The organism is Arcanobacterium wilhelmae, from assembly GCF_029632765.1.
In the GTDB taxonomy this organism is placed as follows: Bacteria; Actinomycetota; Actinomycetes; order Actinomycetales; family Actinomycetaceae; genus Arcanobacterium; species Arcanobacterium wilhelmae.
On record NZ_CP121247.1, the window covers coordinates 112,073 to 227,415 of the forward strand.

Genomic DNA, 115,343 nt, shown 5'->3' on the forward strand with positions numbered 1-115,343 from the left:
TCTCCCGGGCGCGGTGCGCGGGGTTTTCTTGGGGGGCGGGTAGGCGATTCCAACTGTCAGGTACGTAACCCCAGTAAAAGATTGCATCGAGAATCGCGTCAATGATTTTGCCCAATATGCTCCTGGTGAGTAGTGCTGTCACCAGCCTACCGACGAAGTGCTATGCGTGCGTAACTTGGGTCAGCTGTTACGAGTTTGACAGGGGATTGATGTCAAAGTTATGAAAAATGTGCAATTCGTGTGAGATTACCGGGGTCGTAATCTCACATTGTGAGTTGAAAAGCCGTTTATTTGTTAGAATAGAGATAGCCGAAATTAATAATCCGTGTTTTTGGAGGCCGAAATGCTCACTGGTTTCACAAAAGAAAAGTATGTCAAGCAGATCGAATTCATCCTCAGTTCCGCGGAGGGTGGGCGGATTACAGCCACCAAAGAAACGCAAAGGATTGATTTCAAAGAGGAAGCAGGGAGACGTCATCGCGGCGAGATCGAACCGGGGCAACCGCGAAACTCCGAGGCGGCAACGAAAATAGCGGACGAAGTTGCCTGTATGGCAAACACCCCCGGTGGTGGAGTCTTAATCCTCGGTGTAGAAGATGGGACCGGAGTTGTTATCGGTACGGAACTTGAAATTGATTGGCTCCGTCAGAAGATCTATGACGCTGTCGACGTTGCCCCTGATATTGAGGAAAGGGAAGTCTGTGGAATCCGTGTGTTAGTCATTTATGTTCCGCAGGCACCAGAGCCAGTTGAGGATACGAGTGCGCGGCTCCGATGGCGAGTTGGCGATAGGTGTGCGCCGGTCGACCGTGTTCAATGGTGGCAATATCGCCGTGATCAGATGGGCGAGGATGTGATGGCATCGGATTCGGGCATGCCGTTTCATGAGGCGCGCGAATCGGCACTTGCATACGTGCGTCGGATCAATCCAGAGTTCAACGAGGATACGAACGAAGAGCTTCTCCTCAAAATTGGGGCGACAAATTCGTCGGGTTCTCTCACGGAAGCGGGAAAGCTCCTATTTTCGGCATCAAGTTCACTGATCGAGTTAACGGTTTTTGACGCGCCGGGTGGGCATGTCCTTAGCCGAGTGGAGGGGCTGCCGGGTACGTCTTTATTGGAACAAATCAGCCAGATTGAAGACGCCCTCGCGGTTATTAACAGAAATACGACTCTCGAGGTGGGCCTAGCGCATCGCGAACTTCAAGAAATTCCGCAAGTTGCGGTGCGTGAGGCTCTTTTAAATGCCGTCATTCATCGTGACTGGAATCGAAGCGAACCGATTGTTGTTCGTTGGGTAACTGTCGATTCGGCGCTTTCAGTGCGTAGCCCTGGTGGTTTCCCCGGGGCGATTACTGCACATAACCTCTTGTCGAATAGAGCTGCTCGTTATCCGGCTCTCGCAGATCTCTTTCGGGCGATCGGATTGGTTGATAAGCAGGGTGTGGGAGTAGATCGCATGTATCAGTCGATGATTGCTCTTGGTCATCGTCCTCCAAATATTGACGAGGTTGCGGGTCCATTCGTTGAGACTGATCTGACGGGTGGGCGTCCGGTAGTTCCGATTATTGAGCTGATGAATAGCATCTATCCGGAGCCGCGCCAGCGAGATTTTCGGATTGCGATCATTTTGTATTCTCTGTTTGAAAAGCCATTTCTTACGGAGAGTGACGTTGCGTTAGCTCTCCAAAGCAATCTGGAATCGGCACGTGTTGCAATCGAAGCGAGCAGGCAAACACTGGCGGGAGGAAAGCCGATTATTTCCAGACATGGCGATGTGTGGGTGATGAGCGATATTGTGAGAAACTTTCTCAAACGAGTGTCCGATACTGTGTTTGATTACGGCTGGTACCTATCCACAGATACGAGGATGTTAAGGAAAGTTGCGCTTGCCTGGTTGTCACAGGTGGGGCCAATGGCAACTTCTGATCTGATGTTGCTTGCGGGAGTTTCTCGTGGAACTGCGAAGAAAGGGCTCGATGAGTTGGTTCAGGAAGGCGAAGCGGTTGCAGTAGGAAGCGGTCGTTCCAGTAGGTATGAATTGGCGCAAATGGCATGACGTTGACAGGCTGGAAAGCGGTGCCCGACGTCGGAAGCGGTGCCCGACGCCCGGGCAGCGGCTACCCGCGCAGAACCTTTTCGATACGCTGCACTGAGACTTTCCCTTGTGTTCCGAGCTGCTGCGCGAAGAGCGACACGCGTAGCTCTTCGATCATCCATTTGGCCTGTTTGAGCTGGCCGGCACGCTCGGCGTTCCAGGGTTCGCGGGCGAATTCTTCGCACTCGCGCTCGTACTTGTCGGTGACGGTTTGCACCTGCCAGGCCAGCGCATCGTCGGCGGCCGGATTGGCTGCCGCCTTCTCGATGCGGTGCACTGCAGCGGCCAAATACCGCGGGTATTGCGCGAGCTGCACGTCCGGAGTTGCCGAAATGAACCCGTTGTAGACGAGCCCTTCGACCTGCATTTTCACGTCGGAGACGGTGGCAAGGAGCGCCACCGAGGTGCTCACTCGCACGGCGCTTTCGACGTCGCCCCATGCGCTGAACACCCGCACGCAGATGCGGACGATCCGGTAGATTTCGTCCTCGACGCGCGCTCTCACCCATTCGCGCAGCTGCTCGTATACCTCGCGTTCGCGCAGGCGGCCGAGTTTGTTTTTGGTTTCTTTGGCCCATTTTTCGGCGAGGTTGCGGGTGGCGGCGAGTTGGAGGTCGGCAACGAGCGCCGACGTCGATGGGTAGGGGGTGGCCGACATGGCGAGCGCTTCGTCGCCGGTCCAGCGGGAGGTGACGCGCCCCTCGGGTAGCGCGACTTCGCTCGCGACGAGGCGGATCACGCCGAGGCGATGGTCGCGGACTTGCTCGGCGGGCTCGGCGAGCACACGCAGTTCAACGGTGACGCCGTCGAGGCCGGCGAGCGATTGCGCGCCCGATGTTGCGGTTTCCCCGGCCTGAGTGATGACGCCGGCTTTCCCGGGCACCTCAACGAGCGCGGGATACCCGCGCACAACCATCCCATGCGGCCCAGTCGTCTCAATTACCTCAGGAATCACGCCCTGCGCGACCGGAGGCCACCCACCGAGAGGCTGCTCGGCTCCGGTGATCGTTGGCGCGTTGGCGGAACCCGCAGCCTCCGGCCCAAGCAGCGCGGCCTTCGCTTCCTCCAAGGCCTGCGCCACCGCGCTTTTGACGACGTTTTCTACTGCCCCTTGGGTCTGCGGCGCCAGCACTTTTTGCAGGTGCGTGATCGAGGTGGATTGGTCGAGGACTGCGCCGCGTTCGGAGCGCACGCGGAACGTTACTTCCAAGTGCGCCGGTAACGTCACGGCGTCCCAGTCGGCGTCGGTGACGTCGACGCGGCGCAGCTGGTAGACGGCGTCGGTGAACGCTTTGCGGAAGCTGGGCGCGCCGGGCTGCCCGTGTGCGACGGCGTCCCAGTCGGGCAGGATGTCGAGGATGTGTTTGGCGACGTCGGGCGCGGGTACGAGCTGGCGGCGCACGGGTTTCGGCAAGGCACGGATCGTGGAGGTGACGAGTTCGTCGAGCATTCCGGGCACGAGCCAGTCGAAGCCGGCGTCGGTCAGTTGCGGCAGGAGCGTGACGGGCACGTCGATCGTCAACCCGTCGGAGTGGGAGCCGGGGTTGAACGTGTAGTCGATGGGGAGCGTGATGTCGCCCTGTACCCACTCGGTGGGGAAATTCTCTTCGGAGGCGCTCGATTCTCCGAGAAGAAATTCCTGCGTGAAGTTGAGCAACTCGGGGTGAGCGTGCCGTTCTTTCTTCCACCACGAGTCGAAGTGGCGTGCGGAGACGATTGATTCTGGGATCCTCTCGTCGAAGAACGTAAATTGCGCGGTTTCGTCGGCAACCACGCCCACCTGCCGTAGGCGTTCTTCCACTTCACGGGCCTGCGCGAGCTGCTCCTTGTTGTATTTGACGAACGCGTGGTGGGTGCGCCACTGGTTGTCAACGAGCGCGTGGCGGATGAACAGTTCGCGGGCGAGCTCGCGCGACGTCGGTGTGCCGACTTTGCTCAGCAGCACCTTGCGGTCCGCGATCAGCGTGAGCCCGTAGAGCATCACTTTTTCGTGGGCGAGCGCTGCGCCCTGGCGGGTGGACCAGTGCGGCTCCGTGTACTGCTTTTTGACGAGCGGACCGGCGATGCGTTCGATCCATTCGGGGTCGATTTTCGCCACGGTTCGCGCAAATAGGCGCGAGGTTTCCACGAGTTCTGCGGCCATCACCCAATCGGGCGTGCGCTTGTGGAGCCCGGAGCCGGGCCAGATCACGAAGTGGGTGCCGCGCGCGCCGAGATAGTCGCGGTGGCGTTCGGAGTAGGTGCCGATGGAGGAGAGCAGGCCGGTCAGGAGCGAGCGGTGGATCGCATCCGCCGCGGGCGCGTCTTTCGAGCGGCCCACGGTTTTCACGGCGCGCGCAACGTCCTGGTTGTGCGAGTTGTCGCCATTGTCCTGCTCAGCGCGGATTTGCGCGCGCGACGGCAGTGCGATGGGGTGCACCGTGAGGTGCAGCTCGCGTGCCAGCTGGGTGAGTTGCTCGACGACGTCGGCCCATTCGCGGAACCGCAGCCAGTGGAGGAACTCCTCGTGGCACATGCGCCGAAATGCCGAGCCGGAGAGTTCGCGTTGCTGTGTGCGCAGGTAGCGCCACAGGTTCAGGTACGCCAAGAAGTCCGACGTCGGTTCGGTGAAACGCGCGTGGAGCTGGTCGGCTTGCGCGCGCTGTTCGGCGGGGCGTTCGCGCACGTCCTGCACGCTCATCGCCGCGACGAGCACGAGCACTTCGGAGGTCGCGCCGTTGTCCACAGCCGCGAGTAGCATGCGCCCGAGGCGCGGGTCGATCGGGAGGCGGGCGAGCGCGCGGCCCGTGTCCGTGAGCGTCGGCACGTGCAGGCCCGGCTCGAGTGCGCCGATCTCCTCAAGTTGTGCGACGCCGTCGCGAATCGAACGCAGGTCCGGTGGGTCGATGAACGGGAACTTTTGCACTTCGCCGAGCCCCAGGCTCGCCATCTGCAAAATCACGGAGGCGAGCGCCGTGCGCTGGATTTCCGGTTCGGTGAACTCGGGGCGGGCGGCGAAGTTTTCTTCGGAGTAGAGGCGGATGGCAATGCCGTCGGCCACGCGGCCGCTTCGGCCCGAACGCTGGTTGGCGCTCGCCTGCGAAATCTCTTCGATCGGCAGGCGCTGCACCTTCGTTTTGTTGGAATAGCGCGAGATTCGCGCGTAGCCCGGGTCGATCACGTAGTGGATCCCGGGTACGGTGAGCGAGGTTTCGGCGATATTCGTGGCCAGCACGATGCGGCGGTGGCGGTGCGGGGCGAACACCCGGCGCTGCTCGGCGTTGCTCAGCCGCGCAAACAACGGCAATACCTCCACCGCACCCGGGTGCGTGGACGTTTCGCCGGGCGCGAGGTAACGCTGACCGAACTCGTCCCGGAACGCCTTCTCTGTTTCGTGGATCTCGCCCTCGCCCGAGAGGAACACGAGAATATCGCCTGTACCCTCGGCCATCAGCTCGCGCGCGGCCTCCACGATCCCGTCCGTCATGTCTTTCGACTGCGCGCGGCTGAGCCGTTCCGGCGCGTCACGGCGCGGCTCGTCCACCTCGGAGCGCCCATCCGGACCGGTCGAATACTCGCGCAACTCGCTGCCAGCCGCGTCGTCGGCGACGCCGGTGAGCGGACGATACCGGATCTCCACCGGGAACGTGCGCCCGGACACCTCGATAATCGGGGCTGTGTCGCCAGGGCGGCCTCCGGCCGCATGCTCGCCGAAGTGCGCCGCGAAACGCTCCGAATCGATCGTCGCGGACGTAATAATAACCTTCAAATCCGGGCGCTGCGGCAGCAGACGCGCGAGATAGCCGAGCAAGAAATCGATATTGAGGGAGCGCTCGTGGGCTTCGTCGATAATGATCGTGTCGTAGCGGCGCAGCTGCGGATCGGACTGGATTTCGGCCAGGAGGATGCCGTCCGTCATGAGCTTCACCAGCGTCTTTTCCGAGACTTCCTCGGTGAAACGCACCTGGTAGCCGATCGTTTCGCCCAGCTTTTGCCCAAGCTCCTCACTGATACGGTCCGCCACGGAACGCGCCGCGATACGCCGCGGCTGCGTATGCCCGATCATGCCCGTGATTCCGCGGCCGAGCTCCAAGCAAATCTTCGGCAGCTGCGTGGTTTTGCCCGAGCCGGTTTCGCCCGCAACAATCACCACCTGGTTGTTGAGGATCGCGTGCGCAATATCCTCCCGACGCGCCGAAACCGGCAGCTGTGGCGGGTACGTGATCGTGGGGACGGACGCGCGGCGGGCTTCGATCTGCTGCGGCGTAAACGGCTTCGGAGTGCGCCTGCGCGGCGCCTGCCCGAGGCTGCGCGAACCCCGACGCCGACCGCGAGAGTTACGGTGTGTCTGACCAGAATGTTGTGTGGGCTGGCCGCCGCCACGCTCGCTCGCGGCCGGGGAGCCGGCACCCGCGCGCGAGCCGCGTTTCGGCGCGCGCCGCGCCCCGGCGTCGCTCTCGCTCATCGGGTTGGTGACGTTCTTCGCGCCGCGCTCGCGGCCCACATTCTGCTCAGACATACCCGCCTATTCTCCCACGGAACCGGTTCGAGGGAAAAGAGAGGCTCACGACGCCGGCGTGCGAGGTGCGGACTCGCGGGGTCAGGAGTGAATGGTGAGTTCTCCATGGTGAGCTTTCTGTTGGTGGATTAAAACTCCGCGCCCTCCGCGCGGCGAAGATCCGTCGGTGTCGTGGCAATCGCTTCAACCGCGGCGGTCAGGCCCGCGACGATATCCGCCAGTGGCAGTGAGAACGTGCCCGGCCGGTCCGTCACCTGTTCCGGAAGGAACGGCACGTGGATGAAACCGGCACGGATGCCTGCGGTTTCAGGCGCGACGTCGGTGGGCGCGGGCTGCGCTGCCGCTCCCGCGGCGCCAGTGGACGCAAGCCGAGCACCGGCGTCGGGAGCGTTGGGTGCGAGTTGCGCCCCGACGTCGGCGGCGAGGGCGAGCGTGCCGTACATCAAGTGGTTGCACACAAAAGTGCCGGCCGTGTTCGAGAGCGCGGCGGGCAGGCCGGCGGCGCGGATCACTGCGACCATCGCCTTCACTGGCAGCGTGGAGAAGTAGGCGGCGGGGCCGCCGGGGATCACGGGCTGGTCGATGGGAGAGTGGCCGGCGTTATCGGGGATACGGGCGTCGTCGATATTGATGGCCACGCGCTCCACTGTGATGGCCGTGCGCCCGCCGGCCTGGCCAACGTTCACCACGGCGGACGGGCGGTGGAAGGCGATGAGTTCGCGCGTGCGCTCGATCGCCTCGCCGAAAACCGTGGGCACCTGAGCGGTGATGATCCGCGCGCCCGATATTTCCGCTGGTAGGCGGCGCACCGCCTCCCATGCGGGGTTGATGGGTTCGCCGTCGAACGGGTCGAAGCCGGTGATGAGGATTTTCATGAGGTAATTCTACGCGGACGGTGGGATGGTGCTGGCGGGCGGGGCAAAGGGGTGCCCGCGCCACAGGTTGCGTGTGCAGCGCGGGCTAGTGGTAGGCCGAAAAGCGGTGAGAGTTGCTTCGACCCACGTTTTCGTGGAGTGCTCCACAAGTGTTATGAATTTGTGCTGGGGTGCGAGTAAGTGGGCTCGCAACCAGTGATGTTACGGTAACGTTACCGTAAATTTGCGCGTTGTTCTACTGGTAGTATTTTCCCAAACGCCAGGGGCGCGAGTGCACGTTATTGATGTGACAGCCGCAACTATGTAAGAGTTGTTCCCAATGCGCGGCCACAACCTCAGGCGCGCATCGCGTTGACTTTGGCCTGAACCTCGGCCACCGTCTCCTTCAACTTCGCGAAATCCTCGCGCACCTCGCGGGCGCGAACCAGCTCCTCTTTGAAAGCCTCAAGGCGGTTCAGTGATTCGCCCGCGCGATCAATCGCATTCGACACCACGCCCGCGAGCTCCTGCCCCTCGGCGGGAATCTCAACGCCCGTCACCGACGTCTGCCACAACTGCAACAACTGGCGCGGAATCGAGACCCCGGAAAGAACCTGGTCGATGTAAACGCTCGAATCCGCCACAAGCTTCTCGTGCTGGCGCGAGAACGACTCCAGCGTATCCACGTCCTCGATCAGCACCTCGGAGAGCATCTCCAACGACTCGAGGTGATCGCTACTAGAGGCTCCGGAATCGCTTGCCGCCCCGGCGTCGTCGGTGGCTCCAGCGTGCGGATCGAAACCGGCGTCGATCAGCTCCGCCACAAAGAAACCGCACGTGTTCGTATGCAGGCGCGAAAGCGCAATACGGAAGCGGGTGCGCGCAATGTTCAACTCGAGCTCGCGGATGCGCGCAACGAGGCTGGAGAGGTAGTTCCCCACGATCGACTGCATCTGGTTCCACACCATCAGCGGTTCCATAATCTTCGAAAGCTCGGGATGCGTGGTGCCCAGAATCGTGAAACGGCCCGCAACCTGGCCGACCTCGGCCATGTCTTCGCGCACGGCGCGCGCCACCTCGGCAAGGCGGTGCGAGACTTCCGCGAGCTCGTCCTGGCGCCCCATCCACGCGTTGAGGGTATCGAATTCGCTCCACACACTCCCGAGCATGTAGTGGAGCGGAGTATCGCCCCAGCGGGTGGGGAAGACGTCGGTCATTGCTTCGCGGGCCGCCACCTCGGCAGGGAGCGCGATATTTTGGAAATCTTCGTAAGAGCTGATTCCCGCGCTGGCAAGATCGCCGGCAAGCATCTCGACGGCGGCGGCGGCCGCCTCACGGCGGTTCATGCCGTCGTCGAGCAGCTCGTATTCGTGGCCACGCACGTGCGAGTAGATACCGCGCGCAGTATTGAACAGATCGTCGCGGCAGGGGCGGGCGCGGACCGAGAGGTAATCGCCGTTCTTGAGCGGGGTGATGGTGGCAAAAACATCGTATTCCGAGCCGTCAGCCGCGAGGTTCATCACGTAAGCGGCGAACGGTTCGCCCGCCTCGAGCGTATCCCACATGACCTTGAAGGCGGCGCCGGGCATCGCTGGGTGGCGGATAATGTTGTGTGGCGCGCCGGTGAGTTGCTCGTGCCCGTAGCGCGACAGACGCGTGAACACCTCGTTCGACAGCTTGATCACGCCTTTGGCGTCCGTTGTTGAGAAGAAGAGCTCGTGTGGGGCAACTTCGTGCTGGGCGCCTGTCGGCTCGACCTTCATAACAGTCCTTTCGCGGGGGTGAGATTCGGCGTGGTTGATAAAAAATCTACAACAGTTACCGGCTCGAGGCTTTTCGGTTGGGCTGTTTTGTGGCGGATTTCCTGGTTTTTGGATGGGTAGTTTTCCCCATGCTGAGTATTTCGCCCGACGCCGGGGCTGGGCTGCGGCGGCGGGTCGGGGCTTGCGTCTGGGCATGGCTGATGTTGTGTGCGGAACTCAATCAGTTGCGTGAGGGGTTGCGTATAGAGCAACGCCTAGCCCGATTGACGGAGTTGTTCACGGGCTCGCGACGGCGGCGCGCGGCTCGCGATTCCGACACGCCCGGCCTGTGGGGAACTTTTGGTGTGTTTCGCGCGGACCGCCGCCATGCTCGTCTCAAAAACGAAGGTGCCTCGTCCGCTTTCCTCCAGGCTGGAATACTATATCTAGTGTTCGCTTATGGAGGGGAGCACAAGATGTCGGTGTTAGATGAGATCCGCAAGAACCTGGAAAACGCGCCAAAAGACGGTGAAATCCGCGGCTCGGATGACGGCGGTGCTCGCCCTGACACCACAACATCTCGTGTTCAGGCCGCACAGGAGATCGAGGGTATAGAGGGGACCGAACGCCACACTATCACTTCAGTTCATAAGCGCGACGGCCGCACTTTGCCGTTCGAGCCACGCAAGCTGGTCAGCTCGATCGAACGTGCGTCGTTCGCGGCGGCGCGCGTGGCAACGCACGCCGCCGCCCTCACCCCCGCGGCGCTCAATACTCTCGCGGCCGCAGTGATCGCAGAGCTGGAGGCTCACGGGAATACCGAGCCTCCGGCGTCGGCGATCGGGGAAACTGTGGCGCGCGTTCTTTCCGCGTCCGGCCAGAGCGCCGTCGCGCGCGCCTTCCGCGCCGAGCGCGCACGGGTTGAGGCTGACCGCGCCCGCTCCACCGATATCAAGACCCAGGTGGGCAAGCTTCTCTCACGCGCACCCGAAGTGGTCAACGAGAACGCGAACAAGGATTCGCTCGTGTTCAACACACAACGCGATCTCACCGCAGGCTCCGTGGCGAAGGCCTACGCGCTCGCGGACCTCCTGCCCGCGCACGTCGCCAACGCACACATGCGCGGCGACATCCACTTCCACGATCTCGACTACAGCCCGTTCCAGCCGATGACCAACTGCTGCATCATCGACATCCCGGGCATGCTCGCGCAGGGCTTCCAGATTGGCAACGCGCGCGTCGAATCGCCGCGCTCCATCAACACCGCCGCCGCTCAGATCACCCAGATCATCGCGAACGTGGCCTCGTCCCAGTACGGCGGCTGTTCGGTGGATCGCGCCGACGAAGTCCTCGCGCCCTACGCGCAGATGAACTATGCCAAGCACCTCGCCGACGCCGAAGAATGGGTTGCGCCCGACAAGCGCGAAGCATACGCGTGGGCGAAGACCCGCAAAGACATCTACGATGCCATGCAATCGCTCGAGTACGAGATCAACACCCTCTACTCCTCGAACGGCCAGACCCCGTTCGTCACCGTCGGCTTCGGCCTGGGAACCGGCCGTTTCGAGCGTGAGATCCAGCGCGCGATCCTGCAGGTGCGCATCACCGGCATTGGCGCACAGCACCACACCGCGATCTTCCCCAAGCTCATCTTCGGGATCCGTCGCGGCGTGAACCTCGAGCCAGCCGATCCGAATTACGACATCAAGAAGCTCGCGCTCGAATGCTCCGCCAAGCGCATGTATCCGGACATCCTCAACTACGACGCAATCGTGGATATTGAGGGCGACTACAAGGCTCCGATGGGATGCCGCTCTTTCCTCCCGCGCTGGGTGGATCCAGAAACCGGGCGCGCCGTGAATGCTGGCCGCATGAACCTCGGCGTCGTCACCCTCAACGTGCCGCGTATCGCGATCGAAGCTGCCGGCTCGAAGGAACGCTTCTGGGCGTTGCTTGACGAGCGCATGAACATCGTCCACGACGCCCTCGATTTCCGTGCGCGCCGTTGCGAAGACGCCACCCCGGCGTCGGCCCCGATCCTCTACCAGTTCGGCGCCTTCGGCAAGCGAGCCGCGAAGAACGAACCTGTCCACAAGTTCTTCGCTCACCACCGCGCAACCGTCTCTATCGGATACATTGGCCTGTACGAGGCTGCCTGCGCGTTCTACGGCCCTGCCTGGGAAAACGATCCGGAGGCGAAGGAGTTCACGCTGGAGATCGTGCGCCGCCTCGCTGCCTACGCCGAGGAATGGAAGGCAGATTCTCCCTACTGGTACTCGGTGTACTCCACACCCTCGGAATCGCTCACGGATCGGTTCGCGAAACTCGACCGCGCCAAGTTCGGCGAGATCCCGAACATCACCGACAAGGGCTACTACACGAACTCCTTCCATTACGACGTGCGCAAGAAGGTCACCCCGTTCGAAAAGATCGATTTCGAGGCGCCCTATCCGCATTACGCGAAGGGTGGGTTCATCCACTACTGCGAATACCCCAAGCTCGATCACAACCTCTCCGCGCTGGAGGCAGTGTGGGATTACAGCTACGACCGCGTGGCCTACCTTGGGACGAACACGCCGATCGACCACTGCTACGAGTGCGGTTTCGAGGGCGAGTTCTCGACGACAGCGGCCGGGTTTGCGTGCCCTGATTGCGGGAACACGAATCCCGAGACGTGCGATGTTGTGCGCCGCACTTGCGGCTATCTCGGTAATCCGATGAAGCGCCCAATGGCTGCCGGGCGCCAGGAGGAAATCGTGAGCCGTGTGAAGCATCTTGAGGGTGAAACCCGTGTTGCCAAGCGTGGTGAGTAAGAGCGTGCTGGCGGGCGCCGCTGGCACACACCAAGCGTTACGGTTCGTTCCCGCGCCCATTGGGGAATGAACCGGCCACCGGCGTCGGCCCCCGACGACGCCACCCCGGGCCGTGCCTGCGCCCGCAAATCCGCAGGCACGGCCCACTTTTCGACAACGTGCGCGAGAACGAGACGAGGAGGAACGGATGCGGATCGACGACGCCGGTGTGCGCCAGCCTGAGCGCGGCGAGTGGCGTTCTGATCGGCTTTCGCGCGGCCGGATCGCAGACTACAAGCCGTTCAACTTTGTCGACGGCGAAGGCGTGCGGTGCTCGATCTATGTGAGTGGTTGCCCATTCAAATGCCCGGGCTGTTACAACGTGGCCGCGCAATCCTTCATGTACGGAACCGAGTTCACGCGCGAACTTGAAGAGCGAATCTTCGTAGATCTTGCCCAGCCCTACGTTGCGGGCCTGAGCTTTCTTGGCGGTGAGCCGATGCTCGCAACAGGCGTGCTCCTGCCGATTGCCCGCCGGCTGCGCGCCGAGTTTGGCGCAGCAAAAACGATCTGGACGTGGAGCGGGTACACCTTCGAGCAGCTCCAGCAAGAAACCGCCGATAAGCGCGAGCTCCTGGCCCTGACCGACGTGCTCGTCGATGGTCCGTTCCTCCAGGCGCAATACATCTCAAACCTGGCATTCCGTGGCTCAACGAACCAGCGGATCCTGAACGTGCCTGCCTCCCTCAAAACCGGCAACCCGATCCCCTACGAGGCCTTCTAGTGATGCTTGTCAGCCCGCTTGGTATTGGCTGAGCGCGCGCTCAATGATTGTCAGATCGTCCACGTCTTCCTCGTTCGCGAGTTTTGCAATCTGATGAGCAAGTTCCTTGGGGAGTACTGTTCGGATCCGCGCTGGACCCCACGAACGCTGCGCATGTTCAATACGCTCGGCGCTCCAGCCCTTCTCAAAATCGTCCGCGATCGCCCACTCTTCGGGTGTCATATTCAGGTCAGTCATGAGCCGATCCTTTCGATATAAAGCTTCCGAGCCCTCATTGCGTGGAAAACGGTGACAGCTTGACCGCAAATCGTTGCCCCGATTTCGAGTAATCGTCCGTTCGTGTCCCATCCTAATCTCAGCACTTTGGTAGGTCTATAGCCTTCATAGAAGTCCGTGATGTAGTACTTCCACGCATGTGCGATATCAATATCGGTTGCGCCGTGTCGGTGGGCCGATGGAAGTATTTTCACTTCTCCTCCTCTCGCCTCTTCCAATTATTCGTTCGGTTCTGAGGCAAGAGATGAGCACATAGGGAAGTTGTGGAAAATACGTGCGCAAACGACGACTGTGGAGAAAAATTTCTCAGAAACGAAATTTGGCGTTACGCATGGCAGCGCAACGCCAAATTAAAGGTCAACGCGTTCTATCGGGGGAGGGCACCTTTTCGCGCCGACGTCGGTGTGGTGGCCGACGCCGAACGTGCACCTCGCGCCCGAAGCGCGCGGCGAGCTCCTGGCCGCAGGCGTGAGAGCGACGCGATTGCGCGGCGAAGTCGCGGCTCGCGCACCGGCACCAGTGAAATATGTGCGCCCGAGGCTGCCGGAATGATATGCGAATCGGTCAGCGCTTCGACTGGGTCGACGTCGGTAGAGGCTTCGGCGGAAACTTCCGCAACGACGTCGCCGGGGCGTGCGCCGAGCGCGGGCAACGCAACCGCAACCATCACGATCACTAAGCCCACAAACTCGCCGAGCGAGGGGCGCTGGCCGAGCATGAGCACGCCAACCGCGAGCGATGTTGCCGGCGAGAGTGCGCTGAGCAGGGAATACATTGGCGCCGAGACGTGCGGCATCACGACGATGTCCAGCGCGTAGGTGACGATGTTGGATAGCAGCGCCACGATGATGATCGAGCCGATCAGCGCGGGGGAGAAGACGATCGCGGCGGCTCCGGGCGCGAACGGCACGGTGACGACGGCGGCGACGGCGGTGGCGATCGCCAGATTGTCAAGCGGGTGGCCGCTCGGGCCCATGTGGCGGCCGGCCACGATGTACATCGCCCACATTGTGCCCGCGGCGAGAGTGACGAGGATTCCTAGTGCAATGCCCGGTTCGCGCACGTCCAGCCCCGCGAACGAGATCATGAAAACGCCAACCAGGGCCACGAGAACCGAAGCGCGGATCCGCCAGCTGCGGCCCGCAACCATCGCTAGCGTGACCGGCCCGAGGAACTGGATCGCAACTGACGCGCCCATCGGGATCATCGAGATCGATGCGTAGAAGAGGAGCGTGAGTACAGCGATTACGACGCCGAAAATCACAGGTGGCACGTAGGAGCGAAGGCTCCGGCCGCGCCACGGGCGCCTCCATGCGCACAAAATAATGGCGGCAACTGCGAATCGCGCCCACGCCACCGAAGGGGTGGTGATCTGCGCGAACAGGTCAACAGCGAAAGCCGCGCCCGTATAGGAGGCGAGCGCGGACAAAATGACCAGGAGCGGAGCGAACCACCGGTGTGCAAACATGGCACCAATTCAACTCGATTTTCGGGGTGCGGGGAAGCGGTGGGCCGAGGGTGGTTTTGTGAGGTTCGGCACGCGGTGCGACGTCGACTTTTTCTTTTACTTCCGCGGGAAAGTGACTTTACTGTTTCTTTACTGACGGAGTGATGTCGGAGGCGTTCGGGAGCCTGTTCGACGATGCTGATGCGAGGGTGTGGCGCAGGTCAAGGTTTGGTGCGTGGCAGAGTGTTCGCCGTTTTTTGTCGTACCCCCGTTTTAGGATTTAGGTAGCGAGAACTCACCAATGGAAATCGCTGATTTTGCGAGAGTTTTGGCCTCGTGCGAAGGAGTTGCAATGAAGTACGTGTGGGGATTGATCTCGCTACTGCTGGGTGCGGTGGCGGTGCTTTCTGTCCGTCCGGATCTGTTCGGGCTCTCTTCCTACGAGTTGCAGTTCCCGCTCGCTCAGCTGATCGCGATGCGTGGTGTTCTTGCGGTGATTTTTTTGGTCTGTGCGCTGATGTTGGGCGTTTTCGCGGGCGTGCGCTACAAGCTAGTGAACGCGGGGCGTATCGCAGGTGCGCTCGCGGCTGTGCTCCTCGTCGTCGCGGCGACACACGCCGGAACCGTGTGGTGGCGCGGGGTGTCCAACCCGGATCGGCTCACTGTGGATCAAGGAGTGAGCCCGCAGGGCGAAGGCAACGGCCAGATCGCGGTGCTTACTTACAACACGCTGGGAGGCGCCACGGATTCTCCCCAGTTAGCGGACGTGATCACGAAAGAAGGCGTGGATGTGGTGGTGCTTCCCGAAACGTCGACTGCCCGCGGTCAAGAGCTGGTCAAGCATCTCGCGGCTGAGGGTGTGCAGTTCCAGCAGTTCGATACGGCCACTAGTCAATACAACGCCGAGTTTGAATCGACGGTGGTATTGGTCAGCCGTGCGCTTGGTCCGTACGAGGCGACCGATGTAGCGAATTCACACCGCTCAGGGGTGTCGGTTGCGCCGGTGAACGGGCAGGGCCCCCATATTTTCGGTGTCCACCCGGTGGCGCCCGATTATTCGCTGATGTCCGCTTGGCGCAAGGAGATTACTCAAACGTATGCGCTGTGTTCAGCCACCGGCCCCTTCATTATGGCAGGCGATTTTAATTCGACGGTGGATCACCAGCGGGCTTTGGGTGTGGAGTGCGCCGACGCCGGGGCTCAGGCTGGCTCTGCGGGGCTCGGCTCGTGGCCGGCGAGTTTGCCGTCGTTTTTCGCCGCCCCGATTGATCGTGTGATTACGGACGGTAGCTATACGGGAACCGAGGCTCGCCTCGTGAAGGTGGGTGGCTCGGACCACCGCGGGCTACTCGTGCGCCTGGCTCCGAAAAAGTAGGGGAGCGCGCCTGGGAGCTTGCCTCGGAAAAGTAGCGCGCCCGCCCGTCGTTGCCGGGGAGGGGAGTGGCGGGCTAGTGTCGTGCAGAACTCAATCAGTTCGCGTTGGCGTTGCGTATACAGCAACGCCTGGCTGGATTGACGGAGTTCTGCACGGGCCCACCGACGCTGGAGTTCGGCTCCCGACGTCGGGGTTCGGCTTGTATTCGCGTGATTCTCGTTCTTGTGCAGAACTCAATCAGTTCGCGTTGGCGTTGCGTATACAGCAACGCCTGGCTGGATTGACGGAGGTACGCACGTGAATTGTGTCTGGGTAAGGGTATCCTTGCAGGTCAGGCCTGAAATCTCTCACGCAAAAGCCATTCGCTAGGCCTATAGTCCCATATTTCGCCGATAATGCGAGTGGTTACGGGTAGCGCTAATCTGTTTTTGCCTGCTGACCTGCGAAAACACTAGTTTTCGCACATAAATTGAATGAATCGACTTTAGTTTAGGGCCTAGTTAATTAATGTCACCTGCCCGTACAGTGTCCTTTATCTCGGTGAGTCGCTTGACTACCGACCCCTGCAGAACGCAGAAGATTGGTGGAGGATACATGACTCGTCGCGTCTCACGGCGCCTTCTTGCTGCGGCCGTTGCCGCGCTCACGGTCTTCGCTGTGGTGGTATTCGTGCCAACTGAGCGTCAGAGTGCGCAAGCCGTCTACGGAACCGGAGGCTACACAGCCGCCGATACCTCGCCCTACCTCGGCATGATCAACTGGGTTGATTGGTCCAAGTACGACGGCGAGGCGAACCGGCTCAAGCTCTACCGCACACGCGACGGCCTCGAGCCGTGGGTGCAAGGCGAACTGAACTGGTCGAAAGAAGACGCTGGCTCGCTCTACCAAAAAGACATCAACAACGGCGGCTACCAGGTGCGCAACGAAACCAAAATCGGCACCTCCACCGTCGTCACCACGTGTACACTCTCCAACTACTACGAGAACGCCACCGGTGCGAACAGCCTGACGAACCCGTGGATGAACATTCACATTCCGGGTAGTTACTCCAAAGACGGTTTCGACAACGTCTATCAGCGTTACGACCAGGCCACCCGCACCGGCATTCCCGCTGGTATTGGCCGAGCTGGCGGCGGCCGCGCACGTTTCGACGTCAAATGCCGTGCAGATCTGCTTCTCGCCGACGGAACCTCCACGAAAATCCCGATCAATGGGCTGGTCTTTGCTGACGGCGAGACCATGAACTCGGGCGAATACGCCTACGTGATCCCGCACAAGATTGACCCAGCGAAGCAGGTGGATTGGCGTCTGCTCGAATACCATCGCGTGCCAGGCGATACCACCGCCACCTACCTCACGATCGGCCCGGACGCTGCCAAAGACAAGATCGATCCCGGCTTAGCAAGCTACAATCCGCTGAACAAGACGTACCTGTGGGAGTATTCCTCACTCGCCGCCGGCCTCGATACGGCCAATGCCCTGACGTATACGGTTCCCGACAAGATCACGAGCGCAGCCTACCAACCGCTGTCCACGTTCTATGCTTCGAACGCCGACGGTGCCTACATCGACATGTCCGGTGGTTTCGGCAATTACATTGCGGTAGGTGTGGTGCTCGGCGTGGATCTGCGTGACGGCCCGGCGAGCTACGGCCGTGCTGGCGCGATCACGCAGCCGGCGATCGGCGGCCCCCGCATCAACGAGACGTACGTGAAGAGCGTGAGAGCCGACGCCCAGCCGCGCGCAACCGTTGGCCCGGGCAGTGCGCCATACACGGGCGCGAACGGCCCCGATGTGGACACGTCCGCGGCGGGTTCGTCCGACTGGACCACTCTCGTGAATGATGATCGCACGAACGGCACGTCTATCGCCGGTTTCGACGACGAAGACGCGTTCACGAAACCGCTGCTCACTACCGCGCAACCGGGCGATTTCACGCAGAAGGTGGCGTGTACAGCGGCGGCCACCGGTACGACGACGGTGTCGGGCTGGCTCGATTGGAACGCGAACGGCGTGTTCGACGCGGCCGAGCGGGCCGACGCAACGTGCACCGCCGGCGTCGCGAACCTGACCTGGCACGTGACGGCTGCGATGCTGCCACCGGCAGCGTCGGTACCGGTGTATCCGAGCCTCATCCGCCTGATCGCGACGACGGACGCTCCGCCGTCGTACGGGCCGACGTCCGTGGTGACGAACGGCGAGGTGGAAGACCACGCAGTCACGCTCGTTCGCCCCACACTCACGGTGAAAAAGCAGATTGTGGACGCCGCCGGCAAACCGATTCCGGGCGCGCCCACGGACGGCTTCACGTTCACGGCAACCGCACCGGACACAACTCTCCAGCAGGTTCCCGCGCCGAGCGCGCTCGCGACGGCGAACGCCACCCAGACGACGTCGGCGTCGGCAAGCGCCCTCGTTCCAGCCGGCAGCGCCCTATGGCCGTTCGCGTTCACGAAACTCGCGCCTGAACTGCTGACCCAGATGGTGCGCCCCGAAATCGCAACGACAGTGACCCTCACGGAAACTCCGAAGGCGGGTTACCTCAGCTATCCGACGCCGACCTGCACCACCCCGCAAGCGGCGGCATGGACGCATACGATCCCGCTCGGGACCACGGGTACCTCGATCGAACAGCCGGGCACCTACGCCTGGCCCGACCCTGCGAAAACGGCAGTGACCAGCGTGAATGCTCACCAGTACCAGGTTGGGCTCACGCCGACGTCGGTGCTGGACTGTACATACTCGAACCAGCCGTACGGGCAGATTTCCGTGACGGCGAAAGTCGACGCGAGCGCAGTCACCCCGCCACCCAGCATCGACCCCCAGTTGACGTTTAGCGGGACATATACGTGCACCGCCCCGACGTCGGGCCCGTACGCGGGCCAATCGGCAGTGACCGGCACGTGGGGGCCGCTGAAGGCTGGCGAAACATGGACCTCGGACCCGGCAAAGGATCCGATTTTCGCAGGGTCGAGCTGCGCGATCACGCAAACCGCGATCGGTTCGAGCGCGCAAGGCGTGACGAGCGGCGCGGCTCCGGACGCGACGACGGGCGCCTACCGCTGGGCTGGAGTCGCCTACCAGCCAACGACGGCGATCGCCTCGCTTTCGCTCGCAGGCCAGCAGATTCCGCTGGTCACGGCCGTGAACACAGTGGAACTGACGCCGTTCACGACGCTCTCGTGGCGCAAGGTGGACGAAGCCGGATCGCCGCTCAAAGGCGCCGAATTCGACGTGTGGACCGCGGGAGCCAGCGCCACCACAGGCGACGTGTGGCACGAGAAAGTCACTGACTGCGTGGCGGGATCGGCTAGCGAATGTACAGGCGAAGACCGCGACCCGCGCGCCGGATACTTCACTCTCGCAGGGGTCTACCTCGGCGAATACCTCATTCAGGAAAGCGCCGCCCCCGCAGGCTACATCCTGAACAAACAACAATTGTCCGGAAAGATCGAGCACACCGATCTCGCCAGCGGAAAAGACGCCGGCCAGATTGTCAACACCCGATACGCACCGGCCATGCTGCCGATGTTGCCCATGGCGGGCGGCACCAGCACACTCAGCTTCGTTCTCGCCGGCGCTGCGCTCGTCCTCGCGGCGCTGATGACGGGAGCGGGTTCGTTCGCTCGCAGAAAGGGAGGCCAGAGCGCGCAGTAATCGAGGCATTAACGGGCAGGATGCCTGCTCCTGAAACGAACGACACGAACAAAACTCACACTATTAAAGGAGGATGAAATGGCTCGTCTTTTGGCCATTCGCACCCGCGTTGCTCTGGCTTTCGTAGCAGTGATCTCGCTGCTCGCCTTGGGCTTCGCCGCCCCGATTGCGCACGCAGCTCCGGGCGACATCGACACCACGAAGACCGGTTCGATCACGATTCACAAGTACGCGAACCCTGATAACGGGCAGACCGGAAACGGCACACTGCTCGATCCGGCCCCGAACACTGCGCCGGTCCCCGGCGTCGTCTTCTCGTACGCCAAGGTAGACGTGGACCTGACCACGAACGCAGGCTGGACCACGGCGTCGGGCCTGAAAGTGGACGCCGCAGGGAAGGTGACCCTCGCGGACGGCTCCGCCGCAACTGTTGGCGCCGCAACGAACCTTGCGCCGACGGCGGCCGACGGCACGGCAAGTGTGTCGAACCTGTCGCTCGGTGTTTACCTCGTGCAGGAAGTCTCCGCCCCGGATACGGTCACCCAGAAGGCTGCGCCGTTCCTCGTGACCATTCCGTTCCCCAACGACGCCGCCTCGTGGCTCTACGACGTGCACGTCTACCCGAAGAACACTGTGGTGACGAAGGACAACCAGCCGGTGAAGGTCATCACCGACCCGAACGCCACCCACTTCCCGGGCGATCCGATCACGTGGACGATCACCCAGAAGGTTCCGGCCCTGGGCACCACCGAGACCCTGTCGAAGTTCGTGCTGACCGATCAGCTGCCCGCCGGCGTCGACCCGATCACCGCGGCGAACGTCAAGGTTTCCGTGGCACGCGCAGGCGTTGACCAGCCGACCCTCGCCGTCGCCCCGATGGTATCGGGCACCAACCTCGTCACCGTCGACTTCGCCTCGCAGCTCACGAATCTGAAGTCGGGCGACGTCGTGACCGTGACCATCTCCGCCGTGATTTCCAAGACGATCGCGGCCGGCGACCTCGCCAACCAGTCGAACACTGCGATCAACGACAAGACCTTCGCGTCGACCTCTGATCCCACCACCGATCCGACCGACCCGACCACAGGAACCCCGACCGTTGTGACCTTCGCGCCGCTCACCATCAACAAGGTGAACAAGGCCGGCCAGCCGCTTACCGACGCACAGTTCGCCGTGTGGCCTGCTCAGGCTGACGGCACGTGCGCCGCGAAGCCGGCAAATGCGCAGGTTCTCACCACTGCGACCGACGCCGGTACCGCCGTGCTCCAGATGGTGATCGGCGCATACTGTGTGCAGGAAATCAAGGCGCCCGTCGGCTACGAAATCGCTGCCGACTACGCCAACCCGGTGAAGGTCGACGTCGTGAAGGACACTGGCCTAACCCTGGCGATCACCAACCTCAAGTCCGCCGAGACTGGCACCGGCGATCTGCTCAATCTCCCGCTTACGGGTGCTGCTGGCCTCGTCATCATGACCCTGCTCGGCGCCGCGTTACTCGCAGGCGCGGTCGGCCTGGGCGTTGTGGCGGTTCGCCGCCGCTGAAGGCAAATGAAGCCAGCTGGCGAGCCTCAGCTCGCCAGCACCTGAGCGTCGCGCGGAGGTGAGGCTGCGCGGCGGAAACGGGTGGGGTGTGGTGCTTCCCCAGAGCACCACACCCCACCCGCCCCCACAATCAGGGGGCATTCCCTCACGAGCGATAAGGAACACGAGTGCAAGAAGCAGCAACTCACAATGCCAGCCCAGCACCGACGTCGGTCGGTGGTGCGAGCCGACATCGCGCCGGCGTCGGAAAACACCGCACCAGCGAGCCGGTTGAGCGAAGGAAAAAGCGTATCAATGTGCTCGCTCTGATCGCCGCGCTACTCACGGTCGCTGGCACAACCGTGCTCCTGTATCCGTCTGCGGCCCAGTGGTTCGACCAGTTGCGCCAATCGCGGATCGTTTCCGCCTACGAAAAAATCGCCTCGCACGCGGAACCTAAAGAGGCGATCCAAATCCAGCGTGCCCGCGAATACAACGCCTTACTTGCCGGGGAACAGCTCGTGGATATCGCGGGTCACGTGCCAACGATTCGTGAAAAAGCCCGCACGCCCGAGCAACACGGGATCGCACCCTACGAACAGCAACTGCGCGCCGACTACTCCGGCCTGATGGGGCGCGTGATCGTTCCAGCTGCGGATATTGACCTCCCGATCTATCACGGATCCACCGACGCCACTCTGCTCAAAGGCGCCGGGCACCTGCAGGGCACTGCGCTACCCGTGGGCGGGCCAGGGACGCGCGCCGTTGTGACCGCGCATCGCGGGCTCGCCAACTCGGCGATGTTCACGTACCTCGACCGGGCGAACAAGGGTGACGAATTCATTTTCCAGATTTTCGGCGAAACCCTCGCCTATCGCATTATCGACATCGAAGTCGTGGCTCCCGATGACACCAAATCCATCAAAGCGGTGCCTGGCAAGGACCTTGCCACTCTGATTACGTGTACACCGCTGGGAATCAACACCCACCGCATTGTGGTGACCGGCGAGCACATCTATCCCACCCCGCCGGACGCCAAGACACTGGGTAAAGCTGCGTCCTCGCTTCCTCATTTCCCCTGGTGGGCCGTGATCTGGAGCGTTGTGTTTGTGCTCGCCTGCGCCTTCGTGTGGTTCTCGCGCATCCCCGTCGCCAGCAAAAGGCGCGACGACGAGGGCTCTAGCAACCAGGCTGTTGCCGTCACGGACTAGGGCGCCCGCTGGCGTGCAGAACTCAATCAGTTACGTGAGGCGTTGCGTATATAGCAATGCCTGGCTGGATTGATTGAGTTGTGCACGGAAAAGGTGCGCACCTTCGGTGAAGTGCGCCCCTCCTTCCTGAACCGACAGCCTTTGGTCGACCGTTCGCCGTTTTGTCAGCCGTCAGTCTTTTCGGTGACCGTCAGTCTTTTCGGTGACCGTTAGCCTCTTCAGTGACGGTTAGCCTTTCGTCCGCCGTTGCCTTTTTCGTGAACTATCAACGCGAGCCGCGGCCGAACTTACTTCTTGTACAGGCTCTTCGTCTGGTACACCGGATCGGACGTGACGTTGATGCCGAGCTTGCGGAACACCTCAGTATCCACGCTGCCCAGGATCGTCGTGGTGTGAACGTCTGTGCCGGCGAGCTCGTGCAACGCGCCGAGCGCCGCTCGCGCATTCGGATCCGACTCGGCAGAAACCGCCAGCGCGATCAGCACCTCATCCATATGCAGACGCGGGTTCGCCGAGCCCAGGTGATCCGTCTTGAGGCTCTGGATCGGGCGGATCGCCTCCGGCGAAAGCAGAAGCAGATCGTCATCCAGCCCCGCGATATGCTTGAGCGCGTTGAGCAGCATCGCCGACGAGTTACCCAGCAGCGCCGAGGTTTTGCCCGTGAGGATTGTGCCGTCTGCCAGCTCGATCGCCGACGCCGGTGCTCCAGTTTCCTCCGCGACGCGGCGGGCCGGGTTCACCACCGGACGATCTTCCGGCTTCACGCCGAGCTTCGACATTGTGATCGCGATGCGCTCCGACTGCACAGGCTCGAGCATCTTCTGCTCTTCGGTGACCAGCGCCTTGAAGTAGCGGCGGATCACTTCCTGGGTGGAGGCGTAACGGCAGGCGTCGTCGTCGGAAATGCAGTAGCCCACCATGTTCACGCCCATATCGGTGGGGCTCTTGTACGGCGAGGAACCCATGAGCTTCTCGAGCAGCATCTGCAAAACCGGGAACACTTCGACGTCGCGGTTGTAGTTCACGGCCTGCTTTCCGTAGGCAGCAAGATGGAACGGGTCAATCATGTTCACGTCGTCCAGATCGGCGGTGGCCGCCTCGTATGCGAGGTTCACCGGATGATCGAGCGGCAGGTTCCAGATCGGGAAGGTCTCAAACTTCGCATACCCGGAAGTGATGCCCTTCTTGTAATCGTGGAAAAGCTGTGAAAGGCAGGTGGCCATCTTGCCCGAGCCCGGGCCGGGCGCTGTGACGATAATCAGATCGCGCGTCGTTTCTACATACTCGTTGTTGCCGTAGCCCTCGTCGGAGACAATCAGCTCGACGTTCGTGGGGTAGCCGGCGATCGGGTAGTGACGCGCAACCTTCATGCCCAGCGCCTCCAGCTTGCGCTGGAAATCGGCGGCGGCCGTGTTCTCGGGCGTTACTTGGGTCATCACGATATTTTCCACGAGGAAGCCGCGGCCACGGAACACATCCACCAGGCGCAGCACGTCCTGTTCGTAGGAGATGCCCAGATCCGCACGGACCTTCTTACGCTCGAGGTGGTGTGCATTCACGGCGATTACGATCTCCATGTCGTCGCGCAGGCGATCAAACATCGCGATCTTGTTATCTGGCGTGAAGCCCGGAAGAACGCGCGAGGCATGCAGATCGTCGAACAATTTCCCGCCGAGCTCAAGGTAAAGTTTGCCGCCGAATTGCGCGCGCCGGGCCGCAATATGTTCGGACTGCATTTGGACATATTTGGCGGAATCGAAACCGATTGTCATGAGGCTCCCTCGAATATTCGCGGTGGGTACTTACCGAGTTTACGGCAGATTTTCCGGCTCGCCGGGAGGGTCTCTCGATACGGACGTTCCGTCGCGCACGTTCGCCGTGGGCGGGGAGCGCGGCGACGACGCCGGTGCGCCGGTAGAGTGAGCAAGGAGACGATGTGCCGGTGGGCTTTCATTCATGCAGAAGGAGGCGGGCCGGTGCGAAACTCGCGCATCGGCGTCGGGAATGCGGCGGTCGGGCGCGGAAAAAGAGGAGGACAACATGTCGTTTTTGAGGACAGCCCTGGTGTTCGGCGCCGGCTACGTGCTGGGCACGCGAGCCGGGCATGAGCGTTACGAGCAGATTAAGGCCGGCGCGCAGAAGGTCTGGGAATCCAAGCCGGTGCGTAAGGGCCGTGGCGCTGCGAAGGAACAGGCCGAGGCAGCCTACGCTGCTGCGAAGGAGCAGGCGAAGGATTCGTTTGCGACCGCGCAGGATAAGGCAAAGGAGGCGTTCGCTGCGGCGTCGGATGTGGCTGCAGAGAAGGCGCATGAGGCGCGCGAAGCGGTGAAGGCCAAGATGGGTGAGAAGGAAAACGGCGAGGAGATCAAGGTCGAGGCAGTGCCGTATGACGCGTGAGCGGTGAGCTCGCCGGTATTTGAGCGAAACGGGGGTTTGGGTTGCCAGGCAACCCAAACCCCCGTTTTGGCAGGTCAGAGGCGTGTTTCTGAGAGGGGCAATGTGCCCAAGCGGCGCTTCCAGGCTGACATGAGGAGGAGTCCGTCGCGGCCGCGCACCACCGGCACGCCAGCGTTCTCGATGTCGGATTCGCGGCGGTTCGTTTCCGCTGGATCAGTGCTACCGTGTGCGAGTACCTGCTCCACCGGCCCGAGCTCGCGCAGCGCGATCGCTCGCACGCGCGACGGGTGCTCGCGCGCCACCTCGTCGTAGATCAGCGGGTCGTGCTGGCCGTCGTCGCCGATGAGTACCCATTCGATCTGCGGAAACATGATCATGAGGTTACGCAGCTGGGTCTTCTTGTGTTCCTGGCCGGAACGGAATAGGCCCGTTGGTGTTGGCCCCCAGTCCGTCATCAACATCGGGCCAACCGGGAAGCCGCTCTTCTTCATGAACGCACGCAATGTGTCGTACGTATTCCACGCGCCCGTGGAGAGGTAAAACACTGGCGTTTCCTCGCTGCCTTCGCGCAGTGCACGGTAGAACTGCGCCATGTGCGGCACTGGCTGGCGCGAGTTCGTGTGCTTGACGAACGAGTTCCAGGAGGCGAGCGCCGCGCGCGGAAGCCAGGTGACGAGGATCGTGTCGTCAATATCGGAGACGATCCCGCGGCGGACCTCGGGGGAGAGGATTGTGACCTGTGCCGTTGCGGGTTCGCCGGCAGCCGGCGTCAGCACGACGTCGTGAATGCCGGGTTCCAAGCTATGATTCTCGATCACTAAGTCCACGTAGCCTTGACGGTCCGTGCGTGTGGTGTACGTGCGGCCGCCGATTTCCACCTCGACGCGCACGAATCCTACCTGCGTGGTGAAGAATTGGTTCCAGCCGCGCTGGGCTTCGAGGGCTGCAGCGTCTGCCTTCGCTACTGCGTCCCAAAACGCTGCGCGGGCCGCTGTTTGGTTTTCTGCAGTGAGGCCGATTTTTGCGAGCACATCCGAGGGCAAGCGCTGTTCGGGCGGCGGGGCCATCACCGCGCGCGCGAGTACACGCAGTTGGTGCGTGTTGCCGTAACCCATGTACGGCGTGATGCGCGGCAGCCAGCCCTGTTCGCGCCGGCGCACGATGTTTCGCCGGTTCACGTAGCCTTCAATATTGCGGACGAGATCGGAAAGTGCCATGTGGACAGTCTAACTGGTGTGCGGGCGGCTAACGCGAAGCAGAAAATCTACTCGAAAATTTTCTAGTAGATTTTCCAGTAGAAATGAAATGGCGAGATTTCGCGGAAAAGTTGCCGTCTATGAGAAAATAAAAATTTTCTAGTAGCTTTCTAGTAGGTGGTGGACGCGCTGGCCGCAACGGGTCGTCTGTCCGCGTGAGCCTTCCATCACGGACCACCGTGGCGCTGTAGTGGTTGTCGGATTCCGATTTTGGCATGCGACGGCGCCCGGGGCACAGGTTCGCCGGATACCGCTCAGTGAAGTGTCAACAGCCAAAAGGCTCGAGGGTCGGTTGGTGATTTGCCGTCCCATGAAATAATCCCAGCCGATTCGAGGGCCTGCAACGTGGTACGGGTTGTGGGACGGCTCAAACCTGCTGCACTCGCGATTTCAGTAGTGCCGCCACGACCGCCCAAAGATCGAAGGGCTCGGATAACCGAATCTGCATGCTTCGGCAGAGGCGCATCGCCTTCTGAGGTAACGCGTGCCAGGAAAGGAAGGGTGAGAATCACGTGCATTCGTTGTTGCTCAAAAACGGGATCGGTGAGGCCCGCTGAGCGCATCTCGTCCACCATGCGCTTGATCCCTTCGCCGAGCTCCTGTGAATAGCCAAGATCCGTGCATGTCCTCGCAATGATCGGGTTGGATGCGAATCGGCTGATTTTCAGAGGGTTCGGGAATTGCTCTGAGTGATGCCGGAACATGCCTGGGTTTGTTATCTGGAGACGGTCGTCGAAAATCTCTACTCGAATCGAATCACCCATGAAGCTGTAAGAACGATGGATTGCGGCGTTGACCACGCCCTCCGTCCATGCGGCTTGGGGAGCAAGCGGCACCTGTGTGAATGTGTGGCCAATAAGCGCTTTGCGCGTCGGGATCTGTTCGGTGATCCACTCAAGAGCTTGGTCGATTGCCTTCGGGATGGGCAAACTTGTGCGCCGGTCGAACGTAATGTTCTGGCGCTCTCCTGTGAGACGCTCTTTTCCGTTGTAGCGAACCACCCGGATTTCACTTCCGGGGATAACGCGGACTGGATCGAGTGAAAAGAGGAGAGCTGCAGCGTTCGTGAGCTGGCCCGAGGTAGTGAGCATGTAGCGCGATTTGAGGAGATGTTCGAATCCTCGCGATGCGGCGAGGGCCTCAGAAAAACGTGTCAGGAGTTCAACGTCGAGGTCTGCCAATGTGAGGTCGCATGGTTCTGCCTCGAAGAACGGGCGGCCACGGGAGTACTCAAGTTCTCGCACTTCTGCAGGCCCTTGCGTGATATTTGAATCTCCCATTCGCATATAGACACGGCCGTCGGAGGTGCGTGCCACGCGTTCGCTCGGTGCCACGTCGAATACGAGGATGTGGCCGATAGTTCCGTTTTCGGTGAGTACCTCAAGATCGCTCACCGAACCAGGGAAGGGCATCTCGAGATAATCGCCGGTGAGGGTGCGGCGTAACTTGTTTTCGAGCTCCGGGAATTGCTCGGTTGGTTCAACTTTTCCGCCCGACATTCCGACGACGATTTTGCCGCCCTCGGCGTTTGCAAGCGCTACGAGAGTCTCTGCCAGTTTCTTTGGTGCAATCTTGATCGACTTGCGATCAAACCACTGATCCTCCTTCTTTGTGAGGAGCATCTGAGTCCGTTCAGTGATTGCGAGTTCGAGGACAGCCTCAATCGTTCGTGGAGCCATATGCCTAGCATAATTTTCTACTAGAAAATTTTCTAGTAGATTTTCCAGTAGAAATGAAGTGGCGAAATTCTGCTGAAAAGTGCCTGTCTACTAGAAAATAAAAATTTTCTAGTAGCTTTCTAGTAGCTATTCCGTGGCGGCGAAAACCGTGGACGTGTACTGGTATAAGTCCCCGCGGTGGGTGTGCAGCCCCCATTCGACGATCTGGCCGGCCGAATCGTAGGCGGTGCGCTCGATGGTGAGCACGGGCTGGCGGGTGGAAATGGCGAGCAGCCGAGCCTCGCGCCGGTCCGGACGCATCGCCGAGACAGTCTGATGTGTGGACGCCACAGTGATCCCGCGCTCGGCGAGAAGCTCGTACAGGCCGCGTTCTTCCAGCTCCTCGCGCGACGGCGCGATCGCCACCGGTAGCCAGTTGTAGAGGATGGCCATCGGGGTGCCGTTGCGCAAGCGGAGCCGTTCGAGTTCCACAACTTGAGCCCCGACGTCGACGCCGAGTTTCTCGGCGATCGCTGTGGTTGCGAGCTTGTAGTTGTAGGTGACGACTTCGGTGGTGGGCTGTTCGCCGGCTGCGCGCAGGTCGGTATTGAGGGAGGGCATCTGCGCGAGGCGATGAGCGGCTCGCGGTGCGACGACGGAGCCGGTGCCGCGTTTGCGCAGGAGGAGGCCGTGGTCGACGAGGGTTTGCATAGCTCGGCGGGCAGTTGGGCGCGAGACCCCGACGCGGCGCGCGAGGTCGATCTCGTTTTCGATCAGCGTGCCGGGTTCGAGCTCGCCGCCGACGATCGCTTCTTCGATCGGCAGGGAGATCTGCCGGTGGAGCGGGATGCCGGAGGTGCGGTCGAGCGTGATTTTCGGGATGTACATACAAATAAGGATACGGGGTGGTGGGTGCTGTCGCCGATGCTGTGGCTGTCTGCCAACGCTAGGAGGGGTTTGGTCGATTCTGGTAGATGGGCGAATGGGAGGTAAAAAGAATGGGCTGAGAGTTGTGAAACCCATATGTCATAACATAGGCTTTTGTTGATTGAGTAAAAGTGCTGATAATCCGCCATTGCGGAAATTGGCAGTAGCGTATGTGGAAATGAGAGCGCATGAATGAGCTGTTAGAAGCGCGCGGAATCGTGAAACGATATCCAGGCGTGGTGGCGCTCTCGGGGGCATCGCTGGTGCTACGCGGCGGCGAGATCCACGGAATCGTGGGAGAGAACGGCGCAGGAAAATCCACGTTGATGAAGATTTTCGGTGGAGTGATCCAGCCTGATGAGGGCGAGCTGCTGGCGAGCGGCCGCGAGGTACGCTTTGGCTCCCCGAAGGATTCAGAGCGCGCCGGCATTGCCCTCATCGCGCAGGAGCTGGCCCTGGCCGGCGATCTCACGGTGGCGCAAAACATTTTCCTCGGACGTGAAAAGCGCAAGGGCCTTGCAGTGGACGATGCTGCGATGGAAAAAGAAGCACGCGAGATTTTGGGGCGGCTGGGGGCGGCCATCGCCCCCAGCCGCCCGGTTTCATCCCTGTCCGTTGCCAATGCACAGCTCGTTGAAATCGCGAAAGCCCTCAGCATCGGCGCGCGCGTGCTCATCATGGATGAGCCGACCGCCGCCCTGACCTCCACCGAGGTGTCCGCACTGTTCCGCGTGATGCGCGAACTCGCTGCCGACGGTGTGGCCGTTGTGTTCATCTCCCACCGCCTCGAAGAAGTGCGCGAGATCTGTGATCGGGTCACCGTTTTCCGTGACGGTGCAGTGACGGCACACTTTGAACAATTCACGCCCGACGATCTCATCTCGGCGATGGTTGGCCGCGCGATCGATCTTTCTGCCCGCCCATCCGCCACGCCCAGTAAAGAGATTGGCCTGCGCGTCGAATCCCTCGCAACCGGGGAAAAGGGCGGCGAGCGCCACGGTGAGAGAACAGCGCTCGGTAGACAAGAGCGAGGTGAGCAGGGCTCGCGAAATCTCAACGCCCGTGCCCCTTCCAAGGCTTCGACTCGCGGTTCGTTCCGTTCCCTCCTGCATCTGCATCCGCGCCCCTCGACGATTGCAACCGGCCGTGCAATCGGGCCGATCTCGCTTGAGGTCCGCCGCGGCGAAATCTTTGGCCTCGCCGGCCTCCAAGGCGCCGGCCGCACCGAAACCCTCCGAGCAATCGCCGGAGCCGACCCATCGACATCGGGCCACGTGTATGTGGCCGGCAAAGAAATCGACAACCGCACCCCGGCCGCCGCCGTCGCCGCGGGAATCGGCTACCTGTCCGAAGACCGCAAACGCTTCGGCCTCCTCCTCGACCAAACGATCAGCGAAAACATCGCCCTCGCCTCGCTGTCGAAATGGCGGCGCGGGGCGCGCCTCGACGACGCAGCTGCCGCCCGCGCCGCTGCCACCGCCATGGACCGCCTCGCGATCAAAGCACCCGGCCCCCAAACCCGCGTCCAAACACTCTCCGGCGGCAACCAGCAAAAAGTACTCCTCGCCCGCTGGCTCGCCCGCGGCCTCGACGTGCTCCTCGTGGATGAACCGACCCGCGGAATCGACGTCGGCGCAAAAGAAGAAATCTACGCACTCCTCGAAGAACTCGCGGCCGCCGGCCTCACGATTATCGTCGCAAGCTCCGAAATCCCCGAACTTCTGCGCCTCGCGCACCGCATCGGCGTGATGTGCGAAGGCCGCCTCGCCGGCACCCTCACTAACACCGAGGCCACCGAAGAAAACATTATGGCCCTCGCCACGGCGTTCGCCGGCGCCAGCAGCGAGGCGCCGGCTGCCGGCCCCATGCACGACGCCGGGCCTGCAACGTCCAGCGAGCCCGCCGTCGCGAACCAGCCCGCCGACGTCGCCAGCAACCCAACCAGCCCCAAGGAGGCACAGTGAACATCGTGCAGCGGACCTACCGCAAGCACCCCGCCCAATTCCTCGTGGTGGTGGCCGAGCTTGTGCTATTCGGGGTGTTTGCCCTGGCCAGCCCCTATTTTATTGATCTCGACAACGTCTCGGCCCTCCTGCTCGACGCCTCCGTGTACGTCCTGCTCGGCCTCGGCCTGACATTCGTGATCTCCACCGGTGGCATCGACCTCACGCCCGGCTTCGGCCTGGCATTCACCGGCGTGATGACGGCACTCGTGATGAGTAGCGTGGGCGGGCCGGCCTGGCTCGCGATCGGCGCGGGCATCATGGCGGGAATCGCGGCCGGCGCGGTTCTCGGCGCCGCGAACGGCTACCTCGTAAGCTATGTGGGCATGCAGCCGATGATCGCTACCCTTGCGATGATGCTGGTGGCGTGGGGCGCGGCCCTCACAATCACCGGCACCTCGTCGATCCCGCTCGGCGATTTCGACGCCTTCGTGGCGATCGGCAACGGCAAAACCTTCGGGATTACGAACGCCGTGTTCCTGTTCGTCGCGGCCGCGGCCGTGGCGCACTTCCTCCTCAAGCACACGATCATCGGCCGTTACGCCCTCGCGATCGGATCGAACGAGGAAGCCACGCGCCTTGCCGGCGTGAACGTGAAGCAGTGGAAATGGCGGATTTACGTGCTCGGCGGCGTGTTTACGGGCCTGGCTGGCGTGCTCATGGCCTCCCGCCTCGCCTCCGGCAAGCCGGATGTTGGCCAGTCCTACGAAATGTACGCCATCGCGGCGGCCGTGCTCGGCGGCGCCTCGCTCACCGGCGGCCGCGCCTCCGTGTTCGGCACGGTGGTCGGCGCGATCCTCATCGCCACGCTTCGCAACGGTGCCGTTCACCTTGGCGTGTCTGATCAACACCAGAAAATCCTCCTCGGCGTCGTCGTGCTCCTCGCTGTGTGGCTGGACGTGCGCCGTCGAAAGAAGGCCGGCGATGCCTAACTTCATCCCAGCCCCCGACGCCGGTCGCACGGCTAGCGTCGGACGTTCAGATCGCGTTTTCGCAGGCTGTGGCACCGGTGCCCAGCGCCCGCCACATCGCGCAACACGCCTCGCGGCCCTCGCGCTCGCGGGCACGCTCCTCCTCGGCGGCTGTGCCGGCGCGGGCGAACGCGCCTCGCGCGCGAACGGCCGCATGGACATCGCAGTGGTGGCAAAAGGCTACGCCTCGCCGTTCTGGGCCACCACGAAAGCCGGGGCGATGGCTGCCGGCCGCGACCTCGGCGTCGACGTCACCTTCAACGGGCCCGACACCGAATCCGACGTCGTACGCCAAGTGGACCAACTCAACCTCGCCTACGCGATGAAGCCGAACGCGCTGGTCGTGGCGGCGTTGGACGAGTCCGCGTCCGTCGTCGCACTGCGCCAATTTCAAGGCAAAGGGATCCCGGTGGTCGCGTTCGATTCGGGTGTGCCCGGCTCGAACATCCCCGAAACCACCGTCTCCACCGATAACTACGGCTCCGCACGCGAAGCCGCGAAACACATGGTCGAACTTGCCGGCGGAAAAGGAGAACTCGCGGTGCTCGGCACGTCCACCACGTCCGTGACCGGGCGCGAAAGGCGCGACGGCTTCGTCGACTACATCAAAGAAAACGCGCCAGAGATGAAAATCGTGGCCATCGAATACAACGAATCCGACCAGGCGAAAGCCGAAGGGCAGGCCTCCGCGATCCTCCAGGCCCACCCGAACCTCGTAGGAATGTTCGCCACTGACGACGACGGCGCCGTTGCCGCCGGTCAGACGGTTGCCCGCTCCGGCAAGAAGGTCATCGTGGTGGGATACGACTCGGGCAAAGTGCAACAGGACATGATCCGCTCCGGGCAGATCGCCGGAGCCGTCACCCAGAACCCGTACCAGATGGGGTATCGCGCGGTGGTCGAGGCCGTGAAGGCGGCTGGCGGCGAGAAACTCCCGAAGGAGATTGATTCTGGTTTCGCCTGGTACGACGCGAAAAATATGGACGACCCTCAGATCCGAGAGGCCCTGTACGACTAGGGTCTGGTGGGAGTGTAACTTGTGTGTTACATTGTCATTACGTTAAGGGGGAGTGATGTCAAGTACCACGTTTACGATGCGGATGGATGATTCGCAGAAAAAGCTGATTGCTGAGTTCGCGAAGGCTCGCGGAGAATCCATGGCCGAGTTCATTTTGAGCACTGCCCTCGATCGGATTGAGGACGAGATCGATGTGCGCGATTGGCACGAGGCGAAGGCGGAATTTGACGCCGACCCCGTCACGTACTCGATGGACGAGATCAAGGCAGAGTTCGGTGTGAAGTGATGTGGACGCTCGAGTTTTCTCAAAAAGTCCACAAGCAACTTCGGAAAATGGATCCCGCCCAGCGGACTGTGATCATCAAGTGGCTAGAGAAAAACGTTCACGGTACAAGTGATCCGCGCGCCCACGGGAAAGCGTTGGTTGGCGATCTCGCGGGTATATGGCGTTATCGGATCGGCCACTATCGGGTGCTTGTGGAAATCCAGGACGACCGCCTGGTGGTTTTAGCGCTGTCAGTGGACCATCGATCCCGGGTATATCGCCGCTGACGTTGGCTGATCGCGTAACGCGCGGGCGGGGCGAGGCGCGGGCGCGTTACGATTACCGCATGAGTGAAGTAAATGTAGCAATTGACCCATTTTGGGACGTCAACATTGATATTCCGGGCGTGAACGTGGTGCGCTGGGACCTCGAGGGAGAGGCACCAGGCCCGCTGGACATCGTTGTCACCGGCCACTGGGTGCCGGGCGACGGCGCCGAGCGCGCGGCGAAAGCCGGTGCGAAACTCCTCCAGATCGGCTCAATCGGTTTCGACGCTGTGAACCCGGATCTGCCCGAGGGGCTCCAGGTGGCGAACGCGGCAACTGTTCACGAGACCGCCACTGCAGAAATGGTTCTCGCCATGCTGCTCGCCGGCCTGCGAAATATTCCGCAGATGGTTGCCGATAATAAGGAACACAAGTGGAACACCTTCTACTATGAGGGCCTGGCCGATAAGAAGGTCATGCTGATCGGTGTGGGCGGGGTTGGTCGTGAGATCATGAAGCGCCTTGAGCCGTTCGCTGTGGATCTCACGCTGGTGGCCTCGCGTGAGCGCGACGAAGATTTCGGCCACGTCTACTCCCTCGATCAGATCGACGATCTGCTTCCCGAGCAGGACGTGGTGATCATCGTGATCCCGGCAACCGATGCCACGAAGGGCCTGGTGAATAAGGATTTCTTGGCCGCAATGAAGGACGGGGCAACGTTCCTCAACGCGGGCCGCGGCACCCTCGCGGTCACGGAGGATCTGGCTGCGGAAGGAGATCGTCTCCATCTGCTGATCGATGTCGTCGATCCCGAGCCGCTCCCGGCCGACTCCCCTCTGTGGGAGGCCGCCCAGCTCATCACCTCCCACAACGGCGGTAACACGAAGGCGATGCATCCGCGTATGCAGGCGCTGATCGAGCGCCAGGCCAAGCATGCGCTGGCAGGCGAGCCGTTCGAGAACGTGGTGCTTGGCAAGTAAATCTAGTTTTTCGAGGCCCCGGTGTAGAGGTTCAAGTACTCGTACAGATGCTCCTCCACCGGGGTCTCGAGCTTCATGTCGATCGTCACTACGGGAAGCGGAACATCGTTGTCGCCGGGCATCGTAGTTTCCACTGGGTTGTGCGGAGCGACCCTCCCGAGGTAGGTGAATTCTTTGCCTTCGGCGTCGTCCTTCTTCACAAATAAATGTAGCTCAAATTCGCCGGAGAGGACCTCACGGATCTCCTTGGATTGGAGCGTTCTGCGCGATCGCGTGAACCAGTGGAACAATTCCGGCGAGATGAATTCGTCGCCGTAACGCGTGGATGCAGAAATCTCCGAATCCTTGTGATACGTGACAAAAATCGGGCACGTTTTCGAGTACGGATCGGTTTTGTACCCGTTGACCACGCCCTCTTGATTCGAGAAGAACCCCAGCAAACGGCACACGTCCTTGCGTGAATACATCTTCCCCACAACGGGTTTCCCGACGCCGGTTTCCACGTGTTTGGCCAGGTAGAGGCCGGTTTCAATGAGGTCATCAACGTGCGCACGGAACGCATGTGACCCGTGGTAAAGCTCGCGGAACGTTGCGCCCAACTGCGCACCGGCGTCGTCGAGAATTGCCACCGGCTCGTTTCCGTAGGTTTTTTGCTGGACCGACGTGTAGAACTCGAGCGAAAGGACGCGCGGAACCGAACTGCCCGCGATACTGGCGCGGGCGTCGTCCCAGTTCAGGGCGGTGAAACGCGAGACAGCGTCAGTGAGCGTATCGATCGTCACTCGCTCGTCGGCGCGGAGCAACTCGCGCAGTACCAATAGTTCCTGCGGGCGCTTGCCGGGTAGGAGTTCTTTCGAGAGGAACGTGAGGATTGCTTCCTCCTGCGCAGTTGGCCCTACCTCTACGAACTTCATTTTCTTCAGCAACGCCCAGTAGTTGCCTTCTTTCCCCGCCATGAGCACGGGGTTTGACGTGCCGGCGAGGAAATCGAAGAGGCGCGGGAGGCGGCCGAGGCGGTTGAGGAGTGTGCGGATATCGGCTTTGAGCTCGCGCATCGAATCGAGTTTCACGGCGGCGAGCGCGGCAAAAATCTGCTCCTTGGCGATCTCGTCGAAGCTGATCGAGGACAGTGTGGCTACCGATCCGGAGACGTGCGCCGTGCGGAGCTTTTCGCGCAGCGAATCCTTGTTGCGTGAGTTGTCGCCGAACAGCGCGATCGGGATGAGATAGTTGTTCGCGTAGGCACCCACGAAATCGATCACGCGCAGGTGATCTTTGCCGGGGCCTTGCGCAGACCGCGCCCGAGTTGCTGGGTGAACACGATCGCCGACTGCGTGGCCCGCAGCATCACCACCTGGTTGACCTGCGGAATGTCCACACCCTCGTTGAAAATATCGACGGTGAGGATGTAGTCGAGTTCGCCGTTCGCGAGTTGCGCCACCGCAGTCTCGCGCTCCGCCGACGTCGATGCGCCGGGAAGTGCCTTCACGCGTAGCTGGCGGCCGAATACTGTCTGCTGGTTGAGAAGTTGCTCGAGTTCGAGGGCTTCGTCAACTCGTGAGCAGAACATCAAGCCCTTCACATTTTCCGTGCGCCCGTACTCCTCGAGAGTATTCACGATGTGGTGCACGCGCTCGGCGGACGTCAGGCGCGCCAGCGGGCTTTCTGCCTCAATCATCTCGCCGTCGGCGGTCACATAATCGTGGATCCCGTAGTAGTGGAAGGGTGCGAGCATGTTCGCCTCGAGCGCGGCCTGGAGGCGGATCTCGTAGGGGACGTTGTAGTCGAAGAGCTCGAAAATGTTGAAATCGTCAGAGCGTTCGGGCGTGGCCGTGAGGCCGAGGAGATGGCGTGGACGGAAGTGGTCCACGACGCGCGTATAGGAATCAGCGCCGGCCCTGTGGACCTCGTCGATCACGATGAAATCGAAAGCATCGGGCGAGAAACGCGCGAGGGTATCCGGGCGCGAAAGGCTCTGGATTGTGGCAAATACATATTGTCGGTTGGACGTGTCGTGCCCGCCGCCGAGTTTGCCGAACTGCGACGCCGGGGCCTCGAGGACACGCTGGAACTCTTCGATTGCGCGGTCCACGATTTGTTCGCGGTGAACGACGAAGAGGAAGCGAGCTGGCGCGGCTTGGCGTACGGCCAGTGCTGCGAGGATCGTTTTGCCTGTGCCGGTTGCGGAGATGACGACAGCGCGTTTCTCGCCTGCGTCCCACACTTTCTGGATGTTGTCGAGCGCTTCGGCTTGCATCGCGTTCGGAACGATTTTTCCGCGATGTTCCAGGGCTTCGTCGGTGTTCGCGAGTGTGACGATCCGCGCCACTTGGCGGTTTGCGCGATACTCCTCAATCCACTCGGTGGTGAGTAGGATCGAATGTGTGCGCTGGGCTGCGATTTCCGCCTCGAGATCATGGACGATCTGGCCTCCAGGCGCCGCGGAAAACTTGAGATTCCACTCGCGCGTGGTGACCAGAGCGCGATCCGTGAGGTTCGAGGAGCCGATGATCGCCGTCACGTAACTCGGGTGGCGGAAAATATAGCCTTTCGCGTGGAACGGCTGATCGGGATCGAAGATCCTCACCGTCACATTGGGGAGATTCAGGAGTTCGGCAAACACTGCTGGCTCGTTGAACCCCAAGTATGTGGAGGTGATGACCTCGCCCGTTCCCTCGTATTCGAGAAGTGCTTCTTTGAGCATCGCCACGGCCGCTTCGGTAACGAACGCGACCGACCAGATGAACGAATCGGAGGAGTTCAGCTCGGCAAGTAGGGCGTTCTTGACCGTGCGGTCGTTGGTGTTTGCGATCAGCGTGGGGTTGAAAAGCTCACTCCGCGGAGCGAACGCGCGGTTGAGGAAGCCGAAAACTGCGGACGATCCGATCGAACCTTCCGGCGTTTCGCTGCCCAATAGTGAGCGGACGTAGTCCGCCTGCGCGTTCGTGTTTCCCATTGGTGACCTCCCCAAGGCAGCCTAGCAGCGGGGGCCTTGCAGCGCAGCGCGAGTAGCGATCCGGCGACGCCGGTGTGCAAGCCGCGCCCCGGCGTCGGCGTTACGATCGCCGTCGGGACTAGCTGCTCGCGCGGAAATCTAGCAGCCGAGTAGGCCTTGGCCCCAGCGCTTGAGCCGGCGCTGCACCTGCGAAAACTCCTCGGCGCTCACGCCGTACGGCGCCACCGCCTCGGAAGGAACGTTCCCGACGGCGAGCAAGCGATAGCCGAACATGCGGCGGTCGAAACCGGGGGCGGCGGCCCGAGCGAGCTTCAACAGCTCGAGCCCGGTGTATGCGCCCGATTCGAGGATCGAATCCACATCCAGGTAATCGCGGGCCTCCCCGCGCGAAAACAGCGCTGTTACTTTATTGGCAACAGCGTCAGCCTCGTTGAGGACTGGGCCAACGTTGAGTTGTGTCGGAGGCTCTGAGCGCCAGTCAATTCCGAGATCTACTGTGGCTTGCGTTCCCTGCGGGTCGGTAGCCACCAAGCGACAAAATGTTTGAGACTCGCGGGCTATGTCAGTATGGAATCCCGCGTTTGCGAGCGCTGAGCGCAGAGTTCCAACGGCGTCGCCAAACTGCTCTTTATACTCGACGATAGTGAAAAGATCGATATCTTCCGTCGGGCGATGAATTAAACCGTGTTCGCGAATAGCTCCGGACCCGGCTAGTGCAAAGCCAAACTGGCTCACGGCATCGAGTGAAATTTTGGCGAGTTGTGAAAGGAAATCAGGCGAAAGCACGGCTCAGCTCATTCTCGGGTAGTTGTGGGAAGCGCTCATTCCACAGTTGGTAAACGCGAATAGGAAGATTCAGGCTCGGCCAGAGCTGGATGAGGAGCTCACGGTTCATGAGCGCTTCCTGCTCCTCAGTGGTTCCCTCGTTAATGAGCGCAGTGTATGCGAGCGTTGCTACTCCCAGGTTGTCCAGTGTGAGTTCTTGCGCTTGAGGTGCCCACGTGACGTCCCGTCCGAGGTGAATGGATGCTCCTAACCCAGGGCCGCGTAGCGCATCCAAACTTGTTGGCAATGCGTAAGACTTTGCGTATGAAAATCGCATTCCTTTCACCTCCTCGCCACATATTTTATTGTGGCGAGAGCCGATAACGGAAGGGCTCTTCAACGTGGCACGGCTGCGGGAATCCTCACGCCTGAAGAAGCGCCTCGACGATCGGCACGTCCGCGGGCGCCCAGTCCAGCTCGCGTAGCTCATCGGCGGTAAACCAGCCGGCGTCGGTGTGCTCGGTCAGGCGCGGCTCGGAACCGTCCGGGATTTGCACGCGGTAGCAGGCGAGGCGCACCTCGCCAAAATCGTAAGTGAAAACCGAGGTGGCCACGTATTCGCCTACACACGCCTCCACCAGCAATTCCTCGCGTAGCTCGCGGGTGAGCGCCTCCTGCGGGGTTTCTCCCGGCTCGATTTTGCCGCCAGGGAATTCCCACACGCCTGCAGTGACCCGCCCGGGCCCGCGCTTCGCCGCGAACGTCCGCTCGCCGCGCTCAATCACTGCACCTACTACCGAAATTGTTTTCACGGGAACCAGCCTAGTAGCCGTCACTTAATCGCCCACTCCCAGCCGGAGCCGTCCACGCCCCACGGGTTCCATACGATCCGCTCCGCGCCGGCGGGCGCTTCGAGAAACATGGCTCCGGCGACGCTCTCGCCTGGAACAACGGACGGCGGCATGCGATCGCCTTGCTCCAGGCAGAGTGAGGTGGCCGAATCGCCGCTCTGTGCGAGCACTGTGCCGCCGGAGCCGGTCAGCTGGAAAGAATCCGCGGCGACAACCAGAAAATCGAGCCCCTTCACGTTCGCGGCTTCGTTCGTGAGCTGCGCGCTCAGATCAAGGCGGTACAGCACTGATCCCTTCGCCGGCCGGTACTCGCTCCCATCGAATGCGGTGCACGAATCCTGGATGCTCACCTTCGTGATCTGGGCGCTGGCCACTGCGGGTTTGCCCTCCTCACCGAGTTCAGCGCGTTCGCCGAGTTTCTTCACGACGTCGCCCGCCGCATTAGTGGCGGCAGCGCTCGCGGCAGGTACGGGCGCGGCTTGCGCGCTCGGCGTCGCCGTCACCACGGTGCCAGTTTCCGCCGACGACGCCGGTGCGCTCGTTGAGTTTGATGTGGGTGCGCCCGAGCAAGCCGCGAGTAGTGAAACCGCGGCGCAACACGCCAGTACGTGATTCTTCACGATGGTCACCGGCGGAAGAAATCACCGGAGGGCACGAGTGAACCGCGCTGCTTGACCCACTTCTGGCGCCACTTCGAGGCCTCGTAGAAGTAGGCTTTCCATCCGTCGGCGGTCGGCTTGGCGACGCGCGTGTAGTTGCGGTCGGCGTCGCGCCTCCCGGATGCGCTCTCGTAGCGGTCGAGGAACGGGCCCATCTTCTTGTAGACCGCAGGCGAGTAGGTGTATGCCTCGCCGACGAGCTTGCCGGGGCCTGGGATCGCCCAGGTCCACACATCGCGCCACCCGGTGCCATAGCTACCGGGGATCTTCCACAGCTGCTCGCCAGGGATGCTGGTTGTGATCATGCGCCTGTAGTTGCCGTACCGGCTCATTTCCTTGTGTGCGTAGACGCCTTTGCGCAGGGTGCCGTACACGAGGAACGGGATCTGACCGTCGGGCTGGGCGTCCTTGCGCGGCGCCGGCGCGGGCTTGGTCTTGTTCGGCAGCGGCAACGCGTGGGAGCGCACCGGGGCGGCGTACGAGTTGTTGAACGCCTGGATTTGCCACGTGTAACGGTACAGGTAGCCGTTGCGTCCGGTCACCCAGATCGACGACGACGTCGGTGTTCCCTGAGCGTCGCGGATCCCGCCCATTGCGCTCCAGCCAGAGCCACCGAGCACGATCGGCGAGCCGAAGCCGCCGTCGCGCTTCCCGAGGAACAGGAGGAGCTGGTCGCCGGTGATGGTGATGGCGTCGGAGATGCCGTCTTTGTTGAAGTCGTCCACTCCGTTGGCGCCAAGGAGATGGCGGTAGTTGCCGGACACGGTGTTCCAGTCGGCAACTTTTCCGCCGGAGAGCTCGTAGTAGTTGAGTTTCCCGCCTGAGGTGACCCCGTAGATTGTGGGATGCCCGTTGACGCCCTGACGGACGCCGAAGATGCGGGAGAAAGCGTTGAAACCGATGCCGAGCTTGGTTCGGCTCCCGATTCGGCCGTTACCCATGCCGTGGTAGAGGTACAGGTCGCCGTTGCTCAGCCGAACGACGAGGTCGGTTCGGGCGTCGCCGTCGGCGTCGAAGCCGGCGACGATTGAGTTCGGATCCACACTACTCCAGCCCCAATCGGCGAGTTTGCGCGGGTTGAAGTGGTCGCCTGCGTCGGCGTAGTGCCACATGTCGCCGGCGGAGTCGATGAGTGCGACGTCGGAGCGCGAGTCGGAATCGAAATCTCCGGTTCCGAGCAGGCCGCGCCCGTTGGTGGGCCAGCCGCCGTAGCCGACGGTGGTGCGATCCCAGCTCACTCGGCGCCAGGATTCCGCGGGGCTGAAGTGCATGGGTTGCGATGCTGGAGCGCCGCGGAACGTGTTCGGCTGCGCGGCGATATCCCACGTGTACTTGTACAGGAGGGTGTTTTTGCCGGTGGCCCAGAGGGTCGAGGAGCCGGTGGTTTCATCGGCGAAGAACACCGAGCCGAAGTTCTGCCAGCCGCCGTGGCCGATGATCTGGCCGGCGTCGAAGCCGCCGGAGCTGTTGCCAGGGAAGAGGACGAGGTTTTCGCCGATGACGGCGACGGCGTCAGAAATACCGTCCTTCGTGAAGTCGCCGGCGTTGTTGGCGCGCGCGAGGCCCGCGGGAACGTTTTCGAGGAAGCCGGTGGAGGTAACTTTCGTGCAGGTGATTTGGAAGTATTTGACGGTGCCGGAGGGGTAGACGCCGTAGACGGTGGGTTTTCCGCCCACGCCCTGACGCACGGCGAACACATGCGAGAACGCGTTGAAGCCGCCGGCGAGAGTAGTGCCGTCGTAGCGGGTGCCTAAACCGGTGCCGCGGTAGAGGCGCAAGGTGCCGTTGGCGAGGACGCCCATCATGTCGGTGCGCGAATCACCGTCGACATCAATTCCGGTGAGGATCTTGAACTTGTCCATCCCGTTCCAGCCGCGCTCATTGAGGGTACGGCGGCCGAAGCCGGAGGTTGTGCCCGGATAGTGCCACATGGTGCCGCCAGCGTCGATCCAGCCGACGTCGGGGGTGCCGTTGGAATCGTAATCCCCGGTTCCGTACACGCCGGCCGCGTTCGCAGGCCATCCGGTGCTGCCGTCGGTGTGGCGGCTCCAGTTTGTGGTGTGCCAGGCGGGCGCGGGGTTGGCCGGCGCGGCGGGTGCCTGCGGGCTTGCTGCCTGTTCGGGCGTGCCGGTGGACTGAGCGCGGAGAGCTTCTTGCTTGAGTTGCGCGGCTTGTTCTTGCGGCGTGGTTGCAGGCGCGAGCGTGGAATCTGGTGCGGCCTGGGTGCCCTTCGACGCCGGTGCACCCGGCGCGGCTGTCGCTTCCGATGACGCCGGTTTGGCCGGTTGCGTGGTGGGCTGGGCGATTGCGGGGCTGACGCCGATGGATGCGAGGACGGCGGCGGAGGCAATTGCGGCTGATAGTCGCGTGAAACGGTCAGGCATGAGATTCCTTCAGTGTTGTGCGAATTGTGCTCGTCGTTATTCTAGGTCGGAATTGGGGGGGGGGGGGGGAAAGCGCGTGTGATGAAGAGAACTGTGGGATTGATGTGGCGATGTCGAGGGAGGGGTGGTGGTGAAAGCGGTTGAGCTTTCACAACCACCCCTCACGTCGCGGCATGAATGAAATCAGCGTGGCTGACCTTGATCACTCCATGATTTCGCGGCGGTCCTCGCTCCACATCGTGTGGAACGTGCCCTCCTTATCGACACGCTGGTAGGTGTGTGCACCGAAGAAATCGCGCTGCGCCTGGATCAGGTTGGCAGGCAGGCGTGAGGCGCGAACGCCGTCGTAGTAGGACAGCGAGGAGGCGAATGCTGGAACCGGCAGGCCGGCCGCGGTAGCGAAACCAACAACCTCGCGCCAGGCTGCGGTGGCTGTCGTGATCACATCGGTGAAGAACGGGGCCGCGAGCAGGAGCGGGAGCTCCGGATCGGCGGCGTACGCCTCGGTAATGCGGTTGAGGAACTGTGCGCGGATGATGCAGCCGCCACGCCAGATGCGTGCCATCGCGCCAAGCTCCACGTTCCATCCAAACTCCTCCGAGGCGGCGCGGATCAGCTCGAAGCCCTGCGAGTAGGCAACAACCTTCGAGGCGTAGAGTGCCAGGCGGATCGACTCAATGAAGGCTTCCTTATCGGCGACTTCAGGAACGTTTACTTCCGACGGGAACACCTCGGCAGCAGCGGCGCGCTGTGGAACCGAGCCGGAAAGCGCGCGAGCGAACGTGGCCTCCGCGATCCCAGTAACCGGAACGCCCATGCCGGCACCGTTCTGAACCGTCCACGCGCCAGTGCCCTTCTGGGCGGCGCGATCGGCGATAATATCGACGAACGGGCGGCCAGTTTCGGCGTCCATGTGGTGCAAAACCTCGGCGGTGATCTCGATCAGGTAGGACTCGAGTTCTCCCTTATTCCACTGAGCAAAAACATCGCCAATTTCCGGCGCGCTCATGCCCAGGCCAGCGCTCATGAGGTTGTAGGCCTCGGCGATCAGCTGCATATCGGCATACTCGATGCCATTGTGAACCATCTTGACGAAGTGGCCGGCGCCATCGGGGCCAACGTACGTTGCGCACGGAACGCCATCCACGTGTGCCGAGATCTTCTCGAGCATCGGGCCGAGGCGCTGATAGGATTCCGGCGTGCCGCCAGGCATGATCGACGGGCCGTTCAGCGCGCCCTCTTCGCCACCGGAAACGCCCATGCCCACGAAGTGCAGGTCGCGCTCGCGAAGTGCTGCCTCGCGGCGGCGTGTGTCGGTGTACAGAGCGTTGCCAGCGTCGACGATGATGTCGCCTTCGTCCATCAGATCGGCGAGCTGCTCGATCACGGCGTCGGTGGCGGGGCCAGCCTTGACCATGATGATCGCTACGCGCGGGGTGGAAAGCGAGGCAACGAAATCTTCCATCGACTCTGCCGGGTAGAATTCTCCGTCTGTGCCGTGATCGGCGATCACCTTTTCGGTTTTCGCGACGGAACGATTGTGGATCGCCACCTTATATCCGTTGCGGGCCAGGTTGCGGGCCAGGTTAGAGCCCATCACTGCCATGCCGGTTACGCCAATATCGGCAACGCCGTCGGGCGCCTTTTCGAAGACCATGTTTCTCCTTTGGACAATTCGTTGACGCCATGATTTTACGCGGCGCACGGGCAAGTGGATAGGTGGTCACCCTCAGGCGAACACGCGCCTCGTCGTCGCCAGCCCCGACGACGACGGTGAAGTTCCAGCGCAAGCTGGGCGTCGAGGCTCTTTTTTGGGGGAAAACACGTGACGTTACTCGTTCGTAACCGAGTGTTGCCCAACTGTAACGTGATACGAGCCCCAAGGCGTCAGTGTTCTCCAAAAACTGTCGTACCCCGGTGCTAGCCTGAAACACGTACTTTTGGAAGGAGTAGCTGTGACACAAACCCAACAACCGATGCAGGGCGATCATCCGCGCATTATCGGCCTCGATGGCCTTCGCGCCATCGCCGCCGGCATCGTGGTGCTCTACCACCTGTTGCCGAACACTGTGCCGGTGGGGTTTGTCGGTGTCGATGTGTTCTTCGTGATCTCCGGATTCTTGATCACCTCGCTTCTGCTGCGCGAAGGTCAGGTCACCGGCCGTATTCGGTTTGGGCGCTTCTGGATGCGGCGCTTCAGGCGCCTCTTTCCTGCGGTGATTGTTGCTGCACTCGGATCGGCTGCGATTGCATCACTCATCGGTGGGGACGTCACGACCGGACTTCGCTGGCAGCTCACAGGCGCGCTGAGTGGAACCTACAACTGGTTCCAGATCGCCCATAGCTCCTCATATTTCGACGCGTCTAACCCGCTTCTCCTCACCAACTTGTGGTCGCTCGCGGTGGAACTCCAATTCTATTTCGTGTGGCCGATCGTGCTGATTCTCCTCGTGGCATTCGTGCGAGAGAAGAAGTTCCGTGTGGCGGTAGCCGTCGCCCTCGCCGCGCTTTCTGTGGGGTGGCACGCCTATCTCACGAGCGCGGATGTGACCCGCGCCTATGTGGGCACGGATTCGCACTCATTTGGCCTGATGATCGGGGCTGCGCTCGCGCTCGCCTTGCCGCAGGTGATGGTTGAGCGCTTGCCCGATGCGTCGCGCAACTGGGGGCGCAGCGCATTCGCTGCGCTGATCGCACTGATCACGTTCGGGATCTTCGCGCCCGATGGCGCATGGATGTATCCGTGGGGCATGGCGATCGCCTCGATTCTTTCGGCGGTGATCATCCGAGGAATGCTCCCCGATGTTCGCAGTGGAATTGGTCCATACCTGGCCGGGTTGCTCGAGGCTCGCCCTATGGTGTGGCTCGGTCAGCGCTCGTATGGAATCTACCTGTGGCATTGGCCGCTGTGGGTGATCTTCTTCTACACCTTCGAAATCAACGCCGCGGTGGAAGCGGTCATTATCGTTGCTCTGTCAATCATCTTGGCACATCTGTCATACACGTTCGTGGAGAACCCCATCCGTACTCAGACGTTCGCCGGTTGGTTCCGTGGGGTGCGAACGTCGGTCAGCAGGGCAGTCGTTTACGGCGTCATCGGCGCGTTCCTGGTAGGAACGTGCGCGTATGGTGCTGTCACCTCCTCGAATATGACATCCGCCCAGCTCCTCGTTCAGCAGGGCAAGGAGGCCCTGGAACGCAGCCAGGAGCAGGCCGAGGCGGATCATGCCCACGATGCTCCGTCGCAGTCCCCTGAACCGAAGCAATCGAGCGCTCCGCCGTCAAAGTCGCAGAGCGCCGCCCCTGCCCCACAGGATAAGAATCCGAACCCAGTGAAGGGTAACCAGGTCACCGTGATCGGTGATTCAGTCACCCTCGCATCTGCTCCTGCGCTTGTGGATGCTTTGCCTGGCATCTATATCGACGCCGAGATCTCCCGTTCGATCCAGAAAGCGCCCGCGGTGGCGGCCAAGCTCCACGATCAGGGCAAGCTCAAAGAATACGTGGTGATCGCGCTCTCCACGAATGGAAACCTCCCGGACGTGTGGGTCAACAAGCTCTTCGACGCCGTCGGGGATGGGCACAAGTTCGTCTTCGTGACCGGCTCCGCACCGGCATACGCCACATGGGTTCCCCAGGCGAACAAGCAGATCGCGGCGCTCGCCAAGAAATACCCGGATCGAGTGCGGGTGGCCGACTGGGCGCCCATCGCCAAGGCAAATCAAGACAAGATCGCCCCCGATCATATTCACCCTGAGCCGTCTGGATCCCAGCTCTACGCTGCCGAGGTGAAACGAGCACTCGAGAGCTTCTAGTGGCCCAACGCAGGGCGTCGAACCTCCCTGAGCGAAAGCCATAGCTTTCCACAATCGAGCTGCGAAGCTAATGGCTTGTTACCGAAGAATCGCAAGTGGCGGATCCCCTCGGGGATCCGCCACTTGCGATTCTTCGGTGTTTGATCAGCTCAGAGCCGCATTCACTACAGCCTTGGCTTCCTCCTGTACCTTCGCCAGGTGCTCTGCACCCTTGAAGGATTCGGCGTAGATCTTGTACACATCCTCCGTACCAGACGGACGGGCCGCGAACCACGCGTTCTCGGTGACAACCTTCAGGCCACCGATTGCCGCATTGTTCCCTGGAGCCTGCGTGAGCTTGTCGAGGATCGGCTCGCTCGCAAGCTCGGTTGCAGCCACGTCTGCCGGCGAGAGCGCGGCGAGCTTCGCCTTCTGCTCCTTCGACGCCGGGGCGTCAATACGCGCATACTCGCTTGCTCCATATTTGGCCACGAGTTCACGGTGGATCGCCGACGGGCTTGTGCCCGTCACGGCCATGATCTCGCTGGCCAACAGATCCATGATCAGGCCGTCCTTATCGGTGGTCCACACACCCCCGTTCATGCGCAGGAACGAACCGCCGGCGCTCTCCTCACCGCCAAAGCCAACTTCGCCAGAGATCAGGCCAGGCACGAACCATTTAAAGCCAACCGGCACCTCAACCACGCGCTTGCCGATACCCGCGCCCACACGGTTAATCAGCGACGAGGAAACCAACGTCTTGCCAATACCCGCGCCCGCCGGCCACTGATCACGGTGCGTGAACAGGTAGTCGATCGCAACCGCAAGGTAATGGTTCGGGTTCATCAGCCCGGCGTCGGCGGTGACGATACCGTGACGGTCCGAATCGGCGTCGTTACCCGTGGCAATATCGAACGGGGCTGCACCGCTGGCGGTCTGCATACGCGCAACCAGCGACGCCATCGCGTACGGGCTCGAGCAATCCATGCGGATCTTGCCGTCCCAGTCCAGAGTCATGAAGCTCCAACGCGGATCCACTTGCGGGTTCACCACCGTCAGATCCAGGCCGTAACGCTCGCCGATCGCACCCCAGTACTCGGCCGAGGCGCCACCCATCGGATCCGCGCCAATACGCACCCCAGCCGAACGGATCGCGTCGAAGTTAATCATCGACGCCAGGTCGTCTACGTAGGCCGAGAGGTAATCGTGGCCGCGGGTCGTTTCGGCATTCTTCGCCTGCTCGTACGGCACTCGGGCCACATTGCGCCAACCCTCGCGCAGAATCTCATTCGCGCGGGCCGCGATCCACTTGGTGGCCTCTGTGCCCGCAGGGCCGCCGTGAGGCGGGTTGTACTTGAAGCCGCCGTCGCGAGGCGGGTTATGCGACGGGGTCACGACGATGCCGTCCGCAAGGCCCGGGCCGTGCGTGCGCACACCGTCTACCGTATCGGCGCCATTCGCGGTGAGAATCGCGAGGGAAACCGCCGGCGTTGGTGTCCACGAGCCGCGCGCATCTACGCGCACCTCCACGCCGTTCGCGGCGAGCACTTCGAGAGCGGTGCGCTCGGCAGGCTCGGACAGGGCGTGAGTATCGCGGCCGATATACAGCGGACCATCCGTGCCCTGCATGCGGCGATACTCCACGATCGCCTGAGTGGTGGCCACGATGTGGGCCTCGTTGAAGGCGCCGTCGAAGGCGGAACCGCGGTGGCCGGATGTTCCGAAAACTACCTGCTGGGCGGGGTTTTCCGGATCGGGTTCGATGGAGTAATAGGCTGAAATAAGTGCGTCAACGTCGATCAGATCTTCGGGCGTTGCTGGCAATCCTGCTCGTTCATTCATGCCTCTATTTTTGCACACTTCGCGCTGCTCACCTCCGACCCAGGGCCTACGTTGATGCGGCGCGTTGCGCATGCATGGAAGAACGCCAACTCACGACGTCGAAGAGCTGCTCGCGACGTCGGGGCGCCAGTTCCGGACCGTGGGACTCGCGTGAGGGGCGCGTTAACGACGCACAGCCACCTTGACCGTGCCGAAGTTGCGAACCTCCCAGGTGGTTCCCGGCCAGCGCTTCGCAACTTCGCTGCGCACCTCGGTGCTTGTCTTGTCGGAGACGATCCAGTAATCAGGAACGTTGGAGCCGATCGTCTGATCGAGGTACACGATGTTCCCAGGTACGAGGTAGGCAAGGTGGCGCAAGTCTGAGGCGACGCGCGCACCTTCAGGGATTGTTGCCAGCGCAACGGTCGAATCCGCAGGATTGCCGACGTAGGCGCGATTTTTCACGAGCTTGGGGGCGCCTGTCCAGGTAACGAACGCCGTGATGACGAGCGACGCAGCTACCCCCACGCCGACCCACCGGCGTCGGGTCGCTACTGGTAGAGAGCGAAGCGTCAGCCGCTCGAGCGCGTCTGCAGCGGCGAGCACAACGATCGGCATCACAACAGCGCTGTAGTGCCACTGCCAGCCCCAGTAGGTTTCGGTGTCGCCCGCGAAACGCCACACGAATGTGGGAAGGGCAACGAGGACAAGCGGGGAGCGCAGGCACACCAGCGCGCCGAGCGCCGCCGTGATCACGAGGGTCACGAGCTTCGTGCCGGGGACAAAGAAACCCGCGGCAATCTCCACCACGGAACGGTCCACTTTCGACGCGTAATCCCACTGGCCGCCGGTATTAAACGCGGGCAGAATCACGACCACTTCGAGCACAAACCACACCAGCCCCCATGCGGCGAGTGCGAGCCAGAGCGTGCGATCATCGATCCGGTGAAGCGCACTCGCCCACGACGTCGTCGCCGCAGCTTTCGTCGAATGCGAGGCGTTCCGGCGGCGCGAAACACGCCCCGACGTCGTCGGGTGGGAGGCAGACTTCGCGGCGCGCCGCGCGAGCCACCACGCAACGAGAGCGAACGCGAGCACCGTGAGCGGCAGATCTTCTTTGACGAAAACGAGTGCGCCGATCAGGGCCGTGGCCGCGAAGCTTTGGCCACGCAGATACGCAACCAAACCGAAAGCAAGCAACGGAACCGCGAACGCGATCTCATGGAACTGGCTCCACGCAGCGTTCCAGATCCCCCAGCTCAGGGCATAGGAAACGGGAAGCGCCCAGCCGATCCAGCGCGCATACCCCGCCCGGCGCACCGCAATCGGCACGTACCAGGCGACCGGTATGACGGATAGTGCGAAGAGCGCGTTCTGCGTAACTAGGAGCGTCAGGCCCGAAGGCACCACCCAGTACAGCGGCGTGAGGAGCAGCAGAATCGGGTGGAAATGATCGCCCCACAGGTTAAAGCCCGGGCCTTTGATATCCACGATCGGCTCGGCGAAGTGCGAATACTGTTCAATCAGCTGCGTAAAGATTCCCAAATCCCACGACGGCGCCACATAGTTGTTCCACTGCCACACGCTGATCAGTGTCAGTGCGAGGAACTGGGCGAGTGCGAGGAGTAGTGCGAATTCGGAGCGGAACATCGCCGGCAGGCGCCACTTTCCGGGTACTGGTTGCACGGGTTTCGACGCCGGGGTGTCAGCTTTCGTGTGTGGGGTTCCGGCGCGCGGCGGCGCTGGTTGTGCCGCTTGCCCCTGTGGCGCAACTTGGTGCGAGCGTGAGCGGTGGGAGGCCTGGCGTGATTGTGTGGCGGAATCGGGCGCAAAGTGGCGGGCGGCCATTAAATGATCCCCTTCTTTGTTGAGATGCGCAGTGCGATCCAGCCGAGGGGGACGCGGCCCCAGAAGGTGAACAGGCGGTAGAGCACTGCGGTGGACAGGGCAATGGAGGTTGGGATACCGGCGAGGACCAGGCCTCCCGTGAGGGCCGCCTCAACGGGGCCGACGCCGCCGGGGGAGGGGACAACTGAACCGACCGAGTTCGAGATCAGGTAGGTCACCGCAAGGGTGATGAGCGGCAGGCTGTGCCCGAAGGACTGGAGTGCGAAGCCGAAGCAGGCAACGAAAGCGGCGGTCATGATGAGGGAACCACCGAATCCGACGACGATGCGGTGCGGGTGTGCGGCGAGCCAGAGCAGGCGCGGCCAGACCTGTTCGATCGTCGGCTGGATTTTTGCGAGAACCCATCGGCGCAGCGGGCGGATGAAGAACAGGCTCGCGACGGCGAGGATTCCGATCCCGATTGCGACCTGCACTGTGCCCGAGGGAAGTGAGAGGTTCCCGAGATCGCCAGTGACTAGCGACAGCAGGATGAGGAGGCCCACAGTGGCGAGGAACTGCCCGACTTGCACGACAGCGACCGTGGCGACAGCCGCCGCAGTGCCCACGCCTTTCTTTTGGAGGAAACGGAGGTTCAGGGCTGCGGGGCCGACGCCGGCCGGCGCTACTAACGTAACGACGGAGGCGGCGACCTGCACGAGTACCGATTCACCGTAGGGCACGTTTTCTTGAGTGAATGCTTTCAGCGAAAGTGCAGCCCCGAGGTAGGTGGCGAGGCCCGCAACGAACGAGGCCACCATCCACCAGGGGTTCGCTGTGCGGATTGCGGCGGCAACATCGTTGAAGTTCATTGAGGTGAACAGAATGTAGAGCGCGATCACGCCGAGGGTCACGGTGATGACCGTCTTTGGCTGGAAGCGGGCGACTTCGACGTCGGGTATTTCCCGGGCCTCCGGGACCTGCTGGATCAGCGCGTCGCGAAGGTGATCGAATCCCTTGTTCCGAGCAAACGCGGAGCGGGTCTCCTCGGGCATCACGGGGAGTTGGAGGAATGGGGCGAGAGCGACGATCTGATCGAGTGGCATACATCGTGACAGTGAGGCAACTGTACGCTCGACTCCTACGATTGTTGCGAGCATTGCAGTAGCTTGTGCAAGGTCGATTTGCCGCCATGCTTCGGCAGCGAAGAGGCTTCCCTCATACCAGGATGTGAGGTCGAGCGAATCGGGGCGCACCTTCACGACGCCTGCGTGGATCTGCCCGTGGGAGGCTCCGGTGCGGTGCATGGCTCCCAGCCGTTCCCACAGGGAATCGATCTGTTCGTCGGTGATGAGCTCGGGTTTTGTCTCGGCCAGGAGGGGAGCGGCATCTGCGGGAAACACGAGGAGTGTGGTTCCGGATCGTTGGTTGAGCCCGACGAGCTCGAGTGAAGTGCCGCCGAGCTGGTGTGCCCGGCTCGAGAGCAGGACCGCGTGCTCGACTCCCGTGTCGTAGGATTCGGCGACCCACTTCATTGGGGTCTTGAATCGTAGGCGCTCAAGGAGATTCTCCAGATGCGACAGCGCGACCCTCTCGTAGTCGATTGCGCCAATATGGAACGCTTGCCCGACGGCGTCGAGAGCGATGTAGTTGCGTGTGATCGCTTCGGAGCGCGGCACAACATAGGAATTGCGTGTGAGCTCATAGAGAGGATCGGGACGGATGACGGCTTCGGTGACCTGGCCGACGGTGTCGACTTCGCTGAGGTCAGCGTCGCCCGGCTTGCTGAGAGTGGTTGCGGCCCACACCGATTTCAACTGTTCGAGGCCTTCACGATTGGTGACCTCGAGTGGTCCCGACACCGTAATATCCCATGCGGACAGTTCGCCCATGAGGCCGCTATCAACACGGATCAGTTTGACGACGTCGACGCCCGCCTGGCGTACAGCCCTCACGAGCGACCCGCCTGAGGACAGCGCGGGCCGTGAGCCAACAATGTACCGGGCAAGGAAGCCGCTCATGATGCCGGAAAGAACAGTGAAAACGGCGCCAGAGAGCGACTGCTCACCCTGAATCACGCTGAGAACCGTGACGATTCCCATCGCCCACCAGCTACCGCGGACTATCCGAGAATCGCGGGTTGACCCTGCAACGATCAGCATTGATGCGACCACTGCCACGAACGGGATTGAAGATCGAAGCGGGTTGGCGTGCTCCACAGATGCCGAGGGTGGGAGGGAGGCCGCCGGGAGAATGAACGTGATCGCGAACCTGATTGCGTGGGTAATCGTCACGGCGAGGAGAATTCCGACGCCGAGCTGGCCCAGGTTGCGCCACCGACGCTTCCAGATGAGCTGGCCAAGAATCACAAGCGGGATAATGAAGGACACGAGGCCTTCGGCAACGTTGATTGGCACGATCAGGACATTACTGACCAGGCTTGAGGTTGCATCCCGGACGTCGGTGGTGACGGCTGTGGTGGTGGTTCGCGCGTAGATCGCGAGAACGATGGTGAAGGCGATAATGAGGAAAACCTGCATCGCTGCGATCAGATCGGCGGGGCGCCTCGCCCACTGCTGCTCGGCGTCGACAAGGAGTACCTCACGCGACGGTGAGGTACCCGATGCCTGCTGGTTTTCGTCCATAACGTGCAGTTTACCTGCTGGTTTAGTTCTGCCGCACTCACGCCCTACGGAGGCGCAAAGAATTGAGTACCACGATCACCGATGAGGAGGCCATCGCTGCTGCAGCCAGGCCCGGAGCAATCACCCCGAACGCTGCGAGCGGGATAGCAATGATGTTGTATCCGAAGGCCCAGGCGAGGTTTTGTTTGATGACGGCGAGAGTCCGTGACGCCACTCGCAAGGCGGTGCTGAGCGAGGAAATCTCGGAGTTGACGATCGTCATGTCTGCAGTAGCCTTGGCAACATCAGTGCCACTTCCCATCGCGATCGACAGATCAGCTGCGGCGAGTGCTGCGGCGTCGTTCACGCCATCTCCGACCATGGCCACGCGCTGACCGGCCGCGATCAGCTCGTTGACGATTTCTAGCTTCTGAGCAGGCAAGACTCCAGCATGGACATTTGCAATTCCTACCGCCTGGGCGACGCGCGCGGCGGCTGCGGGCTGATCGCCGGTGGCGAGGTGAATACTGATGCCATGGCCTGCAAGGGAGCGCACTGTGGCACCCGCGTCAGGGCGAATCATATCCGACACCGAGATCACGCCGATCAGTTCCTGCCCACGAGCAACGAACACTGCCGAAGCGCCGTCTTGTGCGTGGACGGAGTCGGTAACCTTTACACCTTCGGATTCGAGCCAGGCCCGAGTGCCGGCACGAACGGTACGATCATCGATCCTGCCCGACACTCCCCGCCCCGGAATCGCATAGAAATTGTTGAGTTCTCGCACTTCGAGCCCGTCGTCGTGAGCCTTGGCCACGATTGCTCGGGCGATCGGGTGCTCAGAATGAGCTTCGGCTGATGCTGCCAGCGTGAGAACCTCGACAGTGGTGTGCTCCGGCGCCGCATCAACAGCGGAAACCGACATGCGGCCCGTGGTGATCGTGCCCGTTTTATCCAGCACAATCACATCGATCCCGTGCGCGCGCTCGAGCACTTCAGCGCCAGAGATCAGAATGCCAGATCGAGAAAGAGTGCCAGAGCCAACAAGGAGCGCAGTGGGCGTAGCAAGCCCCAGAGCGCACGGGCACGCCACCACGAGGATCGTGATCGCAGACGTGAGCGCACCCTCAACGCCATTGCCCACGAATACCAGGCGGATCAGGAAGACGAGCACCGCCAGCGAAATCACGGCTGGTACGAATACCGCCGAGATCCGGTCTGCGAGCCGCTGAACGGGCGCTTTGCCTGTTTGTGCTTCCGTCAGGAGGCGGCCCATCTGCGCAAGAGTGGTCTCTTCGCCGACCCGGGTTGCCTGAACATCGAGGGAACCGAGCGTATTCAGAGTTCCCCCGATGACACCGGCGCCGACGCCCACGTTCACGGGGAGAGATTCGCCGGTAACCAAGGAAGCATCGATTGCAGATTCGCCACTGACCACCATGCCGTCGACAGGGACGGTTTCGCCTGGGCGGACTCGCACAATATCCCCGACTTGAAGGGAATCAGCCGGTACAACGACGTCGGTGTGCGTGCCGTCCGCACGCTGGATGAGGTACGCGCTCTTCGCTCCCATCTCCAGGAGCGAGCGCAACGCATCCCCCGCACTGCGGCGCGACTTCGCCTCCAGCCACCGCCCGAGGAGCAAGAACGTGACAATCATGGCGGCAGTTTCGAAATACACATGCGACGCCGCATGGCCCAGGCCGTGGATCCCGCTCATCGACATGCGGTAATCCAATGCTCCCGCACCTCCTGCGATCATGGCCCACGCGGACCATCCCATCGAGGCGATCACACCGAGTGAGACAAGGGTATCCATCGTGGTCGATCCGTAACGGCCCGCGCGGAAAGCCGCGCGATGGAACGGCCACCCACACCAGAACGCGACAACCAGTGCGAGGGCTCCAACAACGTATTGCCAGGTAGGGAACTGGAGCGCCTCCACCATCGAAATCGCGATAATCGGCACAGAAAGCACCGCCGAGATGACGAACCGGCGCCACAAATCGGCGACCCGCGCCCGCGCCGCAGCCGCAGCAGCCGCTTCAACAACATCCGGATCGACACCAGTATTCACAGCGGAGCGGGTTCCATCCCCACCAACTTCGACGCGCCGGATTGCACTCGCACCGTAACCAGCCTTTTCGACGACGGCTACCAGATCGGCGTCGGAGATCCCGGCCGCTTGCGGGGAAAGAGTGACGTGTGCGCGCTCCGTAGCGAGGTTCACGACGGCGCTCACGCCAGGAACTTTTTTGAGCTTACGTTCCACACGGTTCGCACACGACGCGCAGGTCATCCCGGTGACCGCGAGATCAACCTCAGCAACGATCGTATCCAGATCTTTTTCACTCATCCTGCTTTGTACCTCCGTTGCACCCAACGCCACCGGCACGGTGATTCTTCCCAGCTGTCGGACACCATCGTCGCATCGGGGTACGACAGTTTTTCGCGGTCACTTTTCTTTAGTCGTATCGTGGCCAGAAAATACGTGTGGGCGACGGGAATCTACCCGTCGCCCACACTCATCGAAGATTCCTTCGAACGGAAATTAGCCGATCGACACCAGCTCGAAGCCAGCTTCTTCGATCGCGCCCTTCAGCTCATCCTTGTTTGCCGCGGCGCCGTCGTTCAGGAAAACATCCACATTCGACACGCCACCGCTGACCAGCTCGACACTCACATTCGACACTGAATCGAGGGCGGTGAGCTCTTCGGTCACCGACATCACGCAGTGGCCGCAGGTCATCCCCTGCACACCCAACTTCACAGTCTCAGCAGCCATTTCGGCTCCTTCCTCACATTTCAGCGATGCAACCGAGGTGCTCGACACTCGAGACCTCTCAGCCACAATCACTTCTCAGTCTTTTCCTCGCCGCGCACGATACCAGCTGCAAGATCGGTGCTGCGCAACTGCTGCGGCGTCAGCGAAGGTAGTTCGAGATCCTCAAGCTTCTCGGCCCCCGCGCGCGGGAGCATCCACTGAAGAACCTCGTCCCCATGGGTGAACGCCGCGAGCTCATTGATCCATTCCCGCGAATCCACCTGATCGGCGAATTCCGGCTCGGCAGTGGCGTTCAGGTTGAGATTCGCATTGCCGTCGTTCTTCACCTGGATCACGATCTGCAAGAACGCAGCCTTCCCCGCCTTCGCATACAGCTCCTTCAAGCGGCGCATGTACAGCAGGGCTGCGGTGGGAACAACACGCAGGCGTGCGCCGCGCTCATCTTCAAGGAGCGCCATGCCGTCCCAGATCGTCGAGGCGCCAACGAGCTGTGCGCGCACCCACTCTTCCTGCCAAGTCGGCGGGGCAGTGGCGACGATCAAGGCTGTTGCCGACTGCAACAAAGTCTCTTCCGAATCGAGATCCACAGGGTTCGGTTCGGTGACTGTGACTGCCGGACGGCTGCTCATATCCCATCCATCCGGGCGAGCCTGCTGACGCATCTGGTTCTCGATCGCGTCGATCTCTGCCACGGCCGCGAACCAGCCGGTGGTCGCACGCTGGAAGGATGCCCCCTCGCAATACGGGGCGTCAGTCAGCAGCGACACCACCTGGAAAGCGAAGCCACCTTCAGGGGTGATCACGCCGCGAATCGCGCGCACCGGCACGCCGGACAGCTTGCCCATGATGAGGTCGGTATGAACATCGAGATCGTCTTCGTAGGCGATACGCTTGGCCCACATTCCGCTCTCGAGCTCCTCAAAGCCTGCCTCGCCTTCCGGCTCCGACGGAGAAACGAGGGTCACCGATACCGGCTTGCCGGCGTCGTTCACTTCCACATCCGCCGGGACAGAACCCCACTCGCGGGTGACAACAGCGCCAATGAACTGCGAGGGAACACCAGCCTTAAACGTGCCAGTTTCGACGTTCTCCCAGCCCCATGCGATGCCGTGGTACACGCCGAGCAGTGTGCGCTCGCCGTCCGCCGCCAAGCGGAAGAGCTTCGAGCCGATCGGGATGCGGGTGGGATCCATTAGAAGCAGCGGCGTTTCCACACCCTCCGCCTTTGCCACGCCCGACCCGTCGAACGGCGCGTAATCCACCACACCGCCCTGGAACGCGCCTTCGGTGAGCGGACCGGCAGCCACGCGGGTCTGAACAAACGGATCTGCCGGAACCTCAAGATAGTGAATCGGCTGGTCGTCCGCGAAAGGCGTGCCGGGGAAACGCAGCGAACACAAGTCAATCAGGCCGGCCGGCGTCGCAACCTTGCGGCCCTCGCTCGCCTCGACTCCGTAGCCGCCCACAAGCTCGTAGCCCTCGTTCAGGTAAGAATCCGCCTGCGAATCAGAGACGGGAAGCAGATAGGTGATCACAAATCCTCCTTGGAAAAGACTGCTCCCAGCCTACCGGTTTTGGCCGATTTTCGCGCACTTCGCGGCGTTTTCCAGTGATCCATTCCCGACGCCGGTGCGCGAGTTGCGCTCTCGGGCTAAGCCGAGCTGCCGGTCACCTCACGCTCGGCGACCACAACGAAACGACGGGGACGAGCGTGTGCCCGTCCCCGTCGTCGGCGAAAAAAATCAGCCCTTGCGCGAGTTGCGCTTCCAGATGCGAATCACGAACCACGAAACGATCGCGAGAACAACGATCACCGCGATCACCGTGGAAAACTGTGAAACAACGCCCTCCACCTTGTTCCAATTCGCCCCCAACGCGTAACCTGCCGAAATCAACGCCGTGTTCCAGATCGCCGAACCGGCTGCCGTGAGCACAACGAACTTGCCAAATGGCTCCTTCACAACGCCCGCCGGCAAAGAAATCAGGGAACGGAAAATCGGCAAGCAGCGGCCGAAAAACACGGTTGGCCCGGAATACTTCGTGAAGAACGCTTCCGTCTTATCGACGTCGGACATTTTCATGAACGGGATCTTCGACATGAACAAACGCGTGCGCTCGCGTCCGAACCAGCGGGCAATCCAATACAGGATAATCGCGCCGAGGACTGAGCCGATCGTTGCCCACACAATCGCGCCAACCAGCGAAAATGCGTTGCCTTGCTTCGCGGTGAAACCTGCGAGTGGCAAGAAAACCTCCGAAGGTAGAGGCGGGAACAGGTTCTCCAACGCGATGATGAACGCGATGCCCGGGCCACCGAGCGCATCCATCACCGACACGGCCCACGCGGCGATCCCGGACAACGAATCAGCGGCGGTCTGCGCCGCCTGCAATGCGAAAAGCTTGGCAAACATGGCTACTCCTTTATTAGTTCAGGGCCTCAACTTCGGCGAAGATCGCTCGAAGCCCCCAGTTCACGGCGCCCACGACGATTCCGCCAAGGAGTGCCCAACCGAAGTTTGCCACCACCAGATGCAGATCGAACGACGTCGTAATCCACGCGGTCAGTTTCAGCATGAGGGCGTTCACAACCACGAAGAACAGGCCCAGCGTGAGCACGTAGAACGGCAGTGCCAGGAACTTCACTACCGGGCGGATCAGCGCGTTCACGCAGGCCAGCACGAGGCCAGCGAGCAGAAAATAGACAACACGCGCACCGGCGTCGCCGAGCGAGGCGAAAACCGAGCCGGGCTTGAGGGCGCCAACGAGCGCAACTCCAGACAGGAGCGCGGTGGCGACCCACAGAGCGATCGCGTTGAAAATGACTGTGATGGAAAACTTCATGGGGTCAGTCTATGGCAGGCGCTCGTGCACAGCGCATAACTCACGGTATGAGGTTCGCCCGTTCTTGAGTGCACACGGTTAGAAGAGGTTTTCGCTGGCCCGCTTGAGCGTGAAACCCTTTCCGGTGAGGGCGTGCCAGCAGGTGACGCCGTCCTTTGCAACAGTGCAGCCGAACCCGTTCGCTGCCACGTTCGTCCCGTAGTCGACGATGTTTGCGGAGCTCACGGCTGTGGCACAGCCGCGTTCGAGCTCGCCCTTTTGGTTGAGGGTGTAGGTTTGCGTTTTGCCCTCGCACGACGCCGGTGTGGATGGATAGTTGTAGACGTTGATCGAGCAGCGCACGTTGTCGGAAGAAAGGGCACAGTGGATGTTCTTCGCCGGCGAGGTGAAGCTCGCGACATTGACGGCGTTTTCCGGGAGCGGCTTCGCGGGGGTGATCCACGTGCCGTCGGCGGCGAGCGCGTTGAGTTGGGGAGCCATTTCCGAATCGGTCAGCGCTCCGAGAAGCGCGACAGTGTAGCTCTTGGGGCACTTGGCGTCGATCGATTTCAGGGCTTTCGTGACGGCGTCTTGGGTTTCGCTGTTCCACGCGCCGTTCGAGACGGCTTGGGTGACGAACTGGGAGAGTTTGGTGGCGTCCTCCGACGTCGGATCGCATGCGGTTTTCTCGGCGATTGTTTCGGGGGTGAACTGCGGGGTTTCGCTCGCCGGTGCGGAAGCGGACTGTTCACTTCCCGACGTCGGTGCGTGTGAGGAGGTGGTGGGCGCGGCAGCCTCAGGCGAGGCGAGGTTTCGGCCCTGGGAGATGACCAGCGCGAATACGAGGATGATCACGAGGGCGAGGAGGGCGGCGGCGCCGATCAAGAAATAGAGTGGCCCTTTACCTTGCAAGAGGGCAACCCCGATGCCGCCGTGCTGTGGCGTGTTTGCTCCAGTGGTGCCGTGGCGCGGGTTTGGTTCGGAGCTCTGTCCGTTAAAGAAGTCGTTGACGCTCACTTATACCTCCTCGGCACCACTCTAAAGCACGAGCGGAGCGTGGAACGAATTATTCCTGCAATGACGGCGGTATTTGCCCCTGCGAGACGCCGGTGTTCGGGCTGCGAGAGCCTGTGCCGATGGTGGGGTGGCGATTGGGTAAGATAGGTGGAGGTGAAAGGAGGATCATGGAATTCGGGCCGAGATCAATTGTTGTTCCCTTGGTTGGAACAACGAAAGCAGTGGTGCTAGAGGAGATTGCCGAGCATCGCGACGTTGCGGATGTTTTCGAGTGGCGGATCGATTTCATGATCGCGAGCCAGCGCAATCCGTCGATGACGGCACTCGGTCATGAGATCATTCCCGCAATGTTCGCGGCTACTGATCGTCCGTTCCTGTTGACGATCCGAACTTTGGAGGAAGGTGGAACAGTCTCGCTCACAGATGGCCGCGTTCGCTTGTTGTTTGCGGAGCTGTTCGATGTGCTGATGCGCTTGCAGGTGGATCCTTCGCGCGTGGTGATCGATCTGGAGTTTTCGATGCCGCAGGTGGCGGAGTTCGTCCGCCGAGCGAGGGCGGCCGGCTACACCACAATGGTCTCGCATCACGAGGGTGTCGATACGCCCGACAACGAGGTGATGCAGTTGATGATCGAGGAGATGCGCGAGGTTGGTGCTGACGTGGTGAAGTTCGTGGTCTCAGCTCGGTCCGAGCATGATCTTGAGCGTTTGTATGAGGTTCTTGACGAGGTTGCGGATCCGTCTCAACCGATCATTTCCTATGCGCAGGGGCCGCTCGGTGTTTCTTCACGTTACGATGCTCTGACGCATGGCTCGGTGGCGACGTTTGTTCCTGCGGGGCACCCGAATCAACCTCGTCTGATTTCTCCTGAGGTTCTCAGGCAGAAGGTCGGTGCGCTCTAGGGATATCCCGTGGCGATAAGAATGCCTCGGGGAAAGATGTCAGTGGCGGTTTCTCGCGAAGATGTTCGCGAGAAACCGCCACTGTGGTTATATGTGTACCGCTACGATCGAATGGGCGATGCACAAAGCTTGCTCGGATGCAGACCGGGAAAGTATTACCAGGCGCAGGGTGGGATAGGGCCGAGATCGGTGAGCTTTCCGTTGGCATTTGCGCCGATAGCTCGAACGACGAATCGTTCGGCTGCGTCGAAGAAAAGGGTGCGCTCGGGTTCCTCCTTGGGAATGCGGCGGCCCGTGAGAGCTCCATTAATCAAAGTGATTGCGATACCAACATCTTGGCGTGGTGCGAGACCATTGTTGATGCACGCCTGGATGATTCCGCGGAGGATCTTTGAAGACTGTGCAACATGCTTGCCCATTTGGCGCGCGGTTTCCGGTGAAACAACCTGGATGAGCGGCGGGCCAGGGGCGCGAAGATAGGCGCGCTCTTGAAGGAGCTGGGAGCGAACGAAGATGCGAAGCTGATCAATGGGGTTCGCTGTTGTTGAGAGGGATTTTTCCACACTCTCCACGTACTCGGAGATCTCGTGGGCAACGAATTCCATGAGGAGATCTTCTTTATCGTGTACGTGGTTGTAGATCGCTGTGCGGCCAATGCCGGCTTCACGTGCGAGATCGGACATTGTGATGCCATCGAATCCGCGTTCTTCCATCAGTTTGGCGAGAGCGCTGAACAGAGCATCCCGAGTGCGCTCACGGTGTTCGGCCAGGTTCGAGCCGATAATCTTCGGCATGGGATTCTCCTTTCTTGTGGTGGCACCTTTAGTTTAGCGCGGGGAAAGAGAGACGATAAGTGGCAATGTGTCATTTCCCTCTCAGGGAAACCTCATCTGGAATGGAGCAGGGTGCAAAAGAGGGCTAACGTCCTAAAAAATCAAAATCCCCGACATAGGTCACCTATGTCGGGGATTTTATGTGGTCGGGGTGGCGGGATTTGAACCCACGGCCTCTTCGTCCCGAACGAAGCGCGCTACCAAGCTGCGCCACACCCCGTTGCGGTTGCAACTCGTTTAGTTTAGCCGACGTCGTCGCGAAATACCAAACGGAGGAAGACGTGGTGCAGAACACGTCCGCGTGGCTACGGTACAACCTCCAACAGAATTACCTCGGGTGCAGTAAAAAGCCGAAGTGGCACGTAAGGCGATGTGCCTAATCCTGCTGAAAGATTCACCGCCGTCGCGCTGTGTGCGAGGGTTAAACTGCCGTCAGCGGTAATCGGGGCCTGCTCCACAGGTGGCCACTGAAACAAGCCGTGAGCGTATGTGGCCGGCAGATCGCAGTTGGTCACGAGCGCACGTCCACCCGGCAACGACACTTGGCCCCCATGCGTATGCCCGGAAAAGATTAAATCTGCGCCCGCACTCGCCATTTCGTCAAGGACGCGCACATATGGAGCGTGAGTGACACCGATGCGCAACGCGCCAGGCGTGTGAGGGGAAAGGAGTGGCATCGTGTCGCGACCCATATGCGGATCGTCAACGCCGAACAGTTCCAGATCCCAGCCCGCTACCGACGTTGTCGCGACGGTGTTCGTCAAATCCAGCCACCCACGGGAGGTGAGCCCGGCGCGCAGGCGTTCGGAATCGAGAATCGCACGGCCTTCGACGCCGTCGGAACTCGAATCCCCGAAAAGATACGAGAACGGATTCTTCGGGCGCGAGCCGTAGTAATCATTCGAGCCGAACACGAAAGCGCCGGGAAGTTCCGTCAGAGGTTCGAGCGCAGCTAACACTGCGTCAATTCCGGCGTTCTCTCCCACGAAATCGCCGGTTGTGATCACGAAATCGGGCCGTTCGTCTGCCAACGAGCGTAGAAAGTGAGCACGGCCGGAATCGCGCGCAATTAAGTGCATATCGGACAGGTGCAAAATTCGTAGCGTGCCATGCTCATGTTGGGCGGGGGTGTGACCCGATGCGATGGCGTCCGGAGTGCTCTGACCTGATGCGATCGTTGCCGGAGTACTCTCGCCGGCGAGGATGATGTGCCGGCGCCTCGTTGCATATGAATGTGCCTCAAGATAAGCGTAGCTCGCCGCCGCAGCACCTGCGGCGGCGAGCCCTGCGATCATCTGCGCAACCCTCATCCGTTACCGTTCGTCCGGCGCGAGTACGTGCCCGGATCGTGTGTCTTGGGGGCTTCCTTCTTCGGTGCCTCCTTCTTCGGTGCCTCCTTCTTGGGGGCTTCCTTCTTGGGTGCGTCATTCTTGGCTGGAGCGCTTGTCGAAGGCGTCGGTGACGGCGTTGCCGATGGTTTCGGTGCAGGCTTCGCGGGAGCATTCGATAGGGCACTGTTTTCTGCCGTGTTTGGCGCAGATACCGTCGTTGGGGGAGTGCCGAACTGTTGGATCGGCTGATCCTTCAACGCTGCATCCGTGTAGATCTTAAATGCGCGTGCCGGGTAGAGACCGCCGTACACTTCACGGTTGAATACACCGTTGATGGTGGTGTTGAACATGGAGATGAAACCTTCCATGTGGCCTTGCCAGACGGCAGTGGCAAGCTGAGGCGTGTAGCCGATGAACCAGGCTGCCCAATCTTCGTTGGCGGTACCCGACTTTCCTGCGGCAGGTCGGTTGTTTGCGAGTACCGCTTCTGAACCGGTGTAGCCGGGAGCGACAACACCTTTGAGAACTGCTGTGGCCTTTTGTGCGACCGACTTTTCAAGAACCTGGCGGCATTCGGGCTCTTGCGTTCCGATCACCTTGCCGTCGGTATCCGTAATTTTCGTGAAGGAAATCGGGCGGCAGTACTTGCCCTCGGCTGCGAGTGTGGCCATCGCCGTGGCCTGCGACAGTGGGGTGACAGTATTTGAGCCCAGGAGCATTGAGGGGTTGAGATCCAGAGGGAGTGGTTCGCCAACCTTCACAAGATCGCCGCGATGCTTGCGTGTGAGATTCGACGAGGGCGAATTCTCGCGCCCGAGCTCGCCTCGCTTCAAGCCCATCGCCGAGACGGTCTTATCGAGTTCGCAGAGGTTTTCCTTGTTACCCATCGCCACGGCGCCCGCATTAACCGAACGGCGGATAATATCCTTGATGGACATGTTTCCGCGAGCGTATCCGAGACCATCAAGATTGCCGGGGCTGTAGTCGGCGGCATATGTCGGCGCACACGGAATGTTCCACGAGGCTTTGCGGAACGTTTGGCGTGCTGAGTAGACGCGGTCGTTTTCGGAGTGCCCGTCCTTGATCCACTGAACCAATGTGTAGGCCTTGAATGTTGAGCCACCAGGGTAACCGGCGCCGCCGCCGAGATCTTCGCCGACGTTGAGGTTCAGCTTCGTCTGATCGGGATCCTCGTTGGAGGGATTCCCGTAGCGGGTGTTTTGCACCATCGCCTGGATCTTTCCGGTGCCCGGCTCGACGGAGGAGAGTGCCATTTCGATCGATGACGGATCATCTACCGGGGTTTGCTTCACGATCGCGTCGTACGCCGCCTTCTGACGTGTCAGATCGAGGGTGGTGTAGATCTGCAAGCCACCGCGATAGAGCTTAGAGAGGCGCTCATCACGGTTCTCGCCGAGAATTGGCGAATCGAGGAGCTGCTTCGTGACGAGCTCGCAGAAATAGGCGTTGTCACCTGCTGCCGCGCAACCGTTCACCGACTTGGTGATGTTGAGCATGTCCTTGATCGGGGTGTCGATCCCCTCGCGCATCTGCGCTTCTGAGATCATCCCCAGCTCGTGCATCTTGGCGAGCACGGTATCGCGGCGCTTCTTGGCGAGCTCGGGATTGGTGACAGGGTTCCACTTGCCCGGCGACTGTGTGATGCCAGCGAGCATTGCTGCTTGTGGCAATGTGACATCCTTGGCATGCTTGCCGTAAAAGTATTGAGAGGCCGCTTCGACGCCCCACTGCGACGGACCGAACTGTGCAACGTTGAGGTACCCGGTGAGGATCTCGTCCTTGCTCATCTTGTTTTCCACGGCCACCGCGTAACGTGCCTCGTTGAGCTTGCGCGTAATGGAACGTTCCGTGGCTGCCGCAATCTGATCGGTATTGCCAGCAATGCGCCCCTCTTCGAGGAGCGTGTTCTTGACAAACTGTTGGGTAATAGTCGAGCCGCCAGCGATGGCATTTCCGGAAGCGTTATTGATGACGGCGCCAACAACGCCTTTCACGTCGAGGCCGTGGTGCTGATAGAAGCGCTGATCCTCGATCGCTACAGCGGCGTTCTTAATGAACGGCGAGATCTGGCTGGAATCGACGATGACGCGATTTTCAGAGTAGAACGAGGCGATCTTCTGCCCGTCGGCCGAGTACAGGGTTGACTGCTCGGAGGGGTGGGCGAAGTCGATTTTGGACGGCAGGGTTTCGAATGTCGCCGTCACGGCATTCGCTGCTGTTCCCGACGCCGCCGTAAACGGGATCGCCGTCGCGGCGAGGAGCGCTCCTCCCGCGGTACACAGCAGGAGGAATGCCACGATGGCGGCGAAGATTGATTGTCCACTCAGATTGCGGTTTTGAGCCATGGAACCAGGATACTGGTTTTTGCCCCACAAGCGGCAGGGTGTTGTTCATCTCGGAGAGTGAAGTTTCGAGTGGAGAGCTACGCGGGTGCACAGCGTACCACTGCAGGCTTTTTCGGGTGTGCTATTTGTGCACGTGCGCGTTAATATGGAGAGGTGACAGAAAAACGTGTCACGAGCTCGTAAGGCAATGACGCCAAAGGAGTACATATGTCACTAGCTTATGCAGAAACTTCATGGACTGCCGCAGCCGCCTGCGCAGATCTGGATCCCGATGCCCTTTTCGTTCGCGGCGCAGCTCAGCGTGATCTGCGAAAAGTGTGCGGTCGTTGCCCTGTTCGATTGACGTGTCTGGCGGATGCGCTGGAATCGGAGGCGAATTTTGGGGTGTGGGGCGGAATGACGGAGCGTGAGCGTCGGGTTCTCCTACGTCGGTATGCCGATGTTGAGGATTGGACGTCCACTCTTGCCGAGTCGGACGATTTCGTGATCTCCGAGATTCGCGAGGGGCGTGTTCCTCGGCTCACCGAGATTCGCTCCGCGTGAGTATCCGGGCTAGGCTGTGCCCATGACTATTTGGGAGTATGCAACGATTCCGTTGCTCATTCATAATACGAAGGCAATTCTCGATACGTGGGGATCTGAGGGCTGGGAGCTGGTGACGGTTCTCCCCGGCCCGAACGAGACTTCCCTAGTGGCGTACCTAAAGCGCCCGAAAGAGTAGTTTTCTCGACGGCGATGCGCGGCCTGCGTTGCCTGCCGTTAGTGTCGAACGCGCGGTGAGCCCCGACGTCGGGGTGGGTGTGCATCCGGGCGTGCGGTCGCCAACGTAACGAAGCGAAAATATTGGTGTGGGGAGAGGGCTCAATGCCCTCTCCCCACACCAATGAAAGAACTCAGTGAGCGCGGCGCTGGAGGCGGCCGATCTGCATCAGCAGCACGGCGCGACCCTCGAGGCGGATCCATCCACGCGAGGTGAAATCGGCGAGCGACTTGTTCACCGTTTCACGCGATGCGCCCACGAGGTGAGCAAGCTCTTCCTGCGTGAGATCGTGTGCCACGAAGATACCTTCGGGAGTGCGCTCGCCGAAGCGCTCAGCCAGATCGAGCAGAGCTTTAGCAACGCGCCCGGGAACATCCGAGAACACCAGATCCGCCATCTGCGAGTTCGTGGTGCGCAGGCGCTTCGCGAGCTCCTTGAGCATCGCCTTAGCCATGGCCGGATGGTCTTCGATGTAGGTCATCATGTCCTTGTGGGAAAGCGACAGCAGGTGTGTGGGCGCAATCGCGGTCACAGTGGACGAGCGGTTCCCCAGATCGAAGAGGGTGAGCTCACCGATAATCTCGCCCGGACCGAGAACGGCGATAAGGTTTTCGCGGCCGTCATCTGCGGTGTGGGAAAGCTTCACCTTGCCTTCGGTGACCACGTACAGGCGATCGCCGTCGTCTCCCTCGTGGAAGAGCGATTCGCCGCGCTTGAGGCTCGTTTCCGACATGAGTGCGGCGAGGGCCGCGCGATCTTCTTCGGTGAGCTCCTTAAAAAGCTCAACATTCGTCAGAACGCTGGAATCCATGAGCATTCCTTTCTGGTCAATTTTCCTCACCCCGCGCACGAACCGACTTTCCGGGTGTGTGAGAGGTCATACTGGTGTAATCATGTCACGGATCGCACAATTTTTCGACCTCGATTACTCCCGGCGAAAGCCGTGGCAGTTAGACTGGAATCATGCAAAAGAGTGTTTGGGGGCCGACATGGTGAAAAAGGAGAAGTTCCCGCCGCGGCCGCGCGCACTCGCGGCGAGGCGCGAAGCGGCGGCCACGATCACGGATCGGCTCGCCGAGATCTACCCGGATTCTCACTGCGCGCTCGATTTTACGAACGGTTTCGAGTTGCTTGTGGCCACCGTTTTGTCTGCTCAGACCACTGACGCGAGGGTCAACTCCGTCACGCCTGAGCTCTTTGCCGCCTACCCGGATCCGTTTGCAATGGCCGCCGCTCGTGGTGAGGATCTAGAAGGAATTTTGCATCCGCTTGGCTTTTTCCGTTCGAAGGCGCGTTCGGTGCACGGGCTTGCCGTGGGGCTGATTGAACAGTTCGACGCCGAAGTTCCGGGAACGCTCGAGGAGCTGGTGACCTTGCCCGGCGTCGGGAGAAAAACGGCAAACGTTGTGCTGGGGAACTGGTTCGGTAAGCCGGGAATCACCGTCGATACGCATGTCGGGAGGCTTTCACGCCGCTGGGGCTGGACGCGCGAAACCGCCCCGGTGAAGGCCGAGCTGGAGATCGCGAAAATCCTGCCACCCGAAATCTGGACGATCACGTGCCACCGCACGATCGATCATGGCCGCGCGATCTGCCACTCGCGCAAGCCTGAGTGTGAGCGGTGCCCGCTTGCAGACCTGTGTCCGTCGTTCCCACTCAACTAGCGCCCCGACGTCGGCCAAGATCCGACGTCGGCCAAGATCCGACGTCGCCGCCGGACGCGGACGATGCGCCGCCGGACGCGGGCGGCGCTTTCGCGGTGCGTAACTCTGTCAGTTCGCGCGGGCGTTGCGTATATCGCAACGCCCGGCCGGATTGATTGAGTTCTGCACGAGAGTTTGGCGGCGTTACCTGTGGGATATTGCGGCGTTATTGGTGGGCTGCCAGGAAGCCGAGCAGGGAGTCGTTGAAACGCTCGGCCTGTTCCTCGTGAACAAAATGCCCGGCGTGTGGAATCTGAACTTTGGTGTACTCGCCGTGGGCGAACTCGCGATCCGCGTTCCAGGCGCGCGGCGGAAGCAACGGATCCAGCTCGCCGCGAACAGCGAGAACCGGACAACGCACGGGCTTGCGCGAGGCTGCGAGATACTCGCGGCCACGGGCGCGCAACTGCCCCGCCCAACTCCAACGAAGCCGTTCGAGCGCGAGCCCGGCCGCGCCAGGCAAAGCCATGGCGTCTGCGTAGTGGCACGCTTCTGCGGAAGCACCGGTGTTCCCAGGCGCACTCCACTCGGTCAGGTAATCGGCCACGCGCTGCGGATTCGCCAGCAATCGCTTACCGACAGACGAAAAAACAGTGGCGAGCGAGTAGCGCCACGTCCGGAATGTCACGTGGAAACCGAGGCGGTGGAGGGTGCGCGGGTGAGGGGAAGAAACCACAACGAGCCCCTCGACCATCTCGGGCGCGATCGCCGCCGCAGTCCATGCGTGCGAACCACCACGTCCGTGTCCGACAAGAACCGCACGCTCATACCCGAGCGTTCGCACCAATGCCACCAGATCCTCCGCCAACGTCAGCGAATCAACCACGCCCGGAGTTTTATCGGAACCGCCAACGCCGCGCAGGTCGAGAGCAACCGCGTGGAAACCGGCGTCGGCGAGCGGCTCAAGCTGCCCGCGCCAGGCCCACCAGTACTCGGGGAACCCATGAACGAGCAACACGAGTGGAGAATCCTTGCGGAACTCCCCGACCTCCGCGATGTGGAATTGTGCCCCATTCGCCTGCACAAGCCGGTGCTGCCACGGGCCAGGAAACGAGACGCACGACGTATCTGCGGGCAAATTACTCTCCGGCAAAATCGAGGTTCGTGGGCGCCGCCGCGCGTGCGCGCGTGCGGTGCACCACCAGGCCGGTGGCCAACACGGCGAATCCAAGCAGAGCGATATGCCCGTTCACGGACGTATTCGAGAAGTGGTACACGACGTTCCCAGTGAAGGCGTTGTAGGTTCCGAACGGCTCAGCCATGCTCGCGGAAAGGTTAGCCATGAGGCCCGGCATGAAGACGCCGACGAGGCCGGCGATCCACACGATCGCACCCCATAAGATCGCGCCGAGCGCGCTGCGGCGGGCATTGAACCAGATCAGTGCGGCGGTCACGAATGCGCCGACGAGCTCCGATGCGCCCAGGATATTGATCGTGTGCTGATCGGTCAGCGCGCTTGCGGCGAGGCGCGCGCTCGAATCTTCGGTGAGGTACCACGCCACCGGCAGGAGTAGCAGTGCGACGAAGAACGAGCCGACGTGCGCCCAGGCGCGGCTCTTTTCGGGCTCAGGTTGGGGGAGCGGAGCCGACGCCGGGGTTGCGGGGAGCTCCTCGGGGGCACCCGCCCATGCGGCGCGGTTCTCGCTTGCAGTTGCTGCGAGGCCCGACTTTTCGAATTCGGAGGCGCTTGTGGGGGAGTCGTCGCGGCCGTCGAACTCCGACACCGGGGCGAATTCAACGTTGGTTGCGTCGATCACCGACGTGCGCGTGACGGCGCGATCGTCAAAGTTACCTGCCGGAGCTACGTGAGCGGCAGCGTCGGCGTCGGCGGGCGCGGCTTGAGGTTCGAGCTCGGCCGGCTCAGCTGGCGCTCCGAGCGCGACGTCGGTGGGCGGCGTCGCGGGGCGCGCCGGTTCGTCGGAGGCTGCGTTATCCCAGGCATGGCGCTCGAAATGAGAGCGGGCGGGCGCGGCTGGTTCGGGAGCGTCCGCCGGCGCTTGTGGCGCGAGGTCGGAGGCAGGGTCGTCGGAGAAGCGCAGGTCGCCGGCGGGGGTCTCTTCCTCGAGCGGCTCGAGGAACGGGGCGTCGGCAGGTTTGCCTGTGGTCGAGTTGTACGGGTCGGTTGGCGTGCTCACTAGTCCTCCTGAAAATCGTAACTATTTCCCACGGTAACGGGGTTTTAACGGTTTGTGGGAGTGACGCGCCTGGAAAACAGGCTCAGGGCACGTGAAAAACGTGACCGGCGGCTTGTGGAAAACTCACTTTTCCACAGGGGTGCGACGGTGGTAGGCGGCCCGGTGGCCGCGCGCGCCACAGTGGTGCCATGGAGACAACATTGAATTGCGAATCGGCCGTCTACCACGGCCCAGCTGACCACGTTTACGACGAACTTGCGCGCCTCGCCTCCCTCGTCGGAATCGACATCACGTGCGCCCCTGGCGCCGTCGGCGTCCTCAACTTCACCTGCGACGGCGCTGTGGACGGGCACGTTATCGCATCCTTTCACGAAATGTTCGCACCCTACTTCGCTGCAGGGCGCGTGGATCTCGATCTGCGAACCGACACGGCCGATATCCTCGAACTGATGGTGTCGGTGGGTGCCACGCTACGCGGGCAAGTGGTGGGAGTGTGTGCGAGCGCGGGCGGGATCGGCGCGACGAGCACGGCGGCGATGCTCGCGCGTGAACTCGGTGCAGGAACAGGCCTAATCGACGCCAATCCAGCCTCCGCCGGCATCGACCTCACACTCGCGATCCACCACGCCTGCGGAACCCGCTGGGCCGACGTCGCGCGCACCGGCGGTCTGCTCGCCGGCCGGCTCGTCGAATCGTTGCCCACGTGGCGCGGCGTTCGGGTGCTCTCCGCCGACGAACGCGGCGCGTTCCCCACCGGCGACGTCGGTGCGCGGGCGATCGCCGCCGTCGCGCAAATCTGCCCCGTCACGGTACTCGACCTCGGGACGAGCGCGCTCGGCGAGAACCGTTCCGTCCTCGACTGGTGCGATGTGGTCCTCATGCTCGCCCCGACGTCGGAAGTGGGCATTGCCGGTGCGAAAGTCGCGCTGGAGCGGCTCGGGCACAACACGGTGCCCGTCGTTGCCACCAACTCCGGTGGAGAGCTTGCGCACGTCGCGAGCCTGCTCGAACGTGAATGCTTTGCGTTGGCGCAGGCGCGCGGCTTCAGCGCCGACGTCGATCATGGGCTTGCGCCCGGAAGCCGCACCCGCTCCGCCGTCGCGAAAGACATTGCGCGGATCGCGGCCTACGTGAAGGAGCTGGCATGAAGCTCTCACCAGCACAAATGAAGACAATCCGGCGCAGGCTGGCCGCCGGCGCACCGATGAGTGGTGCGCTCGCGGACGTGCGGGCCGCCTCCACCGACGAGCTCGCTAGCCTCGAGGTGGCAGTGCGCCACCAAATCGAGGGTGCCGGCGAAACAATCGGGCCGCTACTGGAGGATCCGGCAGTCACCGACGTCGTCGTCAACGGTCCGGGAGAACTCTGGGTCGATCGCGGGGCAGGAATGGAAAAAATGCCCGCAACAGACCCGCAGCTCGCAAGTGAAGAGGGTGTGCGTGCGCTTGCCGTGCGTCTTGCGGCGGGGTGCGGGCAGCGCCTCGATGATGCCTCTCCCATCGTGGACGGAACGTTTCCCTCAGGCGTGCGTCTGCACGCGCTCGTGCCGCCGCTCGCCGCGGAGGGAACGTTGATTTCGCTGCGAACGCATCGCACACGCAAACTGACGTTGGAGGAACTGGTAGCGAACGGCTCGGTGCCGGCGGGGTTCGCTGTGCTGTCGCGAGCACTCGTCGCCGCGAAGGCGAACGCGATTATTTCGGGAGCAACCGGCAGTGGAAAAACCACGTTCCTCAACGCGATTTTGCAGCTCGTGCCGCCCAGCGAGCGCATCCTCGTGATCGAGGAGTCTGCGGAGCTTGCACCTAGCCACCCGCACGTGGTGCATCTGCAGGTGCGGCGGGCGAACGTGCAGGGCGTGGGCGAGGTGACGATGAGTGATCTGGTGCGCGCGGCGATGCGTATGCGGCCCGACCGGATCATCCTGGGTGAATGTCGCGGCGGTGAAGTGCGCGACGTGCTTGGCGCGCTCAACACCGGCCATGAAGGCGGATGGGCAACGATCCACGCGAATTCGGCGGTGGATGTGCCTTCGCGCCTCACGGCACTCGGAGCGCTCGCCGGCATGGACGAGGCCACCGTGGCGGCGCAGGCCGCTTCCGCTCTCGACGCTGTGATCCATGTCAAGCGTGCCGGGCGGCGCAGATTTTTGGCGCAGATCGCGGTGCTCGAACGCGTGCGTGGGGAACTTGTGGCGAAGGAGGCGTTCAGCGTGATTCGCGACGGCGGTGGGGAAACTGGGGGCTGTGGCGCTGGTGGTTTGAGCGTAGCTGGTGGTTCTGGTGCGACTGGGGGAGTCGGCGTCGGGAGAGAACGCGTGGTTGCTGGCCCGGGAGCGGAGAAACTGTGCGAGCGGCTCGGCATCGCCGTGGAGGAGGTGACGGGCCGATGATGTGGCTGGTTGCAGGGGTGGCCGTAATGGCCGTGATGTACGTGAGCGTGCGGCGATTTGGTGCGCCGGTTGGCGAGCGTCGCGGCGAGCACGGAACGCGGCGACGCCGGCGTCGAGGTGTTCGACGACGGCGCAAAGAGCTCGACATGGGCATGCTCATCACCGAGGTGGCCACGCGGTTGCGCTCCGGCGCAACGATTGAGCGAGCCTGGGCGATGGCGCTGGAGAGCGCGGGCATGGAGGGGGAAGGTGGTCATCTCGTGGGCCTAGGTGGGCGTTTGCGCCGTATCTGGCGCAAAGGGCAGGAAAACCCGCCCAAATGGACATCGCCTGGTTCCACCGGGGCGGTGCTCGACCGTGAAGGTGTGCCTGTTGTTCTGCGAGAACTGTGGAATGCCGGGCGATGGCAACGCAGGCAGCGCGGCATCACGTCAATCGCGGCCGCCACGCTGCCTGCCACTTTCGCCGTGTGCCGGATGGGGAGCGCTACCGGTGCGCCGATGGCGGAGATCTTGGAAGCCTGTGCGGCTGGGATTACGGAGACGGGCGAGGCGAAGTCGGCCCGCGACGTGGCTCTCGCCGGGCCGATCACGAGCGCACAGATGCTTGCCGTATTGCCGTTTTTTGGAATGTTTTTGGCATGGATGCTCGGCATTCGCCTGGGAGAGTTCGTGGCGACGCTGATGGGGAAGGTGACGTTCGGGGCGGGGTTGGTGTTCGAGGTGGCTGGGATCTGGTTGGTGTGGCGGATGGTCCGGGTGGCGAAGGAAAAGGAGGCGGTGGAATGATCGTGATTTTGTGTGCGGCGGTGGGGCTCGTGTGGCTCGTTCCGGCGGGGGTGCGAAGCGTGCGCAGGGCTCGGCCCGAAGGGAATGTTGATCCGGCGGTGGTTCTTGATTTGGCGGTGGCGGCGTTGGCTGCGGGGGTGTCGATCCCGTCGTGTTTGCGCGCGGTGGACCATGCTCTCGCGCGTACCAACGGTAGTGGTGGCGCCGACGTCGGGGTGTTGCCGTGGCGAGCGCGAAAATTGGCGGATCGCGAGGCTTCCCTGAGTGAGGTTGCCGGCCGGCTTGTGATGGGTGCCAGCTGGGACGACGCGTGGGAGGGAAGCTGGGAGGGATTTTGTCGGTTACGGGATGCGCTCGCTCCTGCGTGGCTCGACGGCGCTGCTCCTGTTCCGTTGTTACAACGTTCCGCGCAGACGCTGCGGGTCACTCGTGCTCGGCGTGCGAAGGAGGCTGCAGCGAAATTGGGTAGCCAGCTCGTTGTGCCGCTGGGGTTGTGTTTTTTGCCTGCGTTCGTGTTGCTTGGGGTGGTTCCGGTGGTGGTGTCGTTCGCAGAGAAACTGCTGTGAGGGTCAAGGTGATGTTGCCGACGTCGGTGTGCCAGTTGCGTGTGAAGCTGGTGCGTCGACGTTGGCGTTTTTGTGTGTTCGACGATGTGGGCGGGCGAAAGTTTTCCACAGTGTCGTTCTGTGACACCAGTATCCACAGAAAGAAAATTGCCCGCACTTAAAGTTTTCTAAGTGCGCGAAACTATATGTGTCGCAAGGGAAACCATCTAAAAGTGGTAAACGAGCGTCGATAGGAAAAATTCATCCTCCATTTCGTGGAGGCTAAGCTCCCAAAAAGGGGAGAGAAAAGGACACGGTCATCATGAAGAAGTTCTGGGCAAAGGTTGCAGGCATCGGCACGAAGGCTGAAGCAGGAATGGTCTCGGCAGAATACGCGGTGGGAACTGTCGCGACCACCTCGTTCGCGGGAATTCTTGTGTGGTTGTTCCAGCAAGACTGGTTCAAGGAGCTCATCGGTTCGGTCTTTAAGGGTGCGTTCTCGATGTTCATCTGATCGGCATGGTGGTGGGGAGGGGAGCGTTTGCTCCCCTCCCCACCACCATGAATCCTGGCACGAATTGAAAGGAGCAGAGCGATGAGGAGCTGGTTCGCTCGGATGGAAACACCGCGCATGAGTTCGGCAACTTCTGTGGGTACTCGTGGGCGGCGGGCGCCCGATGCTCGTACAGAATCGGGCATGGTCACGGCGGAGTTCGCGATAGTGCTCCCAGTGGTGGCACTAGTGGTGGTTTTCCTCATCTCGTGCATCGTGGGAGCACAAGGTATCTCTGCAACTGATACAGCTGCGCGCGAGGTGAGCCGAGCCATCTCATTAGGTGCCAACGAATCGGAGGCAATGGCGATTGCGAGAGCGACAGCCGGTGAGGATGCTCAAGTCCTGATCGGACAATCCGGGCGCGCGTTAAACGTGAGCGTGAGCGCGCCTGCTCATGGTGCGCTGGCGTATTTCGGAATCACTTTCACGGGTAAACACCATGTGGTTCTCGAACCCGGCATACGCGGGCCGGAGCGCTGATCGATATGCCAATGGCGATTGGAGCGATCAGCGCAATCCTGAGCGTGTGTGTGATGGTGTTTGGAGCCCTGAGCCTGAGTTCGCAGGCCACGAACATGCGCAACAGTGCGGATCTCGCCGCGATCTCGGCAGCTCAGATCCTCGCGGATACGGGGGATCCAGTACAGGCCTGCTCATGGGTGAGCGAACACATGAGTGAATATGAGGCTGCGTGCGAAATCGAGGGCGAAAACGTCCACGTCAGTGCGCGGCTCGATTCTCCACTGGCGTGGCTTCCAGGGTTGCTGAAAGCCGATGCTGTGGCCGGTCCAGAACCGTGATAGTGAGGCTTTCTTAGGGGAAGTTTCACTGGGGATCTGGGCTGGTTTTACTCGTTACCTACGCGCGCGTCCGCTTCGCGAGAGTGGCAGAGTTCGCATGGCGAAGCTTGTCGGTGACGAGGGTGAGTAACGTGATCGCGCCGTCTTTGGAGAGCGGGGAGTTGTTGTTCCCGCACTTCGGGGATTGTACGCAACGCGGGCAGCCGGCGTCGCAGGGGCAGGAACGCAAGGTTTCGAGGGTCGCTTCGAGCCAGTCGAGCCCGGCTTCGTATCCGCGCAGTGCGGCGCCGGCTCCGCCGGCTATTGCGTCGTGAACGATCACGGTGGGCTGTCCGGTTGATCCGTGCAGCGCGGTGGAGAGGCCGCCGAGGTCCCAGCGGTCACAGGTGGCGAACAGTGGGAGCAGGCCGATCATGGTGTGCTCGGCGCCGTGAAGCGCACCGGGAAGATCGCCGGCACCGATCCCTGCTTCGCGGGTTGCTGGCTCGGTGGCAGTGAACCAGCAGCCGGTGGTCTCGAACTGGTGGAGTGGCATCTCCAGGGGAACCATCCCCAGGTACATGCCGTCCTTCACGCGGCGCACGTCGTAGCCCACCACTCGGTTTGTCACCACAACTTTGCCGTAGTTCCAGCTCACCGGGCCAGCCTCAGTCGAGGCGAGGGGGTGAAGGATCTCCACGCTCGTTTCCTCGCGTGGATAGGTGCGTAGCTCGTCTTCGCGGTGCAAGTGAACAAGCGCGACGTCGTCAGCCAGGGTTTCCACCTGGTACGGCACGCCCTGGTGCAGATAAATCGCGCCGGGGTGGACGGTCGATTCGGCGCGGCCCTCGTCCACTGTGCCGAGCAAGGCGCCTGAGGCCGAATCAATAATCGACACGGTGGTGCCACCGCCTCGCATATCCACCAGCGAGTGGGGCGAGGTGCGCATCGCAGGGTTCCAAAACCAGCCCGCAGGGCGCTTAACGAGTAGCCCTTCGGTTTCGAGAGAGGAGAAAAATGATGTATCTGGGAGTGAAAAGATTGGCGCGTCCGCCTCCGTCAGCGGAAGTTCTCCCGCCGCAGCACACAGGTGCGCCGGGAGAATCCACGGGTTCGCCGGGTCGAACACGTTGGTTTCCGCCGGTGTGTTCGCGAGCGTTTCCGGATGCGCGAGCACGTACTGGTCGAGAGGATTGTCGCGGCCAATAAAGACCGCCAATCCGCTGTTCCCTGCACGTCCCGCACGGCCGATCTGTTGCTGGAACGAGGAGTGCGTCCCCGGCCATCCGGTAACGATCACGGCGTCGAGGCCAGAAACGTCAATGCCAAGCTCGAGTGCAGATGTGGTGGCGAGCGCCCGAAGATCGCCGGTACGCAGCTGTTTTTCCAGCTCTCGGCGTTCCTCGGGAAGGTAGCCTCCGCGATAGGCGGCCACTGTACCATCAAGGTGCGGCGCTGATTGTGCGAGGGTGTGGTGTGCCACTTCGGCCACGCGTTCCGCGGCCGGCCGCGAGCGCACGAACGTCAGCACGCTCGCGCCGCTTGCCACGAGGCGTGCGGTGAGTTCGCCCGCTTCGGTGTTCGCTGCGCGGCGCTTGACGTCGGAGAGTTCGCCGTCGGACGAGGGCGTGATCTGGCCTGCTGGAACGGCGTTCTCGCTATCGAGGGGTGCTGTTTGCAACGTGACGATCTGGCGTGCGCCAGTTGGCGATCCGTCGTCCGTGACTGCCGTGACCGGCCCGAACGCCTCACCGAGGAACCGCCTCGCGCTCGCGGCTGGATCGCCAGAGGTTGCCGAGAGGAAGATGACGCGCGGATTCGCCCCGTAATGGCGTGCCAAGCGCAGGAGCCTACGCACCACAAGGGCAACGTTCGAACCAAACGTCCCGCGGTAGGAGTGAAACTCGTCGAGCACCACGAAGCTCAGGCCACGCCACAGCCTGCCCCAGCGTTCGCTGCTTGCGAGCATCGCATGGTTGACGAAATCGGGGTTGGTGAGCACGATGTCGGCGTAGTCGCGGGCCCAAGAACGGGTGGGAGTATCGGCGTCGCCGTCAACGGTGGCGATCCCGATCCGTGGGTTCACGGACGCGGCGAGCGCTGAGAGTGAGTTCTCCTGGTCGGCCGCGAGCGCCTTCGTTGGCGAGAGGTAGAGAGCCGTGGGGCAGCGAACCACGTGTGCCAGCGAGGAACGTGCATCGCGTGCCTCTTCGATAGCGGACAACACGGGTACCCATGCGGCAAGCGATTTTCCACTTCCGGTTCCGGTCGCGAGCACCACGTGGTTGCCTGCGTGGAGCAGGTCGGCAGCTTGGGCCTGGTGTGTCCATGGGCGGGGAATCCCTACATTCCACAGCGCTTCGAGCACTGTGGGCGCCACCCATTCGCCCCACTCGCCGAAGCGTGCGGGGCGCGGCGGGATCTCCTCGATCCCAGTGATCTGGTCGGCGCCGTGCGCGCGGACAACATCAAGCAAAGTTGCCACCGCACTAGTGTGCCGCGAAAATCGGGCGAGCGGTAGGTGTGGCGTCACGTTGTGTGGTGTGTGGGATCGGAACATGCGCCGAAGGTGTTGTGCTTTGGCAATAAAAAGTGCTGCTCTCTGGCAGTAAAAAGGAAGCACTGAGATCCGGATTCAGGCGGCTTCCTAGTGGCAGAGCCTGTCGTGCAAGAATAAGAGGTATGACCACATCCTTGCCATTCGATCCGTCCGATCTTCTTCCCTATACTCCGGCCGCGATGCGCAAACGCATCCCGGCGTCGGCGCTGGCCGCGCTTTCTCGCGACATGCCCGCACCGGCGTCATTGGCTCTGGAAGGGGAAACTGACCGTGCCTCGCTCCTGATCCGCTTCTTCCTCCTCGGGGAAGCGCTCACCGAGGCCGAGCTGCGCGAGGTGTTGCCGTCTCTCGACAGCCGCGACGGGCTGATCCGCGTTGGCTCCACAGAAGACGAAACAGGAGTGCACGGCTCGGGCGCAGTTTCGCACACCACTGCGGAGGACGCCCCCGCAGGGGATGTGTGCGGCGCTGGTGACGAGCTACGCTACGCGTGCCCGTTCCAGATCACGGCATACGAGGTCGGTCCGCGGCGCACCGCCTACTTCGCTCACGACGCCGGCGCGCTCCAAGGCAATGTCCTCGCTCCTGATCATGTGATGGGGATCGGCGGCGCCACGCGCACGCTCGCCTCGCTCACACACTACGAGGAAGGTCAGAGCGTACTCGATCTCGGTACTGGCTGCGGCTTCCACGCGATCCTCGCGGCTCTCGCGGGAGCACACGTGGTGGCCACCGATATTTCCACCCGCGGCCTCGAGTTCGCGCGTTTCAACGCGCGCCTGAACGGCGTCGATATCGACTGGCGTGAAGGCTCGCTGTTCGAGCCGGTTGCGGGTGAGAGCTTCGACGTCGTCGTCTCCAACCCGCCGTTCGTCATCACGCCCGCGCCGGTGCGCGAGGTGCTCGGAGAGATGGAATACCGTGACGCCTCACTCTCCGGGGATTCTCTCGTGGAGACGGTGGTGCGTGGGATCGGCAAGCACCTCACCCCTGCAGGGCGCGGCTACCTGCTGGCAAACTGGGAGATCCCCGAGGGAAGCGAGTGGTACGAGCGTCCGGAAAGTTGGACGGGGAGCGCGGATTCGCTACTGATCCAGCGCGATCTTCTCGAACCCGAACAGTACGTGGAAACCTGGATTCGTGACGGCGGGCTACGCCCAGGCTCGCCGGAGTTCGCAGCCGCCTACCGCGCATGGCTCGGCGATTTCCACACCCGCGGAGTGGAAGCCGTCGGCTTCGGCTACGTGCTCCTCGGCGCCGCCGACGCCGGTGTGCACGTCCATACCGAATTGCGAGGCTCAGCGCCAGCGAATCCGCGCGAGTACGTGGAACGCGTGTGGAGTCAGCGCGCGCTCGCGGCAGGCGGCGAGTTCCCGGCACATGCGCGCCTGGTTGCCACCGACGTCGCGGAGCATCGGTTCTATTCGCCGGGAGCGGAAGATCCGTGGCTGATCAAGTTCACGCAAACGGATTCTTTTGGAGAGGAAGTCCTTGCCAGTACCGAGCTGGCCGGCTTCGTTTCCGTGTGCGACGGCGAGCTCACGGCCGGTCAGATTACGGCGGCTCTGGCCCAACTTCTCGGGCAAGAAGCTGCGCAGATTGAGGACAAGATCGGCCCCGACGTCGTGCGGATGGTTCGCCTCGGAATGCTCGTAGAGAAAAAGTAATCCACAGATCGCCTCGTGCCACTCTTTTCCACAGTGTCGGCGTGCCCAGTTTGCACGCCGTGGGGGAGATGTGAGTACTATGCGGGAGAAACCGGCGCACAAGCCGGCAACTCCGCGCACCCATCCGGGCAAGAAAGAAGGAATGTCAGTGACGAAACTGGTGATCGTCGAGTCTCCTGCCAAGGCAAAGACAATCGGCAAATACCTCGGAAGTGATTACGACGTCGAGGCGTCGGTCGGTCATATCCGCGATTTGCCGCAACCTTCAGCCCTGCCCGCAGATATGAAAAAGGGCCCGTACGGCAAGTTCGCGGTGAACGTTGAGGGCGATTTTGATCCCTATTACGTGGTGAACCCGGATAAGAAAAAGAAGGTCACGGAGCTCAAGGCGAAGCTGAAGAAAGCTGACGAGCTCTATCTCGCAACCGATGAGGACCGAGAGGGTGAGGCGATTGCGTGGCACCTTCTCGAGGTTCTCAAGCCGAAGGTTCCGGTCAAGCGCATGGTGTTCCACGAGATCACGAAGGAGGCGATCCACCGCGCGCTGTCGAACACGCGTGAGCTCGATACGCAGCTCGTGGATGCGCAGGAATCACGCCGAATCCTGGACCGCCTCGTGGGGTACGAAGTTTCGCCGCTCTTGTGGCGCAAGGTTGCGCCGTCGCTTTCGGCTGGCCGCGTGCAGTCGGTCACCACGCGTCTCGTGGTAGAGCGCGAGCGCGAGCGCATGGCGTTCGTGCCTGCGTCGTATTGGGACGTCACGGCTCAGCTTGCGAAAGGGTCGGAAGAGTTCGAGGCGAAGCTTGCGTCCGTAGACGGCGCGCGCATCGCATCCGGTAAGGATTTCGACGACGCCGGTGCGCTGGTTGCGAAGTCGGCGAAGGCTGGCGTTCGGGTGCTGAGCGCCGAGGACGCGAAGGCGATCGCGGCCGCTCTCGAGGGCGGCGAAGCGACGGTTTCGAGCGTGGAGACGAAGCCATACAAGCGCCGTCCGGCCGCCCCGTTTACCACCTCGACGCTCCAGCAGGAGGCCTCGCGCAAGTTGCGCCTGAGCTCGCGCGATACGATGCGCATCGCACAGTCGCTGTACGAAAACGGTTTTATTACCTACATGCGTACGGATTCGGTGAATCTTTCCACTGAGGCGATGAACGCCGCCCGTGCACAGATCAAGGAACTGTACGGCGTAGCGTCGCTGCCGGAAAAGCCACGCTTCTACACGTCGAAGTCGAAGGGCGCGCAGGAGGCCCACGAGGCCATCCGCCCTGCCGGCGATTCATTCCGCATGCCAAGCGAGGTGGCCGGCCAGCTCCAAGGTCGCGAGTATGCGCTGTACGAGCTGATCTGGAAGCGTACGGTGGCCTCCCAAATGGAAGACGCGAAGGGTTCCACCGCGTCGATCAAGATCGAGGCTCCGCTTGCTGGTGCCGCTGGCGCACAGACCGCCACGCTGGGTGCGTCGGGCACGATCATTACGTTCCCGGGCTTCCTCGCAGCCTACGAAGAGGGTGCGGACGTGAAGCGCTACGAGGAGAAGGCGGAGAGCCGTCTGCCCAAGCTTGCTGAAGGTGACGTGCTCGCCGAGCGTTCGGCGTCGGCGGATGGCCACGAAACCACGCCGCCGCCGCGTTACACGGAAGCCTCGCTGGTCAAGACTCTTGAAGAGAAGGGGATCGGGCGCCCGTCCACCTACGCTTCCACGATCTCCACGATCATTGACCGCGGCTACGTGGATCGCAAGGGCCAGGCGCTCGTGCCTACCTGGACGGCGTTCTCGGTGATCCGCCTGCTCGAGGAAAATCTGCCGACGCTGGTCGATTACGATTTCACGGCCGAGATGGAAGAGGATCTGGACAGGATCGCCACCGGCCACGAGGATCGAGTGGAGTACTTGGCCGGGTTCTACCGCGGCAAGGGTCAGGCGAAGGGTCTGCATGAGCAGGTCGATTCGCTGGGCGAGATCGACGCCCGCGCCGTGAACACAATCGAGATCGGCGAGGGGATCGCCGTGCGCGTGGGGCGCTACGGGCCCTACCTGGAGCAGGTGGACGAGGAAACCGGCGAACTCAAGCGCGCGAACGTGCCAGGTGATGTTTCCCCGGACGAACTGAATGTGGCGAAGGCAAAGGAACTGCTTGATGCCGCATTGCAGGGCCATCGCTCGCTCGGCAAGGATCCGAACACGGGCTACGAGCTGGTGGTGAAGGATGGCCGTTTTGGCCCATATGTTTCCGAGGTGCTTCCGGAGGATGCCGTCCAGCTCACGCCCACAGGCAAGGTGTCGAAGGTGAAGCCGAAGCCGCGTACGGCGTCGCTTTTTGCCTCGATGAGCCCGGATACTGTGACTCTCGATGAGGCAGTGAAACTGCTGAGCCTGCCGCGCATCGTGGGCGAATCGAACGGTGAACAGATCGAGGCAACCAACGGCCGTTACGGCCCGTACATGAAGCGTGGTTCGGATTCCCGGTCGCTCGAGAGCGAGGAACAGATCTTCACGATCACTCTCGAGGAGGCCGAGAAGATTTTTGCTGAGCCGAAGAAGCGCGGGTCGCGCGCGGCCAAGCCGCCGCTCGCGGAGTTTGGGCCGGATCCTGTCAGCGGCAAGAACATCGTGCTCAAAGACGGCCGCTTCGGTCCGTATGTGACCGACGGTGAGACGAACGCCTCTGTGCCGCGAGCTGACGACATCAACCAGCTTACGGCCGAGCGTGCCCAGAAGCTGCTCGTGGCTCGCCGCCTGAAGATCGCAGAGCAGGGTGGCCCGAAGGCTCGCAACAAGACGAAGCGCACCGTTTCCGGCGCTGGGAAGAAGAAGGCCGCCGCAAAGAAAACTCCGGCCAAGAAAACCACGGCCAAAAAGCCAGCAGCGAAAAAGGCCGAGTAAAAATTCATGCCGCGGAACTGGGCGGGGAGGCTGTGGCCTCCCCGCCCAGCCCACACGTCGCGCGGCTACACTATGGGTGTAGGGCCGACGTGGCACACACTGCGCCAAGGAGAGGGAGCGATGGGACTTTTCATCACGTTTGAGGGCGGCGATGGCTCGGGCAAAACCACCCAGATCGCTGCTATCAAAGTGGCGCTCGAATCGCGCGGCCTCGAGGTGCTCACCTCGCGCGAACCAGGCGGCACCGAACTCGGTGCGAAAATCCGCCAGCTTTTGCTTTTTGGTGGCGAGGTTGCCCCGCGAGCCGAGGCGCTTCTCTACGCCGCCGACCGCGCCCAAAACATCGCCACGCGCGTGCGCCCTGCGCTTGAGCGTGGCGCGATCGTGCTCGAGGATCGCTACATCGATTCATCCGTCGCTTACCAAGGAGGCGCACGCTCCCTCGGGGCCGAGGAAATCCGTGAGCTCTCGATGTGGGCAACGGACCGACTCACACCCGATCTCACACTCTTGTTCGATGTCCCCACCGACGTCGGCGCACAGCGCGTCGGCGGGGAAAAAGACCGCCTCGAGGCGGAAGGCCTCGCCTTCCACGAGTCGGTTCGCCGCGCCTACCTCGAGATGGCTGCCGGCGAACCCGAGCGCTTCCGCGTGATCGACGCGGCCGCTCCGATCGAGCAGGTCACGGCCGCGGCCCTCGCCGCGATCGAACCGCTCCTGGAGCGTGCGCGATGAGCGTCTTCGATTCTCTGGTCGGCCAAGAGGCCGCCGTCGACGTCCTCAAAGCCGCTGCGGCCGCGGGCCGTGCGCTTGCAAAGGGCCAGGAGCCACCGACGTCGTCGGCCATGAGCCACGCGTGGCTGTTCACAGGCCCGCCAGGTTCGGGCCGTTCCCTCGCCGCGCGTACGCTCGCCGCCGCACTGCTGTGCACCGGCCCCGAACCCGGCTGCGGCCAGTGCCCAGGATGCCTGGCCGCAATGGCCGACAACCACCCGGATCTCACCACTGTCTCCACGGATCTCGTCACAATCTCCGCCGACGAGGTGCGCGAATATGTGGCCAGCGCTTTCGTCGCACCCTCGCAGGGCCACTACAGGATTTTCCTGATTGAGGACGCGGACCGCATGGTGGAGCGCACCACGAACGTGCTCCTCAAAGCGATCGAGGAGCCGGGTGAACACACCGTGTGGATGCTGTGTACGGCCGCGCCCGCTGACGTGCTCCCCACGATTCGCTCGCGCTGCCGTGGCGTCAATCTGGTCACCCCGTCCGCGCAGGAAGTTGCAGATCTGCTTGTCGAGCGCGACGGGATCGAGCCGAAGCAGGCGATGCTTGCGGCCCGAGCCTCGCAGTCGCACGTGGGCGTTGCTCGCGCGCTCGCGCTCAACGAGGACGGCGCCGCCGCGATCCGCCGCCACACGCTCGACGCGATCGTTTCGATCAAGGGCGTGGGCGACGCCGAAATGGCTGCCATCCGCCTGATGGATCCGGAAGCGATGCGCGGCGAGAAAACGCCGAAAGCTGGCACAAAAGCAGCGAAGGCTGCGAAAGATGCGCAGGCGGAGGCCGCCAAGCGCAAAGTGATGGAGGCCTACGGGCTGGATGCCGATTCGAAGGTCCCCACCTCGATGCGCGGGGAAATCAAGGCGGCCCTCGATTCAGCGAAGAAGCGCGCCACGCGCAACCAGCGCGATCTCCTCGACCGCGAGTTGATCTATGCGATCGGCCTGTACCGCGACGTGCTCGTGACCCAGCTCGGCTCCGACGTGGAGCTGATCAACCAGGATTACATTGAGGCGATCGCGAATTTAGCCAGCGAGCTCACGCCCGCGCTCGTGCTGAAAAAGATCGAGAAACTCGGCGAGGCGCGCGAACGCCTCGCCGCGAACGTGGCGCCGCAGCTCGCGATGGAAGCGGCAATGATGGCGTTGCGTCTTACGCCCCACGCCTAGGTTCTAGTCCGCTTCCAGCCGCACGCTGAGCCCCGACGTCGGGGCTGGTAGTTGCGTAGTGGGTTGCCGGGACTCGCGACGTCGGTGGGGCTCTAGCGTCGGGCGTGCGAGGTGTGCGGCGGTTCGGAAAAGTTTTCCACGAACATCGCTCGTGCCACGGTTTTCCACATCCTTTTGCGGGAGTAGGCGGTGCAGCGCGGAGATTCGGTAGGGTGAATTCCATGAAGATACACAAGATTCTTGCCGTCATGAGTGTTGCCGTGCTTGCCGCCTGTTCGGGAGCGACGGGCGGTGGTTCTGCGAGCCCCCAAGCGCAGACAACCACCGGTTCGAAAACTGCTATTCCTGCAGGTCTTGAGAGTTTCTACGGGCAGAAGATCGAATGGAAACCCTGCGATGATGCAGAGTTTATGTGCGCCACGATGGAAGCGCCGATGGATTACTCGCATCCTGAGGGCAAGAAGGTGACCATTCCACTCGAGAAGGCTGTGGGGAAGAATTCCAAGGGCAACGTTCTGTTTGTGAACCCGGGAGGCCCGGGCGGTTCGGCAACCGAGCTTGTGGAGGTGTCCTCGCTGCAATTCCCGAAGAAGTTGCTCGATTCTTACGACATTGTGGGAGTCGAACCGCGAGGAGTGGGTAAGTCGATGCCGGTGAAGTGCTTGGACGATAAGGATATGTTCGAGTTCCTGCGCACCAGCTATCCGCTCACACCCGAAGGGGAGAAGGCGCAGAACGAAGCGGTAAAGAAGTTTGCAGATTCGTGTGTGAAGAACACTGGCGAGTCGATCAAGTTCGTCGGTACGCGCGAGGCGGCGCAGGATCTGGATCTTGCACGCCACCTGCTCGGGAGCGACAAGATGAACTTCCTGGGATTCTCGTACGGTACGCAGCTGGGTGGAACGTATGCGGAGCTGTTTCCACAGAACGTGAACCGCATGGTGCTTGATGGTGCGGTCGATCCGTCGCTGAACGGTTTCAATAGCTATCTCGCACAGCTCAAAGGCTTCGAGGTGGCGACGAATAATTACCTTGATTGGTGCTTGAAGGGCAAGGACTGCCCATTCACGGGTGATCGTGAGCAGGCGCGCCAGAAGATTATTGATCTGTTTGCAAAGACGGAACACAAGCCGATCCCGACCGATCATGAGCCGCTTACCCAGGCGGCGCTGACGATCGGATACATTACGCCACTGTATTCGTCAGAGAGCTGGCCGTTGCTGAGCCGCGCATTCAACGAAGTGTTCACCGAGAACAAGGGCACGCTGTTTGATGCGTTCTTCCGCTCGTATGCCGGGCTCAATGCCAAGGGCGAGTTCACGAATAACATGATGGTGGCAAACACGGCGATCAGCTGTGCGGATACTCAGGTGGAAGGTGATCCGGCTACCTGGCGCAAGCAGTCTGAGATCGCGGCGAAGGAGGCTCCGATTCTCGGGCCGACGATGCCCTACTCGGAGTATCAGTGCCAGGTGATCCCGAAGTCGGGCGCGAAGATTGTGGATAACTTTAAGGCGAAGGGCTCTGCGCCGATTGTTGTGGTGGGCACGGTTGGGGATCCTGCCACCCCGTATGGCTGGGCGGAGAAATTCGCGAAAGGTCTGGATAACGGTGTTCTCCTCACCTACGAGGGTGATGGCCACACGGCCTACCCGCGTGGCGGCAAGTGCATCGAGGATGCAGTGAATGCATACCTGCTCGACGGTAAGGTGCCGGAGAACGGAAAGCGTTGCGCGGCGTGACGCCACGCAACGGGATGTGTGGGATTGCCCCGAGTGGGCAAATCTGGCTTCGTGAACTGATCCGCGCGGCGTGAATCACAAGCGGATGTGGGGTGTGCATTTGAAATGCACACCCCACATCCGCTACATTAATCAAGTTGCAATGCAACGCCACCTTAGCTCAGTCGGCAGAGCGATTCACTCGTAATGAATAGGTCGAGAGTTCGATTCTCTCAGGTGGCTCCGATAAAGCCCCGGCCCCAGCGGTCGGGGCTTTCGCATATCCCGGCTTAAACGGTGCGGGAACCCACTCGCCATCAGGACCACGTGAAGGCATGAGGTCGCCACCGGAAAGGCCAAAGAAGTCCGCAATGATGCTGATTTCTGCAGCTGTCCAGGGGACAAGGCCGCGAAGCTTACGGCTGATGGTTGACTTTGAGAGGTTGAGGAGAACCGCGAGGGAATCGTGCCGTGTGTGTGTCGCGTATAGCTGTTGATTGATGGCGAGACCCAGTGCCGCGTCGTGCGTGAGCCGCATCTCGCCAATCTCGGGTCGGTCTTGAATCGTCATGTAGAAAATGTACCAAAGTTGCACTGTATGCACAAATTGAGTTGATTCGCCGAGTTGTTGATGGCATCATCGTTGACATGAAGTTGCATGAGACGCACAAAAACGGAGATAGTGACCTCCTGAATACTAAGGAGGCTGCCGCACTGCTGCCTTCAACATCGGAGGCGACACTGGCGCGCTGGGCGCGGCAGGGGAAGATTCCTGCGGTTGTTTTGCCGTCGGGGCGGCGGTTTTTCCGTCGTGAGGATATTGAGTCGATCTTGACGCCTGTTTCAGAGGTGACTGAAGAAGCGCACAACACAATTACGACAGACGCTGCTCTCGGTGAGGAGAGCGTCGATCCGAACCAAGGGGAGTTGTTCTGATGGGTGTGCAGGATTTATCGACGCGCCAGAAGCTGATGATCGGTGGTGGCGTTGCAGGTGCTGTTGTACTGGCTGCGGGCGCGTGGTGGGTACGTGGCGCGAGTGTGGATGAAACGCCCAGTGCTTACGACAAGGCGTGGGTGGCTTACGAGGCTGCACACGCAGACGGTGGTAAAGCACAAGCCGAGGGCAAGGAAACCTTGAAGGTGTGTGGAACTCTCGCGCCCCAGCCACGCGCTTGTGAACAACTGCGAAACGATCTGAAGTATCTCGATTCTTTTGGCGGGAAGAAGCGTATCGACACCTCGCGTGAGGCTGGTGATGTGGTGGCCCGCAAACTCAAGGATCTAGAGAAAGAGACCCGGAACGTCACGCAGGCTGCTCAGATGGTGCAGGCGGATATTGGCAAGGTCAAGGACGCTACTGCGTCTCGGTCTGTAGCTGCGAATGGGACCCTGTCCGATGTGCTTGCTCAGGTGGAGCGCGAGCTTGCGCGTGGCGAGGAGCTCGCCCAGCGCACGAATGTCTTGCCCGATCAGGGTGTTGCAACGCAGGCGAAGCAGTTCGCGGCAAGTTTGCGTGACCTCCATAAAAAGTATCAGCCCCTCGCGGCCACACTGTCGGGGCGTGAGGAGTCCGACGCCCGCATGGGGCTGACCTTGAGCCTTGAGCGCCTGACCCAGGCCAATGACCTACTGGAGAACGCGATCGAGGTCGCGTCCCGCAAGGACGTGTCCGAACGGGTTGAAGAACCCCGCTAAGTAATGTGTTGAAAATGCGAGCGGTGGGGTGGACTATTTTGCGGTTGGTACGGTGAGTTCTCGCAGTTAATTGAGATCCTAGCTCACAAAATTGTTCATGGCTTGATGGTCCATGCTGTGGATTCTCTACCCAAATGGTCCACGCTTGGCCGGCTAGGAATGATCGAGTAAACGGAACTCTATCTCCGAAAAGGAGAGGAGGAGGGCCCCGGCGAATCCGCCGGGCCCTCCTCTTTCCCGCTCGAGGGATTTAGTCTGTTTCGAGCATTCCGTAGTGGGCTTCGTCGCTGTAGATCGACAGCTTGTCTATGGTGGAGCCATCCGATAGGCCAGTCGTTGAAGAAATCCACGGCTTCTCGTCTTCATGGAGAGTGGAGAACTTCGTGCCAGGCAACCGAAGCGTGTAATTCTTACCGCCGTCCCAGCCGTAGTAGCCGTCGGTCACCTCATACTTGCGCCCGTCCTTATCAGTAGTCACACCCGGCTTGCTCGTGCTCTCGATCGAATCGAGGCGAAGCTTGTAGGTCAGGTCGTCAACTTTCTTCACCACTGTGAGCTTCCCCTTAAAGGATGAGCTGTAGGTCGTATCGAGATCAGTGTCGTGCCAGCCGCCTTCGAACTCGCCATTCTTCTTGAATTCTGTGTCCGTACTCCAGGCGCCTGCTCCCGAGGCAAAAAAGAATGTTTTCCCCTCGAGCATCGCGAACACGTCCGCGAACTCGTCACCGGCTTCGGCAGACGCGCTCACCGAAGCGCTCGGCGCCGCACTCGCCCCGTCGTCGGGAGTGGAGGCGAGCTTCTCAAGCAAGCCGCGGTCGGCAATGTCGGAATAGCTCAGCTCGGTAGCGTTCGCCCGCACCCACTCGCTGATTGACATCGGATCCTGCGGAACATCCGACTTTTGCTTCTTGGCGAGCCCGTTGTCGGTAAACGTGATCTCGTCCAACTGGCTGATCCCAGCGGACCCGCCGTGCGCCCAGTAGAGCGCGCTGCCGTCCTTTGCGGCGTGGAGCTGCCCGTAGCCGCCCTCGGAATCCTTGCTGCCGGTGTATCCAACGTAGATTTCCTCGTTGAGGTAGGTAGCCTTTGGGGTCCCCGGCTGCGCCGAAGCGTTCGCCGACGCCGAAGCCTCCGACGACGCCGGAGCCTCCGACGACGCCGGGGCGCCAGTCGCGTCCGAACCAGTAGTCGCGCCCGCACGGCTAGCCGCAGCGCCGGCGTCGGGAACAGAGTAGATGCGCACGATGCCGGTGGGCTGGTCGGTGCCGTTGTCGATCGTGCCCTTCACCAGCATCGCCGGCGCGGGCGCGCCTTTGAGCTTGTAGATCGTGTACTCGTGTTTGTCGGCCTGCTTGCCCTGGTAGGAAAGCTTTTCCGTTTTGACGGAATCGAGAACGGCGCCGTAGGCTGCCGCGGCTTGCGCGTTTGCCGACGCCGGTGCGCTACTTGCGTTACTGGTAGGAGTTTTCGCACCAAAGAAAACGGGGTAGAGGAAGATGGCGGCAACTACGGCGATCGAGCCGATGATGGCGACGGCCGCGGCGATCATTTTGTCGCGCCGGGCGCGCGTGGACGTGGGAGTAGACATCATGCTCCTTGGATTGTTGTGCTTTCGCGGAAAATCATACTCGGGCCTCGTGCCGCTTTCCGCGGTTCGGCGCATTGCCGGGTGTGTGCAAGCTGAAGTCGTCAAACTCGTGCAGGCGAAAGGTGTCCGATGCGTAGAGAAGAACTACACTTTCCTGCCCCGCGACAGCGCTTGGCGACGCGGTATACTCCATGTGTCGCCGCTTGTGCGCGGTACATGTTCGCTGGCCACATCGAGATGGCAGAAAAAGAAGGTGAGGATGCGATGCGTTACGCAACGATTCGCGACAGCCAGCCGGTGCTCGAGGAGCGCGAGGCGCCGCAGGGTGCGGCGCGCGTGCTGGCCGCGGCGATCAACCCGATCGATTTTGCGATCGGCTCCGGAAAGTTCTTCAAGCGGGCCTTCGCCGACGGCGACGTGCTCGGCTATTCCGGCGTCGCGCAGCTTGCGGACGGCGAGCGCGTGTACTTCCAGCTCCCACAGCCTCCTGCGGGTGCTTTCGCGCAGCAGGTGGACCTGACGGAAGCGTTCACAGCTCCGGTTCCTGATCATCTCGATTCGCCGACGGCGGCCGCGCTCGGCGTGCCCGGTATTGCGGCGGTGGGCGCGGTGGAACTTGCGCGAACGTCGTCGCTGGATACGGTGCTCGTGACCGGCGCAAACGGGAACGTCGGACTGCTTGCCGCCCGTGCCGCGCTTGAAACCGGGGCGAAAGTTGTGGGCATGGTTCGCAGCGCCCAGGCGCTGGAGGCGGTTCGCGCGGCGGGCTTCGACGGCTTCGTTACACAGGATCCAGCCGCCCCAGAGATCGCCGACGTCCTCGCCGAGTGTGCGCCGGCCGGCGTCGATGTGGTCCTCGATCAGCTCTCCGGCCCGTACGTGGAACGCATGATGCCGCTGCTCAACAACCGCGCCCGCTGGGTGCAGATTGGCTCGGGCGCGCGGACGAACGCGAACTTCACCACGTCGATTTTCCGCACGAAGGGCATTTCGATGCTCGGGTATACGAACTTCATCCTGTCCGACGCCGAAGCGCGCGATTACTATGCGCGAGCCGCCGCACTCGTTGAAGCGGGTGCGCCGCTCCCGTTCACCACGATCACGCTCGACCAGCTCCCAGCTACCTGGGCTGCGCTCGCGGCGAAGGACACGCACGGAAAGTTCGTGGTCAGTTTCGAGTAGGGCGCCGACGCTGGTGTGTTCGGCAAGTTGAGGCGCCTGCGCTAGAGTTACGCCGGCACTGAGGCGAGGGCTTTCGTCAGTGCCGCTTCGACGTCGTCGGAGAAAGCTGCGAAGATGACGTGGAAATCGCCGCCGTGGGTGCGGATGGCGTCGACGGCGATCTGTGCGGCGCTCTCGATCGGCCAGCCGTAAACTCCGGCGCTGACCAGCGGGAACGCGATGGTGTGGGCCTCGAGGCTCTCGGCTACGCGCAGGGATTCGCGGTAGCACGATGCGAGAGTTTCGGAGCGGTCCTCTTCGCGGGAGAACACTGGGCCGACCGTGTGGATCACCCAGGTGGCTGGGAGTTTGCCGGCAGTGGTGGCGACGGCGCCGCCTGCGGCGAGGCCGTTCGGGAGCGTGGTTGCGCGCACCTGCTTGCAGGCTGCGCCGATTGCTGGGCCGCCGGCGCGATGGATCGCGCCATCGACCCCACCGCCTCCGAGAAGCGTGGAGTTCGCGGCGTTCACGATGGCGTCTGCGTGGACCTTCGTGATGTCAGTGCGTCGGATTTCGATCTCCATGCCAACAACATTATGTGCGACGCACGTTTTCAGTAAGAGGGGGAGGCGTAAAAATGCCGCGTATCACTATGATTTGCGGCTCATTTACATACACCCGACGTTGGGGCCGGCTCTGGTTGGGAGCTTCCGGTGAGCTGGCTTGCGTTCAGTTCTGACTTTCTCGCGTGCAGAACTCTGTCAGTTCGTTCGGGCGTTGCTGATATAGCAACGCCTCGCGGGATTGATTGAGTTGTGCACGAGTCCGCCGGGTGTGCTGGCTTGCTCTCCGACGTCGGGGCGCCGGTGGGAATGTTTTTGTGGATGGCTCCGTTGTCACTGCCAGACAAGAGAATGATTGAATTTTTAACTTCGGCTAGACAATTGCACTTTTTATTGTTTAAGATTCAAGCATAAAGCGAGGCGGTGCAGCCGCCCGAGACCGAGCCCGCCGCAAGCGAGCTCCGAGGGAAGGAATGAACAATGGCTCAGATGATCGCCGCTGGCGACGCAATGATGAAGGTCCTTGAGGCCTACGGAGTAAAGAACATCTACGGTCTTCCGGGCGGTTCGCTCGATTCCACGATGAACTCGATCTACAACTTCCGCGATCGTATCCACTACGTCGGCGTTCGTCACGAGGAGGCAGGCGCACTTGCCGCCGTCGCCGAAGCAAAGCTTACCGGGAAGATCGGCGTGACCCTCGGCTCGGCCGGCCCGGGCGCAGTCCACCTGCTCAACGGTCTGTACGACGCCAAGATCGACAATATCCCGGTGCTCGCGATCATCGGCCAGGTCCCCACGTTCAACATGAACAAGGACTTTTTCCAGGAGATGCCGGAGAACCCCATGTTCGCCGACGTTTCGGTGTACAACCGTACCGTCATGACCGCCGCCCAGTTGCCGATGGTGATCGACAAGGCGATCTCGGCCGCGTACGAGAAGCGTGGCGTCGCCGTCGTCGTCATTCCGAAAGATCTCGCATGGGCGGAAATCGAGGATACGTACGTTCCGTCGGCCGGCGTTTTCGCCGCGCCTGAGTGGGATCGCTCCGCCCGCGCCGAGGACGTAAAGAAAGCCGCTGACCTGCTGATTAACGGCAAGCGCCCCTACATCTACTTCGGTCAGGGAGCGGCCGGCGCCGCCGACGAGCTGCGCGAGCTGTCCGACCTGCTCCAGGTGCCGCTCGGCTCCACGTACCTCGCCAAGCCGATCCTCGAAGGTGACGAGAAGGCGTGGATGCTCTCCACCGGCCGCGTTTCGACGAAGCCTGGCGTTGAGGGGGCACGTTTCGCCGAGGAAGTATTGTTCATCGGTACCAATTTCGAGTTCCCGGCATTCAATCCGCAGGCCACCTTCATTGACGTGAACCTGCGCCCGTCGGTCCTTGGCGATCGCCACCCAGCTTACGTCGGCATCCTCGCCGACGCCCCGACCTTCCTCCGTCAGCTCCTCGCCGAGGTCAAGGCGCGTAAGGAAAACGGTGAGGACCTGACGTCGGCGCATCAACTCTGGTACGACGCCATGGTTGAGGACCGCCGCGAGTGGGATGCGTGGATTGCGAAGAACGCCGAGCGCGCCGACGAAGCGCCGGCCCGCTTCGAGCCAATCTACAAGGTGATCAACGAGCACGCTGCGGATAACGCTGTGTTCGGCGTCGACGTCGGCAACGTGAATATCGCGACCGCCCGCTTCCTGAACATGGGCAAGGACCGCACATTCACCACGTCGCCGCTGTACGCCACCATGGGTTACGGCATTCCTGCTGGTCTCGCGGCCGCCCGTGTGTTCCCGGAGCGCGAGGTGTGGACGCTCTCGGGCGACGGTGCTTTCGCAATGATGAGCCAGGATCTTGTTGCGCAGCGCGACGAGCACGCGGCCGTGATCAACGTGGTGTTCACGAATAAGTCGCTGGGCTTTATTGAGGCTGAGCAGGACGATACGAAGCAGCCACACTCGGGCATCGATCTGTCGGATATTGATTTTGCCAAGGTAGCGGAAGGCTTCGGCGTGAAGGGCTACACCGTTCACACTGGCGCTGAGTTTGAGCAGGTCATCAAGGAAGTCAAGGGCACCAAGGAGCCGGTGGTGATCGACGTCAAGATTACGAATGATCGCCTCCTGCCAGTGGAGCGCTTTGCTCGCGGCAACATTGACGTGGATGCCTTCCTCACAGAGTTCGACGCCGAAGATCTCACCCCGATCGCAACAATCCTCGAGAAGCTCGAGGCTGGCGATGTTGACGGTGGCACGAAGCTCGAGAAGTCGGTTTCGGACATCTGAGTTTCACGCGTCACTGAATAACTCACGGGAGGCCTATCCGCAGTCAGCGGGTAGGCCTCCCGTCCCGTTTCCGGGACCTTTACCCCAAAAAATACCTAAACTCCGCTGAAAAATCCGCCTCTCGTAGGACTTAGGGAGGTGGCCACGGAAACCGCGCCAACTCGCTGAAAACTTTTGCACAATATTTTCAAACGGCGGTATTCCGCCACTTTCTCTCCCATCGCGCACAACTGTTCACCCTCGATAGGGTGAATGTGCAAGACAACGAGGGCGGCGCCCGTCGCCGGCAAAACCTCAATTGTCCAGAAAAGGAAGAGAATCATGACTCCCACGGAAAAGGCAAAGACGACCTCAGGAGCTGTGAAGGATCAGCAGTCCGACATCACCGCCATGATCGACGAGCTCGCCAAGAAGGCGCGCGTCGCTCTCGAAGAATTCGACTCCTACGATCAGGAGCGAATCAACAAGATCGTGCACGCGATGGCACTCGCCGGAACCGACCAGCACCAGAAACTCGCCCGCAAGGCCATCGACGAAACCGGCCGCGGCCTCTACGAAGACAAGGCCGTGAAGAACCTCTACTCCACCGAGTACATTTGGAACTCGATCAAGTACAACCGCACGGTTGGCGTGATCAAGGAAGATAAGCAGAAGGGCATCACCGAGATCGCCGAGCCGATCGGCGTGATCGCGGGCGTCACCCCCGTCACCAACCCGACGTCGACGACGATGTTCAAGTGCATCATTTCCATCATGACCCGCAACCCGATTATCTTCGCGTTCCACCCCTCGGCACAGCAGTGCTCGACGGCGGCGGCGCAGGTCATGCTCGACGCGGCCGTGAAGGCTGGCGCTCCGGAGAACTGCATCCAGTGGATTGAGCAGCCCTCGCTCGACGCCACCAAGAGCCTCCTCAACCACCCCACCATCGCCCTCACGCTCGCTACCGGCGGCGCAGGCATGGTCCAGTCCGCGTACTCCACCGGCAAGCCGGCCCTCGGCGTCGGCCCGGGCAATGCTCCGGTCTACGTTCACAAGACCGCCAAGATCAAACGCACCGTGAACGACCTCATCATCTCCAAGACCTTCGACAACGGCATGATTTGCGCATCCGAGCAGTGCCTCGTGATCGACGAGGAGATCAAGGACGAGCTCATGGCCGAGTTCGTGGCAATGGGCTGCCACATCGTCACCCCAGACGAGAAGAAGAAGCTTGCCGCGTTCATGGTTCGCGACAACGGCACCATCGCCCCCGGCGTCGTCGGCATGAGCGCCGGCCGCATCGCCAAGGAAGCCGGAATCGACGTGCCCGAGCGCACCAAGATCCTCCTCGTTGAGCTCGACGAAGTCTCCGACGACGAGCCCTTCGCACACGAGAAGCTCTGCCCAGTGCTCGGCTTCACCACCGTTAAGGACGACGTCGAAGGCTTCGACGTGGCAGAAAAGCTGCTCAAGATGGGCGGCCTGGGCCACACCGCCGTCGTGCACACCCAGGATCGCGACATCGAGCAGGCCTACGGCCTGCGCATGAAGGCCTGCCGTATTATCGTCAACTCGCCGTCGGCTCTCGGCGGTATCGGCGACGTCTACAACGGCCTCGTTCCGTCGCTCACCCTCGGCTGTGGTTCCTACGGCCGCAACTCGGTGTCGCACAACGTGTCCGCCACCGACCTCATCAACGTCAAGCGTATTGCGGAAAGGCGCAACAACATGCAGTGGTTCAAGGTTCCGCCGAAGACCTACTTCGAGCGCTATTCCACCCAGTACCTCCAGAAGATGCAGGGCATTTCCCGCGTGTTCATCGTGACCGACCCGGGCATGGTGATGAACGGCTACGTGGACGTGCTCATCAACCACCTCAAGCAGCGCCGCGACGACGTTGCGTGGAACATCTTCCAGGACGTTGAGCCGAACCCGACCTCGAACACCGTGTTCCGCGGCGCCCAGCTCATGAACGAGTTCAAGCCGGACTGCATCATCGCCCTCGGCGGCGGTTCCCCGATGGACGCCGCGAAGGCCATGTGGCTGTTCTATGAGCACCCGGAGAGCTCCTACTTCGGCATGAAGCAGAAGTTCATGGATATCCGCAAGCGTACCTACCGCTTCCCGAAGCTCGGCCGCAAGGCTCAGTTCGTGGCGATCCCGACGACGTCGGGTACCGGTTCGGAGTGCACCCCGTTCGCGGTGATCACCGATTCCGAGAACCATGTGAAGTACCCGTTCGCGGACTACGCGATCACGCCGGACGTGGCGATCGTGGACGCCCAGTACGTCGATTCGGTGCCGCCGCGCACCGCAGCTGATTCCGGCATGGACGCGCTGACCCATGCGATCGAGTCGTACGTGTCGACGATGGCTTCGGACTACACGCGTGGCCTGTCGCTGCGTGCAGCCCAGATGATCTTCGCGAACCTGCGCAAGTCGGTTCTCGAGGGCGATAAGGACGCCAAGGAAGTCATGCACAACGCTTCGGCCATGGCCGGTATGGCGTTCGCGAACGCGTTCCTCGGAATTGTCCACTCGCTCTCGCACAAGATCGGCGGCGAGTTCAACATCGCGCACGGCCGCACCAACGCGATCTTCCTGCCGCACGTGATCAAGTACAACGCCACCAAGCCGTACAAGCACGCGATCTTCCCCAAGTACGAGCACTACCGTGCCGACCAGGATCTGGCAGACTTCGCACGCTTCATGGGCTTCGGCGGCGCCACCGTCGAGGAGTCGGTGGACAACCTGATCGCTGAGGTGACGAAGCTCGCTGAGGATCTGGGCATCAAGATGAGCCTCAAGGAGAACGGCGTGACCCGCGAGATGCTCGAGGAGAAGGTCGATAAGCTCGCCGATCTCGCTCTCGAGGATCAGTGCACCCCGGCGAACCCGAAGGCGCCGCTCGTTTCCGAGCTGCGCGACCTCATCTACGACGCCTACGAAGGTGTGGTTGGTTTCACCGCCGGCGGCGGCGAGATCTCCGATGCGGCTGTGGCTGACGCGCAGCCGAAGGGCAAGCAGGCTGACCTCACCGGTTCGGAAGCTGACCCGGTGAACCAGGAAGCTGCCCAGGCTTCAGATGCTGCGCTGACAGGCAAGGAGCCGAAGGCAAAGACCGCCAAGACGAAGAAGTGATCTTGCGTCTTGAGGTAGTGCGCCGATCACTCTGCTGATCCGGTCGGCGTGCGGCGGGCGGGGAGCGTTGAGCTCCCTGCCCGCTTTTTGCAGAGTTGCCTGTTTTTGTGGCGTGGTTTGTGGTTTGGCAGACCGTTGCCGGGAGCGTGGCCGGTATACTCGAGACCGCACAGCAAACAAGGAGTTTTGCCTATGAATAATTTCCCTGGCCAGTCCGCGCCCGAGCAACGGTCCCAGACTCCAACAGGCACGTTCCCGCCCGCGCCTGAACCGCATGCTGGTGAACCTGCTGCTTCCACTGGTGCCCCGGCGTCACAGAAAAAGCGCCGTGACGGGCTGATCGCCGCGGCCGTCGCGATCCTCGGCTCGGTGGCGGTGGTGGCCGGAATTTTCCTCTACCCGGTGATCACTGGGCAGAACGAACCGCAGGCGTCGGCGCCTGCCACGGCCCCGACGACGTCGGCGCCGGCAAATCCGACGCCCAGCGTGGCTGGCACCCAAGGAGCGAAAGTGAGCCCTTCGCCGAAGGTTGTGCTGAAGGGCGCGACGTCGGCTCCGAGCGCAACCCCGACTCCGGCGGAACAGGTGGCGCCGATCGACGTGAACGGCGTCAAGCTCGACGCCTCCATGTTCGCGTCGCCGGAGGAAGCGAAGGCAACGTTCGAGAAGATTGAGGATGTGCGAAAAGCTGGAGATCGAGTGCTTGTCGGCACGGTGAAGGTACAAGGTGAGCTAGACGCGAATGAGGCAATCGACGGGCGCCGGTTGTACATTCTGGGACCGAACAGCACAAAGCATGCCATTTTTTACCTCGAAAAGCCGGTCAAGATGACGTTGGGTGCAGTCGGCGGAATGAAGTACACACGCCCGGTGATTGCTAGTGGCCTCGGCGATTCAGAGTACTTTGTGGACGAATATAACAAGTGGAAAAAGTTCAAGGATAAGCACCTGATTGTGCGCGTTGATAAGAAAGCAGGTTTCTGGCCGAGTGAAGCGTCGGTTCCGCTCGGACAGCCATATCTACAGCCTGAAGTTCTTGCGGTGATCAAGTAACAGTTCCGGCAGGGACTCTCTGCCGTCAGTGCAGATGGCGGTGGAAACGGCCAGGATCTTTGGCGTCGGTGCTGAAGTAGCGCCGGGCCCGGAGCGAGCGCGGCTTGTGCAGAACTCAATCAATCGGGCGGGGCGTTGCGGATAGAGCAACGCCTGAGCGAACTGACGGAGTTGTGCACGAGTCTCTCGACGCCGGCCCGACCCTCCGACGTCGGATACCCCACCGGCGTCGGGGCTACCGCGGAGTAAGCTGGTGCGCATGTATGTGGCACGGCAGCATGAGATTGATCGGGAAACGTCGCTCGAGTTCGCGCGCAGCGTGGCGATCGGGCAATGGGTCTCGCACGGCGAGGCCGGCCTGAACGCCACGATCCTCCCGTTTTCGCTGGAAGAGCGGGGTGGGCGGCTGTTCGCGCAGGCGCACTTCAACCGGGTAAACCGGCAGTGGGCCGACGACGGCGAAGCGATGGTAATCGTCACCGGGCCAGTTGCGCACGTCTCAGCGCTCGATTTTCCGCCGCAGCCCGCCGGCGCGCGCATGCCCACCGTGCCCACGCTCAACTATGTGACCGTTCACCTCAAGGGCAGGTTCGTGGTCCGCGACGATGACGCCTTCAAGCTCGCGCACATGCGCCGGATCGTGGAGCATTTCGAGCCACAATGGCGGATGGAGCAGGTGGACGAAGCTCTGCTACGCCATGCGTTGCGCGCGAATGTCGGTGTCGAGCTGGAGGTCTGTGAAGTAGTGGGCAAAGCGAAGCTTAGCCAGAACCTCTCGCCCGAGGCGCTCCGAACCACGATCGATAATCTGCGCGCCCGCGATCCGCAGGCCTCCGGCGTCGCCGACCTGATGGAAGATATTGCGTTGCCGTGGGCGGTTGCCCGCGACGGTCGCATCGAAAACGTGCGTGTAACCGGCGCCGCAACCCCGCCCGCCTCCGGTTCGTCAACATTCATCGAGTAGCTGGAAGCACCGATATACTGAGTAATGCACAGCGACAAAGGAGTGACACGCATGAACGAATTCCCTGAAAAGCCCACGCCCACACCAGAGCCAGGGTCGCAGGGCTCCGCGTTTTCCCAAGAAAAAGCCCCAGAATTCGCCGAAGCCGCACAACGAGGCGCGGCGCCGGCGTCGGCCGCAAAGCGCCACGACGCGATGATCGCCGGTGCTGTTGCGCTCGTTGGTTCCGCCGCAGTGGTCGCCGGGATTTTCCTCTATCCCATGATTTCGGGGCAGAATGACCCTCAGGCTGCGCCGTCCGCAGTGTCGAGTACGTCGGCGTCTACCCCGGCGTCGGCCAGCGCTTCAGCGCCCGCTTCGCCGCAAGCGACAGCCTCGGCCTCGGCGGCCTCCGAAACCAACAACCCGAGCCCGTCCGCGACTACCGCCGAAACGGCCGAGCCGTTCCGAGTACACGGCGTGGACCTCGACGCCTCAATGTTCGCTTCGCCGGCCGAGGCGAAAGCCGTGAGCAGCAAAATCACCGCTGAAGAGAAAGCCGGGCGGCCGGTCCTCGTCGGCACGGTGAAAGTCCAAGACGAGCTCACTGCCAATGAAGCGCTCACCGGTTCGCGTGAATACAACGGCGAACCCAACTCGGGGAAGTTCGCCGTCTTCTACCTGGACAAACCTCTCGAGATGGGGCTCGGCGCGGTCGGGCTGCCGAAGGGGGAACATGATTTCCGCAAGCTTCAGGCCGTTGGGCTGGGTAACACACTCTGGGAGGAAGAGCGCTTCGACAAGTGGAAAAAGTACGACGGCAAACGCGTGGTCTTCTCGTTCGATTTTCACAATACTGTGTGGCCGAGCGAGGCGGTTGTGCCGGTCGGCCAGCCGTCGGCGGATCCTACGATGGTGGTCGTTCTCAAGTGACCCGTGTCCCGGATCGGGCCTGTTCCCGGGAGGGGCGGTGAGCTCCACCGGGTCGGAACTGTTCCCGAGAGGGGGGCGTCAGCATCGCTGGGAAGGGTGGTTTGCGCGCTGCCGATTCCTCAGGTGACGCTCGAACCGCCCGCAAATGAGGAGTCGGTATACTGATCAATGCACAACGAAAGAGGCACACGCATGAACGATTTTCCTGAGAATAACGGTATTCCTGATAAGGAGGTGGCCTCTTCTGCACCCGGAGGTGACGGCGTGGTTGGCGCGGCAGCTGCGGCGCAGGTGAAGAACCGGCGTGCCGCCTGGATCGCGGCGGCTGTGGCCGTGGTGGGCTCGGTTGCGGTGGCTGGTGGCGTTTTCGCGTATCCCGCGATTTTCGGTGGTAAGGAGCCGGCCTCGCAGGCTGGAGTTTCGCAGTCGGCCCCGGTGACGCCGGTGGCGTCGGCTGGTGCTTCCTCTAGTGCGGCGGCTTCAGCGAGCGCGACGGCGGAGCCCTCAGTTTCGCCGACGCCGACACCCACGCCGACTCGCTCGCCCAATGAGCTGGTTGCGGATGGTTATCGCGAGGTGCTGAAGAATTTCCGCGAGCTCGGGCCGAAGGTGGACGGTGCAGTTGAGGCGGAGCAGTATACGCTGATGGATCTCAGTGGGGACGGCGTTCCGGAGCTGGTGATGATGGCGGTGAACGCAGAAGGCGAGATGGATGGGCAGACAAATACGGTGGTGTATACGTCTGACGCGAGTGGCCATGCGAAGAGGGTACGTGGTAGCACAGCGCAAGGCGTGGAAAGTGAAGGCTGGCTGGTCACCACGAATTCGAAGGTGAATGCGTTGTATTCTCAGGGGCAAGACGATGCACAACGGCTGACGGTTCAAGGTGCCCGCTATGTGTCTGAGGCGGTTGGCGAGCCCGAGAACGAAGTTCTTGCGATGGCAAACATTACCGACCTTGACCTGCTTGATTACTATGAGCGCGGATGGGGGTATGTTGGCCGCCCGAGCCCGTCCCTGCCGAACACGATTGAGGGGAAGATCGCCAAGGCCCGCCTGCAGAACAAATTCGTGTTTATTGGGAAAGTGGAGGAGAGAAAAGCAACGGATTATCTTGACGAGGAGTACATCACCTCTGAAATGTATGGAGGCTCCAACGTTTTCCAGGTTGTTCAGCTTTCGGAGCCGACAAAGATTTACCAGGAGAACGGCATGCCGTACTGGGGGAAGGTTGAGCAAATTCAGTTGCTTGGAAAGCTTCAGCTGCCGAAGAAATACGTGGGGAAAACTGTGGCTTTCGTGAGTGATCCATTGAGCCAATTGGGTATCCCTTACCCTATCCAGGCTCCCCATCCTGATGAGTTTACGGAAGCGCTCGGTGCCTTCTAGTTCCTAGGCTCAGACTAAGCGGGGCTCAAGCGGGGTTGGTATGCCAAAAATTGGCATACCAACCCCGCCTCGTCAACACGCTTCGAGTGGCCGCCAGGCCAGCCGGCGCGGCGTTCGCGGGGAGCGAGGTAGGCCGTCCGGCCCCGCCCGCCGTCGACGTCGGTTGCTAAACTAGGGTGCGAAGGTAGCAACCGCTACCGCAACCACTGATAGGGAAGCTGATATGACTTATAAACTTGTGCTCCTCCGTCACGGTGAAAGTGAATGGAACGCGAAGAACCTCTTCACGGGTTGGGTGGATGTGCCGCTCTCCGAGAAGGGTACTGAGGAGGCTCGCCGCGGTGGCAAGCTTCTGAAGGACGCCGGCGTCCTGCCCGAGATTCTTCACACCTCGCTTCTTCGCCGCGCGATCATGACCGCCAACCTTGCGCTTGATGCGGCTGATCGCCACTGGATCCCGGTGAAGCGTGATTGGCGCCTGAACGAGCGCCACTATGGTGCGCTTCAGGGCAAGAACAAGAAGGAAATCCGCGACGAGTACGGCGAGGAGCAGTTCATGTTGTGGCGCCGTTCGTACGATGTTCCGCCGCCGGAAATCGAGCTGGGCTCGGAATTCTCGCAGGATACCGATCCGCGTTACGCTGGCGAGCCGATTCCGCGTTCGGAGTGCCTGAAGGACGTTCTTGAGCGTCTGCTTCCGTACTGGGAGGGCGAGATCGTGCCGGATCTGAAGACTGGCAAGACGGTGATGGTTGCTGCTCATGGCAACTCGCTCCGCGCGATCATCAAGCACCTGGACAAGATCTCGGACGAGGCAATTTCTGGCCTCAACGTGCCCACCGGCATTCCGCTCTACTACGAGCTGGACGAGGAGACCCTCGAGCCGGTGACCAAGGGCGGCACCTACCTCGATCCGGAGGCCGCGAAGGCTGCGATCGAGGCTGTGGCGAACCAGGGCAAGTGATTTTTCGCCGCGCAACCAGTGAGGTTCGCGCGGTGTGAATCAAATGGGGGTGCGGGTTGAGCTTGTCGCTCAACCCGCACCCCCATTTCGCACTGAGTGGCAAAATTATCGTAGCTGGGTCGCCGCTCGCGCGGCCGCGGCCCCGATTCGCCGTGCAGAACTCCGTCACTTTAGCGAGGCGTGGAAATAGTTTCCACGCCTCGCCGATTTGATTGAGTTATGCACGAGATCCCCGGATCTGTAGGTCAGGAGCTACGCACTGCGCCCGGCTCGCTACGCCTCGGGCTCCATGCCAGTGATCAGGAACTGCATGCGGGTGGCCACGTTGACGGCCTGGTCGCCGTAGCGCTCCATGTAGCGCCCCAGCAGAATAATGTCCACGATCTCCTGGCGGCTCAGCTCAAGCTCAGTGTCGAGCACGTAATCGAACGACTTGCGGTGCAGGTCGTCAAGCACATCGTCGTCGGCGAGGATCTCGCGGGCGAGCGCCAAATCCTTCGTCTCCACCAGCTTCGCCACCTTCTCGCCAACGAGCGCTGCCTGATCGGCCATCGCCGTGAGTAGATCGTACACCGGCCCCTGAACCACGGTCGCCGGGTAGCGGCCACGCGCCACATACGCCACGTGCCGCGCCAAATCGCCCATGCGCTCGATCGTCGAGCTCAGCCGCATCGCCGACGCCACCGTCCGCAAGTCCTTCGCCACCGGCGCCTGTCGCACCAGCAGCGAGATCGCCATCTCGTCCACGTTGCGCTCGAGCAGATCGATCTTCTGATCGGCGTCGATCACTTGCTCCGCGAGCGCGAGGTTCGCGTCCTTAAAAGACTCGGCTGCGAGGCGCATCGCACGCGCGGCGCCTTTGGTCTCGGCGATGAGGGTGTCGTACAGCTCGTGCATTTCGAGGCGGAACTGTTCGCGCATATTTTCTCCTTCTGTTGCGGCGCGAGCGCCATGCTCGGCCGGGCGGAATTGCCCGCATTTACCCGTATTTAACCAGCCGGTGGTGAATTGTGCTCGCTAGTTAGGTAAACATCAGGAGAACACTTCGAGTACCGCCGCCGACGTCGGTTACTGTAGTGGTATGAACCATGTGACGCTCTTGTTGGTTGGCCTGCTGATCGGCGTGGCGATCGGCGGTGCGCTGGTGTTTTACGCGGTGCACGCTGCGAATTCACGCGAGATTCACGAGCGCCGGCGCCGGGCGGCGGCGGAGAAGATCGGCGTGGAGGACGTACTTCGCGCGCTTCCGCTCGGCTCGGTGATTGTGGATCGGCGCGGCGAGGCGCTGCATGCTTCGCCCGATGCGGCGTCGCTTGGGTTGCTTGTTGGTGCGCGGCTGCGCGGTGAGTTTACTGAGATTGTGGCGACGGCCCGCGCCGACGCCGACGCGCCTTTCGCCCCGGAGGCGCAGGTGGTTCCGGTGCGCGGGGAGCTGGGGGTGCGTCAGCTTGAGGTGCGTGCGGTTCCGCTCGACGACGGCGCTGTCCTGGTTCTTTTCCGTGACGTCACAGCCGAGCATCAGGCGGAGGCGTTGCGCCAGGATTTTGTGGCGAACGTGAGTCACGAGTTGAAAACTCCGGTTGGCGCGATTCGCCTGCTCGCGGAGACAATCGAAACGAACGCGTCAGACCCTGAAACCGTGGCCCATTTCTCCGGCCGCCTGGCCCGCGAAACCGAGCGGCTTTCCGAGCTCGTGAGCCAAATTATGGAGCTCTCGCGTGTCACGTCCGGTGTGGCGATGGAACGCGAACTGGTGAGTGTGGATCAAGTGGTCGCTGAGGCTCTCGATCGTGCCCGCGTCGGCGCCGTCGCCCGCGGCGTGGAGCTGGTCGGCGGCGGGGAAACGGGCCTCACAGTGCGCGGATCTGAGCAGATGCTTGTCAGCGCCCTGCGCAACCTCCTCGACAATGCAGTGCGCTATTCGCGTGAAAATACGCGAGTTTCTGTGGGAGTTTCCCGCCGTGACGGTAACGTCGAGATCGCCGTCGTCGACGCCGGTATCGGCGTCCCGCCCGAAATCCGCGGCCGGATTTTCGAAAGATTTTTCCGCGGCGACGAGGCCCGCACCCGCGACGCCGGTGGCAACGGCCTCGGCCTGGCCATCGTCAAACACGCGGCCGCCGAACATGGCGGCGAAGTGCGCCTGTGGAGTGAAGTCGGCCGCGGCTCAACTTTCACCCTCGTGATTCCCGACGCCGGGGCGCGAGGCGATACCCAGCCCACCGGCGTCGTCGGCGAAACTGGCGAAACTCAGCCCATCGGCGTCGTTGGAGAGGAGAACTAACATGACGAAAATCTTGGTGGTCGACGACGAGCCAACTTACCGCGAAACTCTCGAATTCAACCTCACGCGCGACGGCTTCGACGTGCTGACCGCGCCGAGCGGGCCTGAAGCCGTCGTGGCCTTCCGCAACGCCCACCCAGACCTCATCCTGCTCGATCTCATGCTTCCAGGGATGAGCGGCGAAGAAGTGTTTCGCAAGGTCAGGGACGAATCGGATGTTCCGGTGATTATGCTGACCGCCAAGGATTCGGAGATCGACCGCGTGGTCGGGCTCGAACTTGGCGCCGACGACTACGTCACCAAGCCTTACTCGTACCGTGAGCTCCTTGCGCGAATCCGCGCAATTCTGCGGCGCCTCGAGAAATCCGCGGGTGTAGCCGGGGGCGGGGCGTCGGCGTCGGCGGACGTGCTCAGCGCGGGCGGGCTGGAACTGGACGTTGCAGCTCACGAGGTTCGCGTGAATGGTGAACCTGTGGCGATGCCGTTGCGTGAATTCGAGCTACTCGAACTTCTCATGGAGAACCTGAATCGGGTCCTCACCCGCACCCAGATTTTCGATGCGCTGTGGGGAGTGGACTACATCGGGGATCCGAAAACTTTAGATGTTCACGTCAAGCGTATCCGCTCGAAAATTGAGGAAGATCCGGCGAATCCGCGCCAATTAGTGACGGTTCGCGGGCTCGGATATAAGCTCCTCGAGCACCCCGAAAAATAGGCGGTTTGGTAGAATGGGGTGCGAATTGGACTGTGTATGCGAGCGGAGAGGCCGTGGCGCGCAGGCAGCGGAGGAGTTTTTGTGAGCGTTGAGTTGAAGGTCGGAGAAACTGTCGTCTACCCGCACCATGGTGCTGCGGAGATCGAAGATATCTCGGAAAAGACCATGCGTGGGGAGAAGCGTTTGTACCTCACGTTGCGCGTGCTCCAGAACGATATGGTGATTCAGGTCCCCGCTGATTCCATTAAGGAAGTGGGCGTTCGCGACGTCTCAAACGAAGAGCAGCTCGAGCACGTTTTCGACGTTCTGCGCGAAGAAGATGTTGAGGAGCCGAGCAACTGGTCGCGGCGCTTCAAGGCGAACGGTGAGAAGCTCACCTCGGGCGATGTGAACAAGGTGGCCGAGGTTGTGCGCGATCTGACGCGTCGTAATGCTGATCGCGGCTTGAGCGCCGGCGAGAAGCGCATGCTCACGCAGGCCCGCGGGATTTTGGCGTCGGAGATCGCCTTGGCGCGCGATGTTGATGAGGCTGCTGCCGGAGAGCTGTTGAACGAGGTTTTGGGCGAGTACGTGCCGAGCCCTGATTCGGCAGAGTCGGCAGACGAGTGATCGCGTTTTGGTGATGAGTTGTGGCGGTGGCCGCGCGCTTGGGCGTGCGGCCACCGCTTTTACGTTAAATGGAAGAGGCATCATGAGTGTTGCGGCGGTGGTGACGGCGGCGGGTTCGGGCACGCGCCTGGGTGCGAGCGTGCCGAAGGCGCTGGTTGAGCTGGCGGGGGAGCCGCTGATTGTGCATGCGGTGCGTGGCATGGTGGCGGCTGGGGTTCGCGATGTCGTGGTGACTGTTCCGGCAGACCACGAGGCTGAGTTTGAGCGGGTTCTTGCGGGTCTCGCGGATGAGTTTGCTCTGTTGGCGACACCGACGCCCGGCTTTTGGGGTGCGAAGGGCAGCGCCGACGCTGGTGGAGGAATAGGGGCTGAGAGCCGCGGCCGTGAGCCGGGCTCTGATGTTATCGGGCGATCAGACGAGCCGGGCGCCGACGTCGTTCGGGTGCGGTGCGTGGTAGGCGGTGGGACGCGCCAGGAGTCCGTAGCGCACGGCCTCGCGGCGGTGGATGCGGACGTGGTGTTGATTCATGATGCGGCGCGTTGTCTGACCCCGCCGGCCGTGATTCGCCGTGTGGTTGAGGCAGTTCGGGCGGGCGCGGGCGCAGTGGTCCCGGTGATGCCGGTGACAGACACCATGAAGCGAATCGGCGGCTCCGGCGTCGGGGGAAGTGCACCGGCTGGGGCTGAGCCGCTCGGCGAAACTGTGGATCGCGGGGAGTTGCGGGCCGTTCAAACCCCGCAGGGTTTCCGCACTGACCTGGTCAAACGCGCGCACGCGGAGGGTGTGAAGCTCAGCGCCTCGGAGCTCAGTGCGGCTCCGGACGACGCCGCGCTTGTGGAGCTTATCGGCGAGCAGGTATGGGCTGTTCCAGGAGATGCCGAGTGCCTGAAGATCACAACGCCATTCGATTTGGCCGTGGCAGAATTCCTGTGTGAACAGCGGCGGAAGGGGAGCGATGTTTGATCCACGAAATTTGCGCACGGCGGTGGCTACCGATATTCACCAGTTTTCGACAGATCCGGCGCGGCCGATGTGGTTGGCGTGCCTGGAGTGGCCGGGAGTTGTGGGGCTCGAGGGGCATTCCGACGCCGACGTTGCTGCGCACGCCGTTGCCGACGCGATCCTGATCGCCTCGGGCGTGGGCGAGCTTGGAAGCGTGTTTGGTGTGGATCGGCCGGAGTTCGCGGGGGCTTCCGGCGCGCGGCTGCTCGGTGAGGCGGCGAGGCTGGTGCGTGAGGCAGGCTGGGAAATCGTGAATGCGTCGGTGCAGATCATCGGGCCGAAGCCGCGTTTTTCGCCGCGGAAGGCGGAGGCTGAGGCGGCGATGAGTGAGGTGCTGGGCGCGCCGTGTTCGGTCTCGGCAACGACGACTGATCATCTCGGGTTCCCGGGCCGAGGCGAGGGCCTCGCGGCCCTCGCCTCGGCACTGGTCTATCAGCAATAGGGCGTGCGGTGTGTGTGCACAACTCAATCAATCGGGCGAGGCGTTGCGCATATAGCAACGCCTAGCGGATCTGACGGAGTTGTGCACGGGGAACCCGGTGTCGGTGGTTGGGGTGTGTGCGGCCGGTGGGGTTTGGCTTGCTTTCAGGGCATGGTTTGTGTGTGCACAACTCAATCAATCGGGCGAGGCGTTGCGCATATAGCAACGCCTAGCTGATCTGACGGAGTTGTGCACGGGTTTCCCGTGCACAACTCGCGCTGCGCAAGTGCAGGCTGCGCAAGTGCAGGCTGTGCAAGCGCAAGCTGTGCAAGCGCAAGCTGCGCAAGTGCAAGCCGCGCGACCGGCGTCGGGAATCATACCGACGTCGTACACTTCAGCCTGAACTCGCACTCGCGAAAAACCGACAAAAAATCGCCCCTAGGACTTCTTGAGTATATTTTTCCGATCACGATGGCATATTCTTGGCATGGAAATTTGTTTTCATATTGAAGGAGCGCTGTGGGTATGCGGTTGTCTCATAAAGATTCGGTGCTTGATCTGATTGAAGCTCAATCAACGCATCTAGGCCGAGCGACGAAGGTTCTGACCGAACTCGCGCATGCGGAACGTTCGGAGCGAGAATCTCTTTACACGCAACTGCACGCAGTTGAGAACGACGCCGACGCGGCGAGCCACAAAGTGATCCAAACGATCAATCGGAGCTTCGTGCTTCCTTTTGATCGGGAGGATCTTTTTAATTTGACCTCCCTGATCGACGACTGTGTAGACATGATCGACGAAGCCGGCGGCAATATGGTGCTGTACAAGGTGGACGAGCTGCCGCCGGATGCCCTGAAGCTGATCGATATTCTGCAAAAGTGTGCGGATGTGACCATGACTCTTCTGGGTAAGCTCGAGAAGATCGACGAGCACATGCGCGCCTACTGGGTGGAGATCAACCAGCTGGAAAACCATGGCGACACTGTGTACCGTAACCTGATCTCGGATCTGTTCGCCGACGACGATGCCAACATGATGGCCGTGATGCGCATGAAGTTCGTGGTGGACCGCCTCGAGAGTGCGATCGATCGTTTCGAAAACCTTGCTGCGGTGGTTGAGACGATCGCGATCAAGGAGTCGTAGGCGTGAGTCTTACTCTGTTTTTGGTTTTGATGATCGTCGTTGTGGCGTTCATCTTTGATTTCACCAACGGATTCCATGACGCGGCAAATGCGGTGGCGACGGCTGTTGCTACGCGCGCGTGGAGCTTGAACCGTGCTCTCGAGATGGCTGCTGTGATGAACTTCGTGGGTGCCTTGATCGGTACGGGCGTGGCCGAGACGATCGGCTCGGGTATTGTTTCGCCGCCGCAGGATAATCGTGGTTTGGTGGTTGTTGCGTCGGGCTTGCTGGGCGCGATCATTTGGAACCTGATCACGTGGTGGTTCGGGTTGCCGTCGTCGTCGTCGCACGCGCTGATTGGCGGGTTGACGGGCGCGGGTATTGCCGCGTCGGTGACGGTGCATTGGGCAGTGATCGGCGAGAAGGTCGTGATCCCAATGTTCCTCTCGCCGATGGTTGGTTTTGTGTTGGCGTACGTCGGGATGAAGATCGTTCTGAAGGCTTTCGAGCGGGCGACATACAAGAAGACGATGCGCGGTTTCCGTAAGTTGCAGCTGTTCTCGAGCGCGGCGATTGCGCTCGGTCACGGCCTGCAGGACGCTCAGAAGACGATGGGCGTTGTTGTGCTTGCGCTGGTGGCCGGCGGCTACCACGAGGGCACGTCGATTCCGTTGTGGGTGAAGATCGGCGCGGCTGCGGCGATTTCGCTGGGTACGTACACGGGTGGTATGCGCATTATGAAGACGCTTGGCCGCAACATTACGGCCGTGGATCCGGCCCGTGGTTTCGTTGCGGAATCGGTGGCGGCTTCGGTGTTGTACACGACGGCGTTCTTGTGGCATGCGCCAATTTCGACGACCCACACGGTGACGTCCGCGGTGATGGGCGTGGGTGCGACGAAGCGTCGTAGCGCAGTGCGTTGGGGCGTGGCCGGGAATATTGTGGGCGGTTGGTTCTTGACGTTACCGGCGTCGGCAGCGTTCGCGATGATTACGTTCACGATCCTGCACGCGATTATGTAGTTGCGCGCGGTAGATGGACGAAGGCGGCCGGGAAAACCCCGGCCGCCTTCGCTATGCTCAAACACTGCGATCTACACGTCGTGTTCGAGGGGTTTAACAGGGATGAAGGTGAACAGGCCGCCGAGTAGCACTACCACGATCCCGAGGATCCCGAAGTAGGCGGCTTCCTTGAGGGTGATGCCGGTGATCGCCGCGCCGAGCGTGATCGCGGTGGAGTACATGAACGGCGCAAGGAAGGAGACGGCGCGCCCGGTGGTGGCGTAGAGGCCGAAGATTTCGCCTTCTTCGCCGGGAGGCGCGATGCGTGCGAGGTAGGTGCGTGAGGCCGACTGGGTGGGCCCGACGAACACGCAGAGTGCCAGCCCGAGCGCCCAGTAGACGGCGTGTGGCGAGAACCCGAAAACGCCCTTGTGGAAGATGAAGACGAGGAGGCCGATTGCGCTCATCGCTCCGACGGAGAAGATAATGACCCTGCGCGGTCCGAGGATGTCGTCGAGGTAGCCGAATCCAATGGTGGCGATGCCGGCGATGACGTTGGCAGCCACGCCGAAGATGATGATCTCGCCTTCGGCGAATCCGAATGCGGCGCCGGCGAGGATTGCTCCGAAGGTGAACACGCCGGCCAGGCCGTCGCGGTAGATCGCGGACGAGATCAGGAACCAGACGAGGGAACGATCTTCAGCCCAGATGCGCTTGAGTGAGGCCCAGACTTCGCGGTAGGCCTCGGTGATGCCTTCGGGTGCGTCGTCGGCGGTGGGTGGCACGTCGCGCAAGGTGACGATCAGCGGGAGCGAGAACACGAAGCTCCAGATCGCGGCGATGAGCACGGCCACGCGGATGTTCAAGCCGTTTTCGCTGGTCACGCCGAACCAGCCGACGTCGGGCTGGATGAAGCCGACGAACAGCGTCAGCAGCAACACGATGCCGCCGATGTATCCCATGCCCCAGCCGAATCCGGAGATTTTGCCGAAATCTTTGCGCGGCGCGATGTCGGTGAGGATGGAGTTGTAGATCACCGAGCCGATTTCGAAAGCAATGTTTCCCACGGCGAGCAGGAGCAGGCCGAGCCAGAGTTGCCACCAGCCGGGCGAGACGAAGAACATGAGCGCGGTGACGAGCGAAACGGTGAGTGTGGTGATGCGCAGGACGGTGGCGCGGCGGCCGGAGCGGTCTACCGATTGGCCGAGGGTTGGCGCGGAGAGTGCAATGATGAGGCCGGCCACGGCGAGGACGTAGCCGAGGGCGGTGTTGGCGTGGGAGCCGAAGCCGGGTGCTTTGACGAGGTAGACGGAGAACACGAACGTGGTGACGACCGAGTTGAACGCGGCGCCGGCCCAATCCCACAGTCCCCACGAGATGACGTGGGGGAACATGATCCAGTGTTTTTTGCCGCTGCCTTCGCCGGGCTCACCGGTGCCGATTGTGTCGGGAGTGCGGCGTGCGTGGATCACGGTGGATCCGCCGGCCGGGTCGGTGACGGCGCGCTCCCCGGGCAGGAAGTACGCGCCGGAGCGTTGAGTGTTCTTCTGTTTCGACATGGTGCCAATTTATCGCGTTTTTGCGCGGTTTTGTGGCTGGAGTAGGCTCCGTTTTTCCGACGGCGGTGCGCAAGTTGCGGGGATGAGCGCGGCTGGTACACCGGCGTCGGGTAGCGAAAAGTTTTCCACACTCGCGCCCAGCGCCGGGTTTTTCCACGGGCGTGAAAGTGGGCCGGGGGAGGGTAGGCGTTTCCTGTAAACTGGAGCCGTGACGCTAAAGATTTATGATTCGCCGGCTAGGGCAGTTCGAGAGTTCCATCCGCTCCACGAGGGCAAGGTGGGGTTGTACCTGTGTGGTGCCACGGTTCAGGGTTCGCCGCATATCGGGCATATGCGTAGCGCGGTTGCGTTTGATGTGTTGCGCAGGTGGCTGATTCGTTCGGGGTACGAGGTCACGTTGGTGCGCAACGTGACGGATATTGACGACAAAATCTTGAACAAGTCTGCCGAGTCTGGGTGGCCGTGGTGGGCGTGGGCGTACAAGTTCGAGCAGGAGTTCACGGCTGCATACGATGCCCTGGGCGTGATCCGTCCTACATACGAGCCGCACGCTACCGGGCATATTCCGGAGCAGGTGGCGCTGGTGGAGCGTCTGATCGAGCGTGGACACGCGTATGCCACGGATGAAGGCAACGTGTATTTTGACGTGAGCTCGCAGGCCGATTATGGCTCCCTCACGAACCAGCGCGTTGAGGATTTGGCGGTGGATGAGGCTGAGGGTGAGCCGGATAAGCGCAACCCGCACGACTTTGCGTTGTGGAAGAAGGCAAAGGATTCAGAGCCGGAGACGGCGAAGTGGAGCACCAAGTGGGGGCGCGGGCGTCCGGGCTGGCATTTGGAGTGCTCGGCGATGAGCGGCAAGTATCTGGGCGAGAGGTTCGATATTCACGCCGGCGGTATTGATTTGCGGTTCCCTCATCACGAGAACGAGCAGGCGCAGAGCCACGGCGCGGGCTACGGGTTCGCGCAGTACTGGATGCATAACGCGTGGGTGACCATCGACGGCGAGAAGATGAGTAAGTCTTTGGGTAACTCGCTCACGGTGGAGAACATCCTCAAGGAGTATCCGGCGGTGCTGGTGCGTTTCGCGCTGGGCACTGTTCACTACCGGTCCACGGTGGCGTATTCGGAGAAGACTCTGCGTGAAGCGGGCGCTGTGTGGGATCGCCTGAAGGGTTTCGTGGAGCGTGCGGCGGATGCTGTGGGCGAAGTGCCGGCGGGCGAGCTGGCGTTGGCCCCGGCGGATCTTCCGGCGGAGTTCGCGGCGGCGATGGATGATGATGTGAATGTTTCGGCCGCGCTCGCGGTGATCCATGAGCATGTGAAGCGTGGTAATTCGGCACTCGCGGCTGGGGAACTGGAGGCGGTTCGCGCTGAGCAGCTGCTGGTGCGTTCGATGCTTGATGTGCTCGGGTTGGATCCGCTTTCGCCTCAGTGGCGTGGCGGTGAGGGTGAGGGTTCGGTCGCGATGAGGGCGCTCGATACCTTGGTGAAGGATGTTTTGGACAAGCGCGCGGCGGCTCGCGCGGAAAAGGATTGGGCCACGGCAGATGCGATGCGTGATCTGCTTGCTGGCGCTGGTATTACTGTTGCAGATTCGGCGGATGGCGCCACCTGGAAGTTGGGAGAGTAAGTATGGCTGGTCAGGGTAGAGGGCGCCCCGGCGCTGTTCGTAAAGGTGCGAAGAAGGGTTCCCGTGGGGTTGGCTCGGGGGGCCAGCGCCGTCGCGGGCTGGAAGGCAAGGGGCCGACGCCGAAAGCGGAGGATCGTACCTATCACGTAGCGTACAAGCGCAAGCAGGAGGCCGAGGCGCGTGCGAAGCGTGCGGCCGGCCCGAAGCTTCGTGGTTTCTTGCACACGCCGGAGGGGTTTGAGCTGGTTTCTGGCCGTAACCCGGTGGCGGAGGCTGTGGCGAGCGGGATCCCGTTCGAGCGCGTGTTCATTGTGTCGTCGATGTCGAACGATCCGCGCGTGACGGAAGTGGCGCAGGCCGCGATGGAGCGCGGGGTGGCGCTGGTGGACGTGTCGCGTACCGAGCTCGACAAGATGACAGACGGCCAGGTGCATCAGGGCATCGCGATCGAGGTGCCGGAGCACGAGTACGCGGATCTTGAGGATCTTGTGGAACGCGGAGCGGAATCGGGCCGCCCGGGCCTGATCGTTGCACTGGATTCCGTGACGGACCCACACAATCTTGGAGCGGTGTTGCGTTCGGCGTCGGCGTTCCGTGCGGATGGAGTGCTGATTACGGAGCGTCGCAGTGCGCGCGTGAACGCCACCGCGTGGAAGGTGAGTGCGGGTGCTGCTGCGCGCGTGCCGGTTGCGCGCGTGACGAACCTGGTTCGTGCGCTGGAGGAGCTGAAGTCGCAGGGTTACTTTGTGGTTGGCCTGGCTGGCGGTGGTGAGGAGAATATCCCGACCCTCTCGCTGGCGGATGTGCCGCTGGTGCTGGTCACCGGCTCGGAGGGGGCTGGTCTGTCGCGCCTGGTTCGCGAAACATGCGATGCGATTGCTCAGATCCCGATTGCGTCTGAGATGGAATCGCTCAACGCTTCCGTCGCTACAGGAATCGCGCTCTACCAGATCGATCAACTACGCTCGAAGTAAGAAACTGATTCAAGGAGGAGTCATGGCGTTTTGGAGGCCCGTGAGTGGGCATATTCAAAGGCTCGATCCGGAACTCGTATCGGATGCCGACATTGAGAAGTTTTTTGCGGACGAGCGAATTATTGCACGTGGCCGTGCCGACGATGACTTCGGTTACGATTTCGAGGTCGCTATCGCGGGTCGCCGGCGTCGCGTCGCCACACTTGATGAGGACGGCGAGGTGTTCCGCGGCCGTGGCGTTCACGAGCTCGCTGAAGAGATGCAGCGTGTGTTGCGCAAAGTTTCGGTGGAGCTCGATGGTGCGGTGCTTCATGGAGAGATCGATCTCGGGTCGGTATTTGTCACAGACGAGGATCTCGATCCTTTCTTTGAAGAAGCCATGGAAATGGACGAGCCGAACGGAGCAGCAACTGGCGCACCGGCGTCGGGGGAGCGCGGTGTGGGCGAAGCCCAGTTCGTGAACCCGGCGGAACCGGCGTCGGTGGATACAATTCCGACGTCTGATTCGGTGCTCACTCCGCCCACTCCGGACGCGGCCACGCTCGCCGCGCTCGCGGGGGAGAGCGGTCCGAGCCTCGTGCTCGCGGACGTGCCAATGAGCGAAATGCCGGTGCTCGCCGCCGCGGAGGCGCAGCCGATCGCCGTGTCGAAATTGGGCGATCTGCGGGTGCTTGTGGCGCGTGATCGGTTTAATCTCGGGCGTGTGGCGTTGCCGCGGCCGAGTGTGATGATTGCGCTCACGGTGCCGGTGGAGGGTGCTGCGAAACTGTTCATCAAGCGCGATAACGTGCGTCTGCGTTGGCGCTGGGAAGGCGAATTGCCGCTCGTGGAGTGGATCGCGGCGGAGCCGAAAGGGCCGGCGGCCCTGTTCGCCCACGACGAGCTGGGCGCCGGAGCCGTGGCGCGGATGGCGGTTGCGGATGCGGTGTCGGCGTCGTTTAAGGATGTGCGTTCGGCGCTCCTCGAGCCTGCCGAACGTGGCGCATCAGCGTTTATTCGTGCGCTTGGTCTGAGCGAGGAATATATCGAAGTGCTGGTGGAAGGCGCGCCACTCGAAGCGCTTGGTGTTCGCGTATTCGAACCCAGCCCGGGTACGCATGCTTTCGAAGAAACCGTGGCGTGGGAGCTCGCAGGAGAGGGGGCGATCGATTCGTCCGTGATGAACACGCTTCGCAAGCTCACAGTTGAGCGGCCATGGGTGCCAGGCGTGATGGCGGCGGCAGAGTCTGCTCTCGGTGGCGCGCTGATCGCCCACGGGATCGGGCGAAAGCAGAAGGGCAAGCGTGCCGGGCTGTCGCTGGTCGGCGGTGGGCTTCTGCTTGCATCTGGTGTGGTTCGCGTGTTGACTACAAACTGGATGATGAACGTGATGGATCGTCAAGGTTCGCACATCGAAGAATGGAAGAAGGAAAAATGAGCGAGGCCGTTGAACCGACCGAAGAAAATCTCGATGCTTTCTGGCGCAACGCTGTCACCCATATGCGTATCGAGCCGGTGGCAGGGTTCACTGGGCAGGATGATCTTGCGTCTTTGCGTCCGCCGGCATTCGCTTTCGGTTCCACGCCGGAGCAGGCAGACGAGGCGGCGGAGCTCGTGCTTGCTGGCAAGAAGCGCGCAACCGTGAGCTACAAGCCCGAATACGAGGCTGAGGGGGTTGCGCTGCCGAAGGTCGGCGAGTTCGCGATCATGCTTGATGGTGCGGGCCGTCCGCGCGCGTTGCTCTCGAACGAGCGTGTGGACGTTCTGCCGTTCTCGGAAGTTGGCGCTGATATTGCCGAGGCCGAGGGCCAGCCGGATCTGGCGAAGTGGCAGGAGGATCACCGCGATTTCTTCGGAATGGTGGCAGATATGCTGGGCCGCCAGTTTAAGGAATCAGACGAGATTGTCGCCGAGGTGTTTACGGTAGCCTACCGCGCCGAGTAATCCGATCTTGAGGGGCTGGCGGGCGTCACACATGAGGTGGCGCCCGCCGTCTCACATGGTGAACGTAACAACCAGCGAATTTGTCCGGAAGGCGGGCGGGCACATACGATGATCTCCCGAACACCATCTGGTGTCCCTGTGGAATCTCACAAAGGAGACGCAATGAGTTTCGGTTGGAAACTTCACGGTAACGGCACTTCTATTGCTCCCGGGGAGGTGGTGTTGCCGAATGAGCGTTTGAGCTGGCCGATCACAATCGGCATCGGCGCCCAGCACGTGGTTGCAATGTTCGGTGCAACGTTCCTCGTTCCTCTGCTCACCGGTTTCGATCCGGCAACAACGCTTTTCTTCACCGGCGTTGGAACGTTGCTTTTCATTGGTATTACTCAAGGACGGCTCCCAAGCTATTTGGGGTCGTCCTTCGCTTTACTTGCGCCGATCGGCGCGGTCACGGGTTATGTGGCAAACGGCGGTGCGCCGCTGGATCCGGCGAAGGCTGCTCTCGCTTCGGGCGGAATCATTGCGGTGGGTCTGACCCTCGCGGTGATTGGCGTAATTGTTCACTTCGCGGGCTCGGGCTGGATTGACCGCCTGATGCCCCCGGTGGTCACCGGAGCAATCGTTGCCCTGATTGGTTTCAACTTGGCTCCGGCGGCGTGGAATAACGTGAAGGCAGCGCCGGTCACGGCCACGGTCACGATTGTGGCGATCCTGCTGGTGACGGTGCTGTTCAAGGGCATCGTTGGCCGCCTGTCGATCCTGATTGGCGTTGCGGTTGGCTACATTGCCGCCGTCGCGCAGGGTGAGGTGGATTTCTCGGCGATCGGGAAGGCGCCGCTGGTGGGTATCCCGCACTTCCATGCGCCGGCGTTCGATTTCACGCTGCTTGGCTTGTTTGTCCCGGTGGTACTGGTGCTGATCGCCGAGAACGTTGGACACGTGAAGTCGGTTTCCGCGATGACGGGCCAGAATCTCGACGACGTTACCGGCCGTGCGCTCTTCGCCGACGGCATCTCGACGGCGATCGCCGGCGTTGGCGGCGGTTCCGGCACCACCACATACGCGGAGAACATCGGCGTGATGGCCGCGACCCGCGTCTACTCTACGGTTGCCTACGTGGTGGCGGCGCTGTTTGCGTTGGTGCTGTCGATGCTCCCGAAGTTCGGCGTTCTGATCGCGACGATCCCGCCGGGCGTGCTGGGCGGCGCGGCCACCGTGCTGTACGGCATGATCGGCATGCTCGGCATCCGCATTTGGGTGCAGAACCGTGTGGATTTCTCGGATCCGGTGAACCTGAATACGGCGGCGGTTGCGATGGTGATGGCGATTGCGAACTACACACTGGTGGTGAACGGCATGACGTTCGAGGGTATCGCGATGGGTTCCTTCGGCGCGATCATCATCTATCACGTGATGCGTGCGCTTTCGCGCTGGCGCGGGACGTCGATCGAGTCGGCCAGCCCGGCGTCGGCGCCTGCGGGTAGTGAGCTGGAAGGCGACGCCCCGCACATTAACCCGAAGCATCCGCGCCCGGCGGCCCGCTGAGCGTGAGGCGTAGGGCAATGAAACGGTAAGCGGGGCCGGCACAATGGCGTGCCGGCCCCCTGAGTACACTCGGTTTCCGCGCACCAGACGAGCTATAAGGCCCCGCCCGCGCCGCCGGCCTCCAAGTTCGCTTTTAAAGCCCGAACGCCTCCCGAAGCGCATCGGCACGTCCCACAAACATTTCCCGGAACTCATTACGTTCCGATGAATGGATCCCAAGCTGTGTTGCCGCCACTTCCCACACCTGAACGGCAGCAAAAACACTGCGTACAATATCTCGAGCTGTGTCCGCATCAAGATCGCACGCGCTCCCGAACTCGCGCAGTGCTTGTGCCTCGTCTGGAGCGCTGTCCGCCCCGAGAATCGTTGTGGCACGCCGGGCGCCGGGCGCCGGGTTGGGGTTGATGTCGAATGCTGGGCTGAGTGTCCAGCCGTCGCGCTTGCTGAGGTCATCGGTGTGTAGGAAACCGTGGTTGCGTAAGTGATCGTCGGTGTTCCCGATTGCTACGAAGAACGCGAGCCGCGTGTAAAGTTCGTGCAGATCAAGGTGAGGTACAACAGAGAGATCTCTGATGGCGTCTGCGATATCAAGGTAGTCGCGGTGGTCTCCGTCGTGTGCACCGAGGGCGCTCATTACGGAGAGGTATCCGATGCGCGCAGAAAACGCCCTGTCGAACCGTTGAAGGACGA

Annotated in this window: 93 protein-coding genes, 2 tRNA genes and 1 pseudogene (2 of these 96 running past the window's edge); 55 read left to right on the forward strand and 41 right to left on the reverse strand. The window is 61.8% G+C overall.

Going from position 1 to position 115,343, the window contains the following annotated elements; genetic code table 11:
- Positions 1 to 87 carry the start of a hypothetical protein gene (locus tag P8A24_RS00575; RefSeq protein ID WP_278058665.1) on the reverse strand. It extends 207 nt beyond the left edge of the window, so the window shows 87 of its 294 coding nt (coding positions 1-87); its start codon is at positions 85 to 87; its stop codon lies beyond the left edge, outside the window.
- Between the two features lie 256 nt (positions 88 to 343).
- Here P8A24_RS00575 and P8A24_RS00580 point away from each other — a divergent pair, with 256 nt between their 5' ends.
- On the forward strand, positions 344 to 2,059 hold the full coding sequence (locus P8A24_RS00580; protein WP_278058667.1) for a DUF5635 domain-containing protein: 1,716 nt from the start codon (positions 344 to 346) through the stop codon (positions 2,057 to 2,059).
- A gap of 61 nt (positions 2,060 to 2,120) precedes the next feature.
- On the opposite strand, the gene hrpA is transcribed toward P8A24_RS00580, so the two are convergent.
- The 3 genes from hrpA to P8A24_RS00595 form a co-directional block, all read right to left on the reverse strand.
- Positions 2,121 to 6,542, reverse strand: a complete 4,422-nt coding sequence (hrpA, locus tag P8A24_RS00585) for an ATP-dependent RNA helicase HrpA (RefSeq protein ID WP_370870615.1) — start codon at positions 6,540 to 6,542, stop codon at positions 2,121 to 2,123.
- Between the two features lie 182 nt (positions 6,543 to 6,724).
- Positions 6,725 to 7,471, reverse strand: a complete 747-nt coding sequence (pcp, locus tag P8A24_RS00590; RefSeq protein ID WP_278058670.1) for a pyroglutamyl-peptidase I — start codon at positions 7,469 to 7,471, stop codon at positions 6,725 to 6,727.
- Between the two features lie 335 nt (positions 7,472 to 7,806).
- Entirely contained in the window at positions 7,807 to 9,213 is a 1,407-nt protein-coding gene (locus P8A24_RS00595) for a PAS domain-containing protein (protein ID WP_278058672.1), read from the reverse strand.
- Positions 9,214 to 9,641: 428 nt separating this feature from the next.
- Between P8A24_RS00595 and nrdD the strand changes: the two genes are divergently transcribed.
- Together nrdD and nrdG are read left to right on the forward strand one after the other, a co-directional pair.
- Positions 9,642 to 12,005, forward strand: coding sequence for an anaerobic ribonucleoside-triphosphate reductase (gene nrdD / locus P8A24_RS00600; protein WP_278058674.1), 2,364 nt, complete (start codon positions 9,642 to 9,644; stop codon positions 12,003 to 12,005).
- A gap of 187 nt (positions 12,006 to 12,192) precedes the next feature.
- Positions 12,193 to 12,768, forward strand: a complete 576-nt coding sequence (gene nrdG / locus P8A24_RS00605; RefSeq protein ID WP_278058676.1) for an anaerobic ribonucleoside-triphosphate reductase activating protein — start codon at positions 12,193 to 12,195, stop codon at positions 12,766 to 12,768.
- Between the two features lie 9 nt (positions 12,769 to 12,777).
- Here nrdG and P8A24_RS00610 read toward each other — a convergent pair whose 3' ends face one another.
- Positions 12,778 to 13,005 carry a hypothetical protein gene (locus tag P8A24_RS00610; RefSeq protein WP_278058678.1) on the reverse strand — a complete coding sequence of 76 codons (228 nt, stop codon included), beginning with the start codon at positions 13,003 to 13,005 and terminating at the stop codon, positions 12,778 to 12,780.
- A 406-nt stretch (positions 13,006 to 13,411) separates the two neighbouring features.
- Positions 13,412 to 14,512, reverse strand: a complete 1,101-nt coding sequence (locus P8A24_RS00615; RefSeq protein ID WP_278058680.1) for an EamA family transporter — start codon at positions 14,510 to 14,512, stop codon at positions 13,412 to 13,414.
- Between the two features lie 331 nt (positions 14,513 to 14,843).
- On the opposite strand from P8A24_RS00615, the gene P8A24_RS00620 reads away from it, so the two are divergent.
- From P8A24_RS00620 to P8A24_RS00635, 4 genes are all read left to right on the forward strand, one after another.
- On the forward strand, positions 14,844 to 15,866 hold the full coding sequence (locus tag P8A24_RS00620) for an endonuclease/exonuclease/phosphatase family protein (RefSeq protein WP_278058682.1): 1,023 nt from the start codon (positions 14,844 to 14,846) through the stop codon (positions 15,864 to 15,866).
- Between the two features lie 594 nt (positions 15,867 to 16,460).
- Entirely contained in the window at positions 16,461 to 19,523 is a 3,063-nt protein-coding gene (locus P8A24_RS00625; protein ID WP_278058684.1) for a CshA/CshB family fibrillar adhesin-related protein, read from the forward strand.
- Between the two features lie 78 nt (positions 19,524 to 19,601).
- A complete protein-coding gene (locus P8A24_RS00630; protein WP_278058686.1) occupies positions 19,602 to 21,065 on the forward strand; it encodes a SpaH/EbpB family LPXTG-anchored major pilin in 1,464 nt (487 codons plus the stop codon).
- A gap of 167 nt (positions 21,066 to 21,232) precedes the next feature.
- Positions 21,233 to 22,255, forward strand: coding sequence for a class C sortase (locus P8A24_RS00635; RefSeq protein ID WP_278058688.1), 1,023 nt, complete (start codon positions 21,233 to 21,235; stop codon positions 22,253 to 22,255).
- Between the two features lie 287 nt (positions 22,256 to 22,542).
- On the opposite strand, the gene P8A24_RS00640 is transcribed toward P8A24_RS00635, so the two are convergent.
- Positions 22,543 to 24,027: a DUF1846 domain-containing protein gene (locus P8A24_RS00640; protein ID WP_278058690.1), complete on the reverse strand. Its 1,485-nt coding sequence runs from the start codon at positions 24,025 to 24,027 to the stop codon at positions 22,543 to 22,545.
- Between the two features lie 22 nt (positions 24,028 to 24,049).
- Here P8A24_RS00640 and P8A24_RS00645 point away from each other — a divergent pair, with 22 nt between their 5' ends.
- Positions 24,050 to 24,178, forward strand: coding sequence for a hypothetical protein (locus P8A24_RS00645; protein WP_278058692.1), 129 nt, complete (start codon positions 24,050 to 24,052; stop codon positions 24,176 to 24,178).
- 117 nt (positions 24,179 to 24,295) lie between these two features.
- The gene (locus tag P8A24_RS00650) at positions 24,296 to 24,652 is read left to right on the forward strand and encodes a hypothetical protein (protein ID WP_278058695.1); all 357 of its coding nucleotides are present in this window, start codon (positions 24,296 to 24,298) and stop codon (positions 24,650 to 24,652) included.
- 74 nt (positions 24,653 to 24,726) lie between these two features.
- Here P8A24_RS00650 and P8A24_RS00655 read toward each other — a convergent pair whose 3' ends face one another.
- The 3 genes from P8A24_RS00655 to P8A24_RS00665 form a co-directional block, all read right to left on the reverse strand.
- Positions 24,727 to 25,869 carry an App1 family protein gene (locus tag P8A24_RS00655; protein WP_278058697.1) on the reverse strand — a complete coding sequence of 381 codons (1,143 nt, stop codon included), beginning with the start codon at positions 25,867 to 25,869 and terminating at the stop codon, positions 24,727 to 24,729.
- Between the two features lie 293 nt (positions 25,870 to 26,162).
- Positions 26,163 to 27,587, reverse strand: coding sequence for an ATP-binding protein (locus tag P8A24_RS00660; RefSeq protein WP_278058699.1), 1,425 nt, complete (start codon positions 27,585 to 27,587; stop codon positions 26,163 to 26,165).
- 126 nt (positions 27,588 to 27,713) lie between these two features.
- Positions 27,714 to 28,454 (reverse strand): GntR family transcriptional regulator, encoded by a 741-nt coding sequence (locus tag P8A24_RS00665; RefSeq protein WP_278058700.1) that lies wholly within the window; start codon positions 28,452 to 28,454, stop codon positions 27,714 to 27,716.
- Positions 28,455 to 28,681: 227 nt separating this feature from the next.
- Between P8A24_RS00665 and P8A24_RS00670 the strand changes: the two genes are divergently transcribed.
- Genes P8A24_RS00670 through P8A24_RS00695 form a run of 6 tightly spaced genes read left to right on the forward strand, consistent with a single transcriptional unit; the run spans position 28,682 to position 33,996 of the window.
- Positions 28,682 to 30,457, forward strand: a complete 1,776-nt coding sequence (locus P8A24_RS00670) for a sugar ABC transporter ATP-binding protein (protein WP_278058702.1) — start codon at positions 28,682 to 28,684, stop codon at positions 30,455 to 30,457.
- Positions 30,454 to 31,428 carry an ABC transporter permease gene (locus P8A24_RS00675; RefSeq protein ID WP_278058704.1) on the forward strand — a complete coding sequence of 325 codons (975 nt, stop codon included), beginning with the start codon at positions 30,454 to 30,456 and terminating at the stop codon, positions 31,426 to 31,428. Before P8A24_RS00670 ends, P8A24_RS00675 begins: the two co-directional genes overlap by 4 nt.
- Positions 31,421 to 32,485: an ABC transporter substrate-binding protein gene (locus P8A24_RS00680; protein ID WP_278058706.1), complete on the forward strand. Its 1,065-nt coding sequence runs from the start codon at positions 31,421 to 31,423 to the stop codon at positions 32,483 to 32,485. Before P8A24_RS00675 ends, P8A24_RS00680 begins: the two co-directional genes overlap by 8 nt.
- 55 nt (positions 32,486 to 32,540) lie before the next feature.
- Entirely contained in the window at positions 32,541 to 32,771 is a 231-nt protein-coding gene (gene relB / locus P8A24_RS00685; protein WP_278058708.1) for a type II toxin-antitoxin system RelB family antitoxin, read from the forward strand.
- Positions 32,771 to 33,037: a type II toxin-antitoxin system RelE family toxin gene (locus P8A24_RS00690; RefSeq protein ID WP_278060251.1), complete on the forward strand. Its 267-nt coding sequence runs from the start codon at positions 32,771 to 32,773 to the stop codon at positions 33,035 to 33,037. The genes relB and P8A24_RS00690 overlap by 1 nt, the downstream gene beginning before the upstream one ends.
- A gap of 59 nt (positions 33,038 to 33,096) precedes the next feature.
- Positions 33,097 to 33,996: an NAD(P)-dependent oxidoreductase gene (locus P8A24_RS00695; protein ID WP_278058710.1), complete on the forward strand. Its 900-nt coding sequence runs from the start codon at positions 33,097 to 33,099 to the stop codon at positions 33,994 to 33,996.
- Between the two features lie 2 nt (positions 33,997 to 33,998).
- On the opposite strand, the gene P8A24_RS00700 is transcribed toward P8A24_RS00695, so the two are convergent.
- The 8 genes from P8A24_RS00700 to gndA form a co-directional block, all read right to left on the reverse strand.
- Positions 33,999 to 35,258 carry a DUF3427 domain-containing protein gene (locus P8A24_RS00700; protein ID WP_278058712.1) on the reverse strand — a complete coding sequence of 420 codons (1,260 nt, stop codon included), beginning with the start codon at positions 35,256 to 35,258 and terminating at the stop codon, positions 33,999 to 34,001.
- Positions 35,255 to 36,952, reverse strand: a complete 1,698-nt coding sequence (locus P8A24_RS00705) for a DEAD/DEAH box helicase family protein (RefSeq protein WP_278058714.1) — start codon at positions 36,950 to 36,952, stop codon at positions 35,255 to 35,257. The genes P8A24_RS00700 and P8A24_RS00705 overlap by 4 nt, the downstream gene beginning before the upstream one ends.
- A gap of 138 nt (positions 36,953 to 37,090) precedes the next feature.
- On the reverse strand, positions 37,091 to 37,687 hold the full coding sequence (locus P8A24_RS00710) for a nucleotidyl transferase AbiEii/AbiGii toxin family protein (protein ID WP_278058716.1): 597 nt from the start codon (positions 37,685 to 37,687) through the stop codon (positions 37,091 to 37,093).
- Between the two features lie 37 nt (positions 37,688 to 37,724).
- The gene (locus P8A24_RS00715; RefSeq protein WP_278058718.1) at positions 37,725 to 38,054 is read right to left on the reverse strand and encodes a transcriptional regulator; all 330 of its coding nucleotides are present in this window, start codon (positions 38,052 to 38,054) and stop codon (positions 37,725 to 37,727) included.
- A gap of 85 nt (positions 38,055 to 38,139) precedes the next feature.
- Positions 38,140 to 38,529, reverse strand: a complete 390-nt coding sequence (locus P8A24_RS00720; protein WP_278058720.1) for a (deoxy)nucleoside triphosphate pyrophosphohydrolase — start codon at positions 38,527 to 38,529, stop codon at positions 38,140 to 38,142.
- Positions 38,530 to 38,549: 20 nt separating this feature from the next.
- On the reverse strand, positions 38,550 to 39,188 hold the full coding sequence (locus tag P8A24_RS00725) for a hypothetical protein (RefSeq protein WP_278058722.1): 639 nt from the start codon (positions 39,186 to 39,188) through the stop codon (positions 38,550 to 38,552).
- Positions 39,189 to 39,193: 5 nt separating this feature from the next.
- Positions 39,194 to 41,611 (reverse strand): gamma-glutamylcyclotransferase family protein, encoded by a 2,418-nt coding sequence (locus P8A24_RS00730; protein WP_278058724.1) that lies wholly within the window; start codon positions 41,609 to 41,611, stop codon positions 39,194 to 39,196.
- A gap of 202 nt (positions 41,612 to 41,813) precedes the next feature.
- Positions 41,814 to 43,268, reverse strand: a complete 1,455-nt coding sequence (gene gndA / locus P8A24_RS00735) for an NADP-dependent phosphogluconate dehydrogenase (protein ID WP_278058726.1) — start codon at positions 43,266 to 43,268, stop codon at positions 41,814 to 41,816.
- A gap of 298 nt (positions 43,269 to 43,566) precedes the next feature.
- Here gndA and P8A24_RS00740 point away from each other — a divergent pair, with 298 nt between their 5' ends.
- On the forward strand, positions 43,567 to 45,426 hold the full coding sequence (locus P8A24_RS00740) for an acyltransferase family protein (RefSeq protein WP_278058728.1): 1,860 nt from the start codon (positions 43,567 to 43,569) through the stop codon (positions 45,424 to 45,426).
- Between the two features lie 144 nt (positions 45,427 to 45,570).
- Here P8A24_RS00740 and pgm read toward each other — a convergent pair whose 3' ends face one another.
- From pgm to P8A24_RS00785, 9 genes are all read right to left on the reverse strand, one after another.
- Entirely contained in the window at positions 45,571 to 47,247 is a 1,677-nt protein-coding gene (gene pgm, locus P8A24_RS00745; RefSeq protein WP_278058731.1) for a phosphoglucomutase (alpha-D-glucose-1,6-bisphosphate-dependent), read from the reverse strand.
- A 162-nt stretch (positions 47,248 to 47,409) separates the two neighbouring features.
- Positions 47,410 to 48,876 carry a DUF2079 domain-containing protein gene (locus P8A24_RS00750; protein ID WP_278058733.1) on the reverse strand — a complete coding sequence of 489 codons (1,467 nt, stop codon included), beginning with the start codon at positions 48,874 to 48,876 and terminating at the stop codon, positions 47,410 to 47,412.
- Positions 48,877 to 49,073: 197 nt separating this feature from the next.
- Entirely contained in the window at positions 49,074 to 51,695 is a 2,622-nt protein-coding gene (locus P8A24_RS00755) for a lysylphosphatidylglycerol synthase transmembrane domain-containing protein (protein ID WP_278058735.1), read from the reverse strand.
- 37 nt (positions 51,696 to 51,732) lie between these two features.
- Entirely contained in the window at positions 51,733 to 54,030 is a 2,298-nt protein-coding gene (locus P8A24_RS00760; protein WP_278058737.1) for a heavy metal translocating P-type ATPase, read from the reverse strand.
- A gap of 195 nt (positions 54,031 to 54,225) precedes the next feature.
- Positions 54,226 to 54,459 (reverse strand): heavy-metal-associated domain-containing protein, encoded by a 234-nt coding sequence (locus P8A24_RS00765; protein ID WP_278058740.1) that lies wholly within the window; start codon positions 54,457 to 54,459, stop codon positions 54,226 to 54,228.
- Positions 54,460 to 54,527: 68 nt separating this feature from the next.
- On the reverse strand, positions 54,528 to 55,994 hold the full coding sequence (locus tag P8A24_RS00770; protein WP_278058742.1) for a hypothetical protein: 1,467 nt from the start codon (positions 55,992 to 55,994) through the stop codon (positions 54,528 to 54,530).
- Positions 55,995 to 56,201: 207 nt separating this feature from the next.
- Positions 56,202 to 56,870: a DedA family protein gene (locus tag P8A24_RS00775; RefSeq protein ID WP_278058744.1), complete on the reverse strand. Its 669-nt coding sequence runs from the start codon at positions 56,868 to 56,870 to the stop codon at positions 56,202 to 56,204.
- Between the two features lie 13 nt (positions 56,871 to 56,883).
- On the reverse strand, positions 56,884 to 57,300 hold the full coding sequence (locus tag P8A24_RS00780; protein WP_278058746.1) for a phage holin family protein: 417 nt from the start codon (positions 57,298 to 57,300) through the stop codon (positions 56,884 to 56,886).
- A 78-nt stretch (positions 57,301 to 57,378) separates the two neighbouring features.
- The gene (locus P8A24_RS00785; protein WP_278058748.1) at positions 57,379 to 58,296 is read right to left on the reverse strand and encodes a hypothetical protein; all 918 of its coding nucleotides are present in this window, start codon (positions 58,294 to 58,296) and stop codon (positions 57,379 to 57,381) included.
- A 167-nt stretch (positions 58,297 to 58,463) separates the two neighbouring features.
- Here P8A24_RS00785 and P8A24_RS00790 point away from each other — a divergent pair, with 167 nt between their 5' ends.
- Positions 58,464 to 59,198 (forward strand): type I 3-dehydroquinate dehydratase, encoded by a 735-nt coding sequence (locus P8A24_RS00790; RefSeq protein ID WP_278058750.1) that lies wholly within the window; start codon positions 58,464 to 58,466, stop codon positions 59,196 to 59,198.
- Between the two features lie 155 nt (positions 59,199 to 59,353).
- Here the strand turns inward: P8A24_RS00790 and P8A24_RS00795 are convergent, their stop codons facing one another.
- The 4 genes from P8A24_RS00795 to P8A24_RS00810 form a co-directional block, all read right to left on the reverse strand.
- Positions 59,354 to 59,992: a TetR/AcrR family transcriptional regulator gene (locus P8A24_RS00795; protein WP_278058752.1), complete on the reverse strand. Its 639-nt coding sequence runs from the start codon at positions 59,990 to 59,992 to the stop codon at positions 59,354 to 59,356.
- 182 nt (positions 59,993 to 60,174) lie between these two features.
- Positions 60,175 to 60,251, reverse strand: a tRNA-Pro gene (locus P8A24_RS00800).
- An 85-nt stretch (positions 60,252 to 60,336) separates the two neighbouring features.
- Positions 60,337 to 61,341, reverse strand: coding sequence for a metallophosphoesterase (locus P8A24_RS00805; RefSeq protein ID WP_278058755.1), 1,005 nt, complete (start codon positions 61,339 to 61,341; stop codon positions 60,337 to 60,339).
- On the reverse strand, positions 61,338 to 63,728 hold the full coding sequence (locus P8A24_RS00810; RefSeq protein ID WP_278058757.1) for a transglycosylase domain-containing protein: 2,391 nt from the start codon (positions 63,726 to 63,728) through the stop codon (positions 61,338 to 61,340). Before P8A24_RS00810 ends, P8A24_RS00805 begins: the two co-directional genes overlap by 4 nt.
- A gap of 207 nt (positions 63,729 to 63,935) precedes the next feature.
- Between P8A24_RS00810 and P8A24_RS00815 the strand changes: the two genes are divergently transcribed.
- Both P8A24_RS00815 and sp36 read left to right on the forward strand, forming a co-directional pair.
- A complete protein-coding gene (locus tag P8A24_RS00815) occupies positions 63,936 to 64,271 on the forward strand; it encodes a WhiB family transcriptional regulator (protein WP_278058759.1) in 336 nt (111 codons plus the stop codon).
- A gap of 22 nt (positions 64,272 to 64,293) precedes the next feature.
- The gene (gene sp36, locus P8A24_RS00820; protein WP_278012933.1) at positions 64,294 to 64,449 is read left to right on the forward strand and encodes a Sp36 family protein; all 156 of its coding nucleotides are present in this window, start codon (positions 64,294 to 64,296) and stop codon (positions 64,447 to 64,449) included.
- Between the two features lie 172 nt (positions 64,450 to 64,621).
- Here the strand turns inward: sp36 and P8A24_RS00825 are convergent, their stop codons facing one another.
- Positions 64,622 to 65,299 (reverse strand): Crp/Fnr family transcriptional regulator, encoded by a 678-nt coding sequence (locus P8A24_RS00825; RefSeq protein WP_278058762.1) that lies wholly within the window; start codon positions 65,297 to 65,299, stop codon positions 64,622 to 64,624.
- A gap of 178 nt (positions 65,300 to 65,477) precedes the next feature.
- Here P8A24_RS00825 and nth point away from each other — a divergent pair, with 178 nt between their 5' ends.
- Positions 65,478 to 66,152, forward strand: coding sequence for an endonuclease III (nth, locus tag P8A24_RS00830; RefSeq protein ID WP_278058764.1), 675 nt, complete (start codon positions 65,478 to 65,480; stop codon positions 66,150 to 66,152).
- 205 nt (positions 66,153 to 66,357) lie between these two features.
- Here the strand turns inward: nth and P8A24_RS00835 are convergent, their stop codons facing one another.
- Positions 66,358 to 67,269, reverse strand: coding sequence for an alpha/beta fold hydrolase (locus P8A24_RS00835; RefSeq protein ID WP_278058766.1), 912 nt, complete (start codon positions 67,267 to 67,269; stop codon positions 66,358 to 66,360).
- Position 67,270: 1 nt separating this feature from the next.
- The gene (locus P8A24_RS00840; RefSeq protein ID WP_278058768.1) at positions 67,271 to 68,326 is read right to left on the reverse strand and encodes a hypothetical protein; all 1,056 of its coding nucleotides are present in this window, start codon (positions 68,324 to 68,326) and stop codon (positions 67,271 to 67,273) included.
- Between the two features lie 188 nt (positions 68,327 to 68,514).
- Between P8A24_RS00840 and P8A24_RS00845 the strand changes: the two genes are divergently transcribed.
- From P8A24_RS00845 to P8A24_RS00875, 7 genes are all read left to right on the forward strand, one after another.
- The gene (locus P8A24_RS00845) at positions 68,515 to 69,474 is read left to right on the forward strand and encodes a CpaE-like family protein (protein WP_278058770.1); all 960 of its coding nucleotides are present in this window, start codon (positions 68,515 to 68,517) and stop codon (positions 69,472 to 69,474) included.
- Entirely contained in the window at positions 69,471 to 70,718 is a 1,248-nt protein-coding gene (locus tag P8A24_RS00850) for a TadA family conjugal transfer-associated ATPase (protein WP_278058772.1), read from the forward strand. Before P8A24_RS00845 ends, P8A24_RS00850 begins: the two co-directional genes overlap by 4 nt.
- On the forward strand, positions 70,715 to 71,506 hold the full coding sequence (locus P8A24_RS00855) for a type II secretion system F family protein (protein WP_278058773.1): 792 nt from the start codon (positions 70,715 to 70,717) through the stop codon (positions 71,504 to 71,506). Before P8A24_RS00850 ends, P8A24_RS00855 begins: the two co-directional genes overlap by 4 nt.
- Positions 71,503 to 72,072 carry a hypothetical protein gene (locus P8A24_RS00860; protein ID WP_278058775.1) on the forward strand — a complete coding sequence of 190 codons (570 nt, stop codon included), beginning with the start codon at positions 71,503 to 71,505 and terminating at the stop codon, positions 72,070 to 72,072. The genes P8A24_RS00855 and P8A24_RS00860 overlap by 4 nt, the downstream gene beginning before the upstream one ends.
- A gap of 301 nt (positions 72,073 to 72,373) precedes the next feature.
- Entirely contained in the window at positions 72,374 to 72,565 is a 192-nt protein-coding gene (locus P8A24_RS00865) for a DUF4244 domain-containing protein (protein WP_278058778.1), read from the forward strand.
- Positions 72,566 to 72,646: 81 nt separating this feature from the next.
- Positions 72,647 to 73,087 (forward strand): TadE family type IV pilus minor pilin, encoded by a 441-nt coding sequence (locus P8A24_RS00870; RefSeq protein ID WP_278058780.1) that lies wholly within the window; start codon positions 72,647 to 72,649, stop codon positions 73,085 to 73,087.
- A gap of 11 nt (positions 73,088 to 73,098) precedes the next feature.
- Entirely contained in the window at positions 73,099 to 73,407 is a 309-nt protein-coding gene (locus tag P8A24_RS00875) for a hypothetical protein (protein ID WP_278058782.1), read from the forward strand.
- Positions 73,408 to 73,465: 58 nt separating this feature from the next.
- Here the strand turns inward: P8A24_RS00875 and P8A24_RS00880 are convergent, their stop codons facing one another.
- On the reverse strand, positions 73,466 to 75,871 hold the full coding sequence (locus tag P8A24_RS00880; RefSeq protein WP_278058784.1) for a DEAD/DEAH box helicase: 2,406 nt from the start codon (positions 75,869 to 75,871) through the stop codon (positions 73,466 to 73,468).
- 197 nt (positions 75,872 to 76,068) lie between these two features.
- On the opposite strand from P8A24_RS00880, the gene P8A24_RS00885 reads away from it, so the two are divergent.
- The 6 genes from P8A24_RS00885 to P8A24_RS00910 all read left to right on the forward strand — a co-directional run bounded on the left by P8A24_RS00885 (position 76,069) and on the right by P8A24_RS00910 (position 84,413).
- Entirely contained in the window at positions 76,069 to 77,613 is a 1,545-nt protein-coding gene (locus P8A24_RS00885) for a methyltransferase (RefSeq protein ID WP_278058786.1), read from the forward strand.
- 142 nt (positions 77,614 to 77,755) lie between these two features.
- Entirely contained in the window at positions 77,756 to 80,497 is a 2,742-nt protein-coding gene (topA, locus tag P8A24_RS00890; RefSeq protein WP_278058788.1) for a type I DNA topoisomerase, read from the forward strand.
- A gap of 120 nt (positions 80,498 to 80,617) precedes the next feature.
- Positions 80,618 to 81,232 carry a dTMP kinase gene (gene tmk, locus P8A24_RS00895; protein ID WP_307014545.1) on the forward strand — a complete coding sequence of 205 codons (615 nt, stop codon included), beginning with the start codon at positions 80,618 to 80,620 and terminating at the stop codon, positions 81,230 to 81,232.
- Entirely contained in the window at positions 81,229 to 82,449 is a 1,221-nt protein-coding gene (locus P8A24_RS00900) for a DNA polymerase III subunit delta' (RefSeq protein ID WP_278058791.1), read from the forward strand. The genes tmk and P8A24_RS00900 overlap by 4 nt, the downstream gene beginning before the upstream one ends.
- Positions 82,450 to 82,670: 221 nt before the next feature.
- Complete coding sequence (locus tag P8A24_RS00905; protein ID WP_278058792.1) at positions 82,671 to 84,191, forward strand: alpha/beta hydrolase; 1,521 nt, start codon at positions 82,671 to 82,673, stop codon at positions 84,189 to 84,191.
- Positions 84,192 to 84,340: 149 nt separating this feature from the next.
- Positions 84,341 to 84,413, forward strand: a tRNA-Thr gene (locus tag P8A24_RS00910).
- A 103-nt stretch (positions 84,414 to 84,516) separates the two neighbouring features.
- On the opposite strand, the pseudogene P8A24_RS08900 reads toward P8A24_RS00910, so the two are convergent.
- Positions 84,517 to 84,741: pseudogene (locus tag P8A24_RS08900) on the reverse strand (helix-turn-helix domain-containing protein); the annotation flags it as partial.
- A 77-nt stretch (positions 84,742 to 84,818) separates the two neighbouring features.
- On the opposite strand from P8A24_RS08900, the gene P8A24_RS00915 reads away from it, so the two are divergent.
- The gene (locus P8A24_RS00915) at positions 84,819 to 85,106 is read left to right on the forward strand and encodes a MerR family transcriptional regulator (RefSeq protein ID WP_278058794.1); all 288 of its coding nucleotides are present in this window, start codon (positions 84,819 to 84,821) and stop codon (positions 85,104 to 85,106) included.
- The gene (locus tag P8A24_RS00920; RefSeq protein WP_278058796.1) at positions 85,106 to 85,867 is read left to right on the forward strand and encodes a hypothetical protein; all 762 of its coding nucleotides are present in this window, start codon (positions 85,106 to 85,108) and stop codon (positions 85,865 to 85,867) included. Before P8A24_RS00915 ends, P8A24_RS00920 begins: the two co-directional genes overlap by 1 nt.
- Before the next feature lie 250 nt (positions 85,868 to 86,117).
- On the opposite strand, the gene P8A24_RS00925 is transcribed toward P8A24_RS00920, so the two are convergent.
- Positions 86,118 to 87,458, reverse strand: a complete 1,341-nt coding sequence (locus tag P8A24_RS00925; RefSeq protein ID WP_278058797.1) for a hypothetical protein — start codon at positions 87,456 to 87,458, stop codon at positions 86,118 to 86,120.
- 234 nt (positions 87,459 to 87,692) lie between these two features.
- On the opposite strand from P8A24_RS00925, the gene P8A24_RS00930 reads away from it, so the two are divergent.
- Positions 87,693 to 88,637 carry a quinone oxidoreductase family protein gene (locus P8A24_RS00930; protein WP_278058800.1) on the forward strand — a complete coding sequence of 315 codons (945 nt, stop codon included), beginning with the start codon at positions 87,693 to 87,695 and terminating at the stop codon, positions 88,635 to 88,637.
- Between the two features lie 47 nt (positions 88,638 to 88,684).
- Here P8A24_RS00930 and P8A24_RS00935 read toward each other — a convergent pair whose 3' ends face one another.
- Positions 88,685 to 89,200: an O-acetyl-ADP-ribose deacetylase gene (locus tag P8A24_RS00935; RefSeq protein ID WP_278058801.1), complete on the reverse strand. Its 516-nt coding sequence runs from the start codon at positions 89,198 to 89,200 to the stop codon at positions 88,685 to 88,687.
- Between the two features lie 459 nt (positions 89,201 to 89,659).
- On the opposite strand from P8A24_RS00935, the gene spxB reads away from it, so the two are divergent.
- The 7 genes from spxB to P8A24_RS00970 all read left to right on the forward strand — a co-directional run bounded on the left by spxB (position 89,660) and on the right by P8A24_RS00970 (position 99,864).
- On the forward strand, positions 89,660 to 91,459 hold the full coding sequence (gene spxB, locus P8A24_RS00940; RefSeq protein WP_278058803.1) for a pyruvate oxidase: 1,800 nt from the start codon (positions 89,660 to 89,662) through the stop codon (positions 91,457 to 91,459).
- 321 nt (positions 91,460 to 91,780) lie between these two features.
- Positions 91,781 to 94,582, forward strand: coding sequence for a bifunctional acetaldehyde-CoA/alcohol dehydrogenase (adhE, locus tag P8A24_RS00945; RefSeq protein ID WP_278058805.1), 2,802 nt, complete (start codon positions 91,781 to 91,783; stop codon positions 94,580 to 94,582).
- Positions 94,583 to 94,774: 192 nt separating this feature from the next.
- A complete protein-coding gene (locus P8A24_RS00950; protein ID WP_278058807.1) occupies positions 94,775 to 95,635 on the forward strand; it encodes a hypothetical protein in 861 nt (286 codons plus the stop codon).
- 259 nt (positions 95,636 to 95,894) lie between these two features.
- Positions 95,895 to 96,599: an FMN-binding negative transcriptional regulator gene (locus tag P8A24_RS00955; protein ID WP_278058809.1), complete on the forward strand. Its 705-nt coding sequence runs from the start codon at positions 95,895 to 95,897 to the stop codon at positions 96,597 to 96,599.
- Between the two features lie 51 nt (positions 96,600 to 96,650).
- Positions 96,651 to 97,511: a hypothetical protein gene (locus P8A24_RS00960; RefSeq protein WP_278058811.1), complete on the forward strand. Its 861-nt coding sequence runs from the start codon at positions 96,651 to 96,653 to the stop codon at positions 97,509 to 97,511.
- 192 nt (positions 97,512 to 97,703) lie between these two features.
- The gene (locus P8A24_RS00965; RefSeq protein WP_278058814.1) at positions 97,704 to 98,900 is read left to right on the forward strand and encodes a hypothetical protein; all 1,197 of its coding nucleotides are present in this window, start codon (positions 97,704 to 97,706) and stop codon (positions 98,898 to 98,900) included.
- A gap of 223 nt (positions 98,901 to 99,123) precedes the next feature.
- Entirely contained in the window at positions 99,124 to 99,864 is a 741-nt protein-coding gene (locus P8A24_RS00970; RefSeq protein ID WP_278058815.1) for a phosphoglyceromutase, read from the forward strand.
- Positions 99,865 to 100,137: 273 nt separating this feature from the next.
- On the opposite strand, the gene phoU is transcribed toward P8A24_RS00970, so the two are convergent.
- Positions 100,138 to 100,785, reverse strand: coding sequence for a phosphate signaling complex protein PhoU (gene phoU, locus P8A24_RS00975; RefSeq protein WP_278058817.1), 648 nt, complete (start codon positions 100,783 to 100,785; stop codon positions 100,138 to 100,140).
- Positions 100,786 to 100,945: 160 nt separating this feature from the next.
- Here phoU and P8A24_RS00980 point away from each other — a divergent pair, with 160 nt between their 5' ends.
- The 7 genes from P8A24_RS00980 (at position 100,946) to P8A24_RS01010 (ending at position 107,040) form a co-directional block, all read left to right on the forward strand.
- Positions 100,946 to 102,148, forward strand: coding sequence for a sensor histidine kinase (locus tag P8A24_RS00980; protein ID WP_278058819.1), 1,203 nt, complete (start codon positions 100,946 to 100,948; stop codon positions 102,146 to 102,148).
- 1 nt (position 102,149) lies between these two features.
- On the forward strand, positions 102,150 to 102,863 hold the full coding sequence (locus tag P8A24_RS00985; protein WP_278058821.1) for a response regulator transcription factor: 714 nt from the start codon (positions 102,150 to 102,152) through the stop codon (positions 102,861 to 102,863).
- 81 nt (positions 102,864 to 102,944) lie between these two features.
- Positions 102,945 to 103,472, forward strand: a complete 528-nt coding sequence (locus tag P8A24_RS00990) for a CarD family transcriptional regulator (RefSeq protein ID WP_278058823.1) — start codon at positions 102,945 to 102,947, stop codon at positions 103,470 to 103,472.
- Positions 103,473 to 103,554: 82 nt separating this feature from the next.
- Complete coding sequence (locus P8A24_RS00995) at positions 103,555 to 104,436, forward strand: IspD/TarI family cytidylyltransferase (protein ID WP_278058825.1); 882 nt, start codon at positions 103,555 to 103,557, stop codon at positions 104,434 to 104,436.
- Positions 104,429 to 104,917, forward strand: a complete 489-nt coding sequence (gene ispF, locus P8A24_RS01000; protein WP_278058827.1) for a 2-C-methyl-D-erythritol 2,4-cyclodiphosphate synthase — start codon at positions 104,429 to 104,431, stop codon at positions 104,915 to 104,917. Before P8A24_RS00995 ends, ispF begins: the two co-directional genes overlap by 8 nt.
- Before the next feature lie 504 nt (positions 104,918 to 105,421).
- Positions 105,422 to 106,039 (forward strand): DUF47 domain-containing protein, encoded by a 618-nt coding sequence (locus P8A24_RS01005; protein WP_278060253.1) that lies wholly within the window; start codon positions 105,422 to 105,424, stop codon positions 106,037 to 106,039.
- 2 nt (positions 106,040 to 106,041) lie between these two features.
- Positions 106,042 to 107,040, forward strand: a complete 999-nt coding sequence (locus P8A24_RS01010; RefSeq protein WP_278058829.1) for an inorganic phosphate transporter — start codon at positions 106,042 to 106,044, stop codon at positions 107,038 to 107,040.
- A gap of 71 nt (positions 107,041 to 107,111) precedes the next feature.
- On the opposite strand, the gene P8A24_RS01015 is transcribed toward P8A24_RS01010, so the two are convergent.
- Positions 107,112 to 108,578: an MFS transporter gene (locus tag P8A24_RS01015; protein ID WP_278058852.1), complete on the reverse strand. Its 1,467-nt coding sequence runs from the start codon at positions 108,576 to 108,578 to the stop codon at positions 107,112 to 107,114.
- 208 nt (positions 108,579 to 108,786) lie between these two features.
- On the opposite strand from P8A24_RS01015, the gene cysS reads away from it, so the two are divergent.
- The 5 genes from cysS (at position 108,787) to P8A24_RS01040 (ending at position 114,653) form a co-directional block, all read left to right on the forward strand.
- A complete protein-coding gene (cysS, locus tag P8A24_RS01020; RefSeq protein ID WP_278058854.1) occupies positions 108,787 to 110,211 on the forward strand; it encodes a cysteine--tRNA ligase in 1,425 nt (474 codons plus the stop codon).
- 2 nt (positions 110,212 to 110,213) lie between these two features.
- Positions 110,214 to 111,185 carry a 23S rRNA (guanosine(2251)-2'-O)-methyltransferase RlmB gene (gene rlmB / locus P8A24_RS01025; protein WP_278058856.1) on the forward strand — a complete coding sequence of 324 codons (972 nt, stop codon included), beginning with the start codon at positions 110,214 to 110,216 and terminating at the stop codon, positions 111,183 to 111,185.
- 22 nt (positions 111,186 to 111,207) lie between these two features.
- Positions 111,208 to 112,602, forward strand: coding sequence for a hypothetical protein (locus P8A24_RS01030; protein ID WP_278058858.1), 1,395 nt, complete (start codon positions 111,208 to 111,210; stop codon positions 112,600 to 112,602).
- Positions 112,599 to 113,108 (forward strand): ASCH domain-containing protein, encoded by a 510-nt coding sequence (locus P8A24_RS01035; protein ID WP_278058860.1) that lies wholly within the window; start codon positions 112,599 to 112,601, stop codon positions 113,106 to 113,108. Before P8A24_RS01030 ends, P8A24_RS01035 begins: the two co-directional genes overlap by 4 nt.
- A 162-nt stretch (positions 113,109 to 113,270) precedes the next feature.
- On the forward strand, positions 113,271 to 114,653 hold the full coding sequence (locus P8A24_RS01040; RefSeq protein ID WP_278058862.1) for a uracil-xanthine permease family protein: 1,383 nt from the start codon (positions 113,271 to 113,273) through the stop codon (positions 114,651 to 114,653).
- 133 nt (positions 114,654 to 114,786) lie between these two features.
- Here the strand turns inward: P8A24_RS01040 and P8A24_RS01045 are convergent, their stop codons facing one another.
- Positions 114,787 to 115,343, reverse strand: the end of a protein-coding gene (locus P8A24_RS01045) for a type II toxin-antitoxin system HipA family toxin (RefSeq protein ID WP_278058864.1). 676 nt of this gene lie beyond the right edge of the window; only the last 557 of its 1,233 coding nucleotides appear in the window; its start codon lies off the right edge, out of view — the gene reads right to left on this strand; its stop codon occupies positions 114,787 to 114,789.

Bases quoted from the DNA above. Each gene is read 5' to 3' on its own strand.
- P8A24_RS00970 (WP_278058815.1), top strand. From the start codon at position 99,124: ATGACTTATAAACTTGTGCTCCTCCGTCACGGTGAAAGTGAATGGAAC.
- P8A24_RS01015 (WP_278058852.1), bottom strand. From the start codon at position 108,578: ATGTCGAAACAGAAGAACACTCAACGCTCCGGCGCGTACTTCCTGCCC.
- P8A24_RS00630 (WP_278058686.1), top strand. From the start codon at position 19,602: ATGGCTCGTCTTTTGGCCATTCGCACCCGCGTTGCTCTGGCTTTCGTA.
- P8A24_RS00935 (WP_278058801.1), bottom strand. From the start codon at position 89,200: ATGGAGATCGAAATCCGACGCACTGACATCACGAAGGTCCACGCAGAC.
- P8A24_RS00580 (WP_278058667.1), top strand. From the start codon at position 344: ATGCTCACTGGTTTCACAAAAGAAAAGTATGTCAAGCAGATCGAATTC.
- P8A24_RS00905 (WP_278058792.1), top strand. From the start codon at position 82,671: ATGAAGATACACAAGATTCTTGCCGTCATGAGTGTTGCCGTGCTTGCC.
- P8A24_RS00595 (WP_278058672.1), bottom strand. From the start codon at position 9,213: ATGAAGGTCGAGCCGACAGGCGCCCAGCACGAAGTTGCCCCACACGAG.
- relB (WP_278058708.1), top strand. From the start codon at position 32,541: ATGTCAAGTACCACGTTTACGATGCGGATGGATGATTCGCAGAAAAAG.
- P8A24_RS00775 (WP_278058744.1), bottom strand. From the start codon at position 56,870: ATGTTTGCCAAGCTTTTCGCATTGCAGGCGGCGCAGACCGCCGCTGAT.
- pgm (WP_278058731.1), bottom strand. From the start codon at position 47,247: ATGAATGAACGAGCAGGATTGCCAGCAACGCCCGAAGATCTGATCGAC.
- sp36 (WP_278012933.1), top strand. From the start codon at position 64,294: ATGACTATTTGGGAGTATGCAACGATTCCGTTGCTCATTCATAATACG.
- spxB (WP_278058803.1), top strand. From the start codon at position 89,660: ATGGCTCAGATGATCGCCGCTGGCGACGCAATGATGAAGGTCCTTGAG.
- P8A24_RS00955 (WP_278058809.1), top strand. From the start codon at position 95,895: ATGTATGTGGCACGGCAGCATGAGATTGATCGGGAAACGTCGCTCGAG.
- P8A24_RS00755 (WP_278058735.1), bottom strand. From the start codon at position 51,695: ATGGACGAAAACCAGCAGGCATCGGGTACCTCACCGTCGCGTGAGGTA.
- P8A24_RS00615 (WP_278058680.1), bottom strand. From the start codon at position 14,512: ATGTTTGCACACCGGTGGTTCGCTCCGCTCCTGGTCATTTTGTCCGCG.
- ispF (WP_278058827.1), top strand. From the start codon at position 104,429: ATGTTTGATCCACGAAATTTGCGCACGGCGGTGGCTACCGATATTCAC.
- P8A24_RS00610 (WP_278058678.1), bottom strand. From the start codon at position 13,005: ATGACTGACCTGAATATGACACCCGAAGAGTGGGCGATCGCGGACGAT.
- P8A24_RS00795 (WP_278058752.1), bottom strand. From the start codon at position 59,992: ATGCCGAAGATTATCGGCTCGAACCTGGCCGAACACCGTGAGCGCACT.
- tmk (WP_307014545.1), top strand. From the start codon at position 80,618: ATGGGACTTTTCATCACGTTTGAGGGCGGCGATGGCTCGGGCAAAACC.
- P8A24_RS00715 (WP_278058718.1), bottom strand. From the start codon at position 38,054: ATGCGATTTTCATACGCAAAGTCTTACGCATTGCCAACAAGTTTGGAT.
- P8A24_RS00985 (WP_278058821.1), top strand. From the start codon at position 102,150: ATGACGAAAATCTTGGTGGTCGACGACGAGCCAACTTACCGCGAAACT.
- P8A24_RS00865 (WP_278058778.1), top strand. From the start codon at position 72,374: ATGAAGAAGTTCTGGGCAAAGGTTGCAGGCATCGGCACGAAGGCTGAA.
- gndA (WP_278058726.1), bottom strand. From the start codon at position 43,268: ATGGTCTTCGAAAAGGCGCCCGACGGCGTTGCCGATATTGGCGTAACC.
- P8A24_RS00750 (WP_278058733.1), bottom strand. From the start codon at position 48,876: ATGTTCCGCTCCGAATTCGCACTACTCCTCGCACTCGCCCAGTTCCTC.
- P8A24_RS00915 (WP_278058794.1), top strand. From the start codon at position 84,819: ATGAAGTTGCATGAGACGCACAAAAACGGAGATAGTGACCTCCTGAAT.
- P8A24_RS01005 (WP_278060253.1), top strand. From the start codon at position 105,422: ATGCGGTTGTCTCATAAAGATTCGGTGCTTGATCTGATTGAAGCTCAA.
- nrdG (WP_278058676.1), top strand. From the start codon at position 12,193: ATGCGGATCGACGACGCCGGTGTGCGCCAGCCTGAGCGCGGCGAGTGG.
- P8A24_RS00780 (WP_278058746.1), bottom strand. From the start codon at position 57,300: ATGAAGTTTTCCATCACAGTCATTTTCAACGCGATCGCTCTGTGGGTC.
- P8A24_RS00850 (WP_278058772.1), top strand. From the start codon at position 69,471: ATGAAGCTCTCACCAGCACAAATGAAGACAATCCGGCGCAGGCTGGCC.
- P8A24_RS00960 (WP_278058811.1), top strand. From the start codon at position 96,651: ATGAACGAATTCCCTGAAAAGCCCACGCCCACACCAGAGCCAGGGTCG.
- P8A24_RS00640 (WP_278058690.1), bottom strand. From the start codon at position 24,027: ATGACAATCGGTTTCGATTCCGCCAAATATGTCCAAATGCAGTCCGAA.
- P8A24_RS00765 (WP_278058740.1), bottom strand. From the start codon at position 54,459: ATGGCTGCTGAGACTGTGAAGTTGGGTGTGCAGGGGATGACCTGCGGC.
- P8A24_RS00815 (WP_278058759.1), top strand. From the start codon at position 63,936: ATGTCACTAGCTTATGCAGAAACTTCATGGACTGCCGCAGCCGCCTGC.
- P8A24_RS00920 (WP_278058796.1), top strand. From the start codon at position 85,106: ATGGGTGTGCAGGATTTATCGACGCGCCAGAAGCTGATGATCGGTGGT.
- phoU (WP_278058817.1), bottom strand. From the start codon at position 100,785: ATGCGCGAACAGTTCCGCCTCGAAATGCACGAGCTGTACGACACCCTC.
- adhE (WP_278058805.1), top strand. From the start codon at position 91,781: ATGACTCCCACGGAAAAGGCAAAGACGACCTCAGGAGCTGTGAAGGAT.
- P8A24_RS00860 (WP_278058775.1), top strand. From the start codon at position 71,503: ATGATCGTGATTTTGTGTGCGGCGGTGGGGCTCGTGTGGCTCGTTCCG.
- P8A24_RS00670 (WP_278058702.1), top strand. From the start codon at position 28,682: ATGAATGAGCTGTTAGAAGCGCGCGGAATCGTGAAACGATATCCAGGC.
- P8A24_RS00980 (WP_278058819.1), top strand. From the start codon at position 100,946: ATGAACCATGTGACGCTCTTGTTGGTTGGCCTGCTGATCGGCGTGGCG.
- P8A24_RS00855 (WP_278058773.1), top strand. From the start codon at position 70,715: ATGATGTGGCTGGTTGCAGGGGTGGCCGTAATGGCCGTGATGTACGTG.
- P8A24_RS00660 (WP_278058699.1), bottom strand. From the start codon at position 27,587: ATGGCTCCACGAACGATTGAGGCTGTCCTCGAACTCGCAATCACTGAA.
- P8A24_RS00730 (WP_278058724.1), bottom strand. From the start codon at position 41,611: ATGCCTGACCGTTTCACGCGACTATCAGCCGCAATTGCCTCCGCCGCC.
- P8A24_RS00965 (WP_278058814.1), top strand. From the start codon at position 97,704: ATGAACGATTTTCCTGAGAATAACGGTATTCCTGATAAGGAGGTGGCC.
- topA (WP_278058788.1), top strand. From the start codon at position 77,756: ATGTCAGTGACGAAACTGGTGATCGTCGAGTCTCCTGCCAAGGCAAAG.
- P8A24_RS00650 (WP_278058695.1), top strand. From the start codon at position 24,296: ATGTCGTTTTTGAGGACAGCCCTGGTGTTCGGCGCCGGCTACGTGCTG.
- P8A24_RS00930 (WP_278058800.1), top strand. From the start codon at position 87,693: ATGGCAGAAAAAGAAGGTGAGGATGCGATGCGTTACGCAACGATTCGC.
- P8A24_RS00885 (WP_278058786.1), top strand. From the start codon at position 76,069: ATGACCACATCCTTGCCATTCGATCCGTCCGATCTTCTTCCCTATACT.
- P8A24_RS00805 (WP_278058755.1), bottom strand. From the start codon at position 61,341: ATGAGGGTTGCGCAGATGATCGCAGGGCTCGCCGCCGCAGGTGCTGCG.
- P8A24_RS00950 (WP_278058807.1), top strand. From the start codon at position 94,775: ATGAATAATTTCCCTGGCCAGTCCGCGCCCGAGCAACGGTCCCAGACT.
- P8A24_RS00900 (WP_278058791.1), top strand. From the start codon at position 81,229: ATGAGCGTCTTCGATTCTCTGGTCGGCCAAGAGGCCGCCGTCGACGTC.
- P8A24_RS00790 (WP_278058750.1), top strand. From the start codon at position 58,464: ATGGAATTCGGGCCGAGATCAATTGTTGTTCCCTTGGTTGGAACAACG.
- P8A24_RS00760 (WP_278058737.1), bottom strand. From the start codon at position 54,030: ATGAGTGAAAAAGATCTGGATACGATCGTTGCTGAGGTTGATCTCGCG.
- P8A24_RS00695 (WP_278058710.1), top strand. From the start codon at position 33,097: ATGAGTGAAGTAAATGTAGCAATTGACCCATTTTGGGACGTCAACATT.
- P8A24_RS00875 (WP_278058782.1), top strand. From the start codon at position 73,099: ATGGCGATTGGAGCGATCAGCGCAATCCTGAGCGTGTGTGTGATGGTG.
- P8A24_RS00680 (WP_278058706.1), top strand. From the start codon at position 31,421: ATGCCTAACTTCATCCCAGCCCCCGACGCCGGTCGCACGGCTAGCGTC.
- rlmB (WP_278058856.1), top strand. From the start codon at position 110,214: ATGGCTGGTCAGGGTAGAGGGCGCCCCGGCGCTGTTCGTAAAGGTGCG.
- P8A24_RS00625 (WP_278058684.1), top strand. From the start codon at position 16,461: ATGACTCGTCGCGTCTCACGGCGCCTTCTTGCTGCGGCCGTTGCCGCG.
- P8A24_RS01030 (WP_278058858.1), top strand. From the start codon at position 111,208: ATGGCGTTTTGGAGGCCCGTGAGTGGGCATATTCAAAGGCTCGATCCG.
- P8A24_RS00655 (WP_278058697.1), bottom strand. From the start codon at position 25,869: ATGGCACTTTCCGATCTCGTCCGCAATATTGAAGGCTACGTGAACCGG.
- P8A24_RS00620 (WP_278058682.1), top strand. From the start codon at position 14,844: ATGAAGTACGTGTGGGGATTGATCTCGCTACTGCTGGGTGCGGTGGCG.
- P8A24_RS00810 (WP_278058757.1), bottom strand. From the start codon at position 63,728: ATGGCTCAAAACCGCAATCTGAGTGGACAATCAATCTTCGCCGCCATC.
- P8A24_RS00925 (WP_278058797.1), bottom strand. From the start codon at position 87,458: ATGATGTCTACTCCCACGTCCACGCGCGCCCGGCGCGACAAAATGATC.
- P8A24_RS00995 (WP_278058825.1), top strand. From the start codon at position 103,555: ATGAGTGTTGCGGCGGTGGTGACGGCGGCGGGTTCGGGCACGCGCCTG.
- P8A24_RS01035 (WP_278058860.1), top strand. From the start codon at position 112,599: ATGAGCGAGGCCGTTGAACCGACCGAAGAAAATCTCGATGCTTTCTGG.
- hrpA (WP_370870615.1), bottom strand. From the start codon at position 6,542: ATGAGCGAGAGCGACGCCGGGGCGCGGCGCGCGCCGAAACGCGGCTCG.
- P8A24_RS00870 (WP_278058780.1), top strand. From the start codon at position 72,647: ATGAGGAGCTGGTTCGCTCGGATGGAAACACCGCGCATGAGTTCGGCA.
- P8A24_RS00845 (WP_278058770.1), top strand. From the start codon at position 68,515: ATGGAGACAACATTGAATTGCGAATCGGCCGTCTACCACGGCCCAGCT.
- P8A24_RS00825 (WP_278058762.1), bottom strand. From the start codon at position 65,299: ATGGATTCCAGCGTTCTGACGAATGTTGAGCTTTTTAAGGAGCTCACC.
- P8A24_RS01040 (WP_278058862.1), top strand. From the start codon at position 113,271: ATGAGTTTCGGTTGGAAACTTCACGGTAACGGCACTTCTATTGCTCCC.
- pcp (WP_278058670.1), bottom strand. From the start codon at position 7,471: ATGAAAATCCTCATCACCGGCTTCGACCCGTTCGACGGCGAACCCATC.
- P8A24_RS00665 (WP_278058700.1), bottom strand. From the start codon at position 28,454: ATGTACATCCCGAAAATCACGCTCGACCGCACCTCCGGCATCCCGCTC.
- P8A24_RS00705 (WP_278058714.1), bottom strand. From the start codon at position 36,952: ATGGGAAACACGAACGCGCAGGCGGACTACGTCCGCTCACTATTGGGC.
- P8A24_RS00690 (WP_278060251.1), top strand. From the start codon at position 32,771: ATGTGGACGCTCGAGTTTTCTCAAAAAGTCCACAAGCAACTTCGGAAA.
- nth (WP_278058764.1), top strand. From the start codon at position 65,478: ATGGTGAAAAAGGAGAAGTTCCCGCCGCGGCCGCGCGCACTCGCGGCG.